Below are 115,343 nucleotides of genomic sequence, written 5' to 3' on the forward strand. Positions count from 1 at the left end.
CGTCGTCAAGGGCGTGCGCGAGGCGCTGGGGATCAACCCGGTCTACAAGACGGTGGACACCTGCGCCGCGGAGTTCGCCTCCCGCACCCCGTACCACTACTCGACCTATGACCAGGAGACCGAGATCGAGCCCCGCGAGAAGCCCGCGGTGCTGATCCTCGGCTCGGGCCCCAACCGCATCGGCCAGGGCATCGAGTTCGACTACTCCTGCGTCCACGCCGCGCTCGCCCTCGGCGATCCGGAGCCGCCCGGCGGCGGCTACGAGACGGTCATGATCAACTGCAACCCCGAGACGGTCTCGACCGACTACGACATCGCCGACCGGCTCTACTTCGAGCCGCTCACCTTCGAGGACGTCGTCGAGGTGTACGAGGCGGAGAAGGCCGCCGGCTCCGTCGCCGGCGTCATCGTCCAGCTCGGCGGCCAGACCCCGCTGTCCCTCGCGCGCCGCCTCGAGGCGGAGGGCCTGCCGATCATCGGCACCAGCCCCGCCGCGATCGACAACGCCGAGGACCGCGGCCACTTCGGCGCCGTCCTGGCCGAGGCCGACCTGCCCGCCCCGCCCTACGGCACCGCCTGGGCGCTGAGCGACGCGATCGAGGTCGCCGCGGAGGTCGGCTACCCGGTGCTCGTGCGCCCCAGCTACGTGCTCGGCGGCCGCGGCATGGAGATCGTCTTCGACGAGGCGGGGCTGGTCGACTACGTCGGCCGCAACCTGCCCGACGGGGGCCGCGCCGAGGCGCCGATCCTCATCGACAGCTTCCTGGACACCGCGATCGAGATCGACGTGGACGCCCTCTACGACGGCGAGGAGCTCTACCTCGCCGGCGTCATGGAGCACATCGAGGAGGCCGGCATCCACTCCGGCGACTCCGCCTGCACCCTGCCGCCGGTCACCCTCGGCGATCCGGTGCTCGAGCGGATCCGCGCCTCGACCCTCGCGATCGCCGAGGGCGTGGGCGTGCGCGGCCTGCTCAACGTGCAGTACGCCCTCTCCCACGGCGTGCTCTACGTGCTCGAGGCGAACCCCCGCGCCTCCCGCACCGTGCCCTTCGTCGCGAAGGCCACCGGGGTGCCGCTCGCGCAGGCGGCCGCGGCCGCTCATGGCCGGCACCTCCATCGCGGACCTGCGCCGCGGCGGCGTGCTCCCGGCCGCCGGCGACGGCTCGGACCTGCCCGAGGACTCGCCGATCGCGGTGAAGGAGGCGGTGTCGCCGTTCAAGCGCTTCCGCACCCGCGAGGGACGCGCCGTGGACTCGGTGCTCGGCCCGGAGATGCGCTCGACGGGCGAGGTGATGGGCATGGACTCGACCTTCCCGCTCGCCTTCGCGAAGTCGCAGCTGGCGATCTCCGGCCAGGGCCTGCCCACCGCGGGCACCGCCTTCGTCTCGGTCTCCGACCGCGACAAGCGCTCGCTCCCGCCGCCGGTCGCGCGCCTGGCCGCGCTCGGCTTCGAGATCCTCACCACCGAGGGCACCGGGCGGGTGCTCGGCCGCTACGGGATCCCCTGCCGCGTCGCGCGCAAGGCCTCGGAGGAGGGCGAGGGCGCGAGCGTCATCGACCTCATCGAGGCGGGCGAGGTGGACCTCGTGCTGAACACCCCCTCGGGCTCCAACGCCCGCGTCGACGGCTACGCCATCCGCGCCGCCGCGACCAGCATGGACGTCCCGGTGATCACGACGCCGCAGGAGTTCCAGGCGGCCGTCCAGGCGATCGAGGCGCGCCCCGTGGAGCCCTTCGAGGTCCACAGCATCCAGGCCCACACCGCGCGTCTGCGCGAGGTGCGGACGGCCGGGGCGTCGGCATGAGCACCGCCCCGGCGAGCTTCGGACGGCGGTCGCAGGAGGAGACGGCCGCGCGCGGCCGCCTCGTCGCGGGCATCGACCCGCACGCCGCGCCGCTGGAGTCCTGGGGGCTCCCCGACAGCCCCGCGGGGCCGCGGGAGTTCTCCCGCACGGTGCTCGAGGCCGTCACCGGCCACGTCGCCGCGCTCAAGCCGCAGTCGGCGTTCTTCGAGCGCCACGGCGGCCGCCGGCGTCGCGGTGCTCGAGGAGCCGCTGGCCGCGGCCCGCGCGGCGGGGGTGCTGACGATCCTCGACGTCAAGCGGGGCGACATCGGCTCGACGATGGACGCCTATGCCCGGGCGCACCTCCTGCCCGGCGCACCGCTGGAGGCCGACGCGATCACCGTCAGCCCCTATCTGGGCACCGGCTCCCTCGACCCCGCCGGCGAGCTCGCCCTGGCCCACGGCAAGGGGCTGTTCCTCCTCGCCCTGACCTCCAACCCCGACGGACCGCAGGTCCAGCACGCGAGGACCGACCAGGACACGCCGGTCGCGCTGGAGATCGCGCGACACGCCGAGAGGATCGGCGGCGCCGCGCCGGGGGAGTGGTCGAGCATCGGCCTGGTCGTCGGCGCGACCGTCGGCGATGCCTACCGCCGCCTCGGCCTGGACGCCGCCGCGCCCTCGGTCCCGGCTGCTCGCCCCCGGCGTCGGGGCCCAGGGCGCCGGACCTGCGGAGATCGCCGACGTCTTCGGTGAACGTGCAGGTCAGACCCTGGTCTCGGTGTCCCGCGGACTGCTCGCGGCAGGGCCGGACCGGGCGGCGCTCGCCCAGCGCGCGGAGGAGCTGGCAACGACCTTCCGCTGAGGCCGAGGGGCGCTCCCGCACGGGGCCCGGACATCGCCGGAGGACGGCGGCGTCGGGCCCCGAAACGCATCGGACCTGGGACTTAGCGTGTCAGAAGTGCCCTCGGCCACGATTATGGGGTTACGCTCTTCCCACACCGGGCTCCTCCCGGACCCGCAGGACAACCGCGACAGAACAAGAGGTAAGAACAGTGGCTCTCCCTCCCCTCACCCCTGAGCAGCGGGCCGAGGCCCTGAAGAAGGCCGCCGAGGCACGCCGCGAGCGCGCGGCCATCAAGGCGCGGCTCAAGGACAGCGCCGGCCACCGCGGCGAGGAGATCAAGAAGGTCCTCGCCGAGGCCGAGTCCAACGAGGTCGTCGGCCGTCTCCGCGTCTCCGCCCTGCTCGAGGCCCTGCCCGGCGTCGGCAAGGTCAAGGCCCAGCAGATCATGGAGGAGATCGGCATCTCGCCCTCCCGCAAGATCCGAGGCCTCGGCTCGCACCAGGCGGAGAAGCTCGTCGCCCACTTCTCCGAGTGAGCCCTGATCTTCCCACCGGGGCCGGCGCCGCGACGGCGCCGGCCCCGGTCACCGTCCTGGCCGGCCCCACCGCGGTGGGCAAGGGGACCGTCTCCGCGGCGATCCGCGCCCGGTATCCCCGGATCTGGCTGTCCGTCTCCGCGACCACCCGCGCGCCCCGCCCCGGCGAGGTCGACGGCGTGCACTACCACTTCATGGGCGAGGAGGAGTTCTCCCGCCTGATCGAGGACGGCCAGATGCTCGAATGGGCCGTGGTCCACGGCCGCAACAAGTACGGCACCCCGCGCGGCCCCGTCGAGGAGAAGGTCGCCGAGGGCCGCCCCGTGCCGCTCGAGATCGACCTCGCCGGCGCCCGCCAGGTGCGCGAGAGCCTCCCCGAGGCTCGCTTCGTCTTCCTCGCCCCGCCGGACTGGGACACGCTCGTGCGGCGTCTCGTGGGCCGCGGCACGGAGGACGAGGAGGAGCGCGAGCGCCGTCTCGCGACCGCCAGGGTCGAGCTCGCCGCGGAGGACGAGTTCGACGTGACCATCGTCAACGACTCGGTGGACCGCGCCGCCGACGAGCTCGCACGCCTGCTCGGCGTGAACGACCTCACCTGACCCCTCTCGCTCCTGCCCTCGCCGCCGCGCGCGGCGTGGCGTATCCTGGAGCGTCGCACGTCGTCACCCAGGAAGGGACATCCGTGGCCGGAACAGTCGCACAGCCCGAAGGCATCACGAACCCCCCGATCGACCGTCTCCTCGAGACCGTCGACTCGAAGTACGCCCTGGTGCTGTACGCCTCCCAGCGCGCCCGCCAGATCAACGCGTACTACTCGCAGCTCTCCGAGGGTCTGCTCGAGTTCGTCGGCCCGCTGGTCGACGTCGAGAACCAGGAGAAGCCGCTCTCGATCGCGGCGCGCGAGATCGACGAGGGCCTCCTGACCGTCCGCGAGATCGACGAGGAGGAGTACGCCGCGCAGAACGAGCCGGACCCCAACGCCCCGGCCCCGCTGCTGCTCGGCGACGACGCCCCCGAGGTCCCGCCGACCGACTTCACCCTCTGATCGCGGCCCTCGCCGGTCGTCGCACGGAGCAGGCATGAGCGACCAGCCGCGCACGCTCGCCGGAGCCCGCGTCCTCGTGGGCGTCGGCGGCGGGATCGCCGCCTACAAGACCGCGCACCTGGTGCGCGGTCTTGTCGGTGAAGGGGCCGAGGTGCGGGTGGTCCCCACCCCCGCCTCGCTCGAGTTCGTGGGCGGGGCGACTTGGGAGGCGCTCAGCCACCACCCGGTGCTCACCTCCGTCTTCGAGGACGTCGACGAGGTCGCCCATGTGCGGCACGGCCAGCAGGCCGATCTCACCGTCATCGCCCCCGCCACCGCGGACCTGCTGGCGCGGATGCGGATGGGCCGCGCCGACGACATGCTCACCGCCTCGCTGCTGGTGACCCGCGGGCCCGTGGTGGTCGCCCCCGCCATGCACACCGAGATGTGGGGGCACCCCTCCACCCGCGAGAACGTCGCCGTCGCGCGCGAGCGGGGCGTGACCGTGCTCGAGCCCGCCGTCGGCCGCCTGACCGGCCCCGACTCCGGACCGGGCCGCCTTCCCGAGCCCGAGGCGATCCTCGACGCCGCCCGCGCCGCGATCGCCGCGCCGCGCGACGATCGCGGGGAGCCGCGCGCGATCTCGTCGGCCGCGAGTCGCTGATCACTGCCGGCGGCACCCGCGAGGAGCTCGACCCCGTCCGCTTCCTCGCCAACCACTCCTCCGGCCGACAGGGCTGGGCGCTCGCCCATGCGGCCCTCGTGCGCGGCGCGCGGGTGCGCCTGGCCGCCGCGAACGTCGCGCTCGAGACCCCGCCCGGCGCGGACCGCCTCGACGTGGTCAGCGCCGCCGAGCTCGCCGAGCTCGTCGCCGCCCGGCTCGGGGAGGTCGACGCGCTCGTCATGGCCGCCGCCGTGGCGGACTTCACCTCCGCGGGCCGCGCGGACCAGAAGATCAAGAAGGACGAGTCCGCCCCGGACTCCGTGCCGACCCTCGCCCTGGCCCGCACCCAGGACATCCTGCGTAAAAGCGTCGGCTCCCGCGGCGGGGCCGCGCGCCCCGCGATCGTGGGCTTCGCCGCCGAGACCGGCGGGGACGGCGCCGCAGCCCTGGACCTCGCCCGGCAGAAGGCGCGCCGCAAGGGCGCCGACCTGCTGGTCTTCAACGACGTCAGCGCCGGGGTGTTCGGCGCCGCGGACAACGAGGTGCGGATCCTGGACCGCGATGGCGAGGAGGTCGCCCGCGCCGCGGGCAGCAAGACCCTCGTCGCCCACGCCGTGCTCGACGAGCTCGTCGGTCGTCTCCCGGAAGTACCCTGATCCCCATGACCACCAGCGAGCGCGCACCTTCACGTCCGAATCGGTCACCGAGGGGCATCCCGACAAGATCTGCGACCAGATCTCCGACGCGATCCTCGACGACATGCTGAGCCAGGACACCGGCGCCCGCGTCGCCGTGGAGACCATGGTCACCACCGGGCTCGTGCACGTCGCCGGCGAGGTCCGCACGACCGGCTACAGCGACGTCTCCCACATCGTGCGCGACGTGATCCGCGAGATCGGCTACGACTCCTCCGAGAAGGGCTTCGACGCGGACTCCTGCGGCGTCGAGGTCTCGATCGGCGCGCAGTCCCCGGACATCGCCCAGGGGGTGGACACCTCCTTCGAGGCGAGAGGCGACGTCTCGGCCGAGGCCTTCGCGCGTCTCGGCGCCGGCGACCAGGGGCTCATGTTCGGCTACGCCTGCAACGACACCCCCGAGCTGATGCCGTCGCCGATCCACGCCGCGCACCGCCTCACCCAGAACCTCTCCACCGCCCGCCGCGACGGCGTGTCGCCCTACCTCCGCCCCGACGGCAAGACCCAGGTCTCCATCGGCTACGACGAGGACGGCGTGGCCCGCGCGTCGAGGCCGTCGTCGTCTCCACGCAAGACAGCGAGGAGGTCGACCTGGACGCCCAGCTCGCGCCCGCGATCTCCAGGGTCGTCATCGCCCCGGTCCTCGAGGACCTCGCCGCGCAGGGCCTGGACGTCTCCGAGGTCGTCACCCACATCAACCCCTCCGGCCGCTTCGTGCTCGGCGGGCCCAAGGGCGATGCGGGCCTGACCGGCCGCAAGATCATCGTCGACACCTACGGCGGGATGGCCCGCCACGGCGGCGGCGCCTTCTCCGGCAAGGACCCCAGCAAGGTCGACCGCTCCGGCGCCTACGCCATGCGCTGGGTCGCCAAGAACATCGTCGCCGCCGGCCTCGCCGACCGCTGCGAGGTGCAGGTCGCCTACGCGATCGGCGTCGCCGAGCCGGTGGGCCTGTACGTCGAGACCTTCGGCACCGGGAAGGCGCCCGCGCACCGGATCGCCGCCGCCGTGCGCAAGGTCTTCGACCTCCGCCCCGCCGCGCTGATCGAGGCGCTGGACCTGCTCGCGCCCGATCTACTCCCTCACCTCCGTGCACGGCCACTTCGGCCGGGAGTCGCCCGAGTTCACCTGGGAGCGCCGCGACCGCGCCGAGGAGCTGGAGCGCGCCCTGTGACCGCCCCCGACACCTCCGGCGCCCCCGGCGCGGGCCGCACCGCCCCGACGCTGGACCCCGCCCTCACCGCCCGGCTCAAGCACGACGGCACCGGCCTGCTCACCGCCGTCGTGCAGGACGCGAGCGACCAGCGCGTGCTGATGGTCGGCTGGATGGACGACGAGGCGCCGCGGCGCACGCTCACCACGGGCCGGGCGACCTACTGGTCCCGCTCCCGCGGCGAGTACTGGCGCAAGGGCGACACCTCCGGCCACGTCCAGTTCGTGCGCTCCGTCGCGCTGGACTGCGACGGCGACACCCTGCTGGTGCAGGTCGACCAGGTCGGGGCCGCCTGCCACCGCGGCACGGACACCTGCTTCGACGGCGGCGACCTGGACGCCGTCGTGCTGACCGAGAAGGAGCGTTCCCTGTGACCGTCGAGGACGCCCGCCCCGAGGCCTATCCCGAGCGCATCGGCGGCCGCGAGGGCATCGCGCTGGGCGAGATCACCCCGGACCGCGAGACCTTCCGCGAGCTCGCCGCACGCCAGCGGGTCGTGCCCGTCTCGGTGCGGTCGCTGGCCGACGAGGACACCCCCGTCTCGCTCTACCGCCGGCTCACCGCCGACGGCGGCACCCGCGGCACCTTCCTGCTGGAATCCGCCGGGGAGGGCGAGGCCTCCCGGTACTCGATCATCGGCACCCGCGCCCGTGCGGTGCTCACCGAGCGGGACGGCGCCGCGCACTGGCGCGGCGACGTCCCCGCCGGGGTGCCCACCTCCGGCGACCCCGTCGAGGCCCTCGCGGCCGTGACCTCCGCGTTCCGCGCCGCCCGCCAGCAAGATCTGCCGCCGTTCTCCGGCGGGCTCGTCGGCTACGTCGCCTACGACGCGGTGCGCCACTGGGAGAAGTCGCCCGAGGCGCCGCCGGACGAGATCGGTCTGCCGGACCTCTCGATCTTCGCTCGCGCAGGACGTCGTCGTCCACGACGCCCACGACTCGACCGTCGTCCTGGTCGCCAACGCCCTGAACCTCAACGCCACCGACGACGGCGTGGACGCCGCCTACGACGACGCCCTCGCCCGCCTCGAGACGCTCCGTCAGCGGTCGCGCACCCCCGCGGTCGGCGGACCGACCGTCTACGACACCGTCAGCGACCTCGCGCCCAAGGCCCGCACCGCCCAGCGCGAGTACGAGGCCGCGGTCCACGAGGCGGTGCGCGACATCGTCGACGGGGAGATCTTCCAGGTCGTCCCCTCGCAGCGCTTCTCCCTGCCGATCGCGGCGGACCCGCTGGACGTGTACCGGGTGCCGCGCCGCATGAACCCCAGCCCCTACATGTACCTGCGCGCACCGAGGACGCCGACGGCGAGCCGATCGACGTGGTCGGCGCGAGCCCCGAGTCGCTCGTGACCGTCCGCGGCACCACCGCGACGACCCACCCGATCGCCGGCTCCCGCCCCCGCGGCGCGAGCCCCGAGGAGGACGAGCACCTGGCGGCCGAGCCGCTGGCCGACCCGAAGGAGCGCTCCGAGCACCTCATGCTCGTGGACCTCGCCCGCAACGACCTGCAGAAGTTCTGCGCTCCCGGCACCGTGGTGGTGCGGGACTTCATGCACATCGAGCGGTTCAGCCACATCCAGCACATCGTCTCCACCGTCACCGGCACCCTGCGCGAGGACGCCGCGGCCTACGACGCGCCGCGCGCCACCTTCCCGGCCGGCACCCTCTCCGGCGCCCCGAAGCCCTCCGCGATGCGGATCATCGACCGGCTCGAGCCCGTGCGCCGCGGCGTCTACGGCGGGACGGTCGGCTACTTCGACTTCGCCGGCGACATGGACATGGCGATCGCGATCCGCACCGCCGTGATCAAGGACGGCACCGCGCACGTGCAGGCCGGCGGGGGAGTGGTCGCCGACTCCGACGCGACCATGGAGCACCGCGAGACCCAGGCCAAGGCCGCCGCCGCGCCGCGCGCCGCCGCCTCCGCCGACACCCTCCGCCCCGCATGAGCGCCGAGCAGCGACCGCGCCGCACCGGGCCCTCGCGCCGCTCCGCCGTCCTCGGCGGCCTCGTCGCCGCGGGCGCCCTGGCCGGCACCACGCGCGCCACCTGGGTGCAGGCCACCGCCCCCGACCTCGCCGGCACGGCGCAGGACGTCGCGGTGGGCGGCGCGGACGCCGCCCCGGCGGTGCTCGCCCTCGCCCTCGCGGCCCTCGCCGCGGCGCTGGCGACCTCGCTCTCGAGCCGCTGGGTGCGCTTCCTCACGGGGCCGGTCCTGATCGCCGCCGGGCTCGGCGCGGGCCTCGCCTCCCTCACCCCGGCTGCGCGACCCGCCGCGGCGGCCGGATCCGCCGTCGCCGAGTCCACCGGGGTGGTCGGCGCGCAGGTCGCCGCGGACGCGACCAGCTGGCCGCTGATCGCCCTCGTCCCGGCCCTCGCCGTGATCGCCACCGGCGTGATCGTCTTGCTCGCAGGCGGTTCCTGGCCCGTCGGCAGTCGCTACCGCAGCGCCGCCGTCACCACGGCCGCCGACCCCGCCGAGGACCCCGCCGCCGCCTGGGACGCCCTCACCCGCGGCGAGGACCCGAGCCTCGCCGGCCCCGACGAGGACGAGGACGCGCCGCGCGCGGGGACGGACCCCTCGGGCGCTCCCGGGGCCGACGGCGCCGGGACGCCCCCGCGCGCTGACCGCCTTGAGCAAGACGCCGCGGACGATGCCGTCGTCCGACGGCATGACGTGGCACAATGGCCCCGACCGGGACCCAGACTGGAGAAGGATCATGTCGAAGACCTACACCGTGCCGCCGCCGCCCCATCACAACGAGGGGAAGACCGTCGCGGCGTGGACGATGAACATGGGCATCGTGATCGGCTCCGTCCCGATCGCCGCGGGCCTCATCCTCCCCGAGATGACGGTGCTGATCTGGGTCGGCGCCGCGATCGTCGTGCTCGCGATCCTGGCCGGCGTCGTGATGTCCAAGGCCGGCCTCGGCCAGCCCAAGAAGTACGGCCACCCGGTCGCCGAGGCCGTCGCCGTCGCCGAGACCCGTCCCGACGAGGCCCCCGCCGAGGCCGGCGCCCGGTGACCCTCGCGGCGCAGGAGCGGGACGAGCAGTTCGGCGCGGGAGGACCCGCGCGCGGTGCGCACCGGCTCCTCGCCGCCGCTCGGCATCATGGGCGCCGCACTGGCGCTCGCGGTCGGGGTGCGACTGATCTTCGACCCGTTCCGCACCCATGTGCCGCTGTGCATCGTCAACCACCTCACGGGCATCGAGTGCCCCGGCCGCGGAGCGCTCCGCGCCGTGCACTCCCTGCTCGCCGGCGACCTGCTGCTGGCCCTGCGCAGCAACCTGCTGATCATCCTCGCGATCCCGCTGACCGCGATCGGCATGGGGGTGTGGACGCCGCGCCGGGCGCGGGGCCTCACCACCGAGCTCACGCCCTCCAGCACGACGGTGCTCGTGCTCACCGGCGTCGTGCTGGTCTTCACGGTGCCGCGGAACCTCCCCGCCTTCTGGTTCCTGGCACCGATCTCGTACGTCGGCGGCTGAGCCCCGCCCCGCGGACCGCGCCTCGTGCGCGGCGCCGCCCCACCCGCTTCAGGAGGATCGAGTGACCACCACCGGAACCGTTCTCGACGACATCATCGTCGGCGTCCGCGAGGATCTCGCCCCCGGCGTCGCGCCGTGCCGGACGCCCAGATCGAGGCGCGCGCTCAGGCCGCCGCCCCCGCCCTCGACGCCCGCGCCCGACTGGCCGGCGACGGCACCACCATGGGCCTGATCGCCGAGGTCAAGCGCGCCAGCCCCTCCAAGGGCGCCCTGGCGGAGATCCCCGAGCCGGCCGAGCTCGCCGGCACCTACGCGGACTCCGGAGCCTCCGCGATCAGCGTCCTCACCGAGCGGCGCCGGTTCCGCGGCTCCCTCGCCGACCTCGACGCCGTCCGCGAGCGGGTCGACGTGCCGGTGCGCGCAAGGACTTCGTCGTCGAGCCGTACCAGGTGCACGAGGCCCGCGCCCACGGGGCGGACATCGTGCCGCTGATCGTCGCCGCGCTCGAGGACGGTCCGCTGCAGGAGCTGTACGCCCTCACCGGCGAGCTGGGCATGCAGGCGCTGGTCGAGACCCATACGGAGGAGGAGCTCGAGCGGGCCCTCGCCCTGGACCCGCGGCTCCTCGGCGTCAACGCCCGCAACCTCAAGGACCTCACCGTCGACCTGGACCGTGCCGCGGCCCTGCCGCGCCGCATCCCCGCCGGCCCCCTCGCCATCGGCGAGTCCGCGGTCGCCGCCCGCGCCGACGTCGAGGCCTACGCCGCCGCCGGTGCGGACGCCGTCCTGGTCGGCGAGGCCCTGGTGACCTCCGGGGACCCCGCCGGCGCCGTCTCCTCGTTCCGCGGCGTCGCCCGCCGCGGCCGCCCCCTCCCGGAAGGAGCCCAGGCATGAGCACCCCCGACCCCGTGTCGCCCGACCTCACCCGACCCTCGACGGCGCCGCGCTCCGAGGCCGGGCCCTACTTCGGCGACTTCGGCGGGCGCTTCCTGCCCGAGGCGCTCGTGCCCGCCCTCGACGAGCTCACCGAGACCTACGAGAAGGCGATCGTCGACCCGGAGTTCACCGAGGAGTCGCGGCGTCTGGCCGCCGAGTACACCGGGCGTCCCTCGCTGCTGTCCGAGGCGCCGCGCTTCTCGGCCCTCGCAGGCGGCGCGCGGATCCTCCTCAAGCGCGAGGACCTCAACCACACCGGCTCGCACAAGATCAACAACGTGCTCGGCCAGGCGCCGCTGACCCGACGCATGGGCAAGACCCGCGTGATCGCCGAGACCGGCGCGGGCCAGCACGGCGTCGCCACCGCGACCGCCGCGGCCCTGTTCGGGCTCGACTGCACGATCTACATGGGCGCCGAGGACACCGAGCGCCAGGCCCTCAACGTCGCCCGCATGCGCCTGCTCGGCGCCGAGGTGGTCGCCGTCGAGCAGGGCTCCCGCACCCTCAAGGACGCGATCAACGAGGCCTTCCGCGACTGGGTCGCGAACGTGGAGACCACCCACTACCTGCTGGGCACCGTCGCGGGACCCCACCCGTTCCCCGCCATGGTGCGCGACTTCCACCGCATCATCGGCGAGGAGGCCCGCGCCCAGACCCTCGAGCGCGTGGGCCGACTGCCCGACGCGGTCGTCGCCTGCGTCGGCGGCGGCTCCAACGCGATGGGCATCTTCCACGCCTTCCTCGACGACACCGATCCGCTCGTGCGCCTCGTCGGCCGCGAGGCCGGCGGCGACGGCGTCGCGTCCGGCCGCCACTCGGCGACCATCACCGGCGGCTCCGCCGGTGTGCTCCACGGCGCGCGCGGCTTTCGTCATGCAGGACGAGGACGGCCAGACCATCCCCTCGCACTCCGTCTCCGCCGGACTGGACTACCCCAGCGTCGGCCCCGAGCACGCCTGGCTCGCCGACATCGGCCGCGCCGAGTACCGCGCGATCGACGACGGCCCCGCCATGGAGGCCTTCGCGCCGCTGTCCATGACCGAGGGGATCATGCCCGCGATCGAGTCCGCCCACGCCCTCGCCGGCGCGCTCGAGCTGGGACGCGAGCTCGGGGAGGACGCCGTGATCCTGGTGAGCCTCTCCGGACGCGGGGACAAGGACGTGGACACCGCCTCGCGCTGGTTCGGGCTGGTGGGCGACGATCCCGCGCGCGCCGACCTCGCCGTCCTGCGCGATCTCGCCCGTACCGCCGCACCCGCCGCCCAGGAGGAGGCCCGATGACCGCCGCCGACACCCGCCGCCTGCGCGCCGGCGACGTCCTGGACCGCGCACGCGCCGAGGACCGCGCCGCGCTCATCGGCTACCTGCCCGTCGGATATCCCGACCTCGAGGGCTCGATCGAGGCCGCGAAGGTGCTCATCGACCACGGCGCGGACATGATCGAGCTGGGCCTGCCCTACTCCGACCCCGTCATGGACGGGGCCGTGATCCAGCAGGCCGCCTCCGCCGCGCTCGAGCGCGGCACCCGCACTCGGCAGGTCCTGGAGGCCGTCGAGCGGCTCTCCGGCCGCGGCGCCGCGATCCTGGTGATGAGCTACTGGAACCCGGTGCTCGCCTACGGGCCCGACGCCTTCGCCCGCGACCTCGCCGCCGCCGGCGGCGCCGGGCTGATCACCCCCGACCTCATTCCCGACGAGGGCGCCGACTGGATCGCCGCCTCCGAGCAAGACGGCGTGGACCGTGTGTTCCTCGTCGCACCGAGCTCCCCGCGGGACCGGCTCGAGCATGTGGTCTCGCACACGCGCGGATTCGTGTACGCGGCGAGCACCATGGGCGTCACCGGCACCCGGGCCAGCGTCTCCACCGCCACGGAGGGCCTCGTCGAGCGCACCCGGGCGGCCGGGGCGAGGAACGTCTGCGTGGGTCTGGGCGTCTCGAACGGTGAGCAGGCCGCGCAGGTCGGCGCGTACGCTGATGGAGTGATCGTCGGCTCCGCCTTCGTGCGCGCCCTGATCGAGCACGAGGGCGACGACGCGGCGGCCCGCACGGCCCTCGCGGCCGTCGCGGCGGATCTCCGCGGCGGCGTCGAGCGCGCCCGCACCTGACCAGCCCCGCAGGACCGACAGCCGAGAGGAGTGCACGCGATGATCCCCAGCCCGAGCATCTCCGCCCTCTCCCTCGGCCCCCTCACGATCCACTTCTACGCCCTGTGCATCCTCGCCGGCATCGGCGTGGCGCTGTGGTGGGCGACGAAGCGGTGGGAGGCCCGCGGCGGCGACGGCGACACCCTCTTCGACATCGTCTTCGTCGCGGTGATCGCCGGGATCATCGGCTCTCGCGTCTGGCACGTCCTGACCTCCCCGGCGCCCTTCTTCGGGCCAGGGGGCGACCCGCTCTCGGTGCTGTACATCTGGCAGGGCGGGCTCGCGATCTACGGCGGCGTCGCCGGCGGTGCCCTCGCGGTGTGGATCATGGCCCGGCTCAAGGGCGTCTCCTTCACCGCGCTGGCCGACACGATCGCCCCCACCATCATGCTCGCCCAGGTGCTGGGCCGCTTCGGCAACTGGTTCAACCAGGAGCTGTACGGCCCGCCGCTGGACGCCTGGTGGGCATGGGACGTGACCTGCGAGACGAACGGGGCCACGATCGCCGGTCGCGTGCCGGGCACCTACCACCCCACCTTCCTGTACGAGCAGCTGTGGAATCTCGCCGGCCTCGCCGTGCTCCTCCTGCTCAGCCGCCGCTTCCAGTGGGCGGGCGGCCGCGTGTTCTGGGCCTATGTCGCGATCTACTCCACCGGCCGTGCCTGGATCGACGCGATCCGCTCCGAGCCCGTGCTGATGGTCGGCCCGCGCGCATCCACACCCTCGTCGCCCTGCTCATGGTGCTCGTGGGGGTGGGGATGTTCGTGCCGCTCACCCTCCGCAAGCAGGAGCGCGGGGGAGAGGTCGTCGCCGCCGACGGCTCCTTCAGCCTGCCCGCCCAGACCGAGGGCAACGGCCCCGACGAGGACGAGGTCGAGAAGTCGGGCACGCCTCCCTCTCCCGGCCCCGCTCCCTCACCCGGCCCCTAGGGCCCCTCCTCCAGCGGCGCGAAGCGCGCGGAGGGCGGCCCGGGGCCCGGGCGCTCGTCGGATCCTCGACGAGCTCGTCACCGGCCGCCGCTCCAGAAGGGCTCCCGCGTCATGCTCCCCCTCACCTCCCGCTTCTCGTCCCTCCCTGCCGCCCAGGGCCTCTACCGGCCGGACAGCGAGGTCGACTCCTGCGGCGTCGCGATGATCGCGACGCTCCGCGGCACCCCCCAGCACCGCATCGTCCAGCACGCCCTCGAGGCACTGCGGAACCTCGATCACCGCGGCGCGGTCGGCGCCGAGGAGAACACCGGTGACGGCACCGGGATCATGGTCCAGCCGCCCGACGCCTTCCTCCGTGAGGTCAGCGGTCTGGATCTGCCGCCGCTGGGGCAGTACGCCGCCGGCATCGCCTTCGTGCCCCGCGAGGCCGACGGCCGCGCCGCCGTGCTCGAGACCCTCGAGCGCGTCGCCGCCGAGGAGGGCCTGCGACTGCTCGGCACCCGCGAGGTACCCGTGACCGACGGGCTCGTCGGCCCCTCGGCCGAGAAGGTCCGCCCCGACTTCGTGCAGGTCTTCCTCGCCGACGCCCGCGCCGAGCGCACTGGCCTCGAGCTCGAACGGGCCGTCTTCGCCACCCGCCGCCGCGTCGAGCACGCCACCGGGGGCTACTTCCCCTCCCTCTCGACCCGCGTGATGGTGTACAAGGGGATGCTCACCCCCGTCCAGCTCGACGAGTTCTACCCCGATCTGCGCGACCCCCGCTTCGCCTCCGCCCTCGCGATCGTCCACTCGCGCTTCTCGACCAACACCTTCCCGGCCTGGGCACTCGCCCACCCCTTCCGCACCCTCGCGCACAACGGCGAGATCAACACGGTGATCGGCAACCGCAACCGGGTCCAGGCGGCCGAGGGGTCGATGGCCACCGACGCCTTCGGGGAGGACTTCTCCCGCCCTGTCGCCGATCACCACGCCCGGCGGCTCGGACTCCGCGGGCCTCGACGAGGTCGCCGAGCCGCTGCACCTCTCCGGCCGCTCCCTGCCCCACGCGCTGATGATGCTGGTGCCCGAGCCGTGGGAGAACGACGAGTCGATGGACCCGGACCTGCGGGCCTTCTACGAGTTCCACGCCGCGCTCCAGGAGCCCTGGGACGGGCCCGCGGCCGTCGTCTTCTCCGACGGCACGCAGGTCGGCGCGCGCCTGGACCGCAACGGCCTGCGTCCGCTGCGCTACTGGGTGATGGAGGACGACCTGGTGATCCTCGGTTCCGAGACGGGCGTCGTGGACGTCCCCCGCTCCGAGGTGGTGCGCACCGGCCGCATCGCCCCCGGCGAGATCTTCCTGCTCGACCTCGAGGCGGGCGAGATCGTGCCCAGCGACGAGCTCAAGCACGAGATCGCCACCGCCCGCCCCTACGCCACCTGGGTGAAGGAGCAGAAGGTCGCGCTCGGTGACCTGCCCCGGCGCGAGCACATCACCCACTCCCGCTCCTCCGTGCGCGCCGCCAGCAGACCTTCGGGTACACGGAGGAGGAGCCGCGGGTGCCGCTCGCCCCGATGGCCGCCAAGGGCGCCGAGCCGCTCGGCGCCATGGGCACCGACACCCCCATCGCGGTGCTCTCGGACCGACCCCGGGCCGCTGTTCGACTACTTCACGCAGATGTTCGCGCAGGTCACCAACCCGCCGCTGGACTCGCTGCGCGAGGAGATCGTCACCTCGCTCGGGGTGAGCATCGGCCGGTCCCGGAACCTCCTGGACGCGACCCCGCAAAGCATGCCCGGCGGCTGTCGCTGGACGCTCCGGTGCTGGACAGCGACCAGCTCGCGCAGCTGCTCGCGGTCGATGCCCACCCCGCCACGGCCGACTTCCACACCGTGCGGTCGCGCGGCCTCTACCCGGTCGCCGGCGGCACCGCCGCGCCGCGCGCACGGCTCGAGGAGATCTGCGAGGAGGCCGTCGCCGCGATCGATGACGGCGCGACCTTCCTGGTCCTCTCCGACCGCGACACCAACCAGGTCCTCGCCCCGATCCCCTCGCTGCTGATGACCAGCGCCGTCCAGCACCACCTGGTGCGCACAGGCCGACGCACCTCCGCCGCGCTCGTGGTCGAGGCCGGGGACGTGCGCGAGGTGCACCATGCGGCGCTCCTCATCGGCTACGGCGCCAGCGCGGTCAACCCCTATCTCGCGATGGAGAGCGTCGAGGAGCTCGTCGAGCGCGGGGTGGTCAGCAACCTCAGCCCCGAGCAGGCCGTCGCGAACCTCGCCAAGTCGCTGTCCAAGGGTGTCCTGAAGATCATGTCCAAGATGGGCATCTCCACGGTCGCCTCCTACCGCGGCGCCCAGATCTTCGAGGCCGTGGGCCTCAGCCAGGAGCTGGTGGACACCTGGTTCCCCGGCACCATCAGCCGCATCGGCGGCATCGACCTCGAGGTCATCGCCGAGGAGATCGCCGCCCGCCACGCCCTGGCCCATCCGGTCGACGGCGTGCACCCGCCCCACCGCGGCCTGCCCGTCGGCGGCGAGTACCAGTGGCGCCGCGAGGGCGAGCCGCACCTGTTCACCCCCGAGTCGGTGTTCCGCCTGCGGACTCCACCCGCGCGAGGAAGTACGACGAGTTCCGCGCCTACACCGACGCGGTCGACGAGCGGCACGAGCGGTCGCTGACGATCCGCGGGTCGCTGCGCCTGCGCACCGACGACTCGCCCGCGATCCCGCTGGAGGAGGTCGAGCCGGTCGAGTCGATCACGCGACGCTTCATGACCGGTGCGATGAGCTACGGCTCCATCTCCCAGGAGGCCCACGAGACCCTCGCGATCGCCATGAACCGCCTGGGCGGCATGTCCAACAGCGGCGAGGGCGGCGAGGACCCCGAGCGCCTGCACGACCCCGAGCGGCGCGGCGCCATCAAGCAGATCGCCTCCGGCCGCTTCGGCGTGACCAGCGAGTACCTGACCTTCGCACGCGACATCCAGATCAAGATGGCGCAGGGCGCGAAGCCCGGCGAGGGCGGACAGCTCCCGCCCGAGAAGGTCTACCCCTGGATCGCCCGGACCCGCCACTCGACCCCCGGCATCGGACTGATCTCCCCGCCCCCGCACCACGACATCTACTCGATCGAGGACCTCGCCCAGCTGATCCACGACGCGAAGAGCGCGAACCCGGCCGCGCGCGTGCACGTCAAGCTCGTCTCCCGCTTCGGGGTCGGCACGGTCGCCACCGGCGTGTCGAAGGCCCATGCGGACGTCGTGCTCATCTCCGGGCACGACGGCGGCACCGGCGCGAGCCCGCTGAACTCCCTCAAGCACGCCGGCACCCCCTGGGAGCTCGGCCTCGCCGAGACCCAGCAGACCCTGCCGCTGAACGGGGCGCGCGACCGCATCACCGTCCAGGTCGACGGGCAGATGAAGACGGGCCGCGACGTGGTGATCGCGGCGGCGCCGCTCGGGGCCGAGGAGTACGGCTTCGCCTCCGCGCCGCTGGTCGTCACCGGGCGCGTCATGATGCGCGTCTGCCACCTGGACACCTGCCCCGTCGGCGTCGCCACCCAGAACCCGGAGGCGCGCGCCCGCTACGCGGGCCGGGCCGAGCATGTGGTGACCTTCTTCCAGTTCGTCGCCGAGCAGGTGCGCGAGCACCTCGCCGCGCTCGGGTCGCGCTCCCTGGACGAGGCGATCGGACGCACCGACCTCCTCGCCCTGCGCGAGGACCAGCGGGCGCTCACCGCGCTCGGCGAGGCGAAGCGCGAGGGCCTCGACCTCGCCGCCGTGCTCGCCGCGCCCGAGATCCACCCCGGCGACTTCCCGCGCCGCCGCCGCGGCCAGGACCACGGCCTGGAGAAGGCCCCGGACCATCCCTGGATCGCTGCGGCCGAGGAGGTGATCGATGCCCGCGCGGGCACGGTCCGGATCCCCGGGCAGGTGCGGAACATCGACCGCAGCGCGGGCACCCTGCTCGGCCACGAGGTCACCCGCCGCACCGACGGCGCGGGCCTTCCCGACGACGCGATCGTGCTCGAGCTGACCGGCACCGGCGGACAGTCCTTCGGGGCGTTCCTCCCGCGCGGCGTGAGCATGCACCTCACCGGCGACGCGAACGACTACGTCGGCAAGGGGCTCTCGGGCGGCGTGATCGCCGTCGGCCACGGCGCCGGCACCGGGCCCTCGCTGACCTCCGCCCCGATCGCGGGCAACACCTGCGCCTACGGCGCCACCAGCGGCCGCCTGCCGCTGGCGGGCGCGGCGGGGGAGCGGTTCGGGGTGCGCAACTCCGGCGCGACCCTGGTGGTCGAGGGGATCGGCGACCACGGCGCCGAGTACATGACCGGAGGCGCCGTGATCGTGCTCGGCCCGACCGGCCGCAACCTCGGCGCCGGCATGAGCGGCGGCACCCTGTTCGTCCTGGACCTGGACCCCTCCTGCCTGAACCCGGCCGACGCCCGGGGCTTCTCCGTCGCCCCTGTGCGCGAGGAGCACCGCGGCTTCGTCCTCGAGGCGCGCGCGACCACCTGGCCCGCACCGGCTCCGACCGGGCGGCCGCGCCGCTGGCCGACGAGGAGGAGCTGATGGGGCGCCTCACGGAGATCGCGCCCCGCGCCTTCCTCACCATCACCGCGATCCGGGACGACGCGGTGGCCCAGGGGCTCGACCCCGATGCGAACGATGTCTGGAACGAGATCATGGAGGCCACCCATGGCTGATCCCCGAGGATTCCTGCGCACCCGCGACCGCGAGCCGCCCGCCCGCCGCCCGGTCCCGGTGCGCCTGATGGACTGGCGCGAGGTCTACGAGGCCCGCGAGAAGGGCACCCTCTCGGTGGTCTCCCGCCAGGCCGGGCGCCGCATGAACTGCGGCATCCCCTTCTGCCACCAGGGTCGCCCGCTGGGCAACCTGATCCCGGAGTGGAACGACCTGGTCTACCGCGACGACTGGGAGGAGGCCGCCGAGCGCCTCCACGCGACCAACAACTTCCCCGAGTTCACCGGCCGCGCCTGCCCCGCCCCCTGCGAGTCCAGGCGCGTGCTGGGCATCAACCAGCCGCCGGTGACGATCAAGAACGTCGAGGTCTCGATCATCGACCGCGCCTTCGAGGAGGGCTGGGTGCGCCCGGTCCCCGCGACCCGGCACACCGGCCGCTCCGTCGCGGTCGTCGGCTCCGGGCCGGCGGGCCTCGCCGCCGCCCAGCGACTCACCCGCGCCGGCCACGCCGTGGTCGTGCTCGAGAAGGACGACCGCCTCGGCGGTCTGCTGCGCTACGGCATCCCCGAGTTCAAGCTCGAGAAGCGACACGTCGACCGTCGCCTCGCCCAGATGCGTGAGGAGGGCACCCGCTTCCGCACCGGCGTCGACGTCGGCGGGACCGGCGAGGGTGCGCTGTCCGTCGAGGAGCGCGCACCCGCTTCGACGCGGTCGTGCTCGCGACCGGCGCGAGCGTGCCGCGCGAGCTGGCCGTCCCCGGCCGGGAGGCCGCCGGGATCCACCCCGCCATGGACTACCTCACCCAGGCGAACCGCCTCGTCGAGGGCGACTGGCTGGGGAGCGGATCTCCGCCGAGGGCAAGGACGTGGTGATCATCGGCGGCGGCGACACCGGGGCCGACTGCCTCGGCACCGCGCCGCGCCAGGGCGCCCGCTCGGTGACGACCCTCGCCATCGGCACCCAGCCGCCCAGCGAGCGGGACGAGTCCCAGCCCTGGCCCACCCACCCGGTGCTCTTCGAGGTCTCCACCGCCCACGAGGAGGGCGGCGCACGCTCCTATCTCGCCTCCACCACCGGATTCGAGGTCGACGCGGACGGCGCTGTGACGGGCCTGCGCGTGGCCCGGACGCAGTTCGTCGACGGTCGCCGCACCCCCACCCCCGGCACCGAGACCGTGCCGCCCGCCACCCTGGTGCTGATCGCGATGGGCTTCACCGGCGCGAAGGAGCAGGGGTCGCTCGAGCGACTCGGTGTGGAGATGACCTCACGCGGCACCGTCGTGCACGACGGCTCCTGGGCCACTTCGGCGCCCGGCGTCTTCACCGCGGGCGACTGCGCCCGAGGCCAGAGCCTCATCGTGTGGGCGATCGCGGAGGGCCGCTCCTGCGCGGCGGCGGTCGACGAGCACCTGATGGGCACCAGTTCCCTCCCGCGCCCCGTGCGCCCCGGCGAGAAGCCTGTCACAGTGTGAAAGACTAGGCGGAGTACACGCGACGCCGCGGCCCTGTCACGGCGCTCGCGCGCTGTCCTGCGGGCCGCGGCCCTTCACTCGAACTACAGATGGGTTGACATGCGCAAAGCGAAGATCGTCTGCACCCTTGGTCCCGCGACCAACACCTACGAGCAGATCCGGACGCTGATCGAAGCCGGGATGAACGTGGCGCGGATGAATCTCAGCCACGGCACTCACGAGGACCACGAGCAGGTCTACGCCAACATCCGCAAGGCCTCCGACGACCTCGGCAAGAACGTCGCCGTGCTCGTCGACCTGCAGGGCCCGAAGATCCGACTGGGCGACTTCGCGGACGGCCCCCACATCCTCGAGATCGGCGACACCTTCACGATCACCACCGACGACATCGTCGGCACGAAGGAGCGCGTCTCGACGACGTTCAAGGGCCTGCCGGGCGACTGCCGCCCCGGCGACGTGCTCCTCATCGACGACGGCAAGGTCTCCGTGCGCGTCACCGACGTCACCGAGACCGACGTGACCACCGTCGTGGAGGTCCCCGGACCCGTCTCCAACCACAAGGGCATCAACCTGCCCGGCGTGGCCGTCTCCGTCCCCGCCATGAGCGAGAAGGACATCGCGGACCTCCGCTGGGGCCTCGCCCTGGGCGCGGACCTGATCGCCCTGTCCTTCGTGCGCGACGCCCACGACATGGACGACGTGCTCCGCATCATGCAGGAGGAGGGGCGCCGCGTCCCGGTCATCGCGAAGATCGAGAAGCCGCAGGCCGTGCGCGCGCTGCGCTCGATCGTCGGCGCCTTCGACGGCATCATGGTCGCCCGCGGCGACCTCGGCGTGGAGCTCCCGCTCGAGCAGGTCCCGCTCGTGCAGAAGCGCGCGATCGAGCTGGCCCGCCGCAACGCGAAGCCCGTGATCGTGGCCACCCAGGTGCTCGAGTCGATGATCGAGAACCCGCGCCCCACCCGCGCCGAGGCCTCCGACTGCGCCAACGCCATCCTCGACGGCGCCGACGCGGTCATGCTCTCGGGCGAGACCAGTGTGGGAAAGTACCCCTTCGAGACCGTGCGCACCATGGCGCGCATCGTCACGAACACCGAGGAGAACGGCGCCGACCGCATCCTGCCGCTGGGCACCATCCCGCACACCCGCGGCGGTGCGATCACCCGCGCGGCCTCGGAGATCGGCGACCAGCTCTCGGCGCAGTACCTGGTGACCTTCACCGAGTCCGGCGACACCGCGCGCCGCCTCTCGCGGCTGCGCGCCCCACCATCCCGCTCCTGGCGATGACCCCGTACCCCGAGGTCGCTCGCCAGCTGTCCCTCACCTGGGGCGTCGAGGCGCATCTGGTGCCCATGCAGAAGGACACCGACGAGATGGTCACCGTCGTCGACGAGCTCCTGCGCGAGCAGAAGGGGCCGCAGAAGAACGACCTGGTCATCATCGCGGCCGGTTCGCCCCCCGGCGTCCACGGCTCGACCAACACCCTGCGCGTGCACCGCATCGGCGACCTCGACGGCACCGAGTCGGCCCGCATCGAGGCCGACCGCATCGCCACCGGCCAGTGAACGCCGAGCAGTGACCTGCGGGCGAAGGCCCGTCCGGCCCGGGGAGACCACGGACCGGGGACGGCGCCCGCGGCCGATGGCCGCGGGCGCCGTCCCGTGCGTGCCGGGTGCGGGACTCGAACCCGCACGCCCTTGCGGACAGCGCATTTTGAGTGCGCCGCGTCTACCGTTCCGCCAACCCGGCCTGCCCTCGGGTGCCGAGGGCTGGACTAGGATACCGCTGATGACCACCGGCCACCGCCGACGGGTGCAGAGCACCCGGGCGCCGGCCCCGACCAGACACAGGGCGACATGACTGACGACTTCACCGAACTTCCCGACGACGCCCAGGACACCGCCGCCGCGGGTGATGCACCGCGCCGCACCGCGGTCGTCGCCGAGGACGAGAGCCTCATCCGTATGGACATCGTGGAGACGCTCACCGAGGCGGGCTTCGACGTGATCGCCGCCGTCGGCGACGGCGAGAGCGCCATCGAGAAGACCCGGGAGTCGCGCCCCGACGTCGTGATCCTCGACGTGAAGATGCCCCAGACCGACGGCGTCACCGCCGCCGAGAAGATCGGCGAGGAGAACCTCGCCCCCGTCGTGATGCTCACCGCCTTCTCGCAGTCCGAGCTGGTCGAGCGGGCCCGCGACGCCGGCGCGATGGCCTACGTCGTCAAGCCCTTCACCCCGGCGGACCTCCTGCCGGCCGTGGAGATCGCGATCTCCCGCCACCAGCAGATCGTGCGGCTCGAGTCCGAGATCGCGGACCTGGGCGAGCGCTTCGAGACCCGCAAGCGCGTGGACCGCGCCAAGGGCCTGCTGCAGACCAACATGGGCCTGTCCGAGCCGGAGGCCTTCCGCTGGATCCAGAAGACCTCCATGGACCGTCGACTGACCATGCGCGAGGTCGCCGAGGCGGTCGTCGACCAGCTCGGCGGCCAGGGCAAGGACTGACGGCCGGCAGGCACCATCGACCGGCGCGCGGGGGCGCGCCGGTCCTGCGGAGGGGGACACCGAGCACATGGGCATCACGCGACGCACGCTCGTGCGCGGACTGGGGGCCGGTCTGCTCGGGGCCGGGGCGCTGAGCGGTCGCAGCCAGGGCGGCGGGATCGGCCGTGGGAGGCGCCGTCGACCCACCACCACCGAGCCCACCGCGGGTGACCTCGAGGAGCCAGACCAGCCGCTCGTGATCGGGCAGATCGGCGCCTCCTACGGCCGGATGGCGAAGTTCGAGGAGGCGATCGCGGTCTCGATCGACGAGGCGAGGATCGACGTCAACGCCCGCTGGGAGGGCCTGTTCGGCCAGGAGGTCGTGCTCCTGGCGCGCCACGTCATGGAGGCGCCCGGCGAGGACCTCGCCCCGGTGATCGCCGAGATGGCCGATGCCGGCGCCACCTGTGTGATCACCTCGATCGACGAGGAGTCCCTGATCGCGGCGATGCCCGCGCTGGTCGAGGCGCGGCTGGCGATCCTCGACGTGCTCACCTCCGGGATGGCCGTCCGCGCGGCCGAGGTGAAGACCTCGAACCTGCTGATCCGCCTCGCCCCCAACGACCGCGTGATGGCGGCCCGCTACGCCGAGGAGGCCCTCGGCGGCGGGGAGGGGAGAAGTCCGGGCCCGCCGGCACCGTCGCCTATCTCTCCGAGGACACGCTCCAGGGACGCGACCTCCTGAACGAGATGACGCAGGTGCTGAACCCCTCGAGCGGCCGCGTCGTCAGCCAGCAGTTCTACGAGGTCGGGAAGATCGGCGACATCGGCGCCCGGGTCAAGGCGGTCCTCGAGTCCCCGCCCGCGCCGCTGGTCGCCAACGGTGGGGCGGAGCTCGCCCCGTTCCTCTCGGCCCTGCACACCGCGACCCTGGACGAGGGCAAGCGGCCCAGGATCGAGTTCCCGCGGCGGATCTCGCCGGCGGCGACGATCGACTACTCGCAGGAGCCGGTCGCGAAGGACCTCGCCCCCGAGTCGCTGACCGCCGTGACCGGCTACGAGCCGGGCGGCGAGATCACCGTCGGCCACGAGAACATGATGCTCAACCGCAATCCCGAGTTCCTGCGGCGCGGCTACGCCTACTCGCAGCACGGCTACGACGCGCTGGTGATGCTGTGCCTCGCAGCGCGGCGACGCCCTCTCGGTCGAGGGCACAGCCCTCGCCGCGGCCCTGAACGCCGTCCTCACCGGCAGCGAGGAGTGCACCGACTTCGAGGAGTGCCGCCGGGTGATGACCACGGCGCTGGAGGCGGGGAGAAGGCCACCGTCGCCTACGTCGGCCGGATGGGGAAGGTCGAGCTCGGCGGGCAGTCGGACGCCCGCATCGGCCAGTCGCGGGAGTACACCTGGACCGAGGCGAACGTGATGCGGCCCGGCACCGCCGGAGGCTTCGAGGCGCCCGAGTGAGGCGCGCCCGGGCGGCGACGGCGCCGGTCAGCGCGGAGGCAAAGAGTCGCGTCGCGACCGTGATCGTGCTCAGCAGGGCCCCGGCCTCGTCGTGGACGTCCACCAGGTAGCTCGCGACCTGACGACCGAGATGGCGCGGGGTGCACGTCGCGGTGACCCAGCCCTCGCGCGCCGAGCGATGGTGCAGGGCGGAGACAGAGGTGCCCACCGCTTGGGCCCCCTCGCCGTGCACCTCGCGGGCGCGCAGCAGCGCCGCGACCGAGGCGATCGACTCGGCCAGCGCGATCGTCGCCCCGCCGTGAAGCGACCCGGCCGGCTGGGTCGCGCCCGCGACCGGCATCCGCATCGTGCCGCCGCTCGGGGAGAGGGTCAGCACCTCCATGCCCAGCCGCTCCACGAGCGTCCCGGCGAAGGACGCCTCGAGCTGGGCGGCGAGCCGCGCGTCCATCGGCGCCGGCGCCCCCTCGGTCGCGCCGACGGGGGCGGTGGCGGGGTCTGCGGGGCGGATGCGCTGATCGGACATGCCCCGAGACTGCCACAGCCCGCCGCGTGCGCGGAGGTGATCGCGACATGGGAGACTGCTCCTCATGAGTGCGAGCGACACCGATGACCAGCGCCTCCTTCTGATCGACGGCCACGCGATGGCCTTCCGGGCCTTCTTCGCCCTGCCTGCGGACGGCTTCAGCGACGGCCGCGGCCAGGCCACCAACGCCGTCTACGGCTTCACCCGCATGATCATCAACGTCGTCGCCTCCGAGCGGCCCACCCATCTCGCGGTGGCCTTCGACCTTCCCGGCGGGACCTTCCGCGACCGCATCTACGACCAGTACAAGGGCGGCCGCGACGAGACCCCGCAGGCCTTCCACGGCCAGATCGGCCTGATCCAGCAGGTGCTGGACGCGCTCGGCGTGCGCTGGCTGACCTACGAGGACTACGAGGCCGACGACATCATCGCCACCCTCGCCACGCGCGCGGAGGAGCAGGGCCACGAGGCGCTGATCGTCTCGAGCGACCGCGACGCCATCCAGCTGGTGGGGGAGAAGGTCACCCTGCTCCAGCCCGTCAAGGGCGTCACCGAGATGCGCCGCATGACCCCCGCCGCCGTCGAGGAGAAGTACGGGATCCCGCCGGAGCGCTATCCGGACCTCGCCGCGCTCGTCGGCGAGGCGGCGGACAACCTCCCCGGCGTCCCCGGCGTCGGCCCGAAGACCGCCGCGAAGTGGATCGTGCAGTACGACGGGCTCGACGGCGTGCTCGCGCACGCCGAGGAGATCAAGGGCAAGGCCGGCCAGTCCCTGCGCGACCACATCGAGGACGTCAGGCGCAACCGGCTGATGAACGCCGCCTTCACCACCCTCGAGAGCGCCCGAGGACCCCGGGCACTACGCCCTCGGCGGCGGGGACCGCGCCCGCGTGCTCGAGGTGTTCGACGACCTCGCCTTCGGCGACACGATCCGCCGCGACCTTCCCGCCGCGGCCGCTGGGCGAGGACGTGGCCGAGGAGGCGGCCCCCGAGCCCGAGGCCGACGTGCGCGCCTGCGCGATGCCGCCTCCCTCGCCTCCCTGCTCGGCGAGGAGGACGCCCCGCTCTCCCTCGACCTCGTCGAGGACGTGCGCGGCGGGGGGCGCGCTGGGCCTGGCGACCCCGGAGCAGGCCGGCGCCGCCGCGCTCGGCGCCCTGGACTCCGAGGCCTCCGAGCCGCTCGGCGCGGCCCTCGAGGGCTCCCGGGAGCCGCGGATCGCGGACGTCCCCGCCCTGCGCGAGCGCCTGGCGGAGAACGGCTACCGCCTCGGGGACGGCGTGCGCGACCTGGCGCTGGAGTCCTTCGTGCCGCGCCCCGGCGCCCGCAGTTACGACACCGAGGCCCTCGCCGCGGATCTCGCGGGCGCGAGCTTCGAGCCGAAGCCGCGCAAGCCCGCCGAGTCGACCCTGAAGAAGGAGAGCGCGGAGACCCGCGCCGAGCACATCGCCCGGGCCGAGGACCGCCTCGCGAGCGCCGTCTCCGCCCTGCACCCCGCCGCCGCGGAGCTCGCGGCCCGGATCGAGGCCGCCCCCTGGGCGGGGAGCATCCTCGACGACCTCGAGCGCCCCTCCAGCGGGTGCTCGAGACGATGCACTCCCGCGGCATCGCGATCGACCACGCCGCTCTGCAGTCCCTGCGCGAGGAGTTCGAGGGCTTCGTCGCCCAGGCCAGGCGCGAGGCCGGCGAGATCGTGGGGGAGGAGGTCAACCTCGCCTCCCCGAAGCGGCTGCAGGTGGTGCTCTTCGAGACCCTCGCCCTGCCCACCACGCGCAAGATCTCCTCCGGCCACTCCACCGACGCCGAGTCCCTCACCGATCTGATGGAGTCGCTCGACCCGGACTCCGCCGGCCACCGCTTCCTCTCCTGGTCGCTGCGCTTCCGCGAGATGAGCAAGCTGACCGGCTATCTCGTGGGCCTGGACAAGGAGATGGACACCGGCTCCCGCGTCCACACCACCTTCCAGCAGACCGCCGCCGCGACGGGCCGGCTCGCCTCGACCGAGCCGAACCTGCAGAACATCCCCGTGCGCACCTCCGAGGGTCAGCGGATCCGCGACGTCTTCGTCGCGGGCGAGAGCTTCGAGTCGCTGATGACCGCGGACTACTCGCAGATCGAGATGCGCATCATGGCCCACCTCTCGGAGGACGAGGGGCTGATCGAGGCCTTCCGCTCCGGGGAGGACCTCCACAACTTCGTCGCCTCGCGCGTGTTCGGCGTGAGCCCCGACGCGGTCGATCCGGCCATGCGCTCCAAGACCAAGGCGGTCAGCTACGGCCTCGCCTACGGGCTCTCCGCCTTCGGCCTCTCCCGCCAGCCGCGGATCTCCCGCGCGGAGGCGACCGCGGCGCGCGACGGCTACTTCGAGCGCTTCGGCGGGGTGCGCGACTACCTCCACCGCAGCGTCGAGAAGGCCCGGGAGACCGGCTACACCGAGACGATCCTCGGCCGGCGCCGCTACCTCCCGGACCTCACCAGCGACAACCGGCGCCGCCGCGAGAACGCCGAGCGGGTCGCGCTGAACTCCCCGATCCAGGGCGCGCCGCGGACCTCATCAAGCTCGCGATGCTCGCCGTCGAGGAGCGGATGCGCGAGGCGGGCCGCGCTCGCGCATCTTCGCTCCAGGTCCATGACGAGCTCGTGCTCGAGGTCGCCCCCGGCGAGGTCGAGCAGGTGCGGGAGATCGTCGAGGACGGCATGGACTCGGCCTACGAGCTCTCGGTCCCGCTCGAGGTCGGCATCGGGGTGGGACGCACCTGGCGCGAGGCGGCCCACTGAGGGCCGGGGCCTCCGTCGCCGCCCCGTCGCCGGACGGGGCGGACATCACACCGGCGCGCCGCGGAGTGGTCGTCGGCACCCTCGCGCGCCGGGGGGATCGCTGGTAGGCTGTCGGAGGCTTGTGCGCCCCGGTGCACGAGCGAACCGTCCTCCCGGCCCGGACCCCTGGTCCCGCCGACGGGCGGAGCACGTCCCCCGACCCTACTCATTTCCTGTCCCGACGGAGTCCATACCTACATGACCGACACCACGACCCCCCAGATCGCCATCAACGACATCGGTGACGCCGACGAGCTCATGGCCGCCATCGATGCCACCATCAAGTACTTCAACGACGGCGACATCGTCGAAGGCACCGTGGTGAAGGTCGATCACGACGAGGTCCTCCTGGACATCGGCTACAAGACCGAGGGCGTCATCCCCTCGCGCGAGCTGTCCATCAAGCACGACGTCGACCCGGCCGACGAGGTCGAGGTCGGCGACGAGATCGAGGCCCTCGTCCTCCAGAAGGAGGACAAGGAGGGTCGCCTGATCCTGTCCAAGAAGCGCGCCCAGTACGAGCGCGCCTGGGGCTCGATCGAGCAGATCAAGGAGGACGAGGGCGTCGTCACCGGTCGCGTCATCGAGGTCGTCAAGGGCGGCCTCATCGTCGACATCGGCCTGCGCGGCTTCCTCCCGGCCTCCCTCGTGGAGATGCGCCGCGTCCGCGACCTGCGACCCTACGTCGGCCAGGAGATCGAGGCGAAGATCATCGAGCTGGACAAGAACCGCAACAATGTGGTCCTGTCCCGCCGCGCCTACCTGGAGGAGACCCAGTCCGCGGTCCGCTCCGACTTCCTGCAGACCCTCCAGAAGGGCCAGGTCCGCGAGGGCGCCGTGTCCTCGATCGTCAACTTCGGCGCCTTCGTCGACCTCGGCGGCGTCGACGGCCTGGTGCACGTCTCCGAGCTGTCCTGGAAGCACATCGACCACCCCTCCGAGGTCGTCGAGGTGGGCCAGAAGGTCAAGGTCGAGGTCCTGGACGTCGACATGGACCGCGAGCGCGTCTCCCTGTCGCTGAAGGCGACCCAGGAGGACCCCTGGCGGCTCTTCGCCCGCACCCACGCCATCGGCGAGGTCGTGCCCGGCAAGGTCACCAAGCTCGTCCCCTTCGGCGCCTTCGTCCGCGTCGAGGACGGCATCGAGGGCCTCGTGCACATCTCCGAGCTGGCCCAGCGCCACGTGGATCTGCCCGAGCAGGTCGTCACCGTCGACCAGGACGTCTTCGTCAAGGTCATCGACATCGACCTCGAGCGTCGCCGCATCTCCCTCTCCCTCAAGCAGGCGAACGAGGGCGTGGACCCCGAGGGCGACGACACCACCTTCGATCCCGCGCTCTACGGCATGGCCGCGGAGTACGACGCCAACGGCGAGTACAAGTACCCCGAGGGCTTCGACCCGGAGACCAACGAGTGGCTCGAGGGCTACGACGCCCAGCGCGAGGAGTGGGAGGCCCAGTACGCGGCCGCCTACGAGCGCTGGACCGCCCACAAGGCCCAGGTCGCCGAGGCGATCCGCGCCGACGAGGAGTCCGCGAACGCTCCGGCCGCCGCCTCGACCTCCTCCTCGTCCGAGTCCGCGCCCGCCGCGCAGTCCTCCTACCAGTCGAGCTCCTCGGACGAGGGCACCCTCGCCTCCGACGAGGCCCTGGCCGCCCTGCGCGCCAAGCTCACCGGCAACTGATCCTCGGATCACCCGACGGCCCGGTCCCCGCGACTCGCGGGGGCCGGGCCGTCCCCGTTCCCGGCGTTCGGGCGGCGCCGATCCGGGAGAATCGCGGCAGGGCACACTAGGGTCATGACCACTTCTCTCGAGTCCCACCCGATCCACACCTGGCTCACGGACATGGACGGCGTGCTCGTCCACGAGCAGTCCGCTCTGCCCGGCGCCCCCGAGTTCATCGCCGCGCCGCAGCAGTACGGGCGGCCCTTCCTGGTGCTGACCAACAACTCGATCTTCACCCCGCGCGATCTCCGGGCGCGCCTTGCCCGCGCCGGCATCGACCTCCCCGAGGAGTCGATCTGGACCAGCGCCCTGGCCACCGCCCGCTTCCTCGCCGAGCAGCGGCCCGGCGCCTCCGCCTACGTGATCGGCGAGGCCGGGCTCACCACCGCCATCCACGACGAGGGCTTCATCCTCGCCGACAGCGACGTCGAGTTCGTGGTGCTGGGGGAGACGCGCACCTACTCCTTCGAGTCCATCACCCGGGCCATCCGGCTGATCAAGGGCGGGGCGAAGTTCATCGCCACGAACCCCGACGTCACCGGGCCCAGCGCCGAGGGTCCGGCGCCGGCGACCGGCTCCGTCGCCGCGATGATCACGGCCGCGACCGGGATCCATCCGTACTACGTCGGCAAGCCGAACCCGCTCATGATGCGCACCGCCCTGAACCGCATCGGAGGCCACTCGGAGACCTCGGTGATGATCGGTGACCGGATGGACACGGACGTGAAGTCGGGGCTCGAGGCGGGCATGCGCTCGATCCTCGTCCTCACCGGCTCCACCGACGTCGACGAGATCGCGCAGTTCCCCTTCCGGCCCACCGCGGTGCTGGACGGCATCGCGGACGTGGTCCCCTTCGTCGAGCGGCTGACCCCGCACGAGGCCGTCGAGCTCGACGAGGACTGACATCACGGGGCCGGCATCGGTGCCCGGACCGGACCGACAGCCGCTCTCCGACCTGTCCGGCCCGCTCTGTGAAGATCCGGTGATGCCGGCGTGCGGGGTCGGCGAGTCCGCCTTGACCCCGGGCGTCCGAGCTGGAAAGGTCACGAGCAGCTCGCCGGAAGGTCAAGGAACGGTAAACGCCCAGGGGCGGTGGAGGAGTCCACGTCCCGACCGTCCGGAGGAGCCCGCGGGGGACAGATGCTCCCCCCGACGCACTCGGAAGGAGACGACGATGACTCGTCGGCACCAGGTCAGGACCCTCGCCGCGCTCGGCCTCGGCGCCCCGCCGCTCGTGGGGCTCGGCATCGGAGGATTCTCGCAGGCGGTCGCGACGACCGCCGCGCCGCCCGCCCAGGACGTGCCCGCCGCGGTCGCCGCGCCCGCCGAGCGGACGAGCTCGCAGGAGGACACCGCGGAGGAGGACGGCGCCGCCGGGGAGGCGAACGCCGCCCCGAGCGACGTCTTCACCACGGGCTCCCAGGAGTTCGCCCGCGCCGACCGGAGCACGATCACGGCGGAGGACGTCGCCTCGCAGCTGTACGGCTACGCCGCGGACACGAGCCTGAGCGACGAGGCCACGTGCACCGACGGCCTCGCCCTGGACCAGCCCGGCGCGGTCACCCGCGCACCGTGATCGGCTGGAGCGGCGAGCAGGAGACCTACTACGGCTACATGGCGCCGGCCGGCGTCGCCGAGGCCGACTACTGGCTCTACTTCAGCAAGGACGCCCCGCCGCCCGAGGAGGCCGCCGCGACGCTCAACGACGGGCTGAACGGCACCGGCGCCTACCCCGTCTGGGGAGAGGAGCAGGAGCGACCCACCACGCTGACGGAGGACGTCGCCGTGGAGCGCGCGAACTTCGTGCTCGACGGCTTCGGCCGTGAGGACCTCACGGTCACCTCCGTCGAGGGGGAGGTGGATCTCACCTCGACCACCCCGGTGCGAGGCACCGCCGTGGAGGACGGCTCCGGCCGCACCGTCGGGGTGACGCTGCCGCCGATCCCCACCGACGGCGAGGCCCCCGCGATGATGATCAGCATCGACGGCCCCTGATCCCCGTTCCGCTCCCCGCCGGTCAGCCGCCCGCGGGGGACAGCTGAGCCCCCGGGCGGGCGTCCGCACGGCGCGGACGCCCGCCCGGACGTCGTCCCGCTCATGAGATGATCGACGACATGCCGCGCTGGCTCACGGCCGGGGAATCCCACGGCCCCTCCCTCCTCTCCCTGCTCGACGGCGTCCCCGCCGGGATCGAGCTGACCAGTGACGATCTGAAGGATGCGCTCGCGCGCCGCCGCCTCGGCCACGGCCGCGGCGCCGCCAGAAGTTCGAGCAGGACGTGCTGACGATCCACGGCGGGCTCCGCCACGGCCTCACCCTCGGCTCCCCGCTCGCGATCGAGATCGCGAACTCCGAATGGCCGAAGTGGGAGAAGGTCATGAGCGCGGACCCCGTCCCGCGCGAGGACCTGCTGATCGACGCCGGCACCGGCGACGAGCGCGAGATCGCGCGCAACCGCCCTCTCTCGCGCCCCCGCCCCGGCCACGCCGACCTCTCCGGGATGCTGAAGTACGGCTTCGACGAGGCCCGCCCCGTCCTGGAGCGCGCCAGCGCCCGCGAGACCGCGGCCCGAGTCGTCGCCGGCCGCGTCGCCGCGGCCCTGCTCGAGCAGGCCGCCGGCATCCGGCTGGTCTCCCACACCCTCTCCGTCGGCTCCGTGTCCGTGCCCGAGGACGCGCCCGCCGCCCACCCCCGACCACCTGGAGCGGCTCGACGCCGATCCGCGCGGCCGCTTCCACGAGGACACCTCCGCGGCGATGGTCGACGAGGTCGACGCCGCGAAATCCGACGGCGACACCCTCGGCGGCGTCGTCGAGGTCCTCGCCTACGGCCTTCCCGTCGGCCTCGGCTCCCACACCCAGTGGGACCGCAAGCTCGACGCGCGCCTCGCCCAGGCCGTCATGTCGATCCAGGCCATGAAGGGCGTCGAGATCGGCGACGGCTTCGCCACCGCCGCCCGCCGCGGCTCCGTCGCCCACGACGAGATCCTCGTCGCGCCCTCCCCGCGCGGCGAGCGCTCCGCCTTCCCGCGCGCCACCAACCGCGCCGGCGGCCTCGAGGGCGGGATGACCAACGGCGAGGGTGCGCGCGTGCGCGGGGCGCTCAAGCCGATCTCCACCGTCCCGCGCGCGCGCGCACGGTCGACGTCTCCACCGGCGAGCAGACCACCGCCAACCATCAGCGCTCCGACACCTGCGCGGTCGCGCCGGCCGCGGTGATCGCCGAGGCGGTGGTCGCCCTGACCCTGGCCGATGCGCCGCTGGAGAAGACCGGCGGGGACAGCATCGACGAGATCCGCGCCCACCTCGAGGGCACGCTCGACCTCCAGGCCGGGCTCGTCCGCCGTGGGGAGGGCTCCACCTCGTGACCGGTCCCGTGGTCGTCCTGATCGGTCCGATGGCCGCCGGGAAGACCAGCGTGGGACGCGCCCTGGCCGCGCGCCTCGGCGTCCCCTTCGCCGACCTCGACGCGCTGATCGTCCAGGAGGCCGGACGCACGATCCCGGACATCTTCGCGGACGAGGGGGAGCCCGCCTTCCGCGAACGGGAGGCCCGCTCGCTCGTCCGCGCTGTCGCGCACCAGCGGGGCGTGCTCTCCCTCGGAGGCGGCGCCCCGATGCACGCCGGCGCCGCCTCGACCCTGCGCGACCTGCCCGTGGTGCCGCTCGAGACCGACGAGGAGACGGTCTCGCGCCGGCTCGCCCACGGCGTCGGCCGCCCGATGCTCTCCGGCGAGGATCCCATGGCCCGCTGGCGCGAGCTCGCCGCCGCCCGGGCGGAGACCTATCGTGGACTGGCGACCCACCGCATCGACGCCGCCCTCGGCGACCCGGACCGGGTGGCCCTCGCCATCATCGACGCCCTGCAGCTGCAGAGGCCCGCGCGCCCCCAGGAGGAGACCGAATGAGCACCACCGTCATCCCCGTCACCACGCCCACCGGCGGCTACGACGTGCACGTGGGACGGGGCCTGCTCGAGCAGATCCCGGCCCTGGTGCCCGAGCGCGCCCGGCGCGTGGTGATCGTGCACCAGCCGAGCCTGCGCGACGTCGCCGAGCAGGTCCGCGCCGGGATCGAGGAGACGGGACGGCAGTCCTTCGCCGCCGAGGTCCCCGACGGCGAGGAGGCCAAGACCGCGCAGGTCGCCGGGTTCCTGTGGGGCGTGTGCGGCCAGGCCGAGATCGGCCGCCAGGACCTCGTGATCGGGCTCGGCGGCGGCGCGGCGACGGACCTCGCCGGCTTCGTCGCGGCCTCCTGGCGCGCGGCGTCGACGTGCTCCAGGTCCCCACCACCGTCGCCGCGATGGTCGATGCGGCCGTGGGCGGCAAGACCGGCATCAACACGTCCGAGGGGAAGAACCTCGTCGGCGCCTTCCACCCGCCGATCGCCGTGGTCGCCGACCTCGACGTGCTCGGAGGGCTCGGTCGCAACGACGTCGCCGCCGGACTCGCCGAGGCGGTCAAGGCCGGCTTCATCGAGGACACCGCGATCCTCGACATCGTCGAGCAGGACCCCGCCGCGGTGCTCGATGTCTCCACCGACGCCTTCCGCGAGGTGATCGAGCGGGCGATCCGGGTCAAGGCCCGCGTGGTCTCCGCGGACCTGCGCGAGAGCGGGGAGCGGGAGATTCTCAACTACGGCCATACCCTCGCCCACGCGATCGAGCGCAACGAGCGCTACCGGTGGCGCCACGGCGCCGCCGTGAGCATCGGGATGATGTTCGTCGCCGAGCTCTCCCACCTCTCCGGCAAGCTCTCCGAGGCCGAGGTGGACCGCCACCGCAGCATCCTCACCTCGCTCGGCCTGCCCGTCACCTACCGCGACCGTCAGTGGCCCAAGCTCGAGGACGCGATGAAGCGGGACAAGAAGACCCGCGCCGGCCTGCTGCGCTTCGTGGTCCTGGACCGGATCGGCTCGGTCTCCCGGATCGAGGGGCCCGACCCCGCCCTCCTGCTGAGCGCCTACGCCGCGATCACCGACGACTGAGCACGCCCGGGCCCGCCCGAGCGAGAGGAGCACCATGACCGAGCGTCCCGGCACCGCCGCGCAGGACGACCCCCTGGACCAGCCCGGCACCGCGGACCGGCCCGGCCCCGCCGTGCAGGAGGGGATGGTCGATGTGCGCCGCCGCACCGCGACCGTGCGCGGCGTCGAGTTCGGCCGCGGGCGCCCCGAGATCATCGTGCCGCTGGTGGGCGACGACCTCGACGCCCTGCTCGCCCAGGCCGAGGCGGCGAGCGCGACCCCGGCCCGCGTGGTCGAGTGGCGCCTGGACCGCTTCCGCCCCGACCTCGAGGACGCCGAGCACCACCGCGAGGCGGTCCTCGCCGCGCTCGACCCGCTGCGCGCCGCCCTCGGCGCCGACCGCGCCCTGCTGGTCACCTTCCGCACCACCGCCGAGGGCGGACAGAGGCCCTACGGCCCCCGCGCCCTCGTCTCGCTGCTTCAGGCGCTGATCACGGGTCGCCGGGCGGGCACGCAGTCCGCCGTCGACCTCGTCGACATCGAGACCTCCCTCGACCCCACGGTGGTCGCCTCGGTCATCGACTCCGCCCGTCGTCACGGCATCGCCGTGGTCGGCTCCTACCACGACATGGAGGGCACCCCCGACGAGGAGACGATCGCGGGGATCCTGCGCGAGCAGCGGCGTCTCGGCGCGGATATCCCGAAGGTCGCCGTCACCCCGCGCACCTCCCGCGACGTGCTCACCCTGCTCTCGGCGAGTCTTGCCGTCGCTGAGGAGCAGACAGGCCCGCACATCGCGATCTCCATGGGCACCCTCGGGGCGAGCAGCCGCGTGGCCGCCGAAGCGTTCGGCGCCTGTGCGACCTTCGCGACCGCAGGGGAGGGGTCCGCGCCCGGCCAGCTCGGCGCGGACGACGTCGCCCGGATGATCGAGCTCCTGCGGCCCTGACCCGGCCCGGGCCAGCGCCTCGGCGCTCCGACCGGACCGCGGAGCGGCCGGCGCGCCGACCCCCGGCACGACAGCCGCCTCAGCGCGGCGAAGCGGTCCCGGAGTCCTGCTCCTCGCGCCGCTCGTTCTCGGCGGTGCCGGGCGGCTCCGCCGGATCCGGGAAGATCCGGTCCTCGTAGTCGCTCGCGTCGAGGTCCTCGGCCGCGGCGTCCTCGGCGAGGTCGTCGTGGTCGACGTCGACGACGGGGATCGCCCCCGTCTCCTGCGCGACCCGCTCCCGCTCGTCCCTACGGGTGCGGCGCACCAGTCGCTTCAGCTGGGTCGCGGACATCGTCACCTGCCACTCCTGATGGGCCGGCAGCGACCAGCGGCGCCACGCCGCGACGCCGGCGAGCGCGGCGCGCCGACGGCGACCGCGACCAGCACCGTCGGGGAGGGCAGGCCGAGGGCCAGCACCAGCCAGGTCAGCACCGCGGTGACCAGCGCGCCGGTCGCGTACAGCGGGCCGCCCCCGAAGACCTGGGGGATCCTTCCCACCAGCACGTCGCGGATCACGCCGCCGCCCACCGCGCTGGTGACCCCGAGCAGGATCGCCGGCAGCGTGTCCAGGCCGTAGCCCAGGGACTTCGCGGTGCCGGTCGCAGCCCACAGCCCCATCGCCGCGATGTCCAGCGCCGTCACCAGGCGGCGCCACCAGGGGCCGTCCGCATGGATGACGAAGGTGAACATGGCTCCGCCGAGGGCGCAGGTGAGATACCAGGGCCCGTCGAAGGCCGCCGGGGTGCCGTAGTCGAGGATCAGATCGCGCACCAGACCGCCGCCGAGCCCGGCGACGATGCCGATCACCGCGAAGCCGACCGCGTCGAAGTTCAGCCGGGAGGCGATCGCACCGGCCGCCACGCCCATCACGAACACGCCCACGAGGTCCAGCACGCGGAGGAAGTCGTTCGTCACGAGCGACTCAAGAGGATCCACCCCAGCACCGTAGTCCGTGCAGGCAGGGGCGTGAACGCCACCGTGACCCGGCCGACCCGCCCTACCATCGGACCATGCCCGGCAAGATTCCTCCCCCTCGTCCTGACCGCCCCCTGCGGATCGGCCTCACCGGCGGCATCGGCGCGGGCAAGTCGACCGTCGCCGCACTCTGGCGTGAACGCGGCCTGCGCGTGATCGATCTGGACGCCCACTCCCGGGCCGTCCTGGACATCCCCGGCGACGGGGTCGAGGAGGCGATCGCCCGCTTCGGCGAGGACGTGCGGAACCCGGCCGGCACGATCGACCGCGCCGCCATGGCCCGGATCGTCTTCGCCGATGCCGCGGCCCGCGCCGACCTCGAGCGGATCGTGCTCTCCCGCGTGGACCGCGCGGTCGCGGAGGAGGAGGCCGAGGCGGCCGCGTCGGGGGAGCGGGTCATCGTCCACGACAGCCCGCTGCTGCTGGAGAAGCACAGCGAGCCCGACTACGACGCGGTCGTCGCGGTGCTCGCCCGGCGAGAGGACCGCATCGAGCGGGTGGTCCGGGACCGGGGCAGGGACCGCGGCTATGTCGAGTCGGTCATGGCGGCGCAGGTCACCGATCTCGAACGGATCCGCCGTGCGGACCGCCTGGTGCTGAACACGGCCGATCGACCCGCTCTCCTCGCGCGCTCCGGGCGTGCCCTCGACGCGGTCCTCGAGGAGCACGACCTCCGCACCTGATCGCGTCGGACCCCGGCCGAACCGGTCCCGGGCGCCGCCTGTGCGCGCCCCACCCGGAACTGCGGGGCCCTCGGCCCTGAGCGGACAGAGGCCCCGCACCGTGTCCTCCGACGGCCCCGGGTCGTAGGCTCGTCCTCATGCGTCCCGTCACCGATCTCGTCCGCGCCGAGCACCCCTTCGAGGTCGTCTCCGAGTACTCGCCCTCGGGCGATCAGCCGCAGGCGATCAAGGAGCTCACCAAGAGGATCAACGACGGCGAGCAGGACGTGGTCCTGCTCGGCGCGACCGGCACCGGCAAGTCCGCGACGACGGCCTGGCTGATCGAGCAGGTGCGGCGTCCCACCCTGGTCATGGCGCACAACAAGACCCTCGCCGCGCAGACTCGCCAGCGAGTTCCGGGAGCCGCTTCCGCACAACGCGGTGGAGTACTTCGTCTCCTACTACGACTACTACCAGCCCGAGGCGTACGTCCCGCAGTCGGACACCTACATCGAGAAGGACTCCTCGATCAACGCCGAGGTGGAGCGGTCGCGGCACAGTGCCACCAACTCGCTGCTGACCCGCCGGGACGTCGTCGTGGTCTCCTCCGTCTCCTGCATCTACGGCCTGGGCACCCCGCAGGAGTACGTGGACCGGATGGTGCGGCTGAGCGTCGGCGACCAGCTGGACCGCGACGAGCCGCTGACCCGCTTCGTGGACATGCAGTACGACCGCAACGACATCGCCTTCGAGCGCGGCACCTTCCGGGTGCGCGGGGACACGGTCGAGATCATCCCGATGTACGAGGAGCTCGCGATCCGCATCGAGTTCTTCGGCGACGAGATCGATGCGCTCTACACCCTCCATCCGATGACCGGCGAGGTCATCCGGCAGGAGGACCACATCCACATCTTCCCCGCCTCCCACTACGTCGCCGGTCCCGAGCGTCTCTCCCGCGCGATCGGCACGATCGAGGAGGAGCTCGCCGAGCGGCTCGAGGAGCTCGAGGGGCAGAACAAAGCCGCTCGAGGCGCGGCGCCTGCGCATGCGCACCACCCACGACCTCGAGATGCCGCGGCAGATGGGCTCGACCAACGGTGTGGAGAACTACTCCCGCCATCTCGACGGCCGCGCGCCGGGCACCGCCCCGAACACCCTCATGGACTACTTCCCCGAGGACTTCCTGCTGGTCATCGACGAGTCCCATGTGACCGTCCCGCAGATCGGCGCGATGTACGAAGGGGACCGCTCCCGCAAGCGCACCCTGGTGGACTTCGGCTTCCGCCTGCCCTCGGCGCTCGACAACCGCCCGCTGACCTTCTCGGAGTTCACCGAGCGCACCGGTCAGACCGTCTACCTCTCCGCGACCCCCGCCGAGTACGAGCTGAACCGCGCCCACGGCGTGGTCGAGCAGATCATCCGGCCGACGGGACTGGTGGACCCCGAGGTGATCGTCAAGCCCGTCAAGGGCCAGATCGACGACCTGCGCGAGGAGATCGAGAAGCGGGTGCGCCGCGACGAGCGGGTGCTCGTGACCACGCTGACCAAGCGCATGGCCGAGGACCTCACCGACTTCCTGCTCGAGAACGGGGTGCGGGTCCAGTACCTCCACTCCGACGTGGACACCCTGCGCCGCATCGAGTCGCTGCGCTCCCTCCGCCAGGGCGAGTACGACGTGCTGGTCGGCATCAACCTGCTCGCGCGAGGGCCTGGACCTGCCCGAGGTGTCCCTGGTCGCGATCCTGGACGCGGACAAGGAGGGCTTCCTCCGCTCCCGCACCTCGCTGATCCAGACGATCGGCCGTGCGGCCCGCAACGTCTCCGGCCAGGTGCACATGTACGCGGACACGATCACCGACTCGATGCAGGACGCGATCGACGAGACCAACCGTCGCCGCGAGAAGCAGATCGCGTACAACACCGAGCACGGCATCGACCCGACCCCGCGCGCAAGCGGATCGCGGACGTCACGGACATGCTGGCCCGCGAGGACATCGACACCGACACCCTCCTGGCCACCGACTACCGCTCCGGGAAGGAGAAGGTGGCCCAGGACCGGGCGCGCGCGAACGCCGTCGACTCGATCCAGGGTCGCCAGATCGACCTCGGCGACGATCCCGTCGGCGCGCTGACCGGCATGATCGACGAGATGACCGCGCAGATGCACCAGGCCGCGGAATCCCTGAACTTCGAGGTCGCGGCGCGGCGCGCGACGAGGTGCAGGAGCTGAAGAAGGAGCGCGCGCGGTGCGGCGCTCCTGAGCCGATGGCGACGAGGCACGGGCGCGCGCTGGGCGCCGCGCTGACCGCCGGGCACCGGCCGCGGCGGCTCTGGTGGCGGGTGCGCAGGCCGCGCACCTTCGGAGTGAAGGTGTCGCTGCATCCTCCGGAGGACCCTTCGCGGTTCCTCGCCGTGCGGCACTCCTACGTCGACCGGGACCGTTGGGCACTGCCGGGAGGCCGCTATCGTCCTCGCCGCGAGAGCCCTGCCGAGGCCGGACGTCGCGAGGTCGCCGAGGAGCTCGCCCTCGCGATCACGGGAGACCTCCAGGAGGTGACGGCTCTCGAGACGGTCACCGAGGGCAAGCGCGACCGCCTCACGATCCTCGTCGGCACCGCCGCCTCGAGGGAGGTCAGCACCTCGCTCGAGCTGAGCGAGGCCCGGTGGTCGCGCACCGATCTGACGGACGTCCCGGATGGGGCGCCCCTCTCGCGCTGGCTGCGAATCGCGCTCAGCCCTCCGGATCCATCGCCCGCTCCCAGCTCTCGACCGGACCCGGCACCACGGTGAACAGCGGATGCACCGTCGGCGCCGAATGCGCGCGGTGAGCGCCTCGCTCCCGGGACTGCGCCGCGCGAGCTTGGCGAGCAGATGGCGCCATTCCAGGTCGACCTGCCCCCGGGTCACGGGGATCCGTGGCACGCCGGCCGCGGCATCCGTCGGCGCGTGGCCGGTGAGCTCCTCGGGGCGGCGGTCGATCCGCGAGAGGTCGAAGCGGTAGCCGCGAGCGGTCGCCTCCCGGGCGAGCACCTCGAGGTAGGTGCCCACGGCATCGAGCGGGGCGGGCTGGGCCCGGAACCGTTCGAGCCGCGGGTGGGAGCGGTATCCGCGAGTGCGCCCGGCGAGCACGGCCTGCGCCAGCAGCGATTCCCGCCAGCGGCCCGTGAGGCCCTGGCGGTCGAGGTGGCGGGGGTGCAGTGACCAGAGGCGCATCGGCCCATCCTCCCTCATCCGCCGAGGCGCGGTCGAAGGTCACCCCGGGCACCGACGATCGTCGTCCGTCACGGTCGGGATCGCCCGATAGCGTCGAGGGCACGACACGCCCCGTGGCGCGCGGCGGGCCCCGCCGCGAGAGAAGGAGGACCCCGTGACACAGTCCCAGCGCACCCGCATCGTGTCCCTGGCCATCGGCACGGCCGCCGCGTCCGGCCTCGGGATGATCCCTGTGCACCGTCTCCCGCGCCCGGTGCGCGTCGGATACGTCGCGCTCCCCGCGGTGCTGACCACCGGTGTCAGCCTCCTCGCCGCGCAGGGCCGGCCGGGAGCGCCGGACGACGGCGACGCGTCGCGCCTCCGCGGTCTCCGGACGCCGACCCTCCCCGAGGCGGCCCTCTCGCTCGGCCTCGGTGGTCTGATGGCCGGAGCCGGGGTGGCAGGCCTCCGGCTGGATGGCGCGGTCGAGGGCTTCCTGCGTCGACGAGGCGTGAAAGCCCCGCGCGTCTGGATCGGGCTCGCCACCGGTGCGGTGACCCTGGCATCGGTGCCGCTCGACGACCAGGACCCAGAGCTCGAGGGCACCTCGACGCAGGAGCAGGTGCTCGCCCTCCTGACCCGGGAGGACCCGGCGGGCCTCGCCCCGGGCACGGACGGCATGCCCGAGGACGAGTACGAGCCGGAGGCGCAGGCGATCGCGGAGCCGCTGGACACTGGTGTCGCGCCCACGGCGGCGCGGCTCGACGAGCTCTGGGAGCACTGGTTCTCCGAGCCGCTCAGCCCGCCGCTGGGCGCTCGACGCATGGACTCCCTGCTCGAGGAGCTCGCCGCGCTGGTCCCTGGGCACCCCGTCGTGTAGCACCCGCGCCGGAGCTCGGGGGTCTGCCAGGATCGAGCGATGGGGACCCTTCGATGCGCGCCGCCGTTCGTCGTCCTGCGCGGGAACTCCGCCTCCGGGAAGTCGACGGTGGCACGACGCGTCCAGCGTGCCCTGCCGCGCGGCGAGGTCGCCGTGATCGGGCAGGACCATGTGCGGCGCGAGCCGCTGTGGGAGCACGACAGCGGGCAGGGGGACACCGTCGGCCTGCTCGAGACGATGGTCCGGCACTGCCTCGGGGTCGGGCGGATCACGCTCCTCGAGGGCATCTACGCGGACCTCGCACGGCACGGGTGACGGTGGTGCTCCGCTGCACGCCGCGCCGGCCACCTCCGCACTGAGGCAGCGGTCGCAGGGACGCCCGCGGCGCTCACTTCTCCCCCGAGCGCTCCGTGATCGCGAGGTCCAGCGGGAAGTCGATCGGGCCGCCGGGGAAGAGCGACCGCCCGGCCGCGTCGGCGCTCTCGCGGATCGCGGCGGCCGCGGCCTCCGCCTGATCTGCCGGGGCGTGCACGATCACCTCGTCGTGGAGGAAGAACGCCAGGTGCGCGCGGCGGGAGAACACCGGTCCCGAGGCGTCGGCCCGCTCGTCGGCGGCGACCTCAGGGAGCCGCGCGAGCCGCGACCCGCGACGCCGCCATCCAGGACAGCGCCCATTCCGCCGCGGTGCCCTGCACCACGAAGTTGCGGGTGAACCGGCCGCGGTCGCGGGCCGAGCGACGGGCCCGCTCCTGCTCGCCGGCGGCCGCATCGGGCCCGTTCGCGGAGCGCTGCGCCTGCACCCAGCCGGGCTCGGGGGCGGGGGAGGAGCGGCCGAGCCAGGTCGTGACCGTCCCGCCGCGCTCCCCGGTCGCGGCCGCGCCGTCCACGAGCGCCATCGCCTCGGGGAAGGTGCGGCGGAGCCGGGGCACGACGCGACCGCTGTCCCCGGTGGTCCCGCCGTACAGGGCGCCGAGCACCCCGATCTTCGCCTCCTGCCGGCTCGCCACCACGCCCGCCTCGACGATGCCGGAGTAGAGGTCCTTCCCGGCCCCCGCCTCGATCATCGCCGCGTCGCGGGACATGGCGGCGAGCACCCGCGGCTCGAGCTGGGAGACATCGGCGCTGACCAGCGGCCAGCCGGCATCGGCACGGAGCGCGGGCCGCGGCCGGCGCGGGATCTGCGACGCCCCGCCGCCGCTGGAGGCCCAGCGCCCGGTGACCACGCCGCCCGGCACGTAGACGGGCCGGTAGCGCCCCTCCCGCACCCATTCGTCCAGCCACGTCCAGCCGTTGGCGGTCAGCAGGCGGGACATCTTCTTGTACCGCAGCAGCGGCTCGATCGCCGGATGCTCGTGCTCCTGCGGCTCCCACTGGGAGGTGGAGGAGACGTCGATGCCGGCGCGGTGCAGGGCGCGCAGCGGCTTCGGCGGCGAGTCCAGCGACACGGTCGGGTCCCCGAGAGCCGTGCGCACCTCGGTGGCGACCTGCACCATCTGCGCGGGGAGCGTCCCGGGGGAGGGGCGCGGCCCCAGGGCCTCGGTGAGGATCCGGTCGTGCTCGGCCACGTCCCAGGGGATCCCCGCCGCCTGCGGCTCGGCCGCGATCAGCGCCCCGGCGGACTCCGCCGCCAGCAGCGCCCGCGGCCGCGCCGGGTCCTCGGCGCCCGCGACCGCCGAGAGCCGCCGCTCGAGCTCCGCACCGGTCTCCTCGATCCCGTCGGGCACGCCGTGGGCGGCCGACGGCCGGGCGTCGAGGTCGAAGAGTGTCGCGCCGAGGTCGCGCCGCGGCTCCTGCGGCTCGAGCGGGGTGTCCCACTCGGTGCGCTCCCGCAGAGGACCGGGCTCCGTCACCAGCTCGGAATGGCGCAGGATCCGGTGCACCAGGCGCAGGTCGTGGCGGCGCTCGAGCGTCACCCCGGCCGCGAGCAGGCGCGGATACCAGGCGGCGGCGTCGCTCCAGACCCAGCGCGGCCGGTGCGCGGCCTCGAGCTCGGCGACGAGGGCGGGGAGCTCCTCGACGGTGGAGGTCCGCTCGTCGAGGACGGAGCCGTCGGCCGCGACCTCGCGCGCGACGACCGCCCCGCCCGCCCCGCGACCGAGCACGCACCGCGCCGGGCCGGCCGCGGCGGTGCCCGGCGGCGGAGAGGTCACCAGCCCCGCTCGCGCCAGACCGGGAGGGAGGCCCGCTCGGCCCCGAGCGTGGTGTCATCGCCGTGGCCCGGGTACACCCAGGTCGCATCGTCCAGCCGGTCGAAGATCCGCCGCTCGACGTCGTCGATCAGCCGCGCGAAGCGCCGCGGGTCCCGGTCGGTGTTGCCCACCCCGCCGGGGAAGAGGGAGTCGCCGGTGAAGAGGTGGTCGCCCTCCTCGCCGCCGCGCCACAGCACCGCGACCGAGCCGGGGGTGTGACCGCGCAGTTGGATGATCTCCACCCGCTGCTCGCCGAACTCGATCACGTCGCCGTGGGCGAGGGGCAGGTCGATCTTCTCCGCGATCTCCTTCGCGTCCTCCGCACCGGCGGCGGTGCGAGCGCCGGTCGCCGAGACCATCTCCGCCAGAGCGCCCACGTGGTCGTGGTGGGAGTGAGTGGTGAGGATGACGTCCAGCCAGTTGTGCTCGGCGCCCGCCGCGATCATCCGGCGCAGGGCGTCGGGGTCCGCGGCCGCATCGATCAGCGACTGGGCGCCGCTCGACCGACAGGTCAGCAGGTAGGCGTTATTGTCCATCGGCCCGACGGACAGCTTGCGGATCTGCAGGTGCTCGAAGTCTCGCACGGCGGGCTCGCCGCCCGGCTCGACATGTCCGGTGTACTCATGATCGTTCATGGGGACAGTATGTCGCCCACATCTCCCCCGAACAACTGTTCGAAGGTCGGTCTGCGCCCCTAGAATGCCGGGGTGACTGATTCCCTGGTCGTCCGTGGTGCGCGCGAGCACAACCTCAAGAACATCGACATCGACATCCCCCGCGACAAGCTGGTGGTGTTCTCCGGCCTGTCCGGCTCCGGCAAGAGCTCCCTGGCCTTCGACACCATCTTCGCCGAGGGGCAGCGACGCTACGTCGAGTCGCTCTCCAGCTATGCGAGGCAGTTCCTCGGGCAGATGGACAAGCCCAGCGTCGACCTGATCGAGGGGCTCTCCCCGGCGGTCTCGATCGACCAGAAGTCCACCAACCGCAACCCGCGCTCCACCGTCGGCACGATCACCGAGATCTACGACTACCTGCGCCTGCTGTTCTCCCGCACCGGCGAGCAAAGACTGCCCCGTCTGCGGCGAGCTGGTCACCTCCTCCTCGGCCGAGCAGATCGTGGACACCCTCCTCGAGGAGGAGCCCGGCACCCGCTTCCAGTCGCTGGCGCCCGTCGTCCAGGGCCGCAAGGGCGAGCACCAGGACCTGCTCAGCTCCCTGCGCTCCCAGGGCTACGCCCGCGCCCGCATCGACGGGGACAACCGCCGCCTGGACGAGGAGATCAGCCTCGACAAGCGCTACAAGCACACCATCGAGGTGGTCGTCGACCGGCTCGCGGCGAAGCCCGACGCGCGCCGTCGCCTCACCGACTCGGTCGAGACCGCGCGCGGCTGGCCGAGGGCATCCTGCTGGTCGACTACGTCGACCGCGACGACGAGGACCCGCGGCGCACCCGCCGCTTCTCCGAGAAGCGCGCCTGCCCCAACGACCACCCCCTCGCGATCGACGACATCGAGCCGCGCACCTTCTCCTTCAACGCCCCCTACGGCGCCTGCCCCGAGTGCACGGGCCTGGGCCAGCGGCTCGAGGTCGATCCCGAGCTCGTGATCCCCGACGAGGACCTCTCCCTCTCAGACGGCGCGATCGCCCCGTGGACCATGGGGCACGCCGACCGCCACCAGGAGGTCATGTCCGGCCTCGCCGAGGAGCTCGCCTTCTCGATGAACACCCCCTGGCGCGCGGCGCCCGAACGCGCGAAGGAGGCGCTGCTGCACGGCAAGGACTTCAAGGTCCACGTGAAGTACCGCAACCGCTTCGGCCGCGAGCGCACCTACTCCACGGGCTTCGAGGGCGTCATGCACTTCCTCGAGCGGCGTCACGGCGACACCGAGTCCGACTGGGCCAAGGAGCGCTACGAGCAGTTCATGCGCGAGGTGCCCTGCCCCGCCTGCCAGGGCGCGCGTCTGCGCCCCGAGGTGCTCGCCGTGACCGTCGGCGGGAAGTCCATCGCCGAGGTCTGCGAGATGTCGATCGGTGACGCGCTCGCCTTCCACCAGGGCCTCGAGCTCGGGGTGCGGGAGGCCGCGATCGCCGACGAGGTGCCGCGGGAGATCCGCTCCCGCCTCGGCTTCCTGCTCGACGTGGGCCTGGACTACCTCTCCCTGGCCCGCGCGGCCGGCACCCTCTCCGGCGGCGAGGCGCGCGGCGCATCCGCCTCGCCACCCAGATCGGCTCGGGCCTGGTGGGCGTGCTCTACGTCCTCGACGAGCCCTCCATCGGCCTGCACCAGCGCGACAACGAGCGCCTCATCGCGACCCTCGAGCGCCTGCGCGACCTCGGCAACACCCTGATCGTCGTCGAGCACGACGAGGACACGCTCAACTCGGCCGACTGGGTCGTGGACATCGGCCCGCTCGCCGGCGAGCACGGCGGGAAGGTGGTCCACTCCGGCCCCGTCGAGGGCCTGAAGCAGAACCCCGACTCCCTCACCGGCCGCTACCTCTCCGGCGAACTGGAGATCCCCGTGCCCGCGGTGCGCCGCCCCGTGGACAAGGAGCGGATGCTGAAGGTCGTCGCGCCGCGCGCGAACAACCTCACCGGGCAGGACGTCTCCTTCCCGCTCGGCGTGCTCACCGCCGTCACCGGCGTCTCCGGCTCGGGCAAGTCCTCCCTGGTCAACGACATCCTGTACTCGGTCCTGGCCAAGGAGCTCAACCGCTCCCGCATCGTGCCCGGGCGGCACAAGCGCGTCACCGGCCTCGAGCACCTCGACAAGGTCGTGCACGTGGACCAGTCGCCGATCGGCCGCACCCCGCGCTCGAACCCCGCCACCTACACGGGCGTGTGGGACCGGGTGCGCACCCTCTTCGCCCAGACCAACGAGGCGAAGATCCGCGGCTACACCGCAGGGCGCTTCTCCTTCAACGTCAAGGGCGGTCGCTGCGAGGCCTGCTCCGGCGACGGCACGTTGAAGATCGAGATGAACTTCCTGCCCGACGTGTACGTGCAGTGCGAGGTCTGCAAGGGCCAGCGCTACAACCGCGAGACGCTCGAGGTGAAGTTCAAGGACAAGAACGTCGCCGAGGTGCTGGCCATGTCCATCGCCGAGGCGCTCGAGTTCTTCGACGCCGTCCCCGCGATCCGCCGCCAGATGCAGACCCTGGTCGACGTGGGCCTCGGCTACGTGAAGCTCGGTCAGTCCGCGACCACCCTCTCGGGCGGTGAGGCGCGGCGTGTGAAGCTCTCCTCCGAGCCGCACAAGCGCTCCAACGGCCGCACCATCTACGTGCTCGACGAGCCGACGACGGGCCTCCACTTCGAGGACGTGCGCAAGCCGCTCGAAGTGCTCGAGGGGCTCGTGGACAAGGGCAACTCCGTGATCGTCATCGAGCACAACCTCGACGTCATCAAGACCGCCGACCACGTCATCGACCTCGGCCCCGAGGGCGGCGCCGGCGGCGGGAGGATCGTCGCCACCGGCACCCCGGAGAAGGTGGCGAAGGTCGAGGGCTCCTACACCGGTCGCTTCCTCGCCCCGATGCTCGAGGGCGGACGAGCGGGCGCGGCCGCGGCCCGCTGAGCAGGCGGAGCGATGGCTGATCCAGCGACCTACCGCCCCGCGACCGGCACGATCCCCACGAGGCCGGGGGTCTACCGGTTCCGGGACGAGCACGGCCGCGTCATCTACGTCGGCAAGGCGAAGAACCTCCGCCAGCGCCTGGTGAACTACTTCCAGGACCTCTCCGTCCTGCACGAGCGCACCCGGCGCATGGTCACCACCGCCACGAGCGTCGAGTGGACCGTGGTGGGCACCGAGGTCGAGGCGCTCACCCTCGAGTACACGTGGATCAAGGAGTTCGATCCGCGGTTCAACGTCAAATTCCGCGACGACAAGTCCTATCCCTATCTCGCGATCACGATGGGGGAGAAGGTGCCGCGGGTGCACATCACCCGTCGGCCGCGCGCCAAGGGCGACCGCACCTTCGGGCCCTACCCGCAGGTCGGCGCGATCCGCGAGACGCTCGACCTGATGCTTCGGGTGTTCCCGATCCGCTCCTGCACCGCGGGGGTGTACCGGCGGGCCGAGCGGTCGGGCAGGCCCTGCCTGCTCGGCTTCATCGGGAAGTGCGCGGCGCCCTGCGTCGGCGACATCTCCGAGGACGAGCACCGCCGGCTCGCCGAGCAGTTCGCGGACTTCATGGCCGGGAACACCTCGAAGTACACCCGCCGCATCGAGCGGCGGATGAGGGCCGCGGCCGCGGCGATGGACTACGAGACCGCCGCGAGCCTCCGCGACGACCTCCAGGCGCTCGAGAAGGTGATGGAGAAGAACTCCGTGGTCCTCTCCGACGCGACCGACGCCGACCTGATCGGCCTCGCCCAGGACGAGCTCGAAGCCTCCGTGCAGGTCTTCCACGTGCGCGGCGGACGGATCCGCGGCCAGCGCGGCTGGACCGCGGAGATCCTCGACGAGTCGACCGCGCCGGACCTCGTCGAGCGCGCCCTGACCACCCTGTACACCGAGGGGAGCGCCCCGAAGGAGGTGCTCGTCCCGATCCTGCCCACCAACCTCGACCAGGTGCGGGAGCTGGTGGGCCGCACCGTCGACCTGCGCGTCCCGCGGCGTGGCGAGAAGAAGGACCTGCTGATCACCGTCGGCGAGAACGCGACCGAGGCGCCGCGCCTGCACCGCCTCAAGCGCACCGGCGACCTCACCGCCCGCACCAAGGCGCTCGAGGACCTGGGCGAGGCGCTCGACCTCGCCGAGCCGCCGGCGCGGATCGAGTGCTTCGACATCTCCCACTCCCAGGGCACCAACGTCGTCGGCTCCCAGGTGGTGTTCGAGGACGGGCCGCCCAAGAAGAGCGAGTACCGCCGCTACTCGGTCACCGGCGCGGCCGCCCGCGACGACACCGCCTCCATGCACGACGTGATCACGCGCCGGCTGAAGCACCACCTCGACCCGCCCGAGCCGACGGAGGACGAGGAGACCGGCCGTTTCAAGCGGTTCGCGTACCCGCCCTCGCTGATCCTCGTCGACGGCGGCCCGCCGCAGGTCGCCGCGGCGCGGCGCGCCTTCGACGAGCTCGGCATCACCGACATCGCCCTGGCCGGGATCGCCAAGCGGCTCGAGGAGATCTGGTCGCCGGGGAGGAGTACCCCGTCATCCTGCCCCGCACCTCCGAGGCGCTCTTCCTCGTCCAGCGCCTGCGCGACGAGGCGCACCGCTTCGCCATCACCTACCACCGCTCCAAGCGAGGACGGGCCATGCAGGCCAGCGCCCTGGACGGCATCCCGGGCCTCGGGCCGGCCCGGCGCCGCGCGCCGCTGGACCGCTTCGTCACCGTCTCCGCGATCCGCGAGGCGAGCGAGGAACAGCTCACGGAGGTCGACGGGATCGGGCCCGCGTTGGCCGCGCAGATCACCGCCGCGCTAACATCCGAGCAGGGAACCGCCTCGGACGCCGAGACCGCGGACGACGCACTCGGCGTCACCGTGGACATGGCGACCGGCGAGATCCTCGAGGGCTGAGAGCGAGGCCCGTCCACCCCCGATCCGGAAGGAGCACCCGTGACCGAGGAGTCCATCCCGAGCCCGACCACGGACACCCGAGGCGACGTGGTCATCATCACCGGGCTCGCCGGGGCCGGACGGGAGACCGCCGCGCACGCCCTGGAGGACATGGGCTGGTACGTGGTCTACAACATCGCCCCGCGACTGATCGGCACGCTCTACGAGCCGCAGGCCTCCGCCGTCGGCCGCGAGAACCGGTTCGCGGTCGTGGTCGACCCGCGCTCCGGCCCGTTCTTCACGGAGCTCGGCGAGGTCGTCGACGAGCCGCGTAAGGCCGATCTGCGCCTGCGCCTGCTCTTCCTCACGGCCGACGAGTCCACCCTCGTGCGACGCTTCGACTCGGTGCGCCGCCCCCACCCGCCGCAGGGCGAGGAAGGCGTGCTCGAGGGCATCCGCCGCGAGCGCGAGATGCTCGCCCGCTACCGGCGCACCGCCGACCTCGTCATCGACACCTCGCCGCTGAACGTGCACGAGCTGACGATGAAGATGCGCTCGCTGTTCGGCACCGGCGAGGAGCAGCGACTGACCGTGACGATGGTGTCCTTCGGCTTCAAGTACGGGATCCCGCTGGAGGCCGACCACGTCAGCGACGTGCGCTTCATCCCCAACCCGTACTGGGTGCCGGAGCCGCGTCCCAAGCGGGGCACCGACGCCGACGTCGCCGAGTTCGTGCTCGGCGACGCGAACGCCGCCGAGTTCGTCGAGCGGTACATCGAGATGATCACCCCGGTGCGCGCGGCTACAGCACCGAGAACAAGCACTTCACCACCCTCGCGATCGGTCGCACGGGCGGCAAGCACCGCTCCGTCGCGGTCTCGGAGCGGATCGGCGACGAGCCGCGCACCGCCGGGCACGCGGTGCGGATCCGTCACCGGGATCTGGGGCGGGAATGAGCATCGCCTCCCGCGGCCGACGTCTCCGGCTCCGCGGCGCCGACCGTTCGGCGAGCGCCCAGCGGGGCGGCCGCGGCGCCCCGCGCGGCCCGTGCGCGTGGTCGCCCTCGGCGGCGGCCACGGCCTCGCCGCGAACCTCCGCGCCCTGCGCCTGCTCACCGACGACATCACCGCCGTGGTCACCGTCGCCGACAACGGCGGCTCCTCGGGCCGGCTCCGCACCGAGATGCCCGTACTGCCCCCGGGAGACCTGCGGATGGCGCTCGCGGCACTGTGCGAGGACTCCGAATGGGGGTCCATCTGGGGCGACGTGATCCAGCACCGCTTCGCCACCGACGGCGAGCTCGACGGGCACGCGCTCGGCAACCTGATGATCGTCGCGCTGTGGCAGATCCTCGAGGACCCCATCGAGGGCCTCGACCAGATGGCCGAGCCGCTCGGCGCGCGAGGGCGCGTGTCGCCGATGGCGCTGGATCCGCTGGACATCGAGGCGCGCGTGGTCGGCGCCGACGGCGGCGCCCGCACCGTCTCGGGCCAGTACCAGGTCGCGACCGCGGAGGGCCGCGTCGAGGACGTGCGCCTGATCCCGCCGCGCCCCCGCGTCCCCGCCGATGTGCTCGAGGCGATCGGGCGTGCGGACTGGATCATCCTCGGCCCCGGCTCCTGGTACACCTCCGTCTTCGCCGCATCTGATGATCCCTGAGATCGCCGAGGCGATCGCGTCGAGCCCGGCGCGGAAGGGGATCATCACGAACCTCTCCGTCGGCGCGCAGGAGGCCGAGGGGATGACGAGCCTCGACATGCTGGACGCCGCTCGACCACGCGGGGGACTGCCTCTTCGACGCCCTCGTCGCCGATCCGACCACCCTCGAGGACGTCCTCGACCTCGCCGAGGCGGCGCAGGAGCGGGGGCGCGCACCCTGCTGCGCCAGGTCAGCGTTGGCGACGGGACGCCGCGGCACGACCCGGTGCGCCTGGCCGCGGCGTACCGTGATCTGTTCGACGACGCCTACGGGGACGTGGAGCGCGGCGACGACCGCTCCGCGTCGCGCCGGAAGCGACCACACCGCACCACCAGGGGTATGGACACCCGCACCGAGGAGGACACGCATGGCGCTGACGGGTGACGCGAAGGAGGAGCTCAGCCACCTCGAGGTGACCCGGCCCTCCGCCCGCAAGGCCGAGGCGGCCGCGATCTTGCGCTTCGCCGGGGGCCTGCACCTGGTCGCGGGACGGGTCGTGGTCGAGGCAGAGCTGGACTCGGCGGCGGTCGCGCGGCGGTCGCACGGCATCATCGCCGACATGTACGGCCACCGCGCCGAGCTCGCGGTGCTGGCCCCCTCCGGGATCCGCCGCACCACCCGCTACCTGGTGCGGGTGGAGCGCGAGGGCGGGATGCTGGCCCGCCAGGCCGGACTCCTGGACGCGCGGGGCCGTCCCGTGCGCGGGATGCCGCCCTTCGTCGTCGGCGGGGCGCTGGTGGACGCGGAGGCCGCGTGGCGCGGGGCGTTCCTCGCCCGCGGCACCCTCACCGAGCCGGGCCGCTCCTCGGCCCTGGAGCTGTCCTGCCCCGGCCCCGAGGTGGCGCTGGCGATGGTCGGCGCGGCCCGACGGCTCGGCGTCGCCTCGAAGGCCCGCGAGGCGCGGGGCGCGGACCGGGTGGTGCCGCGCGACGGCGACGCGATCTCCGCCCTGCTGTCCCGGATGGGCGCCCACGAGACCGTGCGCACCTGGGAGCGAGCCGCCGCACCACCCGCGAGGTGAAGGCGACCGCGCACCGGCTCGCGAACTTCGACGACGCGAACCTGCGCCGCTCCGCGCGGGCCGCGGTCGCCGCGGGCCAGCGTGTCCAGCGCGCGCTGGAGATCCTCGGCGACGACACGCCCGAGCACCTGCAGGCCGCCGGTCGCCTCCGTCTGGAGCATCGACAGGCGAGCCTCGAGGAGCTCGGCCGACTCGCCGATCCGCCGCTCACGAAGGACGCCGTGGCCGGTAGGATCCGACGCCTTCTCGCCACCGCGGACAAGCGCGCGGAGGAGCTCGGCATCCCCGGGACCGACCACGGAGTGGACGAGGACCATCTTCCTTCGTCCCCTGGTGCCGGTCGTTGATAAGATCGTCACGGTCGTCGGTCACACGCCGGCGTCGCCCGGGCGTACGAGGGCGTGCGCGCCATGTCAGTACTCGAACGTCGCGAACTCACCGCGACACTAGGAGGAACCCTTGACCGTCAAGGTTGGTATCAACGGATTCGGCCGCATCGGCCGCAACTTCCTGCGCGCCGCTCTCGAGCAAGCGACAGGCGGACATCCAGATCGTCGGTGTGAACGACCTCACCGACAACGCCACGCTCGCGAACCTCATCAAGTACGACTCGATCGGCGGGGTGCTTCCCTACGACGTCTCGCACGACGAGGACTCGATCACCGTCGGCGACAACACCTTCAAGGCATACGCCGAGCGCGATCCGAAGAACATCCCGTGGGGCGAGATCGGCGCGGACGTCGTCATCGAGTCCACCGGCATCTTCACCGACGCCGAGAAGGCCAAGGCCCACATCGAGGCGGGCGCCAAGAAGGTCATCATCTCCGCTCCGGCGAAGAACGAGGACGCGACCTTCGTCATCGGTGTGAACGAGGGTGACTACGACCCCGCGAAGCACGACATCATCTCCAACGCCTCCTGCACCACCAACAGCCTCGCGCCGGTGGCGAAGGTGCTGAACGACGAGTTCGGCATCGTCAAGGGCCTGATGACCACGATCCACGCCTACACCTCGGACCAGGTGCCGCAGGACGGCCCGCACAAGGACCCGCGCCGTGCACGCGCCGCCGCCCTGAACATCGTCCCGACCACCACCGGTGCGGCCAAGGCCGTGGCGCTGGTGCTCCCCGAGCTCAAGGGCAAGCTCGACGGCTACTCGCTGCGCGTGCCGGTCCCCACCGGCTCGATCACCGACCTCACCTTCGAGGCCTCCCGCGAGGTCACGATCGAGGAGATCAACGCCGCGATCAAGAAGGCCGCCGAGGGCCCGCTCAAGGGCGTCCTGCGCTACACCGAGGACCCGATCGTCTCCAAGGACATCGAGGGCGACCCGCACTCCTCGATCTTCGACGCGTGACTCACCAAGGTGAACGGCAACCAGGTCAAGATCTTCTCCTGGTACGACAACGAGTGGGGCTTCTCCAACCGCCTCGTCGAGCTCTCGCAGCTGGTCGGCAAGTCCCTCTGATCCTCACGTCGTCCCGCTGACGACCAGGACAGCCCCGGAGCCCGCCGGTCGCCACCCCGAGGGGTCGGCGTCCGACGGGCTCCGCTCGTCCCCGTCCCGACGGGCCGCCGCGGCGTCCCGCGGTCGAACACCTGAAGGAGCACCACAGTGCTGAAGACCATCGATTCGCTCGGAGAGCTGCGCGGCAGGCGCGTGCTCGTCCGCGCCGATCTCAACGTGCCGCTGGACGGCACCACGATCACCGACGACGGCCGCATCCGCGCCGCGTCGCCCACCCTCACCCGCCTCGTCGAGGCCGGTGCCCGGGTCGCGGTGATCTCCCACCTCGGCCGCCCCAAGGGCGAGCCCGAGGAGAAGTACTCCCTCCGCCCGGTCGTGGGCCGCCTCGGCGAGTCGCTCGGCCAGGAGGTCGCCTTCGCGACCGACACCGTCGGCTCCTCCGCGCAGGAGACCGTCGCCGCGCTCGGCGACGGCCAGGTCGCCGTGCTCGAGAACCTGCGCTTCAACGCGGGCGAGACCGCGAAGACCGACGAGGAGCGGCTCGCCTTCGCCCGCGAGCTCGCCGCCCTCGGCGACGCCTTCGTCTCCGACGGCTTCGGCGTCGTCCACCGCAAGCAGGCCTCCGTGTACGAGCTCGCCTCCCTGCTCCCCGCCGCCGCGGGCGAGCTGGTGGCGCGCGAGGTCGACTCGCTGCGCAAGGTGACCGACGAGCCCGAGCGCCCCTTCGTGGTCGTCCTCGGCGGCGCGAAGATCGCCGACAAGCTCGGCGTGATCGACGCGCCGCTGGGCAGGGCCGACCGCATCCTCATCGGCGGCGGCATGGCCTACACCTTCCAGAAGGCGCTCGGCCACGAGGTCGGCCTGTCGCTGCTGGACGAGTCGAAGATCGACGTGGTGCGCGAGTACATGGAGCGCGCGAAGGCGAACGGCGTCGAGCTCGTGCTCCCCGTCGACACCGTCGTGGCGCCGGAGTTCTCCGCCGACGCGCCCGCCACCGTCGTGGCCGTCGACGGGATCCCCGCGGACCAGGAGGGCATGGACATCGGCCCCGAGACCGCGAAGCTCTTCGGCGAGAAGATCGCCGATGCGGCGACCGTGTTCTGGAACGGCCCGATGGGCGTGTTCGAGTTCCCCGCCTTCGCCGAGGGCACGAAGGCCGTCGCCGAGAAGCTCGGCGCGGCCTCCGGCTACACCGTGGTCGGCGGCGGCGACTCCGCCGCGGCGGTGCGCATCCTGGGCTTCGACGAGACGCTCTTCTCCCACATCTCCACCGGCGGCGGTGCCAGCCTCGAGCTCATCGAGGGCAAGGAACTGCCCGGAATCTCCATCCTCGAGGAGGACCAGAAGTGACCACCCGCACCCCGCTCATGGCGGGCAACTGGAAGATGAACCTCGACTGGAAGCAGGCCCTCGCCCTGGTCGAGGAGCTCGGCGAGCGACTCAAGGAGGTCGACACCACCAAGGTCGAGACCGTCGTCGCGCCCCCGTTCGTGGACCTGCGCACCGTGCAGGTCGCGGTCGACGCCGGCAAGCTCCCGATCGCCTACGGCTCCCAGGACATCTCCGCGCACGAGTCCGGCGCGTACACCGGCGAGGTCTCCGGCGCGATGCTCTCCGCGCTGGGTCGCACCTACGCCGCGGTCGGCCACTCCGAGCGCCGCCAGTACCACGGCGAGACCGAGGAGGTCACCAACGCGAAGGTGAAGGTCGCCTTCGCCGCGGGCCTCGTGCCGATCCTCTGCGTCGGCGAGCCGCTCGAGGAGCGCAAGGCCGGCAAGCACGTCGAGTACACCCTCGCGCGGCTCGAGGGCGGCATCGAGGGCATCACCGCCGAGCAGGCCGCGAAGATCGTCATCGCCTATGAGCCCGTGTGGGCGATCGGCACCGGCGAGGTCGCGACCCCGGACGACGCGCAGGAGGTGTGCTCCGCTATCCGCGAGGCGCGCGCGCGATGCACGGCGACACGGTCGCCGACGCGGTCCGCGTCCTGTACGGCGGCGGCGTGAAGTCCTCGAACGTGGGCGAGCTCATGCGGCGCGCCGACGTCGACGGCGCCCTCGTCGGCGGCGCCTCGCTGAAGGCCGAGGAGTTCGCCAAGATCGCCGGTTTCCAGGGCTGAAGGTAAGCCTCCCCACGCGGGCCGGGTCCTCGACGGACCCGGCCCGTGCCGTATGCTGGATCGGTCCGTCCGTCTCCGTGGAAGGGTGACCCCCTCGTGGACCTGTCCCTGCTGAAGCTCGTCCTCCAGATCCTCCTGGCGGTGTTCGGGCCGCTGACGATCCTGCTGGTGCTCCTGCACAAGGGGCGCGGCGGCGGCCTGTCGGACATGTTCGGCGGCGGCGTCTCCTCCTCCGCGAGCGCCTCGGGCGTCGCGGAGCGGAACCTGAACCGCCTCACGGTGACCGTCGCCGTCCTCTGGGGCGCGAGCGCCGTCGGCCTCGGCATCATCGAGACGATGCTCTGACACTCTCGTGCGGCGACCGCCGCACCTCTGCTCTGCGAACGGGCCGTCCCCTCGGGGACGGCCCGTTCTGCATCCCCGGATCTCTGGGCCCGGACAGGCCGAAGGGCCGGCCACCTCGTGGTGACCGGCCCTTCGGGCGTCCTGCGTGCTCCCGGAGGAGCCGGGGCTCAGCGGGCGGCGCGCCCGGCGGCCGCCTCGTCGAGCACCCAGGTGGTGGAGTCGAGGCCGCGCACCGCCGAGGCGGGCACCTCCCACGGGTCCACGCCGTCGTGCGCGGCGCGCACCGCCTCGGCCTTCTCGGCGCCGGCCACGAGCAGCGCCACGTGGCGGGCCGAGTTCAGCACCGGCCAGGTCAGCGAGATCCGCTGCGAGGGCGGCTTCGGGGAGCCGGTCACCGCGACGGCGCCGCCGAGCACCTTCTCCTGGGCGGGGTCTTTCGCGGGAACAGCGAGGCGATGTGACCGTCGGGGCCGACCCCGAGCAGCAGCACGTCGAAGAACGCCTGCCCGCGGGTGCGGAAGGGCTCGTCGCCGCCCGTCTGGTCCAGCTGCTGCCCGTACCAGGCGGCGGCGTCCTCGAGGACATGCCGTCGGCGGGGGAGGGCATGACGTGGACGTTGCGGGCCGGGAGTCCGTGCTCCTCGCGCAAGACGTCCAGCAGCGAGGTGCGCACGCCCACCTCGTTGCGCTCCTCGGAGTCCGGCTCGACGAAGCGCTCGTCGCCCCACCACAGGTGCAGGCGGGCGACGTCCACGCCGGCGTCCACCAGCGCGGCGGGCAGGGCCGCGGCGGTGAGGGTGCCGACGGTGCCGCCGGTGAGCACCAGGTGCGCGACGGGGCGCTTCTCGAGCGCGGCGGCGAGCCGCTCCGCGGTGGCTGTGGCGGCGGTCTGGGCGACCGCCTCCGCATCGGCGACCACGACGTCCTGCGGGGCGGGCTTGCCGCTCGCGAAGGTCGCCGTGTCGGAGATGTCGGAGAAGGCGGCGCCGAGCACCTCGCCGTAGACCTCGTCGGGGTCCAGGCGGCGCGGCTCCTCGGTGACGAGCTCCGCGAGGGTGCGGCGGGGCATCGTCACGTGCTGGCCGGAGTCGTCGCCCGGCGGCTTCATGACGATCGAGTCGTCGCTGACGCGGGTGAGCTCGATCGTGCCGTCCTCGCGCACCAGGCGCACGCCGTGCACCCCGGCGAACTCGGGATCGTCGGCGGGCGGCGGGAGGATCGTCGCCTCGACGCCGAGGGTGTGCCGCAGCCAGCTCGCCATCAGCGGCACCGAGGGGTTGCCCTCGGTGCCGAGGACCTCGACGGAGCTGGGCACGGAGACCGGCGGCACCTCGTAGGCGCTCGCGACCAGGCCGCGCCAGCGGGTCAGCCGCGCCCAGGCGAAGTCCGAGTCTCCGCTGGCGTAGCCGCGGCGCAGACGCTTCAGCGTCCCCAGCGGGTCCGCGCAGGCGGCGGAATCGGTGATGCGGCGCTGCGACATGGAGCCGAGCACATCGTGGACGGGGGAGGACGGAGCATTCTCCGGCCACCAGGTCACGATCGGCGCATCCGGCGACAGCAGCGCCATCACCAGCGTGTCCAGCGACCACAGCACGTCGCCGCGGGCGTGGAGGATCACGATCTCGCCGGCGCCGGCGTCACGGCCCACGCGGATCTCGGCGTCGAGCCCGGAGGTCTCCGCCTCGGGATCGGCGTCGACCACGAGCACCCGGGCGGGGTGCTCGTGGCTCGCGGCGATCGCCGCCTCGAGCGGCTCCTCGATGTCGCCGGTGGCGATGATGATGAGCGTGAGGACCCGGCCGATGGTGTTCTCGCCGAAGGTCTCCCGCATCTCGGTCATGGTCTTGTCGACCGCCGACGCGGTGGTGTCGGTCAGGGTGGTGATCACGGTCGCCTCCAGGTGCGCCCGTCACGGGCGAGCATGTCGTGTGCGGTGTCGGGGCCCCAGGAGCCCGGCCGGTACGGCGCGGGGTCGAGGTTCTCGGCCCAGAACTCGGTGATGGGGTCGAGGATCTTCCAGGAGAGCTCGACCTCCTTCTGCCGCGGGAACAGCGGCGGGTCGCCGAGCGGCATGTCCAGGATCAGCCGCTCGTACGCCTCGGGGGACTCCTCGGTGAAGTTCATGCCGTAGGCGAAGTCCATCGTCACGTCCCGCACCTCCATCTGGGTGCCGGGGACCTTCGAGCCGAAGCGCATGGTCACGCCCTCGTCCGGCTGGACGCGGATCACGATCGCGTTCTGCCCCAGGTCCGCGGTGTCGGTGGAGTGGAAGGGCAGGAAGGGCGCACGCTTGAACACGACCGCGATCTCGGTGACGCGGCGGCCCAGGCGCTTGCCGGCGCGCAGGTAGAAGGGCACCCCGGCCCAGCGGCGGGTCGCGATGTCCAGGCGCATCGCCGCGAAGGTCTCGGTGGTGGAGTCGGCGGGGATGCCGTCCTCCTCGAGGTAGGGGCGCACCTCCTCGCCGCCCTGCCAGCCGCCGACGTACTGGCCGCGCGCGGTGTGCGCGGCGAGGTCCTCCGGCGACTCGACGGCGGCGAGGACCTTCTCCTTCTCCGCGCGCAGGTCGCTGGCGCGGAAGGTGACCGGCTCCTCCATCGCGGTGAGCGCGAGGAGTCGCAGGAGGTGGTTCTGGATGACGTCGCGGGCGGTGCCGATGCCGTCGTAGTAGCCGGCGCGCGAGCCGATCCCGATGTCCTCGGCCATCGTGATCTGCACGTGGTCGACGTAGGCGGAGTTCCAGATCGGCTCGAACATCTGGTTCGCGAAGCGCGGCGCGAGGATGTTCTGGACCGTCTCCTTGCCCAGGTAGTGGTCGATGCGGAAGACGTCCTCGGGACGGAACGCCTTCTCCACCACGTCGTTGAGCTCGCGGGCGGAGGCGAGGTCGTGGCCGAAGGGCTTCTCGATCACGACGCGGCGCCAGGAGCCGTCCTGCGGGGTGTTCAGGCCCGACTCGGCCAGTTGCCCGCACACCTGCGGGAAGGCGTCCGGCGGGATCGAGAGGTAGAAGGCGTGGTTGCCGCCGGTGCCGCGCGTGCGGTCCAGCTCGCCGACGACCTCGGTGAGGCGCTCGAAGGCGGCCTTGTCGTCGAAGGTGCCGGTGACGAAGCGGAGGCCGCCGCGCAGGCTGCTCGAAGACGCTCTCGTCGAAGCCGGTGCGGGAGTGCTCGGAGACGGACTTCTTCACGTACTCGGCGAAGTCGTCGTCGGACCACTCGCGGCGGCCGTAGCCGACCAGGCCGAAGCTCGGCGGGAGGAGACCGCGGTGGGTGAGGTCGTAGATCGCCGGCAGCAGCTTCTTGCGGGCGAGGTCGCCGGTGACGCCGAACATCACCATGGAGCTGGGCCCGGCGATCAGGGGCGACCGTCGGTCACGGGGATCGCGCGGCGGATTCGGCGCACCGGTCGCTGCGGAGGGAGCGGGGGAGTCGGTCACGATGGTCCTTTCTCGGACACGGACGGGGTGAGCACGTGCCCGCACCACGGCGGACCCGTGCTCACCGGGAGGGATCAGGCGCGCGCGGCCTCGACGGACGCCGAGACGGTCTCGAGCGACTCGTTCCAGGCCTTCTCGAACTTCTCCACGCCCTCGCGCTCGAGCACCGCGAACACGTCCGCGAGATCGACCCCGGCCTCGGCCACGCGCTCCAGCGCGGCCTCGCCGGCGGCGGCGGTCTCGGCGGACAGCGCGGCCTTGGGCTCGGAGTGGTCGGCGACGGCCTCGAGGGTCTTCTCCGGCATCGTGTTCACGGTCGGGTCGGCGACCAGGTTGTCCACGTAGAGGGTGTCGGAGTACTCGGGGTTCTTCACGCCGGTCGACGCCCACAGGGCGCGCCGCACGTTCGCGCCCTTGTCGGCGAGGGCCGTGAAGCGGTCGGAGCCGAAGGCGGTGAGGAACACGCCGAAGGCGGCCTGGGCGTTGGCGACGCCGGCCTGGCCCTTGAGGGAGATGGCGTCGCCGCCGAGGGCGTCCAGGCGTGCATCGATCTCGGTGTCCACGCGGGAGACGAAGAAGGAGGCGACCGAGTGGATCTTCGAGAGGTCCCTGCCGGCCTCCGCGGCCTTCTCCAGGCCCGCGAGGTAGGCGTCGATGACGGCCTCGTAGCGCTCGACGGAGAAGATCAGGGTGACGTTGACGCTGATGCCGGCGGCGATCACGGCGGTGATCGCGGGCAGGCCCGCCTCGGTCGCGGGGATCTTGATCATCACGTTCTCGCGGCCGACGACCTCGAAGAGGTGCTCGGCCTGCGCGATGGTCTTCTCGGTCTCGTGCGCGAGACGGGGATCGACCTCGATGCTGACGCGGCCGTCGAAGCCCTTGGAGGAGGCGTAGGTGTCGGCGAGCAGGTCCGCGGCGTCCCGGACGTCATCGGTGGTGAGCACCTCGATGACCTGGTCGACGTCCTTGCCCTCGCCGGCGAGGCGGGCGATGTCGGCGTCGTACTCGTCGGAGCCGGAGATCGCGGCCTGGAAGATCGAGGGGTTCGTGGTCACGCCCACGACGTTGCGGGTGGCGAGCGGCTCGGCGAGGTTGCCCGTCTGCAGGCGCTTGCGCGAGAGGTCGTCGAGCCAGATGGAGACTCCGGCATCGGAGAGGGCCTGGGTGGAGGGGTTCTGGGTCATGACGTTCCTTCCGGGCGCGACGCGCCCTGGGTCGACGCTGGTGTCATCAGGTGCAACGGGGACGGGCGGGCGCGGATACCAGGAGGTGTCCGACGGAACATCGCAGGTCCCCGGGGTGGCAGGGGGAGAGACGCGGGGACGGGACCCTGGGGTCCCGCCCCCGCGGCGGATCAGGCGCCGGCGGCGGCCAGGGACTCCCGGGCGGCCTCGACGACCGCCTCGGGGGTGAAGCCGTACTCGCGGAACAGCGTCTTCGCATCAGCGGAGGCACCGTAGTGCTCGAGCGACACGGCCCGGCCGTGCGCGCCGAGGAAGCGGTACCAGGGCATGGCGATACCGGCCTCGACCGTGACGCGAGCGGTCACGGAGGAGGGGAGCACCGACTCCTTGTACTCGTCGTCCTGCTCGTCGAACCATTCGACGGACGGCATGGAGACCAGGCGGGTCGGGGTGCCCTCGGCCTCGAGGCGCTTCTGCGCCTCGGCCGCGTACTGCACCTCGGAGCCGGTCGCGATGAGGATGACCTTCGGCTGGCCGTCGGACGCGTCCTTCATCACGTAGCCGCCCTTGGCGATGTTCTCCGCGCCGGCGTACTCGCTGCGGTCGAAGGTGGGCGGCGCCTGACGGGACAGGAGCAGACCGACGGGGCCGTTGTCCCGCTCGAGCAGCAACTTCCACGCCTGCGCGGTCTCGTTCGCATCCGCCGGGCGGACGATCGAGAGGTTCGGGATCGCGCGATAGGCGGCGAAGTGCTCGACCGGCTGGTGGGTCGGGCCGTCCTCGCCCAGGCCGATGGAGTCGTGGGTCCACACGTAGGTGACCGGGGTCTTCATCAGCGAGGCCAGGCGCACGGCGCCGCGCATGTAGTCCGCGAACTGGAAGAACGTGCCGCCGTAGGGGCGGGTCAGGCCGTGCAGGGAGATCCCGGAGAGGATCGCGCCCATGCCGTGCTCGCGAATGCCGAAGTGGAGCGTGCGGCCGTACTGGTCGCCGGCGAACTCGGAGGTGCTGAGCTCGGCGGGGAGGAAGGACGGCTCGCCCTTCATCGTGGTGTTGTTCGAGCCGGCGAGGTCGGCGGAGCCGCCCCACAGCTCGGGCATGACCGCGGCGAGCTCGCCGAGGACCTTGCCGGAGGCGGCGCGGGTGGCGACGCCCTTCTCGTCGGCCTCGAAGGTCGGGAACGCGTCGGCGAAGCCGCCCGGCGACTCGCGCGCGACGAGGCGGTCCAGCGGCGCGGCCTTCTCCGGGTTCGCTGAGCGCCATGCCTGGTAGCCCTTGTCCCACTCGGCCTTCTTCTCCGCGGCACGGTCCGCGAGGGCGCGGGTGTGGGACAGCACGTCCTCGTCGACCTGGAAGGTCTGCTCGGGGTCGAAGCCGACGGCCTCCTTGAGGCCCTTGACGCCCTCGGCGCCGAGCTTCGCGCCGTGCACGGAGTGCGAGCCGGCCAGCTCCGGGATCGGCCAGCCGATGATGGTGCGCAGGCGGATGAAGGTGGGCTTGTCGGTGACCTTCTGGCCCTCGAGGATCGCGTCCTTGAGCGCGGCGACGTCCTCGCCGTACTCCGTCCCCCCGTGGGTCCAGTCCACGGTGCGCACGTCCCAGCCATAGGCCTCGTAGCGCGCGGCGGTGTCCTCGGTGAAGGCGATGGAGGTGTCGCCCTCGATGGAGATCTCGTTGTCGTCCCAGAGCACGATCAGATTGCCGAGCCGCTGGGTGCCCGCGAGGGAGCTGGCCTCGGAGGAGACGCCCTCCTGCAGGTCTCCGTCGGAGACGATGACGTAGGTGAAGTGGTCGAAGGGGCTGGTGCCGGGCGCCGCCTCGGGATCCAGCAGGCCGCGCTCGCGGCGCTGGGCCATGGCCATGCCGACGGCCGAGGAGATGCCCTGGCCCAGGGGGCCGGTGGTGATCTCCACGCCCTCGGTGTGGAAGTTCTCGGGGTGGCCGGGGGGTCTTCGAGCCCCAGGTCCGCAGCTCCTCGAGGTCCTTCTTCTCGAGGCCGAAGCCGCCGAGGAAGAGCTGGATGTACTGGGTCAGGCTCGAGTGGCCGGCCGAGAGCACGAAGCGGTCGCGGCCGAGCCACGCGTGGTCGGTCGGATCGTGACGCATCACGTCCTGGTAGAGCAGGTACGCGGCCGGGGCGAGGCTGACGGCGGTGCCGGGATGGCCGTTGCCGACCTTCTCGACCGCGTCGGCGGCCAGCACGCGGACGGTGTCGACCGCCCGCTTGTCGAGCTCGGTCCAGCCCTCGGGGGCCGTGAAGTTCTCCGTCATGTCGTGGACATCCTTTCGCCGGGATGCGGCCTGGACGGCCGCTCGGAAAGACGGGCCTCTCCGCACGGCGCCGGATGACCGGTCGCGACGTGCGCGTTCCGCACGGGAGGCAACGGGGACCACCTTAGTCCTGGCGGTGCGCCGAGGTCATGCGCGTCCAGGCTGTTGCCGTGGCGGACGGTGCCCACTCTCACCCCGCGCCTCGCCCCGCCGTCGCGGGCGAGCACCTAGACTGGTGTGGTTCGTCGGCCGCGTGCCGTGACCAGGAGGAAGGACGGTGGGCGGTGACCGCCACCCAGGGAGCTCAGGCGCGGGGCGCAGGCCAGGACGGCGGGAGCGGTCCGCGGACCGTCGGCTCCACCCTCCGCGCCTACGTCGCGCTGACCAAGCCGCGGATCATCGAGTCGCTGCTCATCACGACGATCCCCACGATGTTCCTCGCCGCCGGCGGTTTCCCCTCGCTGTGGCTGATCATCGCCACCATGGTCGGCGGCTATCTCGCCGCGGGCGGCGCGAACGCGCTGAACATGTACCTCGAGCGCGACATCGACGCGAAGATGAAGCGGACCCGGAAGCGTCCGATCCCCTCCGGCGCCGTCACCCCGCGCGCCGCGCTGATCTTCGGCCTGACCATCTCCGCGGTCTCCGCGCTGTGGCTGGGCCTGCTGGTGAACTGGGTCTCCGCCGCGCTCGCCGTCGGCGCGATCCTGCTGTACGTCGTCTTCTACACGATGATCCTCAAGCGCCGCACCAGCCAGAACATCGTCTGGGGCGGCATCGCCGGCCGCATGCCGGTGCTGATCGGCTGGTCGGCGGTCACCGGCACCGTCTCCTGGACCGCGGTCTTCGCTGTTCCTGGTGATCTTCTTCTGGACGCCGCCGCACTACTGGCCGCTGGCCGAGAAGTTCCAGGACGACTACGCCAGGGCGGGCGTGCCGATGCTCGCCGGTGGTGTCCTCTCGCTCGAACGTCGCGCGCCAGATGCTCGCTGCACACCGCGCTGATGATCGCCTCGAGCCTCGCGATCATCCCGCTGGGCGAGACCGGCTGGGTGTACGGCGTCGCCGCCGTCGCCTCCGGCGCCTGGTTCGGCTTCCTCGTGGTGCGCTATGCACTGCGGGTCCGCCAGGGGCTCTCCGGCAGGGCGCTCGCCCCGATGAAGGTCTTCCACGGCTCGATCACCTACCTCACGGTGCTCTTCGTCGCCCTCGCGATCGATCCCTTCGTCACCCTCTGACCGCATGAGCTCCGGGGAGGCCCCGCGCCCGACGGGCGAGGAGGACCCCCTGCGCCCGGGTGACCGGCGGATCCTCGAGCAGTACCTCGGCCACCTGCGCATCGAGCGGGGCCTGTCCGAGAACACCCTGGGGGCCTACCGGCGTGATCTGCGCCGCTATCTCGCCGACCTCGCGCGCCGCGAGGTCGACCCCGCCGCGGTGGACCCCGCGCGCCTGGGGGAGTGGTCGCAGTCCCTGCGCACCGGGGCCGACGGGGGGACCCGCCTCTCCGCCGCCTCCGCCGCCCGCTCCCTCGCCGCGGTGCGCGGTCTGCACTCCTTCCTCGACGCCGAGCGGGTCTCCATCACCGGCGACCCCTCCCGCCTGGTCCCGACCCCGACCCTGCCGCGACGCCTCCCGCACCCGCTGACCCTCGACCAGGTCGAGGCGCCGCTCGAGGCCGCCGGACGCCCCGGCACCGGGCGTGACGCGACCGAGCGCGCCCTGCGCGACCGAGCCCTGCTCGAGCCGCTCTACGGCATTGGCGCACGGATCTCCGAGGTCACCGGCCTGGACCTCGACGACGTGGACCTGCCGGGGCGCTCCGCCGTGCCGCGCGGCAAGGGGGACAAGCACCGGGTGGTGCCCGTCGGCCGCTTCGCCGCCGAGGCGCTCGGGGCATATCTCACGCGGGGCCGCCCGGCCCTCGCCGCGCGGGGCCGGGGCACCCCGGCGATCTTCCTCGGCGCCCGCGGCACCCGCCTGACACGCCAGGCCGCCTGGCAGGTCGTGCGGCAGCCGCGCCCGCGACGCCGAGCTGGAGGACCTCCCCGAGCCGATCAGCCCGCACACCCTGCGCCACTCCTATGCCACCCACCTCTCTGCACGGCGGGGCCGACGTGCGCTCCGTGCAGGAGTCGCTGGGCCACGCCTCGGTCACCACGACCCAGCTCTACACGCAGGTGACGGTCGACTCCCTCCGCGAGACGCACGCCGGCGCCCACCCCCGCGCCCGGCGGGGGCTTAGACTTGGGCGGCACGACGCCCCCGACCGGCCCCGGCCGCCGGGGGCTCGCCGCGGATGGCGCGGGGACCGACGCGCGCCGTCCCTCCCCGGGCTGGGACCGGAGCACCTCCGGAGCCCGCTCGCCCCGCGGCGTGCACGCACCAGACCACGACGCCGACGACAGGACAACGACGTGAGCCCGACCTCCCCCAGCGGCTGGACATCGATCTCGGCCCGACCGGCCGGCCGATGCCGGAGCTCCCGGAGCCGGCCGCGCTCGACTCCCACGGGCCGGCCCGGATCATCTCGATGGTCAACCAGAAGGGCGGGGTCGGGAAGACCACGAGCGTCATCAACCTCGGCGCGGCCCTCGCGGAGCTCGGCCGCAAGGTGCCGCTGGTGGACCTCGACCCCCAGGGCGCGCTCAGCGCCGGCCTGGGCGTGAACCCCTACGACCTCGACGTGACCGTCTACAACCTGCTCATGGAGCGGGGCCACGACGTGCGCACCGTCATCCAGGAGACCGAGACCGAGGATCTCGACGTGCTCCCGGCGAACATCGACCTCTCCGCCGCCGAGGTCACCCTCGTCAACGAGGTCGCCCGCGAGATGGCGCTGGCCCGCGTCGCGCGCCCCGTGGCCGACGACTACGACGTGATCATCATCGACTGCCAGCCCTCGCTGGGCCTGCTCACCGTCAACGCCCTCGCCGCGAGCCACGGCGTGATCATCCCGCTGGAGGCCGAGTACTTCGCGCGCGCGCGGCGTGGCGCCGCTGGTGGAGACGATCGAGAAGGTGCAGGACCGCATCAACCCCCGCCTCGAGCTCGACGGCATCCTGATCACGATGTTCGACCCGCGCACGCCGCACGCCCGCGAGGTGTGCCAGCGTGTGGTCGAGGCGTTCCCCGACAAGGTCTTCCACACCACCATCAACCGCACCGTGAAGTTCCCCGACGCCTCCGTCGCCGCGGAGCCGATCATCTCCTTCGCCACCTCGAACAAGGGCGCCGCCGCCTACCGGCGCTCGCACGCGAGCTGATCTCGCGCGGCGCCGCGGCCTGATGGCCGGGCAGCGGCCGCGCCGCGGCGCGCAGCGGGGAGCGGGGCGCGGGGGCGCGGGGAAGCCGGCCCGCCGGCGCGGCGCCTTCACCCCGCCCCGGCAGGTCCGGGCGCGCGACGACGAGGGCACGCGCCTGCCCGCGGCGGACGGCGAGGAGGCCGAGGTCCACCGCGAGGACGGCGAGCGGGCGCAGAAGGTCCTCGCCCGCGCCGGCTTCGGCTCCCGCCGCGCCTGCGAGGCGCTGATCTCCTCCGGACGGGTCCGCGTGGACGGCGCCGTCGTCCACGAGCAGGGCGTGCGCATCGACCCCGCGGCCCAGGTGGTCCACGTCGACGGGCGCCGGCTCCAGCTCGACGACGCGAAGCTCACCGTCGTGCTGAACAAGCCCCGCCGCGTCGTCTCCGCGATGAGCGACCCCGAGGGCCGCCGCGACCTCACCGAGTTCACCGCCGCCTACTCCCAGCGTCTCTACCACGTGGGCCGCCTGGACTACGAGACCGAGGGCTCGCTGTCGCTGACCAACGACGGCGAGCTCGCCCACCGCCTGACCCACCCCAGCTTCGAGGTCGACAAGACCTACGTGTGCCGCTTCGACGCGCCCGGCGGCCCGCCGCGCGGGCTCGTGAAGGCGCCGCGGGAGGGCGTCGAGCTCGAGGACGGCCCGGCCCGCGCCGACCGCGCCCGGGTCCTCGCCCAGGACGGCCGCGAGGCCGTGGTCGAGGTGACCCTGCACGAGGGGCGCAACCGGATCGTGCGCCGCATGTTCGCCTCCCAGGGCTTCGAGCTCACCGCGCTGATCCGCACCCGGATCGGCCCCGTCGTCGCTCGGCGAGCTCGCCCCGGGCGAGACCCGCGAGCTCACCGATCGCGAGCTCGGCACTCTGATGGCGGAGGTCGGGCTGTGAGGACCCTCGTCCCCTCGCCCGTGCGGATCATCGGCACCGGGCTGATCGGCGGCTCCCTCGGCATGGCGCCGCGCCGCGCCGGGGTGCAGGTCCAGGTCGAGGACGTCTCCCCGGGCACCGCCGCCCTCGCGGTCGAGCTCGGCGTGGGGAGCCGCCCGCCGCCGGGGACCGCCACCCGGAGCTCGTGCTCGTCGCCGCACCGCCCGACGTCGCCGCGTCCCTGGTCGACGGGGCGCCGCGCCGCTGGCCGGACGCGCTGGTCGCCGATGTCGCGAGCGTGAAGACCACCGTCCTCGAGGGCCTGCGCCGCCTCGCCCGGCCCGAGGACCTGCCGCGCTACGTCGGCGCCCACCCCATGGCGGGCCGCGAGGTCTCCGGCGTGATCGCCGCCCGCGCCGACCTCTTCCAGGGCCGGCCCTTCGTCGTCGTCCCGCACGAGGAGACGCTCCCCGACGCGGTCAGCGTGCTGAAGGGCCTGGCGACGGAGATCGGCTCCGTGCCGATCGTGCTGGACGCCGCGGCGCACGACACCGCCGTCGCGCACGTCTCCCATGTGCCGCAGGTGATCTCGAGCCTGCTGGCCACGACCCTGCTGGAGCCCTCCGAGCAGGCGCTGGGCCTGGCCGGGCAGGGGCGCGGGACACGACCCGGATCGCGGACTCCGATCCGCGGCTCTGGGTCGAGATCCTCGGCGCGAACGCCGGCGCCGTCGGCGAGGTGCTCGCCTCCGTCGCCGACCGCCTGGAGGCGGTGCGCGGGGCGCTCGCGACCCTCGAGGGGGACCCCGACCCCGGCACCGGGTCCCGACGCGCCCTGGCCGACCTGATCGCCGAGGGCAATCGCGGCGTGCGCCGCATCCCCGGCAAGCACGGCGGGGCGACCGACGCCTTCACGACCCTCGTGGTGCTGGTGCCGGACAGGCCCGGCGAGCTCGCGCGCCTGCTCACCGAGATCGGGCAGATCGGCGTGAACCTCGAGGACCTCCGCCTCGAGCACGAGCTGGGACGCGAGGTCGGCCTCGCCCACGTCGCGATCGACGCCGCCCGTGAGGACCTGCTCACGCGGGAGCTCGCGGTGCGCGGCTGGAGGGTCGCAGGGGCCTGAGCGCCCCGTATCCTTCTGGAATGCACACCAGCGCGCCGCACGACCCCGCCGAGGGCATCACCATCGCGATCGACGGCCCGGCCGGCTCCGGGAAGTCGACCGTCTCCCGCCTCGTCGCCGAGGCGCTGGACGGAGGCTTCCTCGACACCGGCGCGATGTACCGGGCGATCGCCTGGGCCTGCCTCGAGGACGGCGTCGACCTCGCCGACCGCGAGGCCGTCGCGCGCGTCGCCGAGCAGATCGACCTCGACCTCGGCACCGACCCGACCGGGGCCACCGTGGTCGTCGCCGGCACCGACATCACCGCCGCGATCCGCGAGCGCCGCATCTCCCAGCAGGTCTCGGCCGTCGCGACCAACACCCTGGTGCGCCCGATCCTCCAGCGCCGCCAGCGCGAGGTGCTCTTCTCCACCGCCGCCGAGCGCGGCTTCTGCGTCGCCGAGGGCCGTGACACCACCACCGTCGTCGCCCCCGACGCCCGGGTGCGGGTGTCGCTGACCGCCTCGGACGAGGAGCGGATGCGCCGCCGCGCCGCGGAGCTCGGCCTCGAGGACACCGAGGAGACGCGCGAGCGCATGGCCGACCAGGTCGCGCGCCGCGACCGCGACGACTCCTCCGTCTCCGAGTTCCTCACCGCCGCCGAGGGCGTCGAGCAGATCGACACCACCGGCCTCGACATCGAGGACGTCGTCGAGAAGGTGCTGATGCTGGTCGCGGCCGCCGAGGCCGCCGACGAGACCGCCGAGCACGGCCCGGCCGAGCCCGCCCCCGCCGCGCCCGTCGTGGTCGAGGCAGGGGCCGACGGCCCGAGCGACGAGGACATCGAGGCGGCGCGCGCGCGGGCCTGTCCGACTACGAGCTCGACGACGAGGACCTCGCCCTGCTCGGCGGCGGCGAGGAGGCGCGGCTGCGGCCCGAGGCGCGCGGAACCTGCCCGTCGTCGCCGTGGTCGGCCGCCCCAACGTCGGCAAGTCCACGCTGGTCAACCGCATCCTCGGCCGCCGCGAGGCCGTCGTCGAGGACCGTCCCGGCGTGACCCGCGACCGCGTCTTCTACGAGGCGGAGTGGTCCGGCAAGGACTTCTGGCTGGTGGACACCGGCGGCTGGGAGGACAGGGTCCAGGGCATCGCCTATCGCGTCGCGGAGCAGGCCGAGGTCGCCGTCTCCCTCGCGGACGTGGTCATGTTCGTCGTCGATGCGAACGTCGGCATCACCACCACCGACGAGCAGCTGCTGAAGGTCGCGCGCAAGGCGCGTGTGCCGCTGGTGCTGGTCGCCAACAAGGTCGACGACCAGCGCGGCGAGCTCGAGGCCGCGGCGCTGTGGAACCTCGGCCTCGGCGAGCCGTACCCGGTCTCCGCCCTGCACGGCCGCGGCTCCGGCGACCTGCTGGACGCGGTGGTCGCCGCCATGCCGGAGGAGGGCCGGGGCTCGCCGGTCGACCACGGCCCGCGGCGCGTGGCCCTCGTCGGCCGCCCCAACGTCGGGAAGTCCTCGCTGCTGAACCGGCTCGCGAAGGAGCGCGACGCGTCGTCGTCGACGACCTCGCCGGCACCACCCGCGACCCCGTGGACGAGAAGATCGTCCTCGGCGGCAAGGAGTGGACCTTCGTGGACACCGCGGGGATCCGTCGCCGCATCGCGCAGTCCAAGGGCGCGGACTACTACGCCTCGCTGCGCACGCACGCGGCGCTGGACCGCGCCGAGGTCGCCGTCGTGCCGCTGGAGGCCAACGAGCCGATCTCCACCCAGGACCTCAAGATCATCGACATGGTCCTGGAGTCCGGGCGCGCCCTCGTGCTCGCCTTCAACAAGTGGGACCTGCTGGACGAGGAGCGGCACAAGGCGCTGGAGCGGGAGATCGAGCGGGACCTCGGCCATGTCGCCTGGGCGCCGCGCGTGAACATCTCGGCGGCCACCGGCCGCCACTCCGAGAAGCTCGTGCCGGCGCTCGAGAAGGCGCTCGAGTCCTGGGACCGTCGTATCCCGACGGGCCGGCTCAACGCCTTCCTGGGCCAGCTCGTCGCCGCGCACCCCCATCCGGCGCGCGGAGGGAAGCAGTCCCGGATCCTCTTCGCGACGCAGGCCCGCACCCGTCCGCCGCGGTTCGTGGTCTTCGCCAGCGGCTTCCTCGAGCACGGCTACCGCCGCTTCATCGAGCGACGGTCGCGGGAGGACTTCGACTTCACCGGCTCCCCGATCGTCATCGGGGTGCGGATCCGCGAGAAGCGCCGCCGCTGAGCGACCCCGTCGAGCGGCGCCGTCGACGCCCCGTTCCCGCCGCGGCGGGGACGGGGTGCTGTCGTCGAAGGGGCCTGCGCCGAGTGCCCCGGGGGCCCAGCGCGCCGAGATGCAGGGCACCGCCGGCGGCACGTATCGTGGCGCCCATGAGCAACACCGGTGACGACGGCTCCTGGACCCCGCAGCACGACCCCTTCGCCCCCCAGGACCCCTCCGCGCAGCAGGCGCCCGGCGCAGGCCAGGACCCCTACGCCGCGCCGAGCGGCGGCCAGGACCCGTGGGCGCGCCCCCGGCGGGGCGACCCGCGCCGGGACAGGGCGCGCAGGACCCCTTCGCCGCCCCCGCGGGGCAGGACCCGTTCGGACAGGCCGCCGCGCCCGCCGGCCAGGAGGCCTACGGTCAGCAGGATCCGTACGGCCAGCAGGATCCGTACGGCCAGCAGGGCGGCTCCGGCGACGCCTCGCCCTACGGCCAGGCCTCCCCGTACGGCCAGGCCTCGCCCTACGGCGCCCCCGCGGGCGCCCAGGGCTTCCCGCAGGACGGCGCGCAGGGCGCCGCCCACGCCGCCCAGCCGGGTGCGGCGCCCGTGCAGGGCGAGGCGCAGAGCCGCGTGCTCGTCGGGGTCCTGGGGATCTTCTTCGGCGCCTTCGGCGTGCACCGCTTCCTCATGGGGTACACCGCCATCGGCCTGGTGCAGGTCCTGGTCACCGTGCTGAGTCGCTTCACGCTGTCCCCGATCACGACCATCTGGGGTCTCGTCGAGGGCATCATGGTCCTCGCCAAGTCCCCCTCCTTCGAGCGCGACGCGCATGGCCGCCCGCTGAGGGACTGATTCCACCCGTCCCGGAAGGACGCCCATGACGCTCCCGCCCGCTCCCGATCGCGGCTCGATCCAGACCAGCGCGATCCTGCTGATCGTGCTCGGCTTCCTGTGCGGAGGGTGGATTCCCACGATCTTCGGGATCATCGCCCTGGTGCAGATGGAGTCCGACCCCCACTCCGCGCGCACCATGAACAAGGTGGGCTGGATCGTCTTCTGCGTGATCGTCGGGCTCGTGATCCTCGGGATCCTCGCCTACTTCGTGTTCGGCATCGCGATCCTCGGGATCTTCGGGATCGCCGCGAGCACCGCCTGACCCCGGGAACCGTCCCCGCCGCCGTCGTCCGCCGCGCCGCGGCCGCACCCCGCCGACCCCTTCCAGGAGGAGCATCATCGCCACCCCGGACTTCGTCCTCTCGCTGCGCGAGAGGATCGGCAACGAGTCGCTGTGGATGCCGGGCGTCACGGCCGTCGTCCTGAACCCCGCACGCACCCGCCTGCTCGTGGTGCGCCGCGCCGACGACGGCCGCTGGACCCCGGTCACCGGGATCGTCGACCCGGGGGAGGAGCCCGCCCGCGCCGCCGAGCGCGAGGTCGCCGAGGAGGCGGGCATCGCGTGCACCGCCCTGCGCCTGCTGGACATGCGCGCCCTGCCCGAGATCACCTATGCCAACGGGGACCGTGCCCAGTACCTCGACATCTGCTTCCTGTGCGAGGCCGACGACTCCCAGCGGCCCTTCCCGGCCGACGGGGAGAACACCGAGGCGCTCTGGTGCCCCGTCGAGGACCTGCCGCCGATGAACGACCGCTTCCGCGAGCGGCTCGCCCTCGCCCTCGAGGACCGGGCCGAGGCGAGGTTCCGCCGATGAGCACGGGCAACCCCCTCCCCGGCACGCGGGTGCGTATCCCGCTGACCGACCGGCCGGGAGACCACGCCGTGGTGCGGGTGATCGCCGCACCGCGCCGGGACCTCGCCCGCGCGGGACGGCTCAGCGAGGCGCCGCGCCCCTTCGCCGAGGCGCCGCTGGTCGACGTCCACGTGGGCGAGAAGCTCCTGTCGCCCGGCGCCTGGGTGCGACGACGAGGTGCCGCGCGGCGGGGCGAGCCCCTCGCGCCCGTCCCGGTCGCCGCCGCGGACCTGCGCCCGCCGGCCGTCATCGCCGGCACCCCCGAGCGGGCGGAGCCGCACTGGGGCGAGACGGTGTGGCCGCTCGACCTCGGCGGAGCGGTCGCGATCCCCGAGGCGGCCCGCGCCGACCCCCATCCGCTCTCCCGTCTGCGACGGTCGCTGCTGGTCGCCGCCGGACGCCGCGCGGAGATCGCGCTGACCCTCTGGCAGGCGCCCGAGTTCGAGATCCCCTGGCAGGACGTGCGCCTCCTCCCGCGCGCCGCGTCCTGGTTCGAGCTCGCGCAGGTGCCGACCGGCATGCGCTATGCCGACGCGGAGCGCGCCCAGGGCGTCGGCCGCGCCCGCGGCTGAGGGCACCGCCGGGGAGGACGGGACAGGGGGAGGGGACGACGCAGGACGTGCGACGCGCCGGGGCGCACCGACTTCCCGGTGTGACGGGTCTCACCCGCTACGCTCAGGGCCTGAGAGACGTCGACGAGGAGGTCTTCGTGGCCCCGACCCCTTCCCCACGGACAGGCACCGATCGCCGGTCCTTCCTGCGCTTCACCGCGGGTGCCGCCGCCCTCGTCGCCGCTGGGTGCGCTGGCCGGTCGCTCCGGAGGAGGGCGTGACGCGGGCACCCTGCGCATCGCCTTCCAGCAGTTCGGCTCCAACACGATCAAGCAGGAGTGGATCGAGCGCGCCGCGGAGACGTTCTCCGCGCAGAACCCGGAGCTGGTGATCGACTTGGTGCCGATCGTCGCCTCGGAGAACGACTACTTCACCAAGAACGAGCCGCTGATGAGCTCCCCGAGGACCAGCCCGGACCTCGTCTATGAGGACTCCTTCATCCTCCTGTCCGACGTCGGGGCCGGATACCTCCAGCCCATGACCGACCTGGTCGAGGGCTGGGACCATTGGGACGACATCGCCGAGGCGTCCAAGCTCGCCGTGACCGGCGAGGACGGGGAGGTCTACGGGGTGCCGATCACCACCGACACCCGTGCGATCTGGTTCCACCGCGAGGTGTTCGAGCAGGCGGGCCTGCCCGCCGACTGGCGACCCACCTCCTGGGAGGACATCCTCGAGGCGGCCCGCGCGATCAAGGACTCCGGCTCCGAGGCGATCCCGTTCTTCATGTTCGCCGGCACCCCGCAGGGCGAGAAGGCCTCGATGCAGGGCTTCGAGATGCCGCTGTACGGCACGGGCGACGGCACCGGTCTGTACGACGAGGACACGAAGAAGTGGGTGCTGGGCTCGCAGGGGTTCATCGACTCCCTCGCCTTCCTCAAGACCGTCGTGGACGAGGAGCTGACCGCCTCCCTCGGCCAGCCGCTGGATCCCAACATCTCCGAGCAGATCTACACCTCGCTGCTCCCCGACGCGAAGCTCGGCATTCTGATCGACGGCTCCTGGATCTCGCAGAACTGGACCGAGACCGCCGGCCGGCCCTGGCCCGAATGGCCCGAGGTGGTGGGGCTCGCGGACATGCCCACCCAGGACGGCGGCGGCACCGGCACCGTCACCCTCGCCGGCGGCTGGGGCCTGTCCATCCCGCGAAGACGTCACCGACCGCGAGACGGCCTTCCGCTTCCTCGAGACGCTGGTCTCCACCGAGACCCTCGTGGACTACGCGATCGCGGACAACCACATCACCGTCCGCAACGACGTCGCCGAGGTCGAGGAGTACCTCAGCTACTCCCCGGCGGTCGAGTACTTCACGAACCTGCTGGACACCGCTTACTACCGGCCAGCGCCGCCTGCGTATCCGGAGGTCTCCTCCGCGCTCCAGGAGGCGATGGAGGCCGTGCTCACGGGCTCCGCCCCCGAGGCGGCGGCCGCCGCCTACGACGCGACGGTGCGGGACATCGTCGGCCCGGAGAACGTGCAGGAGGCCCAGGGATGACCGCGACCGACACCACCACCCGCCCCGCCGCAGGGGCCGGCGCCCCGCGCCGCGGGGACCGACGCACCCGGCTCGGGGACGGGCTCTCGCCGATGCGCGCCGTGCCGATGCCGCCGGCCGCGCCGCTGCTCGCTCGGCTTCATGCTCGGCCCGATCCTGTACTCGCTCTACCTCGCCTTCACCGACTCCGCGATCCGCGGCGACGGCGCCTCCGACACCAGCTTCGTCGGCGTCCAGAACTTCACCGACGCCTTCGCCGACGGCGACTTCTGGAACTCGGTCATCCTCACCCTGGTGTTCACGCTGATCTCCGCGGTGCTCGGCCAGAACCTGCTCGGCATGGGCCTGGCCCTGCTGATGGAGCGCTCGCACCGGCTGGTCACCTTCGCGGTCACCTCGATCGTGATCGCCGCGTGGATCCTGCCCGAGGTGGTTGCCGGCTACCTGCTCTACACCTTCTTCGCCGACGCCGGCGGCCTCAACGCCATGCTCACCGCGATCGGGTCGCCCGGGCAGGACCTGCTGTTCAGCGCCCCGATCATCGCGGTCTCCTTCGCGAACATCTGGCGCGGCGCGGCGTTCTCGATGCTGGTCTACTCCGCCGCGCTGAGCTCCGTGCCCGGGGACGTGTACGAGTCCGCGGCGCTGGACGGCGCCGGGCCCGTGCGCCGCTTCGTCTCGGTGACCGTGCCGCCGCTGCGGCCCGCGATCGCGACGAACCTGATGCTGACCACCCTGCAGACCCTGTCGGTCTTCGGGCTGATCTTCATCATGACCGGCGGCGGCCCCGCCCGGCAGAGCCAGACCCTGCCGCTGTACATGTACGAGCAGGCGTTCTCCTACGGACAGCTCGGCTACGGCACCGCCGTCGCCCTGTCGCTCCTGCTGATCGGGGCGCTGGCCTCGATCGCCTACCTGCGCCTGCTGCCCGAGGAGGACAAGCGATGACCGCCGCTCCCACGACCACGACCGCCCCCGCGGGCGGTGCGTCGGCCGCTCGTCCCGCACCCCGGAAGCGACGCTCCCGCGCCGCCGGCACGAAGCTCGCCAGCAACCTCGTCATGGCCGCGATCGGCATCGCGTTCCTGGTGCCGCTGCTGTGGGTGGTGCTGGCCTCCTTCGACACCGAGGCCTCGCTGTCGGTGGCCTGGCCGCAGCGCTGGAGCCTGGACAACTACGCGGCGATCTGGAACGAGGAGACGACCTTCCGGCCACTGGGGAACTCGCTGATCCTGTGCGGCGGCGCGACGATCCTCACCATGGTCTCCGCGGTGCTGTGCGCCTACCCGCTCTCCCGCTACCGCTTCCGCGCCAAGCGCCCCCTGCTCGCTGACGATCATCTTCTCGACCGGCCTGCCGATCACCGCGATCATGATCCCGGTCTACTCGATGTTCGTGCAGGTCAACCTCATCGACTCGATGGGCGGCGCGATCCTGTTCCTCGGGGCGAGCTCCCTGCCCTACGCCATCTTCCTCACCAAGGGGTTCATGGACGGGGTGCCGCTGGAGATCGAGGAGTCCGCGTGGACCGAGGGAGCGGGAGGCCGCGCACCCTGTGGTCGGTGGTGCCGCCGCTGATGCGTTCGGGCCTGTCGGTGGCGACGATCTTCACCTTCGTCTCCATGTGGGGGAACTTCTTCGTCCCCTTCATGCCGCTGCTGAGCCCGGACAAGCTCCCCGCCGCGGTGACGCTGTACACGTTCTCCTCCCAGTACGGGCAGGTCGCGTACGGCCAGCTGGCGGCGTTCTCGATCTTCTACTCGCCGCCGGTGGTGGTGCTGTACCTGTTCCTGGGCCGCAACCTCGGACAGGGCTTCGCCGCCGCGGGCGGTGTGAAGGGCTGAGCCGGCCCGGTCCGGGACCGACCGGGCGTTCGGTCCTCGGCGGCCCGGGCCGGTGGTCGGTAGCGTGGGCATTCCCGCATCCGTCCCACCGACCCAGGAGGCTCCCGTGACCGATCAGGACCCGCGCCAGGACCGCGTGCACTCCCGAGTGGCTGAGCGCGCCGAGCGGCTCTCGACCTCCGGCGGCGAGCCGGCCTTCTCCCCGCAGGACCAGGAGCCGCCCGGACTGACGGGACCGATGAGCCCCGTGCCTGATCACGGCGAGCGCAGCTACGTCGGACACGCACGACTCGAGGGGATGGCCGCCCTGATCACCGGGGGCGATTCGGGCATCGGCCGGGCCGTCGCGATCGCCTATGCCCGCGAGGGCGCCGACGTGGCGATCTCCTACCTCCCCGAGGAGCAGGAGGACGCGGAGGAGACCCGGCGGTGGATCGAGGACGCCGGACGCTGTGCCCTGCTGCTGCCCGGCGATCTCCGCGACGAAGAGCATGCGCGCTCCATCGTTCGTCGAACCGTCGAGGAGCTCGGCCGTCTCGACGTGCTCGTGAACAACGCGGCCTTCCAGTGGGGCCGGGCCGAGCCGAAGGGCCTGGAGGGGATTGCCTCCGAACGGTCGCACCGCACCCTCACCACGAACCTCGAGGTGCTGTTCTGGCTCACCCAGGAGGCGGCCCCGCACCTCCGACCCGGAGCGAGCGTCATCAACTCCTCCTCGATCCAGAGCTACGACCCCTCCGTGCCGCTCATGGACTACGCCGCGACCAAGGCCGCGATCAACAACCTGACCGTCAACCTCGCTGCGGATCTCGGCCCCCGCGGCATCCGCGTCAACGCCGTGGCACCGGGCCCGATCTGGACCCCGCTGAACGTCGCGACGCGCGTGTCGGACGACTACGTCGCCTTCGGGGCGAACACGCCCCTGGGCCGTGCAGGGCGACCCGCCGAGTGCGCAGGCGCCTACGTGTTCCTGGCCAGCCCCGAGGAGGCGAGCTACGTCTCCGGCACCGTGCTCGGGGTCACCGGAGGCCGACCCGTGTTCTGAGCGGCGAGCCGCGCTTGACGGGGAGCCTGTTCGCCTGTGAGGGTCATCACACCGGGCCGCACAGGACATGAGAGGCGATCTCAGCTCTCGCCCGGGCACGGAGATCGGATCGCCTCCTGGGCAGGAAGAGGTCTCCCATGGACACCGCCATCTTCGAGAACCACGAATCCGAGATCCGCGGCTACTGTCGCAACTACCCGACGGTCTTCGCCTCCGCCTCCGGCGCGCGCCAGGTCGACGAGGAGGGCCGCAGCTACATCGACTTCTTCGCCGGGGCCGGGGTGCTGAACTTCGGCCACAACCATCCCGCGATGAAGAAGGCGCTGATCGAGTTCCTCGAGGCCGACGGGGTTGCGCACTCGCTCGACACCTACACCACCACCAAGCGCGACTTCGTCGAGCGCTTCCACGAGGTGGTCCTCGCGCCCCGCGGCATGGACCACCGCCTGCAGTTCATGGGGCCGACGGGCTCGAACGCCGTGGAGGCCGCGATGAAGCTCGCCCGCGCCGCCACAGGCCGGCGCGAGATCGTCGCCTTCAGCCACGGCTTCCACGGCATGACCCTGGGCTCCCTCGCCGCGACAGCGAACGACGCCTTCCGCCGCTGGGCCGGGGTGCCGCTGGAGAACATCCAGCGCCTGCCCTTCGAGACCGCGCCCGGCGGGGACACGGCGCTGGCCGAGTACGCCGCGGCGCTGAAGGACCACTCGAGCGGACTGTCGCCCCCGGCCGCCTTCCTCGTCGAGGTCGTGCAGGCCGAGGGCGGGGTCAACGTCGCGAGCCCCGACTGGCTCCACCAGGTCCAGGACCTCGCCCGCGAGCACGGGGCGCTCTTCATCATCGACGACATCCAGGCGGGGATCGGCCGCACCGGCGGCTACTTCTCCTTCGACGGGATGGGGCTGGACCCCGACATCATCACCCTGGCCAAGGGCCTCGGCGGATTCGGCACCCCGATCGCGATGAACCTCAACAAGCCCGAGGTGGACCAGCACTGGAGCCCCGGCGCCCACACCGGCACCTTCCGCGGCCAGGGCCTCTCCTTCGTCGCCGGGAAGGTGGCGCTGGACTTCTTCACCGACGACGCCTTCCTCGAAGGGGTCCTCGAGAAGGGCGAGCAGATGCGCAACCGGCTCCAGGCGATCGCCGACGCCCACCCGGACCGCGGCTGGGAGGTGCGCGGACGAGGCATGATGCAGGCCCTGGACACCGGCGACGGGGCGCTGAACGCGCGCCTGCAGCGAGAGTGCTTCGACCGCGGCCTGCTGTTCGGCCCCTGCGGCGGCGGCGGACGGGTGATCAAGCTGATCCCGCCGCTGATCATCGAGCCGGACGACCTCGCCGAGGGCCTGGACATCCTCGAGGCGGCGATCGACGCCGCGCTGGAGGAGGCGTGATGCGCCGCCGCGAGGACATGACCTTCGCCCCGGAGGAGTACGAGCGGAGGGTCGGGGAGCCGCGGGAGCGGATGGCGGCCCGGGAGCTGGACGCGGTGATCATCAGCGACCCCGAGAACCTGATGTACCTCACCGACCACCAGACCACCGGGTACTCCTTCTTCCAGGCCCTGATCGTGCCGCTGGAGGCGGAGCCGGTGATGATCACCCGCGCGCTCGAGGAGTCCAACGTCGTCTCCCGCACCTGGCTCGAGCACTCCCGCGCCTATCCCGACTCGGGCGACGCGATCCTCGAGCTGGTCTCCACCCTGCGGGACCTGCGCCTGGCGGACTCCCGGGTGGGCTACGAGCGCAACAGCTACTACTTCCCCGCCCACCAGCAGGACCGGTTCCACGACGCCTTCGGCGAGGGCCTCGTGGACTGCTTCGGGATCGTCGAGGAGGGGCGGATCCGCAAGTCCCGGGCGGAGATCGAGGTGATGCGGCTGGCCGCCTACGCGGGGGAGGCCGGCATGGCCGCCGGTCTGCACACCGCCATGTCCGGTGCCACCGAGAACGAGGTCGCCGCCGCGATCGCCTCGGCGATGTTCCGCGCGGGCGGGGAGTTCCCGGCAGTGATGCCCTATGTCGCCTCCGGCCCTCGCTCGATGATCGGCCACTCCACCTGGGAGGGGCGCATGATCCGCCCCGGGGAGCATGTCTTCCTCGAGGTGGGCGGTCGCTACCGCCGCTATCACGCCGCGATGATGCGCACCGTCGTCAACGGCGCGCTCTCGGACTCGATGCGCTCCGCGCAGGACCTCATGAAGCACACCCTGGCGGAGCCGCGCTCGCTGATGAGGCCGGGGGTGACGGTCTCCGAGGTGGACCGGCTGACCCGACGGATGATCGAGAGCAACGACGTCGGCGCGAGCCTCGCCACCCGCGCCGGCTACTCGATCGGCATCGCCTTCCCGCCCTCCTGGGACGAGGGGTACATCCTCTCCCTCCTCGAGGGCGACGAGCGGCCCCTCGAGGAGGGGATGACCTTCCACCTCATCCCCTGGATGTGGGGCGTCGACGGGGACAAGACCGTCGGGATCTCCGACACCGTCCGGATCACCCCCGACGGTCGCGCCTCCTTCCTCACGCTCCCGGAGGACTTCACCGTCCACGAGAGCTCCGCCCGATCCTTCCCGGCCGCGGCCGGCACGCCCCGCCCCTGAGAGGAGCAAGACCGTGACCACGCAGAGCACACAGGCCTCGCCCCGGACGACGCTCACCGCCGTCGACCCCTCGACCGGCGCCGTCGTCCGCGAGGTGCCCGCCGCATCGCCCGACCAGATCGACGCCGTCCTCGACCGCGCCCGCGCGCTTTCCTCGCCTGGCGCGAGACCTCCTTCGAGGAGCGGGCCGCGCCGCTGGAGGCCGTCGCCGCCCACCTGCGCGAGCACGTCGAGGAGCTCGCGCCGCTGATGACCGAGGAGATGGGCAAGCCGATCGGCGAGGCCCGCGGCGAGGTGGCCAAGGCGGCATGGGCGGCCGAGCACTACGCCGCCCACGGCGCCGACTATCTCGCCGACCAGCACATCGCCTCCGATGCGAGCTCCTCCTACGTCCAGCACCTGCCGCTGGGGACCGTGCTGGGGTGCCGCCGTGGAACGCCCCGTTCTGGCTCGCCTTCCGCTTCGCCGCCCCCGCGCTCATGGCCGGGAACACGGCGGTGATGAAGCACGATCCCCACGTCCCCGGCGCGCCGCCGCGATCGAGGAGGCGTTCCGCGCCGTCGGCGCCCCGGAGGGAGTGTTCCAGACGCTCCACGCCGCGACCGCCGACGTCGAGCAGGTGATCCGCGACCCGCGCATCCAGGCGGTGTCCTTCACCGGCTCGGACCGGGCCGGCGCCGTCGTCGCCTCGATCGCGGCGAGCGAGATCAAGCCCGCCGTGCTCGAGCTCGGCGGCTCGGATCCCTGCCTCGTCCTGGCCGACGCCGACCTCGAGGAGGCGGCGCGGGTCGCCGCGCTCTCCCGCATCATCAACGCAGGCCAGTCCTGCATCGCCGCGAAGCGGGTCATCGTCGAGCGGCCGGTCCACGACCGCTTAGTCGAGTCGCTCGCCGCGCGCTCGCGGCGCTCGTCGTCGGCGACCCGCGCGAGGAGACCACGCAGGTGGGCCCGATCGCCCGCGCCGAGTCGCGGGAGAACCTCCACCGCCAGGTCACCACCTCCGTCGAGGCGGGGGCGGAGCTCGTCCTGGGCGGCGAGATGCCGACGGGGGAGGGCTACTTCTATCCCGTCACGCCGCTGACCGGGGTCGAGGCCGGGATGAGCGCCTGCACCGAGGAGACCTTCGGCCCGGTCGCCTCCGTGATGGTCGCCGAGGACGCCGAGCACGCCCTCTTCCTCGCCAACGACACCCCGTACGGGCTCGGTGCGAGCATCTGGACCGAGACCTCCCGCGGCGAGACGATGGCGCGCCGGATCGAGGCCGGGCAGGTGAGCGTCAACGGGATCGTCAAGACCGATCCGCGCCTGCCCTCCGGCGGCATCAAGCGCTCCGGGTACGGGCGGGAGCTCGGCCCCCACGGGATCCGGGAGTTCGTCAACGCCCAGCAGGTCTGGGTGGGGCCGGCCCGGAGCTGAGGAACCGGGACGACGACGGGGCCGCACCGCCCGCGCGGTGCGGCCCCGTCGGGCTGTCACGTGCGGCGGATCCCGTCGTGCTCTGCGGCGCGGCGGGGGATCCGTGCCGAGCCGCTCAGCGGAAGACGATGGTGCGCGAGCCGTCCAGCAGGACCCGGCGGCCGCGCGAACAGCCCCACGGCCTCGCGCAGGGTGCGCACCTCGGTGTCCTGACCGATCGCCATGAGCTCCTGCGGGGAGCGGGTGTGGTCCACGCGGATGACCTCCTGCTCGATGATCGGGCCCTCGTCGAGGTCGTCGGTGACGAAGTGGGCGGTCGCCCCGATCTGCTTCACGCCGCGGGCGTAGGCCTGGCGGTACGGGTTCGCGCCCTTGAACCCGGGCAGGAACGAGTGGTGGATGTTGATGCGGCGTCCGGAGAGCTCGGCGCTCAGCTCGGGGGAGAGGATCTGCATGTAGCGGGCCAGGACCACGAGCTCGATGTCGTGCTCGACGACCGCCTCGCGCACCCGGTCCTCGAAGGCCGCCTTCTCCTCGGCGGAGGTCACGGGACGGTGCTCGAAGGGGACGCCGTGGAACTCGGCGTACCGGGCCGGGGTGTCGTGGTTCGCGATCACGAGCGGCACCTCGATCGGGAGGTTCCCGATCGAGGTCTGGAACAGCAGGTCGTTCAGGCAGTGGGTCGATTTCGACGTGAGCACGAGGGTGCGCACCGGGCGGCCCACCTCGTCGATCTCCGCCTCGATCCCGAAGCTCTCGATCGGTGCGGCGAGCGCGGCGCGCACCTCGTCCGGCGACGCGGAAGTCAGGACCTCGACGCGCATGTAGAAGCGATGGGAGTCGCCGCTCTCGAACTGGCGGCTCTCGACGATGTTGCCGCGGGCCTCGACGATCGCTCCGGTGATCGCGTGCACGATGCCGGGGCGGTCCTCGCACGCGAAGGTCATCACGTAGCGGCGGGCAGGGGAGGGTGAGGGATGCGCTGAGGTCATGGCCCGAGTGTAGGAGAGCGCGCGCGGGGAGCGCGGCGCACGGGTCCGCCACGGCGAGAGACTGAAGTAGGTAGACTGGTCTACCTAACTGATGATCGAGGAGGGCGGAGATGGGGACAGCGCGGGAGCGACTGCTCGACGCCGCGTCGACGCGGTTCTACGAAGACGGCGTGAATGCGACCGGTATCGACGCGATCACCGCCGAGGCGGGAGTCGCCAAGAAGAGCCTCTACAACAACTTCCGCTCCAAGTCGGACCTGGTCAGCGCTTATATCGATGCCCGCCATGAGGAGTGGCTGGACCTGCACCGTGCGCGCGCCTCGAGCGCCGCCACGTCCGTCGAGCGCGTGCTCTCGGTGTTCGACGCCTATCTCGACCATGCCAACGCCGACCACGGCGGCGGCTTCCGGGGATGCGGGTCGCTCAACACGGCCGCTGAGTTCCCGGCGGGCGCTCCCGAACGCGACGCGGTGCGCCTCCACAAGGAGCAGGTCGAGCAGATCCTCGCCGAAGGCCTGGCTGAGCTGACCGACGCGGACGGAGCGCAGGAGCTGGCCGAGCACTTCAGCTACCTCCTCGAGGGTGCCGTCGCCCGGGCAGGACTGGAGGGAGACCCTGTGCGCCTGGAGCGTGCACGAGGGATCGCCGCGTCGATGCTGGGTGCCCTGTGACTCGAGGTTCCCTGGTCGGGGTCCTCGCCGTCCTGGTCACCGCCGTGCTGTGGGGCACCACCGGCACCGCGGCCACCTTCGCCCCGGAGGTCGGACCGCTCGCGATCGGCGCCGCGGCGCTCGGCATCGGCGGGATCCTGCAGGCGCTGATCGCCCTTCCCTCGCTGCGCCGCGAGCGCGCCGCCCTGGCCGCCCACCGGGGCACTGTGGTCGCCGGAGTGCTGGGCGTGCTGATCTATCCGCTGGCGTTCTACAGCTCGATGCACCTGGCCGGCGTCGCCGTCGGCACGGTCGTCTCCCTCGGATCGGCGCCGCTCGCCTCGGGCCTCCTGGAGCGGATCCTCGAGGGACGCCGGCTCGGCGTCTGGTGGATGATGGCGGCGGCCCTGGGCATCGCGGGCGCGTAGTGCTGTGCGCCGCGACGATGCACGACGCCGCCGCCGACACGGCCGGCACGACGGCGGGCGTGGGACTCGGCCTGGTCGCCGGAGTGACCTACGCGCTCTACTCCTGGAGCGCGCACCGCCTGATGGGCCGAGGTGTCGGTCGCGCCGCGGCGATGGGCTCCGTGTTCGGGCTCGGCGGACTGGCGCTCCTGCCCGTGCTCGCGCTCACCGGCGCCCCGCTGCTCGCCTCCCCGCAGGCGTTCGCCGTCGGCGCCTACATGGCGCTCGTGCCGATGTTCCTCGGCTACGTGCTGTTCGGCCTCGGCCTGACCCGGATCTCCGCGAGCACCGCGACGACCCTCACCCTCGCCGAGCCGGCGGTCGCGGCCGTGCTGGCCGTGCTCGTCGTCGGGGAGAGGCCGCCGCTGCTCGGCTGGCTCGGGATCGCAGGGATCGGCCTCTCGCTGCTGATCCTCGCCCTCGCGCCCTCGGGACGGGAGGTCGAACCGCTGGCGGTGCCCGATGTCGCGTCGGCCCCGTGACCCCCGGCGCCGCGGGGTCGGGCGAGGGCCGGGCATGACGAAGGCCGCCGACCGATGTTCCCACTGGTCGGCGGCCTTCTCTCGGTCGGGCTGACAGGATTTGAACCTGCGACCCCTTGACCCCCAGTCAAGTGCGCTACCAAGCCGCGCCACAGCCCGAGACCCTCCGTCACCGGAGGACCGAGGAATACAGTACCCCGCTCCGGGCGCTGGAGCGAATCGAGAGGGGCGTGACCTGCGGCACCCGTGGCGAAGCGCGGATCCGCGCGCCCATGGGATAGACGCGCCGAGCGGTGGTCGTCGGGCGCGCCGGCCTCTCCCAGCTCCTACACTCCAGGCATGGCTGAGCGACGGATGCGACGGGGGGAGGAGTGCGCGACTCCCCACGGCGAGACCCCGTACTCGCCGACCTCCCTCCTGCGCGCCCTCACCGCGGACCCCTACTCGGTCGACCCGCGCGGGAGGACGAGCACCCGCTGGAGTCGGCCACGCCGCCCGACAACCGTCGGATGCGCGCCGTCACCCTCTTCGCTGGCCGTGCCGCTCGGCTTCGCGGTCGCCGTCTCCGTGGTCGACCTGCGGCAGGAGGCCGCCGGCGCCGACAGCCCCCGCGCGCCGCTCGAGGAGGAGGTGCGCGAGGTGCGCGCCGAGACCGACCTGCTCGAGGATCGCCGCACGCTCCTCGAGCAGGAGATCCTCGAGGCGCAGGAGGAGGTCCTCGACACCGCCGACGGCGGCTCCGCGGAACGGATCGGCGAGTACGAGCGCGCGGGCTACGGCGTGTCGCTGACCGGCCCGGGCGTGCGGCTGACCCTCGACGACTCCGCCCCGCGCCCTCCCGCCCCGGCGCGGGTCCGGGCACCGTGAACCGGGTGACCGACGGCGACCTGCAGATCGCCGTGAACGGCCTCTGGGCCGCCGGTGCCGAGGCGATCTCCGTCAACGGCCAGCGCGTCACCGAGACCACCGCGATTCGCACTGCCGGCTCTGCGGTGCTCGTCGACTTCCGCCCGCTCTCCCCGCCCTACGAGATCACCGCGCTCGGCGATCCCGAGCGGCTGCGCGCCGGGGTCGAGGAGGCGGAGGCGGGCGAGTACCTCTCGGAGATCTCGACCCGCTACGGCATCGGCCTGACCTGGACGGCGGGGGAGGAGCTCTCCACGCCCGCCCGCGCCCAGGGCACTCTGCGCGAGGCCTCCGTGCTCGAGGACCCCGCCGGGTCCGCGCCCGCGGACGTCCGCGACCCGACCCCCGACAGCGCCGCCGAGGGCGGCGAGGACCAGGAGGACACCCCGTGATCGCCATCCTCGGCCTGGTGGTGGGCATCGTGCTGGGCGTCGTCGTCCAGCCCGACGTCCCCGCCGGCCTGCGCCCTATCTCCCGATCGCCGTGGTGGCGGCGCTGGACACCCTCGCGGGTGGTCTGCGTGCGAGCCTCGACGGCGCCTTCGACGCCCACGTGTTCATCACCTCGTTCCTGTTCAACGTGCTGATCGCCGCGTTCCTGGTGTTCCTCGGGGACCAGCTCGGGGTCGGCTCCCAGCTCTCCACCGCCGTGATCGTCGTGCTCGGCATCCGGATCTTCTCCAACGCGGCCGCGATCCGGCGGCTCCTGTTCCGGTCATGAGCGACGGCACCCGCACCCCGTCCAGCCGCGACCAGCGGCGGATCGTCTGGCACCGGCTGAAGGACACCCTCCGGCCGCAGGCGACAGTCGCCCAGGTGATCGTGGGACTGCTGTGCCTCCTGCTCGGCGTGTCGATCGCCGCGCAGATGGGCCGCAACGACGAGTCCCTCGAGGGGGCCACTCAGCAGGAGCTGGTGCGCCTGCTGGACGAGTCCGGGCGCCACGCCTCTGACCTCGAGCTCGAGAACGCCGAGCTCGAGCGCACCCTGGAGACGCTCCGCTCGGGACGCGAGGGCGACGTCGCCGCGCAGGACGCGGCCGAGCGAGCCGGCTCGCCGACCTCGAGATCCTGGCCGGCACCGCCCCCGCCCAGGGGCGGGGGATCGTCGTCTCGATCGCGGATCCGGAGCAGGGCGTGCGCGCTTCGACCCTGCTGGGCGTGCTCGCAGGAGCGCGCAACGCCGGCGCCGAGGTGGTGCAGATCGGCGACGTGCGCGTGGTCGCCTCGACCTCGATCACCACCGCGCCCGACGGGGGTCGCTCGTGGACGGCCTGCCGATCCGCGCGCCCTACACGCTGAAGGCGATCGGCGATCCCGCCGTGATGGAGCCCGCGCCGCGGATTCCCGGCGGTGCGGCCGACTCGGTCTCGGGCGACGGCGGGACGCTCTCCGCGGTCGCCGAGGACGAGGTCCGGATCGAGGCGACCGTGGAACTCAGCGCCCCCGAGCACTCCCGGGTGGTCAAGTGATCGTCAAATCCTGACGTGCTGGAGGGAAGGAACCCCCGGTGGGCGCCATGGACGTGCGAGAATGGATCAGCGGCGGCCTGCACCTCCACGACGCAGGGTCGCAGCAGGCCAGGAAGGGGTGTGAGGTGTCAGGGAACACCGAGTGGAACGACGGCAATCTCGACCACACGTCGAAGCTGAGCGCGATCTCGCCCAGCGACCCCCTCGAGGACGCCGCGCCCGGCCTGTCCTCGCAGGATCGTCGGGCGATCGAGAACCTGCCCCCGCGCAGTGCGCCGCTGATCGTGCGGAAGGGCCCGAACCTCGGCGCCCGCTTCCTGCTGGACTCGGAGACCACGGTCGCGGGGCGCCACCCCAAGAGCGAGATCTTCCTCGATGACGTCACGGTCTCTCGCAAGCATGCCGCCTTCGTGCGTGACGGCGACGGCTTCCTGGTGCGCGACCTCGGCTCGCTCAACGGCACCTACGTGGGCAAGGACCGCGTCGACGAGGCGCGCCTGCACGCCGGCCAGGACGTGCAGATCGGCAAGTACCGACTGACGTACCACCCGTTCCCCGGGACGGTCTGACCAGATGCCGGCCGCCGCCTCGCGCAGGCCGGGTGCCACCGCCGCCGCACGCATGAGCATCGGCCAGGTGCTCGAGATCTCGCGGGACGAGTTCCCCGACCTCGCCCACTCCAAGCTCCACTACCTGGAGTCCGAGGGCCTGATCGCCCCCGCACGCACTCCCGCCGGCTATCGCAAGTACAGCCGCGAGGACGTGGACCGACTGCGCTTCGTCGTCGCGCGCGCAGCGGGACCGGTTCTGGCCGCTGAAGGTCATCAAGGAGCATCTGCTCGAGCACGGCGTCGACTCCGAGGTCACCTCGATCGCCTCCCGGCCCGGTCCCAGCTCCACCCTCCAGCCGGTGCGCCTGGACCGGCGCGGCCTCGTCCGTGAGGCGGGGGTGGAGGAGGACTTCCTCGCCGAGCTGGAGCAGTACGGCTTCCTGACGGACGACGTGCTCTTCTACGGCACCGCCGAGCTCGAGATCGTCACCGCCGCCCGCGACCTCGCCGACGAGGGCCTGCACCCGCGCCACCTGGTGATGCCGCGCACCGCCGCCGAGCGGGAGGCGCACATGATCCGCTCCGTGGCCCGGCCCCGCTCCCGGGCGGGGGACGCCGCGGCGCGCGGCGAGGCGGAGGACTTCGCCCGCGACCTCGGCGAGTCGATCATCGCCCTGCACGGCGCGATCCGCGCACGAAGCCGCGGGAGGTCTGAGCGCACCGGGCTCCTGGCACCTCACTCGTCACCTCTCCGTGACCTTCGCGCGGCGCGTTGGTACCGGAGAGGGGGCACTTCGCGCTACTCTGGGCGGGCGCTCTCATCCTTCCCCCTCTGAGAGCCGGAACCCGGAGGTAGACGTGAACGCCACCCGAGGCGATGATCGCACTGAGCAGTCCACCGTCCCCGCAGAGCCCGCCCAGGGCGTGCTCTTCGACGACGTGGTGGACACCCCCGGCGAGCTCGGCTATCGCGGCCCCGCCGCGTGCAAGGCCGCCGGCATCACCTATCGCCAGCTGGACTACTGGGCCCGCACCGGCCTGGTCGAGCCCGGCGTGCGCGCGGCGCACGGCTCCGGCGACCAGCGCCTCTACGGCTTCCGCGACATCCTCGTGCTCAAGGTGGTCAAGCGCCTGCTCGACACGGGCGTGTCCCTGCAGCAGATCCGCATCGCGGTCGCAGCTCTTCGTGAGCGCGGCATCGACGACCTCGCCGGCATCACCCTGATGAGCGACGGCGCCTCCGTCTACGAGTGCACCTCCGCCGAGGACGTCTTCGACCTGGTCCAGGGCGGCCAGGGCGTGTTCGGCATCGCCGTCGGCCGTGTGTGGCGCGAGGTCGAGAACGACCTCGCCGTCGCGCCCGGTGTCGACCCGGCCGACGACGCGGCGCTTGCCCTCCAGGACGAGCTCGCGGCGCGTCGCCGCTCCCGCCAGGCCGGCTGAACGCCGGCCCGCACCACCACCGGCGAGAACGGCGGGACCCTCGGGGAAGGGGTCCCGCCGTTCTCTCGCGCGGTGATCGTGTCCCTCGTGCGGTGATCGTGCTGGTGCTGTGCGGCGCCGAGGTCACGGGCGGGCCCGAGGAGCCCGGCGAGGGCGACGAGCTCCGCAGCCGACTGGTCCGGCGCAGACCCCGGGGCCCGCGCGGGGGAGGAGCGCTCAGGAGTTCTGGCGCGAGTCCATCACGGTGCGCAGCAGCGCGTCGAAGTCCTCGGTGAGGCGCGCGCCGGAGGCGCCCTCGTAGCGGTGCGGCGGGACTGCGCCGCCCTGCGCCTGCTCGCAGGCCCACCCGCTCCTCGATGACCGGGTCCAGGACCGAGTCGCCGAAGAGGTCGCGCGGCTCGGCCAGGCGGTACTGGTGCTCGACCGAGCGCGGACGGTAGCGGTTCACCACGAGGCCCAGGGGCTGCAGCCGCGGGGCGATGCCCTCCTCGTGCATCTCGGCGGCGAGCTTGAGCGCGCGGTCCGCGGCGGTGACCGCGAAGAAGCCCGGCTCGGCCACCACGAGGGAGCGGTCCGAGGCGGCCAGCGCCATCTGCGTGAGTCCGTTGAGGGAGGGCGGGCAGTCGATGATGACCAGGTCGTACTGGTGGGTGCGCTTGTCCAGCGCCTGGTGCGACCGACCCACGTCCTTCTGGTTCAGCGCGGGGGAGTCCATCACCGCGGAGCGGCTGGTGCCCGGGATGATGTCGAGATGGGAGGCGGCGTCCTTTGACCACGGCGTGGGGATGATCGCACGATCGATCGTCTCCGTGCGCGGGGAGGAGAGCACCTCGGCGATGTCGAGCGTGGAGGCCGGCTCCCCGAGCAGGCCCAGCGTCGAGTCGCCCTGGGGGTCGAGATCGATGACGAGCGCGTTCACCCCCTGGTGCAGGGCGGCAGAGGCCAGGCCCAGGGTCACGGACGTCTTGCCGACGCCGCCCTTCAGGGAACACACACTCACGATGAACACCCCCGCAGTCTACCGACCCGGGCGGGCTCCTCGGTGCCGCGACGAGCGGTAACCTGCCGTGGCCACCCGCACCCCGCTCCCGGAGGGACCCCGATGACGCAGCTGACCCACGACCTCGTGCTCGAGGTGCTCGAGGGATGCGCCGCGAGCGCCCTCGCGGAGGCCCGCGAGCTCGGTGCCGTGCGCACCGTGTCCGCGACAGAGCTGGCGCGCGCACCGACGATCTCGACGCCGTCCGCTCCCTGCGCCGCGTCGTGGCCGCCTCGACATCGCTCACGGTCCCCGCGCGCCGCCCCCGGGAGCCGCTGGAGACCTCCGTGCAGCAGCGGCTCGCCGAGCCGCTCGAGGACCTGCGCCGGCGGCGGCCCCGCCAGGTGTTCCACGGGCCGCGCCTGGAGGCGGCGGGTGCCGGGACGCCGGAGATGCGACGCCTGGCCGCCCCCTCGCCGAGCTCGCCGACCTCCCTCTCGACGACGTCGACGGGGACCTCGTCGCCCGGGTGCGCCGCGGCGCCTCGCCCGGCACCTGGCAGGTGTCGCTGCGCACCACGCCGCGCCCGCTGGCGACCCGGGCATGGCGCGAGGTCGACTACCCCGGAGCGGTCAACGCGACGATCGCCGCGACCGTGCTCGACCTCCTGGACGTCGGCGCCGAGGACTCCCTGCTGGACATGACCTGCGGCTCGGGCACCTTCCTCGTCGAGCAGCTGCACCGGGCGGCCCCGGCCCGCGCCGTGGGCGTGGACCTCGATCCGGCGGCGCTGGACGCGGCGCGCCGGCACCAGCGCGCGGCCCGGCGCAGAGGCCGCATCGACTGGGTCGAGGGCGATGTGCTGACCGCGGAGCTCGAGGGAGGCTTCACGCGTCTGGTCACCAACCCGCCCTGGGGCACCCTCCACGGCGAGCACGAGAGCAACGAGGACCTCCTCGCGGCGGCGCTCGAGCGCGCCGCGGAGCTCGCCGCGCCCAGCGCCCGGCTCGGGGTGCTGACCCACGAGATCACCCGCATGCGGCGCGTCCTCGAGCGGCGCGCCGCGGGCTGGCGGCGCGTCGGCGAGCACCGCTTCTTCCAGAAGGGCCACCACCCGCGGCTGTTCCTGCTCGAGCGCTGAGCAGGCCGACGGCGCCGGGAGCGCTCAGAGCCCGCGGCGCCCCGCGGCGAGCGCCCGCCTGCCGCCGGAATCCCCGTGGATCCGCACCCGCGCGACCTCGTCGCGGCCCGTCACCCACAGCAGCGGCTCGAGCGGCTCGCCGTGCACGCGCAGGCTCCCCTCGGCGCCGCGGGAGCGCGGCCGCCGCCCGCCCAGCGGGGAGACGAGCGTGACCTCGGCCGGGATCCGCATCGCCAGCGGCGCCATCAGGCCCACGGCCCGCCACGCCGCCCGGTCCCGCTCCGCGTCCGGTCGGCGCGGTTCCCAGTCGGGCCGGCCCCGGCGCAGGTCCTCGTGGTGGATGAGCGGCTCGGCCTGGCCGCTCAGCCGGTCCATCCGTCCGGCGAAGGAGAGCGGGCCGGGGCCCCTCCGGAAGTCCTCGACCCGTTCCGTCCACGGGCGATCGCGCCGGCTCTCCCGCGCCTGGCGGGCTCGTCGGCCGAGCGGCCCGGGCAGGCGCGGCCCGATGATCAGGTGCGGGGCGGACTCCCGCGGACGAGGTGCTCCAGGAGGTCCTCCGCGTCCCAGCCGGGCAGGATCGTCGGCGCCGCGGGGCCGAGCGCGGCGAAGCTCGCCGCGAGGGCCTCGCGCTCATCGCTCTCGAGGTCTCTGCCGGCGCGGTCCCCGGCTCTGCGCACGCGGCTCATGACTGGTTGCTGAAGGCCGCGTCGAAGGACTGCTCTGAGACCGGGTAGTCCAGGCCGCGCGGCCGCTCGAGCGCCTCCTTCGCGCCGTGCAGGCGGTCCATCCCGGCGTCCTCCCACTCGATGGAGATCGGGCCCTCGTAGCCGATCGAGCGCGGCGCCCGGAACGCCGCGTCCCACGGCACGTCCCCGCGGCCGAAGGAGACGAAGTCCCAGCCGCGGCGCGGATCGCCCCACGGCAGGTGCGAGCCGAGGCGGGTGTTGCGCCCGGTGGTGCGCACCCGGATGTCCTTGCAGTCCACGTGGTAGATCCGGTCGGCGAAGTCGGTGATGAAGGAGACCGGGTCGATCTCCTGCCACATGAAGTGGGAGGGGTCCCAGTTCAGGCCGAAGGACTCTCGGTGCCCGATCGCCTCCAGGGTGCGCTTCGTGGTCCAGTAGTCGTAGGCGATCTCGGAGGGGTGGACCTCGTGCGCGAAGCGGACCCCGCAGTCCTCGAAGACGTCGAGGATCGGGTTCCAGCGGTCGGCGAAGTCCTGGTAGCCCTCGTCGATGACGTCCTGGCCGACGGGCGGGAACATCGCCACGTACTTCCAGATCTTCGACCCGGTGAAGCCGACGACCGTGTCCACGCCGAGCTTCTGCGCGAGGCGGGCGGTGTTCCTCATGTCCTCGGCGGCGCGCGCCGCACGCCCTCCGGATCGCCGTCGCCCCACACGGAGGGGCCGACGATCGCCTGGTGGCGGAAGTCGATCGGGTCGTCGCAGATCGCCTGGCCCTTGAGGTGGTTGGAGATCGTCCAGACCTTCAGCCCGTGCTTCTCAAGGATCCCGAGCCGCTCGGCGATGTAGGCCTCGTCGTCCCAGCGGCTCGCGTCGAGGTGCTCGCCGGAGACGGCGATCTCGAGACCGTCATAGCCCCAGCCGGCCGCGAGCTCCGCGACCTCCTCGAGGGTGAGATCGGCCCACTGGCCGGTGAACAGTGTGTGGGGGTGCGCCATGGCGGCGTGGCTCCTTCTCGTCGGTGAGGGTGGCGTGCGTGGGGTCAGAGGCGGACGGTCGCGCCGTCGGCCCGGTGGGAGGCGATGACGGCCTCGAGGATCCGCTGGAGGGCGAGCCCGTCCTCGAAGTCGGGGGAGTAGGCGGCGGGGTCGCGGTCCCGGACGGCCAGCAGCAGGTCGCGGGCCTGGTTCGTGAACGCGTTCTCCCAGCCCAGGATGTGGCCCTGTGGCCACCAGCCCTCGAGATAGGGGTGCTCGGGCTCGGTGACGAGCACCCGGGCGAATCCCTGCTCGGCGACCGGTGCGGTGGCGTCGAGGAACCACAGCTCGTCCAGGCGCTCGAGGTCGAAGCGCAGGGCGCCCTTCGTGCCGTACACCTCCAGCGCGAGCTCGTTCTTCGCACCGGTGGCCATGCGGCTGGCCTCGACGGACGCGATCGCGCCGCCGTCGAGCTCGAGGGTGGCCCAGGCGGCGTCGTCGACCGTGACGGGCTCGGGGCCGTCGGGGCCCGGGCGCTCGCGGACCATCGTCGCGAGCCGGCCGCGCACCGCGGTGACCTGCTGCCCGGTGACGTACTGGATCTGGTCGATCGCATGGGAGCCGATGTCGCCGAGCGCGCCGGAGCCCGCAGTCTCCTTCCGCGCCGCCAGGTCATCCCGGCCTCGGCGTCCACGAGCCAGTCCTGCAGGTAGGAGGCGCGGATCTGGCGGATCTCGCCGAGCCGGCCGGCGGCGACGAGATCACGGGCGTGGGCGAGGGCGGGTACGCGCCGGTAGGTGTGGCCGAGGGCGGCGACCTGGCCGCGCTCGCGCGCGGCGCGGGCGGCCTCGACCATGCGCTCCGCCTCGGCCGGGTCGTTCGCGAGCGGCTTCTCGCACAGCACGTGCTTGCCGGCCTCGAGCGCTGCGATCGCGATCTCGGTGTGGAGGAAGCCGGGGGTGCAGATGTCGACGATGTCGACGTCGTCCCTCGTGATCGCCTCGCGCCAGTCGGTGGCGTGCTCCTCCCAGTCCAACCGGCGCGCCGCCTCCGCGACGGCCTGCTCGTCCCGTCCCACGATCACGCGCCGCGCGATCGGCGGCACGTCGAAGGCGGCGCCGACGGTGCGCCAGGCCTGGGAGTGGGCGCGGCCCATGAAGGCGTAGCCGATCAGGGCGACGCCGAGCGGACGGTGGGGGGTCTCGGGCACAGGGGCTCCTTCTTCGGGACGACGGGTCGTGGCCGGGCAGGCGGATGCCTGTGAGAGCGGGGCGAGCTCGGGGCCCGCGGAGAACGGGAGCGGCCGGGTCCGCGTCGGCGCGAACGCCGACGCTCCGGCGACGATGACGCCTGGGTCATCACCCTATGTCGCCGATCACGTCCCGGCAAAGGAGCCGACCGCCCGCCGGACTCTCCCGCATGCCGGAGACTGGGGGCATGGAACGTCATGTGCGCGCATGGATGAGGGCCGAGGTCCAGGAGGGGACCGACGTGGCGCCGCTGGTCGCGGTCTCTGACGCCCCGGTGGCGGAGGAGATGCTGAGCGTGCGGGCCGGCGGGGCCGAGCATCCGGTGACGGAGACCCGGGACCGCTTCGGCGACCGGCTCCACCTCCTGCACGGCCTGCCCGGCGGGGAGGTGGAGATCGTCTACGACGCGCGCGGCATCGGCGAGGCGCCCGTGCCGCGGGTGCTCGAGGCGGACTCCGTCGCACCTGCGCCCCTCTCGCTACTGCGAGGTCGACGAGTTCACCCGCGGCGCCCAGGAGATCGTGGGGGAGCGCGAGGGGGTCGAGGCCCTCGACGCGGTCGTGGACTGGGTGCACGGCCACCTGGACTACGTGCCCGGGTCGAGCACGATCACCGACTCGGCCCGCGAGCACCTTCGTCGCCCGGCGCGGAGTGTGTCGGGACTTCGCCCATCTCACCGCGACGCCGCTGCGGGCGGCGGGCATCCCGGCGCGCGCGCCTCTGTGTACGCGCCGGGGCTGAGCCCGATGGACTTCCACCTCGTGGTCGAGGCGCTGGTCGAGGGGGAGTGGCTGGTGGTCGACGCGACGCATCTCGCGCCGCGGGCCTCGATGGTGCGCATCGCCACAGGTCAGGACGCCGCGGACACGGCCTTCATGACCACCCTCGCCGGGGACGTCGCGCTCACCGGCATCCAGGTCACCGCCGTGGTCGATCCGGAGTCGCCGAGGAGCGGCCGGGCGAGCGGCGTGCGCCGCGCTGAGCGGAGCGCCCGCCGCCGGGCGCTCTGCTCAGTCCTGCGGCGTCTCCGGCCCGGAGTGGTCCTCGGGATCCGTCGATCCGTGGGTCCCCGTCGGCCCCTCGGAGCCGGTCGAGCCCTCGCCGTCCGTCGGCCCGGCCGTGTCCTGCGTCGACTGCCCGTCGGAGCCCTCGGGCGCCTGCCCGTCCTCGGCCTCGAAGCTCGCCAGGTACTCCTCGACCTCGGCGGCGATGTCCTCGGCGCTGGGCACGACGGAGCCTGCCCCGGAGGTGATCATCCTGTCGTAGCGCCGCTCGAACCCGGCGACCATCTCCTGCGGCTGGGGCTGGGCCTCGATCTGCGCAGCGATGGCCTCGCGCACGGGGAGCGCCTGCGCCTCGAGCGCCGCCGCACCGATCCGGGGACCCCTCTCCTCGCCGACCGCGGTCAGCGGCGCGATCGCGGCATCGGGGAAGGACATCTCGTGGAGGTACTGGGGCACGTGCACGGTCAGGCCCACCACGTCGTGCCCGCCCTCGGCCAGGCGCATCGTCAGCGGCGCCGTGAACGGGGCGCGGAGGCGGAAGGTGCCCGGCATGGTGCGGCGCACCTCGATCGACTCCGGATCGCCGGCGAAGCGGGTCACGGGCGACTCGCGGGTATGGGGGACCGGGGCGGGGAAGCCCTGCGAGCAGAAGGGTCCGCTCGATGCCGAGCCGCTCGACCACGATCCGCGGCGCGCTCGCGACACGCTCCCACTGGAAGGACGGCTCCGGCCCGGTGAGCAGGAAGAAGGTCTGCCCCTGCTCGTCGGTCACCTCGTGCAGCAGGATCTCGGGCTTCTCGTAGTCGTCGAAGTGGTCCAGCTGCAGCGTGACCTCGGGGCGGCGCCCGGCGTAGTCGTGGACCTGGTCCATGTCCAGCCGTCCCACGACACGGCTGGAGAGCGTGTTGAGCAGGTGGTCGTCCAAGAGCCGCCGCGCATCGCCCGCATCGGTGAAGGCGCCGAGGGTGACCAGCGGCGTCTCGCCGTGGAGGGCACGCGAGTCGACATGGCGCTCGTAGCTGAACAGGGTCGTCGGATCCATCATGACCTCCAGGGCGACAGGACGGCCTCGGCGGGCCGCGGGTGGGTGACCTCTTGGTCAACGGCCCCTCCGTCGGAACTATTCCGCCCTCGGCGCAGACGGGCCGGAGTTGGCGCACCTCACAGCAGCATCAGGGCCGTGTCCACGGCGAGCCGCGCCGCGAGCGCCCCGGTCACCACCAGGAACACGATCCGCACGAAGCGTGATCCCAGGCGCGGCGCGAGCCGCGCGCCGAGGAAGCCGCCGCTGAGGTTCGCCAGCGCCAGCACGCCGCCCAGCGACCACCACACCTGGCCCTGCGACCCGAAGACCAGCGGCGCCCCGACATTGGTGGTGAGGTTCGCGAGCTTCGCGTGGACGCTCGCCTCGAGGAAGCCGTAGCCCAGCAGGGAGACCATCAGGATGATGAAGAAACTGCCGGTGCCGGGGCCGAGGATCCCGTCGTACACGCCGACGCCCGCCCCGATCCCGCCCGCGCCCAGCAGATGGGAGCGGCCCTGGTGGCGCGGGGCGTGCTCGAGCCCCATCGACGGCTTCAGCAGGGTGTACGCGCCGACGGCGAGCAGGGCGACCAGCACGATCGGGCTCAGCCACGGCTTGGGGATCAGGCTCGCCAGCGCCGCCCCGGCCGCGCTCCCGCCCAGCGCGCACACCACCAGCGGCCCCGCGGTCGCGGCGACCGGGGTGATCCGTCGGACGTAGGTCCAGGAGGACACCGCCGTCCCCGCGGCGGAGGCGATCTTGTTCGTGCCGAGCACGGCGCCGCTGGAGGCGTCGGACGGCATGGCGGTCAGCGGCGCGGGCGGCTGGATCAGCCCGCCGCCGCCGACGACCGCATCCACCCAGCCGGCTACGAAGGCGGCCCCGATGAGCAGGACGAGGGTCAGGGCGGAGAGCTGGGTGAGCTCGGCGAGCAGAGGCACCGCACCAGTGAACCACCGCCCCGGCCCGGCCTGCCGAGCTGACACACTGGGGCCATGCGCGCGCTCATCTGGGACCTAGGCGGCACGCTCGTGGACACCTATCCGGACGTCGACCGGGCGCTCGCCGGGGCGCGCGCGCGGATCCGGACCGGGAGCCGCTGCACGAGGTCGCGGTGCTGACCCGGCGCTCCAGCTCCGAGGCGATCACCGAGCTCGCCGCCCGCCACGAGGTGCCCGAGGCGCGCCTGCGCACCGCCTACGAGGCGACGAAGGAGAAGTGGGCGCGCAGGCCGCCGCCGCTGAAGGACGGCGCCCGGGAGGTGCTGGCGGCCGTGCGCGAGCGTGGCGGGCTGAACCTCGTGGCCACTCATCGCGATCGCGAGAGCGCCGCCGCCCTGCTCGCCGCGCACGGCCTCGAGGTCGACGACCTGGTGTGCGCGCCCGACGGCCACCCCCGCAAGCCCGCCCCCGACATGGTGCTTTACCTGCTGGCCCGGCACGGGCTGACGGCGGGGGAGTGCCTCGCGGTGGGGGACCGTCCGGCCGACGTCGAGGCCGCACGCGCCGCCGGGGTCGAGGGCGTGTCGCTGGAGACCCCCGGGATCCCCCTCGAGGCACCCGGCGCTCGCCGCATCCACTCGCTGCGCGACCTGATCCCGCTGCTCTGACCGCCGGCGACCCGGACAGGCCCGTGGTCATTCACAGCTCAGGGGTCGCCGCGCGCGCCGATTGCGTCGTCCGTCTCGACAAGGGTCGGAACGCGAGCATCACGTGGACGGTGCCCTCCGCTGCACCGCCGGATCCAGCCGGTGGTGACCGCTTCGCGCATCGTGCTGGAAGAGGCGGATCAGCGCCGCCAGCGCGACCGCGATCCCGCTCATCTCCAGCGGCTCCTCGGTCATCGTGCCGTGGATGTACCGGTTGTCCCGATCCAGTCCGATGCCGCCAGATGGCGTCCGTTCAGGCTCTCCACCCCGACCGCGCCCCCAGGAACAGCGCCCCTCCCAGCAGGATCCCGATCAGCGCCCGGCGGGGGAGCAAGAGCGGGCGGAAGCCATCCTCGTCGGGAGTGTCGGCCTCGCCGGCAGTGACTGCGTCGGTGGCGCGTGGGTCTGCGGTGCGCTCGGCGGCGGGGTCGGTCATATCGGACACCTGTGAACTCCCCATGAGATCTCGGTGGTCCCCGCATGTGGACGCTCTCATGCGTGTCGCGGCACGTCGGGGGACTACGTTGGGGACATGGCGATCATCTACCAGGCAGAGCTCAGCCCGACGAAGCCCGAGGTGCTGCGAGAGTCGCTCACCTCCCGCCCCTGGGGCGAGGACGGGGAGCTCGAGCCGCTCGGCGCGTACCGCTTCGACGACCCGACCGGCGAGGTCGGCGTGGAGTGCCATCTCGTGCGCGTGGGGGAGAGCATCTACCACCTGCCGCTGACCTACCGGGCCGCGCCGCTCGAGGACCCCCGCGGCGCGCCCGGTCACCACGATGGACCACTCGGTGCTGGGCACCCGCTACGTCTACGACGGCCTCGAGGACGAGCTCGCGATCGAATGCTTCGCCCGGGCACTCGCCGGCGAGCAGCAGCAGGCCCAGCTCCAGATCTTCGCGCCCGACGGCACCACCGAGGGGACCCGCCCGCAGGCGGTGGAGCTGACGCTCGAGGTCGACGAGGGCGAGGTCGCGCCGACCCTCGAGGAGCCGCTCGACGGCGACGAGACGTTCACGATCGCGCGCACGGTCGACGGGCTCGACGGCGCGCCCCGTCTCGTCGCCGCCTGGGACGGCGGACGCGGGGTCGTCGCGGCCTGCTGAGGGCACGAGGCGACCGCTTCCGGCCCACGGAGCGGGGAGCAGTGCCCCGGGCTCCCCGTGATCTCGACGCACGGCGCGCCCGCCGCTCTAGTCGCCCTCCCCGGCGAGGTGGGTGTCGAGGACGTCCTGGGCGATCTCGCGCAGCGGCCGGATCGAGTCGCGGGGGAGCTGGGCCTCGGCGGCGCCGGCACGCATCGCCGCGATGATGCGCCGGCTCAGACGGCCCGGGCCCGCCAGGCGCACACGACGGACGCCGGGGGTGTCCGAGAGGCTCACCAGGCGAGGGAGCAGGCCGACTCCCGCTCCGGCGCCTACGAGGGCGATGGCCGTCCCCACTCCGTGGCCTCGTGGGCGATCCGCGGCGTGAGACCGGCCGCCGTGAAAGCGGTCGTGAACAGCGCGCGATAGGCGGAGCCGGGCTGGTCGGTCACCCACGGGTCGGCGACGAGTTGGTCCAGCGACACGCGCTCCTTCGCCCCGAGCGGATGGTCCGCCGGCACCATGACGTCCAGCGGGTCATCGAGCAGGGTGATCTTCTCGAACCGGGGATCGGCCTCGAGCAAGACCTCGCCCTGCATCGAGACGACCACCGCCACGTCGATGCGCTCGGCCACCAGCAGGTCGAAGCGGCGTGCCGGGCTCGCCTCCATCACCTGGACCTCGACGGAGGGGTGCAAGTCGCGCAGGCGGGGCAGGAGAGGGGCGATGAGGTGCGAGGCGGCGGTGGAGAAGCCGCCGATGCCGAACTTCCCCGGGACCTGACCGTCCGCGCTCGCGCTCGCGGCCCGGATCTGCTCCCACTGCGCGAACAGCGCGTCGCTGCGGCGCACCAGCTCCTGCCCCGCGGCGGTCAGGCGCGACCCTCGGCCGTCGCGCGTGAGCGGCGTCAGGCCCAGGGACTGCTGCAGCTCTCTCAGCTGGGCCGACACCGCCGAGGGGGAGTAGCCCATGAGCTCCGCGGTGGCCGCGACGGTCCCGCGGCGGGCGAAGGTGCGCAGGGTGACGAGGCGAGGATCGATCATGCGGAGATTCTGCACTGCACTCGTCGATAATTCGCGCTTATCGTGCATGATCCGCGGCGCTAGCCTTCTGCGTATCCGCTGTGATCCTCCGACGATGAGGAAGAGCATGTCCACGATCGACGCACGACGCGCGGCACCCTTCGCGACGGCCGCCATCGCGCCCGAGAAGCTCTCCGAGCTCCAGGCGCTCGTCGACTCCCGTCGGCCCGGCTTCTCGCTGACGGCCCCGTTCTACACCGACAGGCGACTGTTCGACCTCGACATGCGCGCCGTCTTCGGACGGCACTGGCTGTTCGCGGGGAGCATCGCCGAACTGCCCGAGCCCGGCGACTACATCACCGTCGACTTCGGCCCCTATGCGCTCATCCTGCTCCACCACGACGACGGCTCCGTCAGGGCCCTGCACAACGTGTGCCGCCACCGCGGCGCCCGAATCCTCACGGAGGACTCCGGGACGACGGGGAACCTCGTGTGCGGGTACCACTCGTGGACGTACGCCCCGGACGGAGCGCTGATCCACGCCTCCGCGCCCGGCGAGATCGACTTCGACGCCGGTCGCTTCGCGCTCAAGCGCGCGCACTGCAGGGTGGTGGGCGGCCTGATCTTCGTGTGCATCGCGGCGGAGCCGCCGGAGGACTTCGACGAGGTCGCCGAGATCTTCCGCCCGTACATCGAGCCGCACGAGCTCGGCGCGACGAAGGTCGCGTACCAGCAGGACATCGTGGAGCAGGGCAACTGGAAGCTCGTGATGGAGAACAACCGCGAGTGCTACCACTGCGACGGCCACCCCGAGCTGGCGTGTTCGCTGTTCCCCACCTGGGGCCTCACCGTCGAGACGGTGCCGTCCCACCTCGCCGACGTGTGGAACCGCAACCTCTCGGCGAGCGCTGCCCTCGAGCAGCGATGCCGTCGATACGGCCTGCCGTTCGAGGTGGTCGAGGAGCTCGACACCCGCGTGGCCGGCATCCGCATCTCGCGAGAGCCGCTCGACGGCGAGGGGGAGTCGTTCTCGGCCGACGGCCGTCGGCTGTCGAAGAAGCCGCTGGGGGACCTGCCCGACTTCCGGCTGGGCCGCGCTGCTCCATGCACCTGCGCCCAACAGCTGGTTCCACCTCCTCAGCGATCACGTCATCACCTTCGCGGCGTTCCCCCTCGACGAGGGGCGCACGCTGGTGCGCACCACCTGGCTGGTCGCCGACGACGCCGTCGAGGGCGTCGACTACGACCTCGAGACCCTGACCCACACGTGGAAGCAGACCAACCTGCAGGACAAGGCGTTCGTCGAGCTGTGCCAGCGCGGCGCCGCCAGCCCTGCCTACGAGCCCGGCCCCTACATGAAGAGCGAGTACCAGGTCGAAGCGTTCGTGAACTGGTACATCACCCGCCTGCGGGAGGCGCTGCAGTGAGCTTCGAGGTCGACGTGGACAGGGGAGCGGTCGCGCTCGCCCTGCGCACCCGCGGCCTCGAGATGCCGTGGAACCGTGTGCTCGCGGCGGTGGCGGGGCCGGCGCACGCCGCGACGGCGCTCGGCCCCTGGTACCCGGAGGAGTTCCAGGCCGAGTGCGTCGAGACCATCCCCGAGTCCCAGGACTGCACGACCTTCGTGTTCCGACGGCTCGACGGCGCGCCGCTGGCGTTCCGTGCGGGCCAGTACCTCAACATCGACTTCCCCGCGGACGGGGAGAATGCCGAGCCGGTCAGCCGCAGCTACTCGCTCTCCAGCGCTCCGACCTCTCCCTGGACCTTCGCCGTGACGGTGCGCCGTGATCCGGCGGGTCTGGTGTCGCCCTGGGCGCATGCCAACATGCGTCCGGGCATGATCCTCGACATGCTGGGCCCTGTCGGCGCGTTCCACCTGCCCGACTACGACCGCCGGGCGCGCTACCTGTTCCTCGCCGCCGGATCGGGCATCACCCCGATCATGTCGATGATCCGCACGATCCACTCCCTGCCGGGACAGGCCGACGTCTGCCTGCTGTACCACGGCTCGTCCCCGGATCGCTTCGCCTTCGTCGACGAGCTCGACTTCCTGGAGAAGGCCGACTTCCGCATCCGGGTGGCCTATTCGCTCGGCGACCGCGAACGGCCCGAGGGGTGGGGCGCCCGCGTGGGACGCATCTCGGCGGAGATGATCGACGCCGTCGCACCCGACGCCAACGGTCGCCAGGTGTACGCCTGCGGCCCGCAGGGATACCTCGAGCAGGTCCTCGACTGCCTGCCCGCCGTCGGCGTGGACGACACCTCGGTGTTCGTCGAGAGCTTCACCGGAGACTCCGCCACACGGCGCGAGTACGCGGCCGAGCTCGCGGCCGCCACGGAGTTCGCCGAGGACCTGCAGGTCGCCGCCGAGGAGAGCACCGAGCACCAGAGCGCGGTCCTGGACGTCTACGACCAGACGGCGGCAGACCTCCCTGCGCTGGCGCACGTGGAGCCCACCGTAGCGGTCGACGCCGAGGCGAGCGCGCCCGTTCCCCGCACCCCGGACGCACCGGAGGGGGAACGCCAGGTGGTCGGTGCCGGCGCGCTCACCATGTCCTTCGTCCGCAGCGGGCTCGACGTGCGCATCGACCCGGAGCAGAACATCCTGCAGGCGGCGCGGGCCTCCGGCGTGCGCATCGGCGCCAACTGCCAGGAGGGCATGTGCGGCTCCTGCAAGATCGTGAAGCTCGAGGGCGACGTCGACATGCACCACCAGGGCGGCATCCGCGCACGCGAGATCGCCGCCGGGAAGTTCCTGCCCTGCTTGCTCCACCGCCGTGACCGACCTCGTCATCGACGCCTGACCCCCTCGAGAGAGAGCCCCCATGAGCACCGCACCCCGCATCGTCATCATCGGCGCCGGCATCGTCGGCGCGAACCTCGCCGACGAGCTCGCCCAGCGCGGCGCCACGAACACTATCGTGCTCGAGCAGGGTCCGCTCGAGACGCCGGGCGGGTCCACCTCCCATGCTCCCGGCCTCGTCTTCTCGACGAACCCCTCGAAGTCGATGACCGCGTTCGCGCGACGAGACCATCGAGAAGTACACGCACCTGAGGGGACCGGACGGCTCCGGATCGTTCCTGGCTGTCGGCGGGCTCGAGCTCGCGACCACCCCCGAGCGGTCGCAGGATCTGCATCGTCGTGCCGGCTGGAACCGGTCCTGGGGAGTCGAGGCGCAGGTGGTCGACACCGACGAGTGCCGTCGGCTCTTCCCGATGGTCGATCCCGAGCCCGTCCTCGGCGGTCTCTGGACGCCCGGGGACGGGCTCGCGCTCGCGCTGAAGGGAACGCGGCTCGTGATCGAGCGCGCGCGAAGGGCCGGGGTCGAGTTCCGCGACCGCACCGCGGTGACGGGCATCGACACCTCGGGCGGCCGCGTGCGCGCAGTGCTCGTGGGGGAGGAGCGCATCCCGGCCGACATCGTCGTCTCCTGCGCCGGGTTCTGGGGCCCGCGGATCGGCGAGATGGCCGGGGTGGCCGTGCCGCCGCCGCCGCTCGGCCACCAGTTCGCGATCACCTCGCCCGTGCCGAGCCTCAGGGGGAAGAACGAGGCGCCCAAGGGAGCTTCCGCCCCGATCCTGCGCCATCAGGACCGCGACCTCTACTACCGCGAGTGGGGCGACCGGATCGGGATCGGCTCGTACGCGCACCGCCCCATGCCCGTCGCCCTCGACGACCTGCCGCAGTACCGCGCCGAGGACATCACCGACGAGGCGATGCCCTCGAGCCTCCCCTTCACGCCGGAGGACTTCGCGGCCGAGTGGGAGGAGTCGCAGAGGTCGCTGCCCGAGCCGCGGCAGACCTCGGTCGATCGTGCCTTCAACGGCGTCTTCTCCTTCACGCCGGACGGCGGATCGCTGGTGGGGGAGTCCGCCGGGGTCGACGGGTTCTTCATGGCCGAGGCCGTGTGGGTGACCCACTCGGTCGGCATCTCGCGAGCCCTCGCCGAGGTGATCACGACGGGATCCTCGGAGACCGACCTGTCGGGCCTCGACCTCAACCGGTTCGAGAAGATCGAGACCACCCGCGCCTACGTGGCCGAGACGAGCCAGCAGAACTTCGTCGAGATCTACGACATCCTCCATCCCCGCCAGCCGCGGGTCTCGCCGCGCGACCTCCGGCTCAGCCCGTTCCACCGACGCCAGGTCGAACTGGGAGCCTTCTTCCTCGAAGCGCACTCCTGGGAGCGGCCGCACTGGTACGAGGCCAACGCGCACCTGCTCGAGGAGATGCCCGCCGAGTGGGCGGCCCCGCCGCGCGACGCCTGGTCAGCCCAGTTCCATTCGCCGATCGCTGCGTGCGAGGCCTGGAAGACGCGCGCCGCCGTCGCGATGTACGACATGACGGCGCTGACGCGCTTCTCGGTGACGGGCCCCGGTGCCGGCGACCTGCTCGACCGTCTGACCACGTCGTCGATGCGGCGCAGGCCCGGCGCGGTCAGCTACACGCTCCTGCTCGACCGGGCGGGCGGCATCACGAGCGACATCACCGTCGCGATCCTCGGAGAGAACGACTACCAGGTGGGCGCCAACGGCAAGCATCGATCTCGCATACCTCACCCGCGAGGCGAGGCACCAGTCGCAGGAGGATCCCGCGAAGTGGGTCGACGTGCGCGACATCACGCCCGGGACGTGGCCGCATCGGGCTGTGGGGGCCGCTCGCCGGCGAGGTGGCGGCGCGGCTCACGGACGAGGACCTCGGCGCTGAGGCGCTCGGCTACTTCCGCACCCGGAGCGTCACGCTCGCGGGGATCCCGGTGACGGCCATGCGGCTGTCGTACGTCGGCGAGTTCGGCTGGGAGCTGTACACCACGGCGGACCTGGGGGAGCGGCTCTGGGACGCGATCTTCGCGGCCGGGCAGGAGTTCGGCATCGTCGCGGCGGGACGCGAGGCGTTCGAGTCGCTGCGCCTGGAGAAGGGCTTCCGCTCCTTCGGGACGGACATGACCAGCGAGCACGAGCCCGTGCAGGCGGGCATCGGCTTCGCGGTGAAGGCCTCGAAGACGGCGGATTTCGTGGGCAAGGAGGCGCTCGCCGCGCGTGCGGCCGCTGCGACGACGCGCCTGACCTGCCTGACCTTCGACGAGCCGACGTCGATCGCACTCGGCCTCGAGCCGGTGTTCCTGCCCGGGTCCCAGACCGCCGCCGGATACGTCACCAGCGCCGCCTACGGCTACACGCTCGGTCGCGGCATCGCGTACGCCTGGGCGCCCGACCATCTGACGGTCGGCGACGGCGTCGAGGTCGAGTATCTCGGCACGCGCTTCGCGGCGACCGTGGCGGAGGAGCCGCTCTACGATCCCGCGATGGACAGGATTCGTCCCGAGAAGGCGGCGTAAGTGCCCGCGGGCCGGTCGGTGTGAGCGCACCGGACCGGCCGTCGTCGACGCGCGGGGACGACGGTGGCCGTCTGCGCGCGCGGCCGTCCGCGTGAGCGCTCGCTGGACCGTGGTCGGCGACGCCCGGGGAGGTCCACGTGATCGCGGTGACCGGCCGCCGGCGGGAGGGGACCTGTGCGCGGTCGTCGTCCGATGCACAGCCGGTCGGGGAGGCTCGCACCGGCACAGCCCGTCGGCGCCCCTGTCGTACTTTACATAACGTGCATTATCGGCTCGACGTATTGAGGGCGGTCCGGGAGGCGGTGAGCCTCCATGGCGCCCGCCGCCTGCCCGTCATCACGGCGATGACCTCACACCGCCGTCGCGACTTCTGCACGCGATCCTCGACGCGCTCGTGCACGAGATCGAGTGGCGCATTTCAGTCGGTATATCTGCTCAGTCGGTATTTCTGCCGTGAAGCGGCGGTCGAGATCTGCCACTCGATCGCGACTGCGAGCGTCGCGTCGCACCGGCGTGGTGTCGTGCAGTCGCAGCGCCCGACAGCTCGGCACCCTGTCGCACCGCGGGAAGGCCGAGTCGCGCGTCTGGACGGCCATCGCGTGCTGTTGACGATCCGCATACAGCACTCGGTGGGTCAGGATCGCCGACCTCAGCGGTCACCCTCGACATCGTCCGATGCTGCGAGGACTATCCGACCGCTGTCCAGGAACTCATCCTTCGGGCCGGGGACGTCGAGGCCGGCGGAGTCTGCGTCATGCGCGATCTCGATGGAGTCGACTCCTTTCTCACCCGGGTACAGCTCGGGCAGAGACGGTGTTCCGCCCGGGCTGAGCCGTCGTCGGATCCGCCGCCACGTCTCGTTCATGCTCACTCCGTCCGAAGCTCCGTCAGCACGACTGGTACGTCCGTGCGGGTCAGAGGCCCTGGAGTGCCTGCACTCAAGCCCTGGGACCGCTCCCCTGCATTCTCGCTGTGACGTGCGCCATGCGCAAAGGGGTGAATCCGGGAGCATGCGCGGGATCAGCGGCGGGCAGAGCTCAGGCCTCGCCGGGCATCCTTCCGGTGTCGGCGCCGCTCCCCCGTCCCGCCATGATGAAGAAGGCGCCGGAGATCATCACGCCGCACACCATCGCGATCGCCATCGGCAGCGACGAGTGCGTGCCGGCCACGCCCACCAGCGGCGCCGCGATCGATGCCGCGAAGGAGAAGCCGAGCCCCAGCATCGCCGAGCCCGTGCCCGCGAACTCGCGCGCCTGATCCGAGGCGAGAGCGCCGCCGTTGCCGAAGATCATGCCCTGCGGTGCGACGGTGAAGAAGAACGCCGGCGCGACGATCCATGCCGGGGTGTCCAGGAACAGGCTCCCGATCAGCAGCGAGAAGCTCGCCAGCGACACCACGATCAGGCCCACGCGGATCAGCCGGCGCGGATGGATGGTGCGGGTCAGCCGCGCCGAGAGCAGCGACATCGCCATCATGCCCATCGAGTTGATCGCGAAGCTCACCGAGTACTCGCTCGAGGAGAAGCCCAGCATCTCCTGCACCACGAAGGACGAGGCGGAGACGTAGGCCATCAGCGCGAAGGCCGAGAACGCGTTGACCAGCATGTACGCGACGAAGATCCGTCGGCCCAGCAGGGTGCGGCAGTTGCGCAGGAAGGTGCGGAAGCCGCCCGAGTGGCGCCGGGAGACCGGCGGCGACTCCGGGATCAGGAAGAGCACGCCGATCAGCGAGATCAGCGACATCGCCGCGATCACCACGAAGATCTCGCGCCACTGCCCGAACACCAGGATGATCCCGCCCAGCGGCGGGGCGACGATCGGGGCGACGCCGCCGACGCCCTGCATGATGTTCATGATCCGGAACAGCTCGGGGCCGTCGGTCATGTCGATCAGCACCGCGCGGCCCAGCACCATCCCGAAGCCGCCGCCGATCCCCTGCAAGACGCGAAGTACCAGCGAGCACCTCGACCGAGGGCGCCATCGCGCGACCGATCGAGGCGAGCAGGCACAGGATGATGCCGATCAGCGGCGGGCCGCGCCGCCCCATGCGGTCCGAGAGCGGACCCGCGACGATCTGGCCGCTCGCGGTGCCGAGGAAGAACGCGGTGATCGTCAGTCGCATCCGCGAGGCGGTGGTGCCCAGCTCCCCCGCGACCTCCGGGAAGGCGGGGATGTACATGTCGGTCGCGAGCGGGCCGATCGCGCTCAGCGTGGTCAGCACGACGATCACCATCACGGTGACCTTCGCGCGGGTTCGGCTCAGGTTGCTCCTCGTCGGGCAGGTGCGCGAGCTCGTGATCGGCCGGGTCCTCGAGGACGGGGATCGCGCCGGTGATGGTGGGGATCGATCCGGTGACCGTGGGGAGGGAACCGGTGGAGGTGGGAACCGGGCCGGTGGAGGTGGTCGGCTCGGGGCGAGGGTCCTGGGCGGGATCCTCGCGGGGGACGTCGTCGGCGGCGGGGGCCACGGTGCTCCTTCAGGGGACGGGCAGACGGCGAGCCGGGAGGAGATCACAGGGATCCCGCCCGGCTCGACCGCACCATCCTAGGGACGCTGTGACCGCTCGTACAGCCACACCAGGCCGACGGCCACGAGGTCCACCACGATGAACACGAGCATGAACGGCCCGCCCATCCCCACGCTGCGGTCGATGACGATGCCGCCGCCCCCGGCGAAGAGCGCACCGACGACCATCATGATCAGGTTGTTCATCACGTGGAAGGCGATCGGCGCCTCGAGGCCGCGGCTGATCACGGCCATCGCCGCCATGCACAGCCCGAAGACCGCGTAGTAGCTCAGCAGCCACGGATCCACCGACATGTGCACGAGGCCGAAGGCGATGCTCGAGGCGATCATGCCGAGGACGAGCGCGGGCCTGACCGCTCGGACCCAGGAGGCGAACAGCGGCATCATCGCCCCGCGGAACAGGAGCTCCTCCCCGGCCGCCTGCAGCGGGGTGGTCAGCAGTGCGACCAGGACCAGCCCGATCGTGGTCGAGGTGATGGCGAACTGCCCGATCCCCGCGGCCGACGGGTCGATCAGGGCGGTGAGCGCGAGCGCCACGCCGACGAGCGCCGAGAACGCTCCGGCGTACACCAGGCCGCGACGCAGGCTCGCCCGCCGTGGCGAGGCGATCAGCCAGCGCCAGGGCACGCGCGCCACCAGCGCGGTGACCAGGATCGCCAGCGGTCCCATGGCGGCGAGGCTGAGGTTCATCATGGCCATCATCAGCGGGCTGATGGTCGCGTCCATCGGGTCGCGCCCGAAGGCCGCCATCTCCACGAGGACGACGATCAGCGTCAGCACGGTCTGGAGCACGACCATCGCCACGAGCAGGCCGGGGATGATCAGCAGCGGCTTCCACCAGGCCAGGCGCAGGTGCGCGCCGAAGGGACGCTCCGGATCGAGGCCCGAGCGGGGTGCGCTGGCGGAACCGGGTGCGGCGGCGGGACGGGGTGCGGTATCAGCGGCGACGGGAGCGCCCGACGGCGCGGCGCCCGACGGCTCGGCGGCCGACGGGCCGGCGGCCGACGGGGCCGCGGCGGACGGGACCCGGCCGACGGGATCGCGGGGCGGGGGCGAGGAGGTGTTCGTCGTGGTCATGGGACCACACTCCACGCCTCCGCGCCGCCGAGGAAGTGCCGCTTCGTCGGCGCCGCGGCCGACCATCGTCGAGCCGTCGGGCACCGCCCGCGACCTTCGTCGGGCGGGACGAGGGCCCCAGGTCGGCCGGCCGATGCGCCTCTCGGCGAGGACCCGCGAGTTCGGGCCTCCGGGGCCGACGATCGCCGCGGTCCACCGTGCGGCCCGGGACGGTCGCTCAGGACGCGCCCGTCCCCTGCTCGGCCAGCCGGCGCTGATAGGTGGGGTCCGTGCGCTTCAGCCAGCGGATCACCGCGGAGGTCACCGGGATCATCGCGTACTGGACGAGCACCTTGTAGAGCACGCCGAGCACGGTGTACTCCACGTACTGCTCGAAGGTGGTGATGCCGATCGCGACCGAGGCGATGGCGCAGAAGATGATGGTGTCCACGAGCTCGCCCAGGCCGCTCGAGGTGAACAGTCGCGCGATCAGGCCCCGCTCCCCCATCCGGCGCTTCATGCGGGAGACGACCAGGGAGTTCAGGGTCTGACCGGCGAGGAAGCCGGCGAGACCGGCGAGCACGACGATCCAGACCGGCCCGAGCGCGAGCTCGAGGGCCTCCTGCTTGGCGAGGCCGTACTCGTCGGGGAAGGGCGGCGGCGCGATGATCACCTGGTAGCTGAGCGAGGCGAGGATGCTCACGGCGAAGGAGGTGAGGATGGCGCGGCGGGCGTGCGGGGGCCGTACAGCTCGGTGATGATGTCGCCGAGCACGTAGGCGAGGGGGAAGAGGAAGAAGCCGCCGTCGGTGATGATCTCGAATCCCGTGCCGGGCACGTCGCCGAAGCTGACTCCCTTGGCGGCTCCGATGCCGGAGAGGATCACGACCGTGACCATGGCGGCCAGGAGGATGTCGAAATGGGAGGAGCCCCGGTCGGCGTAGACGGCGCCGGCCGGGCGTCCAGACGGTGGGGCGGCGGGGGCGGTGCGGTTCTGTTCAGCAGTCACCGGGGAAGGGTACACAGCACGGCGCCGCCCCGGCCGGTCGGAGGACCGGCGGGGCGGCGCCGGTGCGGAGGGCGACTCGCCCGACGGCGAAATCCCGGGTATCGGCCGGGTCAGATGCCCACGGCGTCGTAGTCCGCGTCGGCGACGAAGCTCTCGAACTGGCTCTCGCTGCCGTACCAGAGGTTGGAGTCGCCGGCGAAGGGGCCGGAGTCGGAGTACTGCCACAGCTCCCAGCCCCACCAGCGGCCCGGCAGGGTGCTGGGGCGGGAGGAGCTGTAGGAGGCGAGGAAGAGCGGCGAGTTCGCCGGGGTCCAGTCCCCCACCACGTCGTTCCACCAGTGCAGGTTGGTGTAGATCACCGGGCGGCGCCCGGCCTGGTCCCGGTAGCGGATCGAGAAGGCGGAGATCCAGTCCCGCATCTCCTGCTGGCCGAGCCCGTAGTCCCGCGGGAGCCCGGAGTAGGCCTCGAAGTCGACCATGCCCGGCGGCGTGATCCCGTCGCCGGTCCAGCCGCCGCCATTGTTCAGGAAGAAGTCCACCTGCTCCTCGGGGCCACCGGAGTCCGGCCGGGCGAAGTGGTAGCCGCCGCGCACGAGCCCTGCGTCGCCGGCGCCGGAGTACTGGTGGGAGAACGCGGGGCTGCGGTAGGAGCGGCCCTCGGTGGCCTTGACGTAGGCGAAGCGGGATCCGGCCCCGGCCTGGGCGGCCCAGTCGACCTCCCCCTGCCAGCCGGAGACGTCCTGGCCGTAGATGCCGGCGGCCTGCGCGGCGGGTGCGGCGAGGGCGGCGGTGCCGGTGCCGAGCGCCATGGCGCCGAGCGCTCCCCCGCGCGCGCACACTGCGGCGCGAAGCTCTCGAGGCGGGGGCGGTCGGGGCCGGAGGGGCGAGATGGCGGGGACGGTAGGGCGACATGGGGAAGCTCCTGGGGAAGGGACAGCTGCACTGCGAGGAAGAGTGCGACGGGGGTCACACCGCATTCACCGTAGAGGGGTTCGCCGGGGGCGCGCCACCGCCCGCTCCCGTTCCGGCGTGTCTTGGCGAAACGGGCGGAAGGTGCGCAGTGCTGCGAAGCGGTCAGTCCGACTTCGGGGCGATGAAGGCCCGCAGGGTGCCCAGGATCGTGGTCGCCGCGAGCTGGGTGACGTCCCGTCCTTCCAGGCCGCTCGCGCACGAGCAGGTCGATGAAGATGCCCATCAGCGCCTGGGCGAGGTCCTCGACGGGCAGCAGTGCCCGCTCCGCCGAGGCCGCCAGGCGTGTGGCCAGGAGCGCCCCGATCTGGTTCCGCATCCGCTCCCGCGCCCGGCGAGCTCCGCGCGAAGGGTCTCGTCGCGCAGGGAGCGGGCGATCGCGTCGGAGTACAGCAGGTACCACTGGCGGCCGAAGGGGCGGATCCCCTCGAACACCGCCAGCATCACCTGCGCGTCGTCGGCCTCGAGGATGGAGCGGCTCTCGTCCGCCTCGACGTCCGCGACCGCGCTCTCCACGGAGCTGTTCGCGATCGCCATGAGCTCGGCGGTCACCTCGTCGAACAGGGCGATGAACACCTCCTCCTTGCTCGAGAAGCTCGAGTAGAAGGCGCCGCGCGTGAAGCCGGCCGCCTTCACCAGGTCGTCGACGGTCGCGCCGTCGATGCCCTTCTCGACGAAGACGTCCAGCGAGGCGCGCACGAGCTTGGCGCGGGTGTTCTCCTTGCGCCGCGTGCCCGCGGACTCGGGCAGCGGCTCGAACAGATCGGTCATGGCTCCTCGGAAGCGCGGCGAGAGGCGTCTCACGCGGTGACGCCGTTTGAAGGGGGTGCGGCGGGACCGATAGTATCCCATCGATACATCTTCGTATCGAATTCGCGGACGTCTCGAGCAGGGGTCCGTCGTCGCCCTCGTGCCGAGATCGTCCTGGAGGCCGCGTGTCCTCGTCCCTGTACCGTCTGGGCCGTCTGATGGCCTCCCTGCGCTGGAAGATCGTCGGCGCCTGGGTCGCACTGCTGGTGATCGTCGGCGGCCTCGCCGTCGGCCTCGGCGGCACCTTCACCGCCGACATCGAGATCCCCGGCACCGAGGGGGCGCGCGGCATCGACACCCTCGCCAACCGCTTCCCCGAGATGGGCGGCACCGCCGGGCAGGTCGTGCTGGTGACCGAGGACGGCTCGAGCGTCGACCAGCACCAGGACGAGATCGACGCGCTCATGGAGGACATCGCCGAGGTCGAGGGCGTCGCGGCCGCCCCCTCCCCTTCGACGACCTCTCCCCCGGCACGCGCACCGACGACGACACCGCGATCATCGCCCAGTTCCAGATGGAGGGGCAGACCGGCGCCTTCCCCGAGAGCTCCGTCGAGGAGATCCGCTCGCTCGTGGAGGAGGCGGGCACGCCGAGCCTGGAGACGCACCTCGGCGGGCAGGTGCCGCAGAGCGCGGAGGTGCCCTTCGGCGCCGGCGAGGTCTTCGGCATCATCGCCGCCCTGATCATCCTCGCGATCGTCTTCCGCTCGCTGATCCCTGCCTTCATCCCGATCGTCACCGCGATCGTCGGCGTGGGCGTGTCGATGCTGGCGCTGGTCGCGCTCTCCGCCGGGGTGGACATCCCCTCGGTCACCACCGCGCTGGGCGCCATGCTCGGCCTCGCCGTCGGCATCGACTACGCCCTGTTCATCCTCTCCCGCCACCGCGACCAGCTCGCCCAGGGCGACGACGTGCACGAGTCGATCGGCAAGTCCCTGGCCACCTCCGGCGGCGCCGTCATCTTCGCCGGCCTCACCGTGATCATCGCGCTGGTGGGCCTGTTCATCACCGGCATCCCCTTCCTCACCGTGATGGGCGTCGCCGCGGCCGCGACGGTGGCGCTGTCCGTCGTGGTGGCGCTGACCATCTCGCCGGCGCTGATGGGCATCCTCGGCGAGCGGGCGCGGCCCCGCAGGATCCGGCGCCTGATGGCCGAGAACGAGGGCGCCCTGCCCGAGCCGGACCCCGCGCGCCGCCCCCGCCGCTCCTTCGGCCGCACCTGGGTGCGCCTGGTGACCAAGGTGCCCGCGCTGACGATCCTGGCGGTCGTGATCGGCGTCGGCGCACTCGCGATCCCGATCAAGGACCTCGAACTGGCCCTGCCGGACCTGGGCACCGAGCCGATCGGCACCGATGCGCGCGACACCTACGACCTCGTCTCCGAGGAGTTCGGCCCCGGCTACAACGGCCCGCTGCTGGTCACCGCCGACATCATCAACACCACCGATCCGCTCGCCGTGGTCGACGAGCTCGAGAGCGACATCTCCGAGCTCGACCACGTCAAGGAGATCCAGCTGGCAACCCCCAACCAGGGCGCCGACATGGCCGTGGTGGTCGTGATCCCCGAGGGCGGACCCACCGAGCAGTCCACCAAGGACCTCGTCGCCGATCTGCGCGACAGCGCCGACGGCTGGGAGCAGGACCTCTCGATCTCCGACGTCACCGTCACCGGCGCGACCGCGATCGGCATCGACGTCACCGACAAGCTCTCCGCCGCGCTGCTGCCCTTCGCGCTGTTCGTCGTCGGCCTGTCCCTGATCCTGCTGACGCTCGTCTTCCGCTCCCTGTGGGTGCCGCTGAAGGCGTCAGTCGGCTATCTCTTCTCGGTCGCCGCGGCGTTCGGCGTCACCTCGATGGTGTTCGAGTACGGCTGGTTCAACGGTCCGCTGTTCGTGGACGTCAACGGGCCGGTGGTCTCCTTCATGCCGATCATGGTGATGGGCGTGCTGTTCGGGCTCGCGATGGATTACGAGGTCTTCCTCGTCTCCCGCATGCGCGAGGAGTTCGTGCACACCGGCGATGCGAAGCACTCGATCGAGCGCGGCTTCACCGCCAACGCCCCCGTCGTCACCGCCGCCGCGCTGATCATGGTCTCGGTGTTCGCGGGCTTCGTGACCTCGGGCTGGTTCATGCTGCGACCGATCGCGGTGGCGCTCGCCGTGGGCGTGCTGGTGGACGCCTTCGTGGTGCGGATGACCTTCGTGCCCGCCGTGCTCGCGGCCGCTGGGCCGGCACGCCTGGTGGTCGCCGCGCTGGCTCGACCGCCTCCTGCCCACCGTCGACGTCGAGGGCGAGGGCCTGGCCGGGGTGCTCGAGCACCGTCGCTGGACCGAGGAGCACGGCGTGCACTCGCTGCGCCTCGAGGAGACCGTCGCCCCGCTGCTCGGCGAGAAGGGGACGCTCGGCCCGCTCACCGGCGCGGTCACCCCCGGCACGCCGCTGGTCGTCCGCGCCCCGGACGACGCCGCCCGCGCGACCTTCCTCGGCCTCGTCGCGGGGCGGGTCTCCCCCACGTCCGGCATCCTCGCCGTCCACGACCGCCTCTCCCCCGACGACCTGGGAGCCGTGCAGGCCCGCGCGCACTGGATCCCGGCCGACGCCCCCGTCGCGCGCCGCCTCGGCGAGATCGACGGCCGCGGCGCCGACCGCGCGGTGATCGTCATCGAGGAGCTCGAGGACCTCGTCCATGCCGCCGCCGCGATCGACGACACCCTCGTCGAGCGCCTCGACGCGCTCCTCGCCCGCGGCGCCACCGTCGTCGTCGGCTCCCGCTCCGCCGGGGTGACCACCGCCGAACGGCGACTCCACGCCACCCTGCGCGACCCGCGCCGCCTGCTCGCCCTCGCCGTCCAGCGCTCCACCGCCCAGACCCCCGAAGGAGCCCTCGCATGAAGCGCCTCGCCCACCCCCGCACGCTGATCGTCGTCCTGGTGTCGCCCCTGCTCGTGGCGGCGCTGGGCATGTGGGCGCTCAGCGGCCGCGTGGACCGGCTCGACGCCGTGCCCGCCGCCGTGGTCAACCTCGACGAGGGCGCGGAGGTGACCGACGCGGACGGAGAGACGCAGACGGTGCCCTTCGGCCGTCTGCTCGCCGGCTCCCTCACCCAGCCCGGCACCGTCGAGGGGCAGGACGCCCCGGAGACCACCGGCTTCGACTGGCGGCTGACCAGCCAGGAGGACGCCGAGGAGGGGCTGAAGGACGGCGGCTACTCGGCCGTCGTCGTCATCCCGAAGGACTTCTCGAAGCACCTCGCCACCCTCGGCACGCCCGAGGCGTCCCGGGCGATCCTCGAGGTCACCACCAACGACGCGAGCGGCCAGATCAACGCCCTGGTGGGCACCGCCGTCGCCGAGGCCTCGGCGAACACCATGGGCGGGCAGATGGCGGAGCAGTACCTCGACCAGCTCTACGTGGGCTTCAACGACCTCGGCGACGGCTTCTCCGATGCGGCCGACGGGGCCGAGGAGCTCGCCGGCGGCACCTCCGAGCTCGCCGAGGGCACGGACGAGCTCGCGGGCGGCACGCGCGATCTGGCCGACGGCACCACGCAGGCCGCCGAGGGGGCGCGCGAGTTCTCCGGCGGGGTGTGGACCTTCGCGGACGGCACCTGGCAGGCCGCCGACGGCACCCGCACCCTCGCCGACGGGCTCGACGACCTCGCCACCGGGACCGAGGAGCTCGCCGGCGGCATCGGGGAGCCGCAGACCGGGATGCGCGGCACCGAGGGGCGACCGGGCCTGCTCACCGGCGTCGAGCGGCTCGCCGCCGGGGTCGAGGGCGACGGCACCGCCGAGAATCCCGGCCTCGAGGCCGGCGCCGACCAGCTCGCCACCGGCCTCGAGCAGTTCGCCGGCGGCGTCTCCCAGACGGGCACCGCGGTCACCGGCGACGGCACCGAGGAGAACCCCGGACTCGCCCCCACGGCGCGCCAGGTGGACCAGGGCGTGACCGAGCTCGGCCAGGGCGCCCAGCAGGCGGCCGACGGGCTCCGCGGCACCGAGGACCAGCCCGGCCTCGCCCAGGGCGCCGAGGGCGTGGTCGCCTATGCCGACGGCGTCGGCGAGGCCGCGACCGGCCTCGACGCGATCGTGGACGGCGACGAGAACGGGCCGGGCATGACGACCCTGGTCGAGGGCGACGGCACCGCGGAGAACCCGGGGATGACGGGGCTGTCGAGCTCGATGGAGGAGAACGCCTGTGCGCTCGCAGCGACCGACCTCGGCGACGAGCAGTTGAACGAGCAGGTCAAGGCCCTCTGCGCCCAGGCGCAGGGAATGTCCCAGTCAGTCGACGGCATGTCCGGCTACGTCGACGGCGTCGATCAGGCCCGCGACGGCCTGCACACCGTCGTCGACGGCGACGGCACCGCCCAGAACCCCGGCCTCGCCGCCACCGCCCAGGGCGTCGGCGAGGGCGCGACCGCCGCCGCCGACGGCGTGCGCGAGATCGCGGACGGCATCAACGGCACCGATCAGCGGCCCGGCCTCGTCCAGGGCACCGGGGGCATGGTCACCTACGCCGAGGGGATCGAGACGGCCTTCGCCGGGGACGGCACCGCCCAGAACCCGGGCCTCACCGAGTCCGCGAACCAGCTCGCCACCGGTGCCCGCGCCAGCGCCGACGGCGCCGGCGAGCTCGTCACGGGCGTGACCGGTCTGCGCGACGGGCTCACCGAGTACGCGACCGGCGTCGACCAGCTCGCCGAGGGTGCCGACCAGCTCGCCGAGGGCACTCGCGCCAGCGCCGACGGCGCCTCCGAGCTCGCCGCTGGGAACGAGGAGCTCGCGCTCGGTGCGGGTCAGCTCGGCACCGGCGCGGACCAGCTCGCCGACGGCAGCGAGCGCACTCGCCGACGGAGCGGGCGAGCTCGCCGACGGCACCGACGAGCTGGCCGAGGGAAGCGGCGAGCTCGCCGAGGGCAGCGACGAGCTGGCGGGCGGTCTGCGCGAGGGCGCCGACGGCGTGCCCTCCTACAGCGAGTCCGAGCGGCGCGGATGAGCGAGATGGCCGCCGCCCCCGTCGGCACCGAGGCGGAGCGTCAGAACGAGGCGAACGGAGCGGACACCGCGACCTTCCCCTTCGTCACCGCGCTCGCGCTGTGGCTGGGCGCCTTCGGCACCTTCCTGCTGTCGCCGGGCCTGTCCCGCCGTCTGCTGGACCGGGCAGCGCCGATGTGGAAGGTGGTGTCTTGCGCTCCCTCGCCCCGGCGCCGCTGATCGCGGTGGTGCAGACCG

The 115,343-nt window shown here is 72.7% G+C and carries 68 protein-coding genes, 2 tRNA genes and 52 pseudogenes (1 of these 122 running past the window's edge); 89 read left to right on the forward strand and 33 right to left on the reverse strand.

All coding sequences use genetic code 11. The annotated features are described in order from the left end of the window. From carB to pyk, 19 genes and pseudogenes are all read left to right on the forward strand, one after another. Positions 1-1,808: pseudogene (carB, locus tag WKH84_RS00910) on the forward strand (carbamoyl-phosphate synthase large subunit) (it extends 1,544 nt beyond the left edge of the window). Continuing rightward, a pseudogene (gene pyrF, locus WKH84_RS00915) lies at positions 1,805-2,652 on the forward strand (orotidine-5'-phosphate decarboxylase). The pseudogenes carB and pyrF overlap by 4 nt, the downstream one beginning before the upstream one ends. Before the next feature lie 190 nt (positions 2,653-2,842). Beyond that, positions 2,843-3,169, forward strand: coding sequence for an integration host factor, actinobacterial type (gene mihF / locus WKH84_RS00920; RefSeq protein WP_062951048.1), 327 nt, complete (start codon positions 2,843-2,845; stop codon positions 3,167-3,169). Beyond that, positions 3,166-3,768, forward strand: coding sequence for a guanylate kinase (gmk, locus tag WKH84_RS00925; RefSeq protein ID WP_341855341.1), 603 nt, complete (start codon positions 3,166-3,168; stop codon positions 3,766-3,768). The genes mihF and gmk overlap by 4 nt, the downstream gene beginning before the upstream one ends. A gap of 83 nt (positions 3,769-3,851) precedes the next feature. Further along, positions 3,852-4,214, forward strand: a complete 363-nt coding sequence (gene rpoZ / locus WKH84_RS00930) for a DNA-directed RNA polymerase subunit omega (protein WP_341855342.1) — start codon at positions 3,852-3,854, stop codon at positions 4,212-4,214. Positions 4,215-4,248: 34 nt separating this feature from the next. Continuing rightward, positions 4,249-5,513 (forward strand): annotated as a pseudogene (coaBC, locus tag WKH84_RS00935) (bifunctional phosphopantothenoylcysteine decarboxylase/phosphopantothenate--cysteine ligase CoaBC). A 28-nt stretch (positions 5,514-5,541) separates the two neighbouring features. Then, a pseudogene (metK, locus tag WKH84_RS00940) lies at positions 5,542-6,726 on the forward strand (methionine adenosyltransferase); the annotation flags it as partial. A 59-nt stretch (positions 6,727-6,785) separates the two neighbouring features. Beyond that, positions 6,786-7,139: pseudogene (gene hisI / locus WKH84_RS00945) on the forward strand (phosphoribosyl-AMP cyclohydrolase); the annotation flags it as partial. Positions 7,140-7,177: 38 nt separating this feature from the next. Continuing rightward, positions 7,178-8,716 (forward strand): annotated as a pseudogene (locus WKH84_RS00950) (anthranilate synthase component I). After that, positions 8,713-9,282: pseudogene (locus WKH84_RS00955) on the forward strand (Trp biosynthesis-associated membrane protein); the annotation flags it as partial. The pseudogenes WKH84_RS00950 and WKH84_RS00955, both read left to right, overlap by 4 nt. Positions 9,283-9,487: 205 nt before the next feature. Next, positions 9,488-9,793, forward strand: coding sequence for an HGxxPAAW family protein (locus WKH84_RS00960; RefSeq protein WP_263309703.1), 306 nt, complete (start codon positions 9,488-9,490; stop codon positions 9,791-9,793). 54 nt (positions 9,794-9,847) lie between these two features. After that, positions 9,848-10,258, forward strand: a complete 411-nt coding sequence (locus tag WKH84_RS00965; protein WP_341855343.1) for a DUF2752 domain-containing protein — start codon at positions 9,848-9,850, stop codon at positions 10,256-10,258. 61 nt (positions 10,259-10,319) lie between these two features. Next, positions 10,320-11,151 (forward strand): annotated as a pseudogene (gene trpC / locus WKH84_RS00970) (indole-3-glycerol phosphate synthase TrpC). Next, positions 11,148-12,474, forward strand: a pseudogene (gene trpB / locus WKH84_RS00975) (tryptophan synthase subunit beta). The pseudogenes trpC and trpB overlap by 4 nt, the downstream one beginning before the upstream one ends. Positions 12,475-12,530: 56 nt before the next feature. Continuing rightward, positions 12,531-13,298, forward strand: a pseudogene (trpA, locus tag WKH84_RS00980) (tryptophan synthase subunit alpha); the annotation flags it as partial. A 39-nt stretch (positions 13,299-13,337) separates the two neighbouring features. Then, on the forward strand, positions 13,338-14,471 hold the full coding sequence (lgt, locus tag WKH84_RS00985) for a prolipoprotein diacylglyceryl transferase (protein WP_341855344.1): 1,134 nt from the start codon (positions 13,338-13,340) through the stop codon (positions 14,469-14,471). Beyond that, positions 14,378-18,962: pseudogene (gene gltB, locus WKH84_RS00990) on the forward strand (glutamate synthase large subunit). The gene lgt and the pseudogene gltB overlap by 94 nt, the downstream one beginning before the upstream one ends. Beyond that, positions 18,955-20,431 (forward strand): annotated as a pseudogene (locus WKH84_RS00995) (glutamate synthase subunit beta). Before gltB ends, WKH84_RS00995 begins: the two co-directional pseudogenes overlap by 8 nt. Positions 20,432-20,530: 99 nt before the next feature. Continuing rightward, positions 20,531-21,996, forward strand: a pseudogene (pyk, locus tag WKH84_RS01000) (pyruvate kinase). A gap of 101 nt (positions 21,997-22,097) precedes the next feature. On the opposite strand, the gene WKH84_RS01005 reads toward pyk, so the two are convergent. After that, positions 22,098-22,180: transfer RNA gene (locus tag WKH84_RS01005), tRNA-Leu, on the reverse strand. Positions 22,181-22,287: 107 nt separating this feature from the next. Here WKH84_RS01005 and WKH84_RS01010 point away from each other — a divergent pair. The 3 genes from WKH84_RS01010 to WKH84_RS01020 all read left to right on the forward strand — a co-directional run bounded on the left by WKH84_RS01010 (position 22,288) and on the right by WKH84_RS01020 (position 24,381). Then, positions 22,288-22,935, forward strand: a complete 648-nt coding sequence (locus WKH84_RS01010) for a response regulator (RefSeq protein WP_341855345.1) — start codon at positions 22,288-22,290, stop codon at positions 22,933-22,935. A 67-nt stretch (positions 22,936-23,002) separates the two neighbouring features. Further along, a complete protein-coding gene (locus WKH84_RS01015; protein ID WP_341855346.1) occupies positions 23,003-23,659 on the forward strand; it encodes a hypothetical protein in 657 nt (218 codons plus the stop codon). A 5-nt stretch (positions 23,660-23,664) separates the two neighbouring features. Then, the gene (locus WKH84_RS01020; RefSeq protein WP_341857059.1) at positions 23,665-24,381 is read left to right on the forward strand and encodes a hypothetical protein; all 717 of its coding nucleotides are present in this window, start codon (positions 23,665-23,667) and stop codon (positions 24,379-24,381) included. Between the two features lie 85 nt (positions 24,382-24,466). Here the strand turns inward: WKH84_RS01020 and WKH84_RS01025 are convergent. Next, positions 24,467-24,763, reverse strand: a pseudogene (locus WKH84_RS01025) (hotdog fold thioesterase); the annotation flags it as partial. On the opposite strand from WKH84_RS01025, the gene WKH84_RS01030 reads away from it, so the two are divergent. The 10 genes and pseudogenes from WKH84_RS01030 to aroD all read left to right on the forward strand — a co-directional run bounded on the left by WKH84_RS01030 (position 24,762) and on the right by aroD (position 35,356). Beyond that, positions 24,762-24,896 carry a hypothetical protein gene (locus WKH84_RS01030; protein WP_341857060.1) on the forward strand — a complete coding sequence of 45 codons (135 nt, stop codon included), beginning with the start codon at positions 24,762-24,764 and terminating at the stop codon, positions 24,894-24,896. The pseudogene WKH84_RS01025 and the gene WKH84_RS01030 sit on opposite strands and share 2 nt — an antisense overlap. Positions 24,897-24,968: 72 nt before the next feature. Then, positions 24,969-27,680, forward strand: a pseudogene (gene polA / locus WKH84_RS01035) (DNA polymerase I). A gap of 237 nt (positions 27,681-27,917) precedes the next feature. Further along, positions 27,918-29,402 carry a 30S ribosomal protein S1 gene (gene rpsA, locus WKH84_RS01040; protein ID WP_341855347.1) on the forward strand — a complete coding sequence of 495 codons (1,485 nt, stop codon included), beginning with the start codon at positions 27,918-27,920 and terminating at the stop codon, positions 29,400-29,402. Positions 29,403-29,516: 114 nt separating this feature from the next. Then, positions 29,517-30,347, forward strand: coding sequence for an HAD-IIA family hydrolase (locus WKH84_RS01045; RefSeq protein ID WP_341855348.1), 831 nt, complete (start codon positions 29,517-29,519; stop codon positions 30,345-30,347). Between the two features lie 271 nt (positions 30,348-30,618). Beyond that, entirely contained in the window at positions 30,619-31,020 is a 402-nt protein-coding gene (locus WKH84_RS01050; protein WP_341855349.1) for a hypothetical protein, read from the forward strand. Then, a complete protein-coding gene (locus WKH84_RS01055; protein ID WP_341855350.1) occupies positions 31,017-31,439 on the forward strand; it encodes a hypothetical protein in 423 nt (140 codons plus the stop codon). The genes WKH84_RS01050 and WKH84_RS01055 overlap by 4 nt, the downstream gene beginning before the upstream one ends. Before the next feature lie 119 nt (positions 31,440-31,558). Beyond that, positions 31,559-32,811, forward strand: a pseudogene (gene aroC, locus WKH84_RS01060) (chorismate synthase). Next, positions 32,808-33,350: a shikimate kinase gene (locus tag WKH84_RS01065; RefSeq protein ID WP_341855351.1), complete on the forward strand. Its 543-nt coding sequence runs from the start codon at positions 32,808-32,810 to the stop codon at positions 33,348-33,350. Before aroC ends, WKH84_RS01065 begins: the two are co-directional and overlap by 4 nt. Continuing rightward, positions 33,347-34,428, forward strand: a pseudogene (aroB, locus tag WKH84_RS01070) (3-dehydroquinate synthase). The gene WKH84_RS01065 and the pseudogene aroB overlap by 4 nt, the downstream one beginning before the upstream one ends. Before the next feature lie 34 nt (positions 34,429-34,462). Beyond that, a complete protein-coding gene (gene aroD, locus WKH84_RS01075) occupies positions 34,463-35,356 on the forward strand; it encodes a type I 3-dehydroquinate dehydratase (protein WP_341855352.1) in 894 nt (297 codons plus the stop codon). Between the two features lie 79 nt (positions 35,357-35,435). On the opposite strand, the gene WKH84_RS01080 is transcribed toward aroD, so the two are convergent. Further along, positions 35,436-35,693: a hypothetical protein gene (locus WKH84_RS01080; RefSeq protein WP_341855353.1), complete on the reverse strand. Its 258-nt coding sequence runs from the start codon at positions 35,691-35,693 to the stop codon at positions 35,436-35,438. Further along, positions 35,690-36,310: a TRIC cation channel family protein gene (locus WKH84_RS01085; protein WP_341855354.1), complete on the reverse strand. Its 621-nt coding sequence runs from the start codon at positions 36,308-36,310 to the stop codon at positions 35,690-35,692. Before WKH84_RS01085 ends, WKH84_RS01080 begins: the two co-directional genes overlap by 4 nt. A gap of 95 nt (positions 36,311-36,405) precedes the next feature. Here WKH84_RS01085 and coaE point away from each other — a divergent pair, with 95 nt between their 5' ends. The 3 genes and pseudogenes from coaE to WKH84_RS01100 all read left to right on the forward strand — a co-directional run bounded on the left by coaE (position 36,406) and on the right by WKH84_RS01100 (position 39,822). Continuing rightward, positions 36,406-37,053, forward strand: coding sequence for a dephospho-CoA kinase (gene coaE / locus WKH84_RS01090; RefSeq protein ID WP_341855355.1), 648 nt, complete (start codon positions 36,406-36,408; stop codon positions 37,051-37,053). Between the two features lie 137 nt (positions 37,054-37,190). Continuing rightward, positions 37,191-39,270: pseudogene (gene uvrB, locus WKH84_RS01095) on the forward strand (excinuclease ABC subunit UvrB); the annotation flags it as partial. Beyond that, the gene (locus WKH84_RS01100; RefSeq protein ID WP_341856726.1) at positions 39,250-39,822 is read left to right on the forward strand and encodes an NUDIX domain-containing protein; all 573 of its coding nucleotides are present in this window, start codon (positions 39,250-39,252) and stop codon (positions 39,820-39,822) included. The pseudogene uvrB and the gene WKH84_RS01100, both read left to right, overlap by 21 nt. Here WKH84_RS01100 and WKH84_RS01105 read toward each other — a convergent pair. Beyond that, positions 39,764-40,245: pseudogene (locus WKH84_RS01105) on the reverse strand (pyrimidine dimer DNA glycosylase/endonuclease V). The gene WKH84_RS01100 and the pseudogene WKH84_RS01105 overlap by 59 nt on opposite strands. Positions 40,246-40,399: 154 nt before the next feature. Between WKH84_RS01105 and WKH84_RS01110 the strand changes: the two are divergent. Together WKH84_RS01110 and WKH84_RS01115 are read left to right on the forward strand one after the other, a co-directional pair. Next, on the forward strand, positions 40,400-41,104 hold the full coding sequence (locus WKH84_RS01110; RefSeq protein WP_341855356.1) for a hypothetical protein: 705 nt from the start codon (positions 40,400-40,402) through the stop codon (positions 41,102-41,104). A gap of 39 nt (positions 41,105-41,143) precedes the next feature. Further along, positions 41,144-41,419: a zeta toxin family protein gene (locus WKH84_RS01115; protein WP_341855357.1), complete on the forward strand. Its 276-nt coding sequence runs from the start codon at positions 41,144-41,146 to the stop codon at positions 41,417-41,419. 73 nt (positions 41,420-41,492) lie between these two features. On the opposite strand, the pseudogene WKH84_RS01120 reads toward WKH84_RS01115, so the two are convergent. Together WKH84_RS01120 and WKH84_RS01125 are read right to left on the reverse strand one after the other, a co-directional pair. Next, positions 41,493-43,206 (reverse strand): annotated as a pseudogene (locus WKH84_RS01120) (bifunctional 3'-5' exonuclease/DNA polymerase). Between the two features lie 44 nt (positions 43,207-43,250). Next, positions 43,251-43,928 (reverse strand): MBL fold metallo-hydrolase, encoded by a 678-nt coding sequence (locus tag WKH84_RS01125; protein ID WP_341855358.1) that lies wholly within the window; start codon positions 43,926-43,928, stop codon positions 43,251-43,253. 72 nt (positions 43,929-44,000) lie between these two features. Between WKH84_RS01125 and uvrA the strand changes: the two are divergent. The 10 genes and pseudogenes from uvrA (at position 44,001) to secG (ending at position 55,453) form a co-directional block, all read left to right on the forward strand. Next, a pseudogene (gene uvrA / locus WKH84_RS01130) lies at positions 44,001-46,870 on the forward strand (excinuclease ABC subunit UvrA). A 12-nt stretch (positions 46,871-46,882) separates the two neighbouring features. Beyond that, positions 46,883-48,822, forward strand: a pseudogene (uvrC, locus tag WKH84_RS01135) (excinuclease ABC subunit UvrC). Between the two features lie 87 nt (positions 48,823-48,909). Then, positions 48,910-49,530: pseudogene (locus tag WKH84_RS01140) on the forward strand (RNase adapter RapZ); the annotation flags it as partial. Between the two features lie 110 nt (positions 49,531-49,640). After that, complete coding sequence (locus WKH84_RS01145) at positions 49,641-49,757, forward strand: RNase adapter RapZ (protein WP_341856727.1); 117 nt, start codon at positions 49,641-49,643, stop codon at positions 49,755-49,757. Next, positions 49,754-50,884: pseudogene (gene yvcK, locus WKH84_RS01150) on the forward strand (uridine diphosphate-N-acetylglucosamine-binding protein YvcK). Before WKH84_RS01145 ends, yvcK begins: the two are co-directional and overlap by 4 nt. Next, positions 50,868-51,868, forward strand: a pseudogene (gene whiA / locus WKH84_RS01155) (DNA-binding protein WhiA). The pseudogenes yvcK and whiA overlap by 17 nt, the downstream one beginning before the upstream one ends. A 112-nt stretch (positions 51,869-51,980) precedes the next feature. Next, positions 51,981-52,989: pseudogene (gene gap / locus WKH84_RS01160) on the forward strand (type I glyceraldehyde-3-phosphate dehydrogenase). A 147-nt stretch (positions 52,990-53,136) separates the two neighbouring features. Continuing rightward, entirely contained in the window at positions 53,137-54,339 is a 1,203-nt protein-coding gene (locus WKH84_RS01165) for a phosphoglycerate kinase (RefSeq protein WP_341855359.1), read from the forward strand. Continuing rightward, positions 54,336-55,108: pseudogene (gene tpiA / locus WKH84_RS01170) on the forward strand (triose-phosphate isomerase). Before WKH84_RS01165 ends, tpiA begins: the two are co-directional and overlap by 4 nt. Before the next feature lie 102 nt (positions 55,109-55,210). Next, entirely contained in the window at positions 55,211-55,453 is a 243-nt protein-coding gene (gene secG, locus WKH84_RS01175; protein WP_341856728.1) for a preprotein translocase subunit SecG, read from the forward strand. Positions 55,454-55,620: 167 nt separating this feature from the next. Here the strand turns inward: secG and WKH84_RS01180 are convergent, their stop codons facing one another. The 6 genes and pseudogenes from WKH84_RS01180 to tkt all read right to left on the reverse strand — a co-directional run bounded on the left by WKH84_RS01180 (position 55,621) and on the right by tkt (position 62,349). Next, positions 55,621-55,869, reverse strand: a complete 249-nt coding sequence (locus WKH84_RS01180; RefSeq protein WP_341855360.1) for a 6-phosphogluconolactonase — start codon at positions 55,867-55,869, stop codon at positions 55,621-55,623. Then, positions 55,845-56,183: a 6-phosphogluconolactonase gene (locus WKH84_RS01185; RefSeq protein WP_341856729.1), complete on the reverse strand. Its 339-nt coding sequence runs from the start codon at positions 56,181-56,183 to the stop codon at positions 55,845-55,847. The genes WKH84_RS01180 and WKH84_RS01185 overlap by 25 nt, the downstream gene beginning before the upstream one ends. Beyond that, positions 56,105-57,292 (reverse strand): annotated as a pseudogene (locus tag WKH84_RS01190) (glucose-6-phosphate dehydrogenase assembly protein OpcA); the annotation flags it as partial. The gene WKH84_RS01185 and the pseudogene WKH84_RS01190, both read right to left, overlap by 79 nt. Positions 57,293-57,336: 44 nt before the next feature. After that, positions 57,337-58,891, reverse strand: a pseudogene (zwf, locus tag WKH84_RS01195) (glucose-6-phosphate dehydrogenase). A 74-nt stretch (positions 58,892-58,965) separates the two neighbouring features. Continuing rightward, positions 58,966-60,078 carry a transaldolase gene (gene tal / locus WKH84_RS01200; protein ID WP_341855361.1) on the reverse strand — a complete coding sequence of 371 codons (1,113 nt, stop codon included), beginning with the start codon at positions 60,076-60,078 and terminating at the stop codon, positions 58,966-58,968. Positions 60,079-60,248: 170 nt separating this feature from the next. Next, positions 60,249-62,349, reverse strand: a pseudogene (gene tkt, locus WKH84_RS01205) (transketolase). 284 nt (positions 62,350-62,633) lie between these two features. Here tkt and WKH84_RS01210 point away from each other — a divergent pair. From WKH84_RS01210 to WKH84_RS01305, 20 genes and pseudogenes are all read left to right on the forward strand, one after another. Next, positions 62,634-63,587: a heme o synthase gene (locus WKH84_RS01210; protein ID WP_341855362.1), complete on the forward strand. Its 954-nt coding sequence runs from the start codon at positions 62,634-62,636 to the stop codon at positions 63,585-63,587. A 4-nt stretch (positions 63,588-63,591) separates the two neighbouring features. Next, positions 63,592-64,583, forward strand: a pseudogene (locus WKH84_RS01215) (tyrosine recombinase); the annotation flags it as partial. Between the two features lie 239 nt (positions 64,584-64,822). Beyond that, a pseudogene (locus WKH84_RS01220) lies at positions 64,823-65,638 on the forward strand (AAA family ATPase). Then, on the forward strand, positions 65,638-66,822 hold the full coding sequence (locus tag WKH84_RS01225; RefSeq protein ID WP_341855363.1) for a pseudouridine synthase: 1,185 nt from the start codon (positions 65,638-65,640) through the stop codon (positions 66,820-66,822). The pseudogene WKH84_RS01220 and the gene WKH84_RS01225 overlap by 1 nt, the downstream one beginning before the upstream one ends. Further along, positions 66,726-66,980 (forward strand): annotated as a pseudogene (locus tag WKH84_RS01230) (prephenate dehydrogenase/arogenate dehydrogenase family protein); the annotation flags it as partial. The gene WKH84_RS01225 and the pseudogene WKH84_RS01230, both read left to right, overlap by 97 nt. Positions 66,981-67,387: 407 nt before the next feature. After that, positions 67,388-67,645: a hypothetical protein gene (locus WKH84_RS01235; protein ID WP_341855364.1), complete on the forward strand. Its 258-nt coding sequence runs from the start codon at positions 67,388-67,390 to the stop codon at positions 67,643-67,645. Positions 67,646-67,665: 20 nt separating this feature from the next. Next, positions 67,666-69,885, forward strand: a pseudogene (gene der, locus WKH84_RS01240) (bifunctional cytidylate kinase/GTPase Der). Positions 69,886-70,162: 277 nt separating this feature from the next. Beyond that, positions 70,163-70,717, forward strand: a complete 555-nt coding sequence (locus WKH84_RS01245) for an NINE protein (RefSeq protein ID WP_341855365.1) — start codon at positions 70,163-70,165, stop codon at positions 70,715-70,717. A 25-nt stretch (positions 70,718-70,742) separates the two neighbouring features. Further along, entirely contained in the window at positions 70,743-71,021 is a 279-nt protein-coding gene (locus tag WKH84_RS01250) for a PLDc N-terminal domain-containing protein (RefSeq protein ID WP_341855366.1), read from the forward strand. Positions 71,022-71,157: 136 nt separating this feature from the next. Then, on the forward strand, positions 71,158-71,574 hold the full coding sequence (locus WKH84_RS01255) for an NUDIX domain-containing protein (RefSeq protein ID WP_341855367.1): 417 nt from the start codon (positions 71,158-71,160) through the stop codon (positions 71,572-71,574). Further along, positions 71,571-72,185, forward strand: coding sequence for a hypothetical protein (locus tag WKH84_RS01260; RefSeq protein ID WP_341855368.1), 615 nt, complete (start codon positions 71,571-71,573; stop codon positions 72,183-72,185). The genes WKH84_RS01255 and WKH84_RS01260 overlap by 4 nt, the downstream gene beginning before the upstream one ends. Before the next feature lie 366 nt (positions 72,186-72,551). Then, positions 72,552-73,313: pseudogene (locus WKH84_RS01265) on the forward strand (extracellular solute-binding protein); the annotation flags it as partial. Between the two features lie 124 nt (positions 73,314-73,437). Next, positions 73,438-73,719: a hypothetical protein gene (locus WKH84_RS01270; protein ID WP_341857061.1), complete on the forward strand. Its 282-nt coding sequence runs from the start codon at positions 73,438-73,440 to the stop codon at positions 73,717-73,719. 141 nt (positions 73,720-73,860) lie between these two features. Next, positions 73,861-74,667, forward strand: a complete 807-nt coding sequence (locus WKH84_RS01275; protein WP_341856730.1) for a sugar ABC transporter permease — start codon at positions 73,861-73,863, stop codon at positions 74,665-74,667. 113 nt (positions 74,668-74,780) lie between these two features. Further along, positions 74,781-75,563: pseudogene (locus tag WKH84_RS01280) on the forward strand (carbohydrate ABC transporter permease). 106 nt (positions 75,564-75,669) lie between these two features. Continuing rightward, positions 75,670-76,608 (forward strand): SDR family oxidoreductase, encoded by a 939-nt coding sequence (locus WKH84_RS01285; RefSeq protein ID WP_341855369.1) that lies wholly within the window; start codon positions 75,670-75,672, stop codon positions 76,606-76,608. A gap of 137 nt (positions 76,609-76,745) precedes the next feature. Further along, positions 76,746-78,005, forward strand: a complete 1,260-nt coding sequence (locus WKH84_RS01290; RefSeq protein WP_341855370.1) for an aspartate aminotransferase family protein — start codon at positions 76,746-76,748, stop codon at positions 78,003-78,005. After that, entirely contained in the window at positions 78,005-79,210 is a 1,206-nt protein-coding gene (doeA, locus tag WKH84_RS01295) for an ectoine hydrolase (RefSeq protein ID WP_341855371.1), read from the forward strand. The genes WKH84_RS01290 and doeA overlap by 1 nt, the downstream gene beginning before the upstream one ends. A gap of 13 nt (positions 79,211-79,223) precedes the next feature. Further along, the gene (locus WKH84_RS01300; RefSeq protein ID WP_341855372.1) at positions 79,224-79,460 is read left to right on the forward strand and encodes a hypothetical protein; all 237 of its coding nucleotides are present in this window, start codon (positions 79,224-79,226) and stop codon (positions 79,458-79,460) included. Next, positions 79,406-80,626, forward strand: a pseudogene (locus WKH84_RS01305) (aldehyde dehydrogenase family protein). Before WKH84_RS01300 ends, WKH84_RS01305 begins: the two are co-directional and overlap by 55 nt. A 115-nt stretch (positions 80,627-80,741) precedes the next feature. Here WKH84_RS01305 and WKH84_RS01310 read toward each other — a convergent pair. Further along, positions 80,742-81,618, reverse strand: a pseudogene (locus tag WKH84_RS01310) (formyltetrahydrofolate deformylase). Positions 81,619-81,728: 110 nt separating this feature from the next. On the opposite strand from WKH84_RS01310, the gene WKH84_RS01315 reads away from it, so the two are divergent. After that, positions 81,729-82,289, forward strand: coding sequence for a TetR/AcrR family transcriptional regulator (locus WKH84_RS01315; protein WP_341855373.1), 561 nt, complete (start codon positions 81,729-81,731; stop codon positions 82,287-82,289). Continuing rightward, positions 82,286-83,217 (forward strand): annotated as a pseudogene (locus WKH84_RS01320) (EamA family transporter). The gene WKH84_RS01315 and the pseudogene WKH84_RS01320 overlap by 4 nt, the downstream one beginning before the upstream one ends. Positions 83,218-83,302: 85 nt before the next feature. Here the strand turns inward: WKH84_RS01320 and WKH84_RS01325 are convergent. Then, a tRNA-Pro gene (locus WKH84_RS01325) sits at positions 83,303-83,376 on the reverse strand. Positions 83,377-83,556: 180 nt separating this feature from the next. Here WKH84_RS01325 and WKH84_RS01330 point away from each other — a divergent pair. From WKH84_RS01330 to WKH84_RS01370, 9 genes and pseudogenes are all read left to right on the forward strand, one after another. Continuing rightward, the gene (locus WKH84_RS01330) at positions 83,557-84,084 is read left to right on the forward strand and encodes a hypothetical protein (protein ID WP_341855374.1); all 528 of its coding nucleotides are present in this window, start codon (positions 83,557-83,559) and stop codon (positions 84,082-84,084) included. Positions 84,085-84,089: 5 nt separating this feature from the next. Continuing rightward, on the forward strand, positions 84,090-84,515 hold the full coding sequence (locus WKH84_RS01335; RefSeq protein ID WP_341855375.1) for a DUF881 domain-containing protein: 426 nt from the start codon (positions 84,090-84,092) through the stop codon (positions 84,513-84,515). Further along, a pseudogene (locus WKH84_RS01340) lies at positions 84,512-84,843 on the forward strand (small basic family protein). Before WKH84_RS01335 ends, WKH84_RS01340 begins: the two are co-directional and overlap by 4 nt. A gap of 382 nt (positions 84,844-85,225) precedes the next feature. Next, complete coding sequence (locus tag WKH84_RS01345; RefSeq protein ID WP_341856731.1) at positions 85,226-85,423, forward strand: DUF881 domain-containing protein; 198 nt, start codon at positions 85,226-85,228, stop codon at positions 85,421-85,423. Then, positions 85,387-85,593: a DUF881 domain-containing protein gene (locus tag WKH84_RS01350; RefSeq protein ID WP_341855376.1), complete on the forward strand. Its 207-nt coding sequence runs from the start codon at positions 85,387-85,389 to the stop codon at positions 85,591-85,593. Before WKH84_RS01345 ends, WKH84_RS01350 begins: the two co-directional genes overlap by 37 nt. Positions 85,594-85,718: 125 nt before the next feature. After that, the gene (locus tag WKH84_RS01355) at positions 85,719-86,162 is read left to right on the forward strand and encodes an FHA domain-containing protein (RefSeq protein ID WP_341855377.1); all 444 of its coding nucleotides are present in this window, start codon (positions 85,719-85,721) and stop codon (positions 86,160-86,162) included. 52 nt (positions 86,163-86,214) lie between these two features. Further along, complete coding sequence (locus tag WKH84_RS01360) at positions 86,215-86,535, forward strand: MerR family transcriptional regulator (protein WP_341855378.1); 321 nt, start codon at positions 86,215-86,217, stop codon at positions 86,533-86,535. Beyond that, positions 86,504-86,980: a hypothetical protein gene (locus WKH84_RS01365; RefSeq protein ID WP_341855379.1), complete on the forward strand. Its 477-nt coding sequence runs from the start codon at positions 86,504-86,506 to the stop codon at positions 86,978-86,980. The genes WKH84_RS01360 and WKH84_RS01365 overlap by 32 nt, the downstream gene beginning before the upstream one ends. A 22-nt stretch (positions 86,981-87,002) precedes the next feature. After that, positions 87,003-87,587 carry a MerR family transcriptional regulator gene (locus WKH84_RS01370; RefSeq protein WP_341855380.1) on the forward strand — a complete coding sequence of 195 codons (585 nt, stop codon included), beginning with the start codon at positions 87,003-87,005 and terminating at the stop codon, positions 87,585-87,587. Positions 87,588-87,803: 216 nt separating this feature from the next. On the opposite strand, the pseudogene WKH84_RS01375 reads toward WKH84_RS01370, so the two are convergent. After that, positions 87,804-88,596: pseudogene (locus tag WKH84_RS01375) on the reverse strand (ParA family protein). Positions 88,597-89,095: 499 nt separating this feature from the next. Between WKH84_RS01375 and WKH84_RS01380 the strand changes: the two are divergent. Then, a complete protein-coding gene (locus tag WKH84_RS01380; RefSeq protein ID WP_341855381.1) occupies positions 89,096-89,707 on the forward strand; it encodes a methyltransferase in 612 nt (203 codons plus the stop codon). A 24-nt stretch (positions 89,708-89,731) separates the two neighbouring features. On the opposite strand, the gene WKH84_RS01385 is transcribed toward WKH84_RS01380, so the two are convergent. The 4 genes and pseudogenes from WKH84_RS01385 to WKH84_RS01400 form a co-directional block, all read right to left on the reverse strand. After that, a complete protein-coding gene (locus WKH84_RS01385) occupies positions 89,732-90,082 on the reverse strand; it encodes a hypothetical protein (protein ID WP_341855382.1) in 351 nt (116 codons plus the stop codon). Positions 90,083-90,216: 134 nt separating this feature from the next. Beyond that, a complete protein-coding gene (locus WKH84_RS01390; protein ID WP_341855383.1) occupies positions 90,217-90,393 on the reverse strand; it encodes a maleylpyruvate isomerase N-terminal domain-containing protein in 177 nt (58 codons plus the stop codon). Next, positions 90,390-91,390 (reverse strand): annotated as a pseudogene (locus WKH84_RS01395) (sugar phosphate isomerase/epimerase family protein). The gene WKH84_RS01390 and the pseudogene WKH84_RS01395 overlap by 4 nt, the downstream one beginning before the upstream one ends. 44 nt (positions 91,391-91,434) lie before the next feature. After that, positions 91,435-92,525: pseudogene (locus WKH84_RS01400) on the reverse strand (Gfo/Idh/MocA family oxidoreductase). A gap of 745 nt (positions 92,526-93,270) precedes the next feature. On the opposite strand from WKH84_RS01400, the gene WKH84_RS01405 reads away from it, so the two are divergent. After that, positions 93,271-93,360, forward strand: coding sequence for a transglutaminase domain-containing protein (locus WKH84_RS01405; RefSeq protein ID WP_341855384.1), 90 nt, complete (start codon positions 93,271-93,273; stop codon positions 93,358-93,360). A 269-nt stretch (positions 93,361-93,629) separates the two neighbouring features. On the opposite strand, the gene WKH84_RS01410 is transcribed toward WKH84_RS01405, so the two are convergent. The 3 genes and pseudogenes from WKH84_RS01410 to WKH84_RS01420 form a co-directional block, all read right to left on the reverse strand. Further along, entirely contained in the window at positions 93,630-94,223 is a 594-nt protein-coding gene (locus WKH84_RS01410) for a PAC2 family protein (protein WP_341855385.1), read from the reverse strand. Positions 94,224-94,305: 82 nt separating this feature from the next. Further along, positions 94,306-94,668 (reverse strand): annotated as a pseudogene (locus WKH84_RS01415) (PAC2 family protein); the annotation flags it as partial. A 116-nt stretch (positions 94,669-94,784) separates the two neighbouring features. Beyond that, entirely contained in the window at positions 94,785-95,588 is an 804-nt protein-coding gene (locus WKH84_RS01420) for a TSUP family transporter (RefSeq protein ID WP_341855386.1), read from the reverse strand. 54 nt (positions 95,589-95,642) lie between these two features. Between WKH84_RS01420 and WKH84_RS01425 the strand changes: the two genes are divergently transcribed. Both WKH84_RS01425 and WKH84_RS01430 read left to right on the forward strand, forming a co-directional pair. Beyond that, complete coding sequence (locus tag WKH84_RS01425) at positions 95,643-95,768, forward strand: hypothetical protein (protein ID WP_341855387.1); 126 nt, start codon at positions 95,643-95,645, stop codon at positions 95,766-95,768. Then, entirely contained in the window at positions 95,747-96,256 is a 510-nt protein-coding gene (locus WKH84_RS01430; protein WP_341856732.1) for an HAD-IA family hydrolase, read from the forward strand. Before WKH84_RS01425 ends, WKH84_RS01430 begins: the two co-directional genes overlap by 22 nt. Positions 96,257-96,355: 99 nt before the next feature. Here WKH84_RS01430 and WKH84_RS01435 read toward each other — a convergent pair whose 3' ends face one another. Together WKH84_RS01435 and WKH84_RS01440 are read right to left on the reverse strand one after the other, a co-directional pair. Next, positions 96,356-96,490, reverse strand: coding sequence for a hypothetical protein (locus tag WKH84_RS01435; protein ID WP_341855388.1), 135 nt, complete (start codon positions 96,488-96,490; stop codon positions 96,356-96,358). A 58-nt stretch (positions 96,491-96,548) separates the two neighbouring features. Beyond that, the gene (locus tag WKH84_RS01440) at positions 96,549-96,740 is read right to left on the reverse strand and encodes a hypothetical protein (RefSeq protein WP_341855389.1); all 192 of its coding nucleotides are present in this window, start codon (positions 96,738-96,740) and stop codon (positions 96,549-96,551) included. A gap of 87 nt (positions 96,741-96,827) precedes the next feature. Here WKH84_RS01440 and WKH84_RS01445 point away from each other — a divergent pair. Both WKH84_RS01445 and WKH84_RS01450 read left to right on the forward strand, forming a co-directional pair. Then, a pseudogene (locus tag WKH84_RS01445) lies at positions 96,828-96,992 on the forward strand (hypothetical protein); the annotation flags it as partial. A gap of 94 nt (positions 96,993-97,086) precedes the next feature. Further along, entirely contained in the window at positions 97,087-97,401 is a 315-nt protein-coding gene (locus tag WKH84_RS01450; protein ID WP_341855390.1) for a hypothetical protein, read from the forward strand. Between the two features lie 87 nt (positions 97,402-97,488). On the opposite strand, the pseudogene WKH84_RS01455 reads toward WKH84_RS01450, so the two are convergent. Beyond that, positions 97,489-98,423 (reverse strand): annotated as a pseudogene (locus tag WKH84_RS01455) (LysR family transcriptional regulator). 106 nt (positions 98,424-98,529) lie between these two features. Between WKH84_RS01455 and WKH84_RS01460 the strand changes: the two are divergent. From WKH84_RS01460 to WKH84_RS01470, 3 pseudogenes are all read left to right on the forward strand, one after another. Continuing rightward, positions 98,530-99,829 (forward strand): annotated as a pseudogene (locus WKH84_RS01460) (aromatic ring-hydroxylating dioxygenase subunit alpha). 62 nt (positions 99,830-99,891) lie between these two features. Continuing rightward, positions 99,892-101,206, forward strand: a pseudogene (locus WKH84_RS01465) (iron-sulfur cluster-binding domain-containing protein). Between the two features lie 21 nt (positions 101,207-101,227). Then, a pseudogene (locus WKH84_RS01470) lies at positions 101,228-103,741 on the forward strand (FAD-dependent oxidoreductase). 649 nt (positions 103,742-104,390) lie between these two features. On the opposite strand, the gene WKH84_RS01475 reads toward WKH84_RS01470, so the two are convergent. From WKH84_RS01475 to WKH84_RS01505, 7 genes and pseudogenes are all read right to left on the reverse strand, one after another. Further along, the gene (locus tag WKH84_RS01475) at positions 104,391-104,606 is read right to left on the reverse strand and encodes a hypothetical protein (protein WP_341855391.1); all 216 of its coding nucleotides are present in this window, start codon (positions 104,604-104,606) and stop codon (positions 104,391-104,393) included. Between the two features lie 172 nt (positions 104,607-104,778). Beyond that, complete coding sequence (locus WKH84_RS01480) at positions 104,779-105,681, reverse strand: MFS transporter (protein ID WP_341855392.1); 903 nt, start codon at positions 105,679-105,681, stop codon at positions 104,779-104,781. A gap of 73 nt (positions 105,682-105,754) precedes the next feature. Next, a pseudogene (locus WKH84_RS01485) lies at positions 105,755-105,973 on the reverse strand (MFS transporter); the annotation flags it as partial. A 312-nt stretch (positions 105,974-106,285) separates the two neighbouring features. Continuing rightward, positions 106,286-107,344 carry a CPBP family glutamic-type intramembrane protease gene (locus tag WKH84_RS01490; RefSeq protein WP_341855393.1) on the reverse strand — a complete coding sequence of 353 codons (1,059 nt, stop codon included), beginning with the start codon at positions 107,342-107,344 and terminating at the stop codon, positions 106,286-106,288. A 217-nt stretch (positions 107,345-107,561) separates the two neighbouring features. Next, a pseudogene (locus tag WKH84_RS01495) lies at positions 107,562-108,331 on the reverse strand (queuosine precursor transporter). Positions 108,332-108,441: 110 nt separating this feature from the next. Then, positions 108,442-109,140: a GH25 family lysozyme gene (locus WKH84_RS01500; protein ID WP_341855394.1), complete on the reverse strand. Its 699-nt coding sequence runs from the start codon at positions 109,138-109,140 to the stop codon at positions 108,442-108,444. 385 nt (positions 109,141-109,525) lie between these two features. Next, positions 109,526-110,071, reverse strand: a complete 546-nt coding sequence (locus WKH84_RS01505; RefSeq protein ID WP_341855395.1) for a TetR/AcrR family transcriptional regulator — start codon at positions 110,069-110,071, stop codon at positions 109,526-109,528. A 553-nt stretch (positions 110,072-110,624) separates the two neighbouring features. Here WKH84_RS01505 and WKH84_RS01510 point away from each other — a divergent pair. Together WKH84_RS01510 and WKH84_RS01515 are read left to right on the forward strand one after the other, a co-directional pair. Beyond that, positions 110,625-114,829: pseudogene (locus WKH84_RS01510) on the forward strand (MMPL family transporter); the annotation flags it as partial. A 71-nt stretch (positions 114,830-114,900) separates the two neighbouring features. Then, positions 114,901-115,107, forward strand: a complete 207-nt coding sequence (locus WKH84_RS01515; protein ID WP_341856733.1) for a hypothetical protein — start codon at positions 114,901-114,903, stop codon at positions 115,105-115,107. Positions 115,108-115,343 lie beyond the last annotated feature (236 nt).

Origin of the sequence: Brachybacterium sp. GPGPB12, assembly GCF_038396325.1 — a bacterium.
Lineage (GTDB): Bacteria > Actinomycetota > Actinomycetes > Actinomycetales > Dermabacteraceae > Brachybacterium > Brachybacterium conglomeratum.

What these genes read in the sequence shown, in the direction of transcription:
- WKH84_RS00960 (WP_263309703.1), top strand. Translation starts at nt 9,488, where the DNA reads ATGTCGAAGACCTACACCGTGCCGCCGCCGCCCCATCACAACGAGGGG.
- WKH84_RS01225 (WP_341855363.1), top strand. Translation starts at nt 65,638, where the DNA reads ATGGCCGGGCAGCGGCCGCGCCGCGGCGCGCAGCGGGGAGCGGGGCGC.
- tal (WP_341855361.1), bottom strand. Translation starts at nt 60,078, where the DNA reads ATGACCCAGAACCCCTCCACCCAGGCCCTCTCCGATGCCGGAGTCTCC.
- WKH84_RS01425 (WP_341855387.1), top strand. Translation starts at nt 95,643, where the DNA reads ATGCGCGCGCTCATCTGGGACCTAGGCGGCACGCTCGTGGACACCTAT.
- WKH84_RS01435 (WP_341855388.1), bottom strand. Translation starts at nt 96,490, where the DNA reads ATGACCGAGGAGCCGCTGGAGATGAGCGGGATCGCGGTCGCGCTGGCG.
- rpsA (WP_341855347.1), top strand. Translation starts at nt 27,918, where the DNA reads ATGACCGACACCACGACCCCCCAGATCGCCATCAACGACATCGGTGAC.
- WKH84_RS01260 (WP_341855368.1), top strand. Translation starts at nt 71,571, where the DNA reads ATGAGCACGGGCAACCCCCTCCCCGGCACGCGGGTGCGTATCCCGCTG.
- lgt (WP_341855344.1), top strand. Translation starts at nt 13,338, where the DNA reads ATGATCCCCAGCCCGAGCATCTCCGCCCTCTCCCTCGGCCCCCTCACG.
- WKH84_RS01255 (WP_341855367.1), top strand. Translation starts at nt 71,158, where the DNA reads ATGCCGGGCGTCACGGCCGTCGTCCTGAACCCCGCACGCACCCGCCTG.
- WKH84_RS01505 (WP_341855395.1), bottom strand. Translation starts at nt 110,071, where the DNA reads ATGACCGATCTGTTCGAGCCGCTGCCCGAGTCCGCGGGCACGCGGCGC.
- WKH84_RS01490 (WP_341855393.1), bottom strand. Translation starts at nt 107,344, where the DNA reads ATGACCACGACGAACACCTCCTCGCCCCCGCCCCGCGATCCCGTCGGC.
- aroD (WP_341855352.1), top strand. Translation starts at nt 34,463, where the DNA reads ATGACCGAGCGTCCCGGCACCGCCGCGCAGGACGACCCCCTGGACCAG.
- WKH84_RS01475 (WP_341855391.1), bottom strand. Translation starts at nt 104,606, where the DNA reads ATGAACGAGACGTGGCGGCGGATCCGACGACGGCTCAGCCCGGGCGGA.
- WKH84_RS01330 (WP_341855374.1), top strand. Translation starts at nt 83,557, where the DNA reads ATGGCTGAGCGACGGATGCGACGGGGGGAGGAGTGCGCGACTCCCCAC.
- doeA (WP_341855371.1), top strand. Translation starts at nt 78,005, where the DNA reads ATGCGCCGCCGCGAGGACATGACCTTCGCCCCGGAGGAGTACGAGCGG.
- coaE (WP_341855355.1), top strand. Translation starts at nt 36,406, where the DNA reads ATGCCCGGCAAGATTCCTCCCCCTCGTCCTGACCGCCCCCTGCGGATC.
- WKH84_RS01045 (WP_341855348.1), top strand. Translation starts at nt 29,517, where the DNA reads ATGACCACTTCTCTCGAGTCCCACCCGATCCACACCTGGCTCACGGAC.
- WKH84_RS01385 (WP_341855382.1), bottom strand. Translation starts at nt 90,082, where the DNA reads ATGGACCGGCTGAGCGGCCAGGCCGAGCCGCTCATCCACCACGAGGAC.
- WKH84_RS01250 (WP_341855366.1), top strand. Translation starts at nt 70,743, where the DNA reads ATGACGCTCCCGCCCGCTCCCGATCGCGGCTCGATCCAGACCAGCGCG.
- WKH84_RS01020 (WP_341857059.1), top strand. Translation starts at nt 23,665, where the DNA reads ATGACGCAGGTGCTGAACCCCTCGAGCGGCCGCGTCGTCAGCCAGCAG.
- WKH84_RS01010 (WP_341855345.1), top strand. Translation starts at nt 22,288, where the DNA reads ATGACTGACGACTTCACCGAACTTCCCGACGACGCCCAGGACACCGCC.
- WKH84_RS01390 (WP_341855383.1), bottom strand. Translation starts at nt 90,393, where the DNA reads ATGAGCCGCGTGCGCAGAGCCGGGGACCGCGCCGGCAGAGACCTCGAG.
- WKH84_RS01015 (WP_341855346.1), top strand. Translation starts at nt 23,003, where the DNA reads ATGGGCATCACGCGACGCACGCTCGTGCGCGGACTGGGGGCCGGTCTG.
- WKH84_RS01315 (WP_341855373.1), top strand. Translation starts at nt 81,729, where the DNA reads ATGGGGACAGCGCGGGAGCGACTGCTCGACGCCGCGTCGACGCGGTTC.
- WKH84_RS01030 (WP_341857060.1), top strand. Translation starts at nt 24,762, where the DNA reads ATGCCCAGCCGCTCCACGAGCGTCCCGGCGAAGGACGCCTCGAGCTGG.
- WKH84_RS01360 (WP_341855378.1), top strand. Translation starts at nt 86,215, where the DNA reads ATGAGCATCGGCCAGGTGCTCGAGATCTCGCGGGACGAGTTCCCCGAC.
- WKH84_RS01275 (WP_341856730.1), top strand. Translation starts at nt 73,861, where the DNA reads ATGCTCGGCCCGATCCTGTACTCGCTCTACCTCGCCTTCACCGACTCC.
- WKH84_RS01125 (WP_341855358.1), bottom strand. Translation starts at nt 43,928, where the DNA reads ATGAACGATCATGAGTACACCGGACATGTCGAGCCGGGCGGCGAGCCC.
- WKH84_RS01500 (WP_341855394.1), bottom strand. Translation starts at nt 109,140, where the DNA reads ATGGCGCTCGGCACCGGCACCGCCGCCCTCGCCGCACCCGCCGCGCAG.
- WKH84_RS01115 (WP_341855357.1), top strand. Translation starts at nt 41,144, where the DNA reads ATGGGGACCCTTCGATGCGCGCCGCCGTTCGTCGTCCTGCGCGGGAAC.
- WKH84_RS01290 (WP_341855370.1), top strand. Translation starts at nt 76,746, where the DNA reads ATGGACACCGCCATCTTCGAGAACCACGAATCCGAGATCCGCGGCTAC.
- WKH84_RS01050 (WP_341855349.1), top strand. Translation starts at nt 30,619, where the DNA reads ATGACTCGTCGGCACCAGGTCAGGACCCTCGCCGCGCTCGGCCTCGGC.